The organism is Natronomonas pharaonis DSM 2160 (assembly GCF_000026045.1).
In the GTDB taxonomy this organism is placed as follows: Archaea; Halobacteriota; Halobacteria; order Halobacteriales; family Haloarculaceae; genus Natronomonas; species Natronomonas pharaonis.
Map to the genome: position 1 here is coordinate 2507879 of NC_007426.1, position 87343 is coordinate 2595221.

Genomic DNA, 87343 nt, shown 5'->3' on the forward strand with positions numbered 1-87343 from the left:
AGTACGTCGATGAGACATACGTCGAGGAGGGCGAGGAGTTCGTGCTCCACCCGGGCGATTTCGTGCTCGGGACGACCAAAGAGCGAGTCGAGATTCCGCCGGACCTCATCGCCCACGTCGAGGGGCGGTCCTCGCTGGGGCGGCTGGCCATCGTCGTCCACGCGACGGCCGGGCTCTGTGACCCCGGCTACCAGGGACAGATAACGCTTGAGCTTTCGAACCTCGGCACCGCGCCGGTCGCCCTGTCGCCGGGAATGCGCATCTCACAGCTCACCTTCACGGAGTTGAAATCACCCGCCGAGCGGCCGTATGGGGCCGAGCGCGGCTCAAAATATCAGGGACAGACCGGACCGCAGGCGTCCCGGATACAGGGCGACCGGGAGTTCGGAGGCGACCAATGAAGTTCATCGAGGAACTCGTCGTCGAGGAGTTCCTCCCGACATTTCGGACGGAGCTGGCTGGTGCGCTCAGAGAGCGCGGGCTCACACAGAGCGAAGTCGCGGGATTGCTCGGCATCAGCCAAAGCGCCGTCTCGAAGTACGCCCACGGCGAGGTCGAGACCAACCCGGACATCGCTGCCGACGACCGGTTCAGCGAACTCGTCGACCGGCTGGCTGACGGGCTCGCAAGCGGTGAGATGAGCCGTGTGCAGGCGCTCGTCGAAACGGAGGTGCTGATACGCCAGCTCGAACGCGGCGACCTGTTGGCCCGGCTCCACGAGGACGCCTACCCGCCGCTGGCAGACTACGAGGGGCCGCTGGATATCCACGACCCGGACGGCGAGCTCCGAATGACAGAACGCGTCCGCTCGTCGGTGCGGCGAGGGGTCCGAACGCTGGAGAACACGAGTGGCTTCGCCGGCCTCGTCCCGAACGTCGGGTCGAACCTCGTCGAGGCGCTGCCGGAGGCCGAAACCATCGACGACGTGGCCGGCGTCCCCGGCCGAATCCTCGATATAAAAGGCCAAGCGACGGTACCGGCCGACCCCGAGTTCGGTGTCTCCGGACACGTCGCGAAGCTACTTTTGACGGCCCGAGAGGCCGGCGTCGACGCCCGGGCAGCGCTGAACATCCGCTACGACGAGTCTATCGTGGCGGAGCTTGAGGCGGCCGGCTACGAGACCGCCGCCTTCGACGCCGAGGCGGACCTCGATGCAGCGGTCCAAGCGGCCATCGCGGGAAGCGCGTCCGTTGACGTTCTCTACCAGACCGGCGGGTTCGGCGTCGAGCCGGTCTGTTATCTGCTCGGCTCTGATGCGTCCGCTGTCGTCGCAGCGGTCCGCGAGCTCTGCTAATGGCGTCCGTCGAGGCGTTTTACGGGCGGTGGGCAGACCTCTACGACCACATCGCCACGCTGCCGGGCGTCGCTCGCTGGCGACAACGGGCTGCCGAACGGGTTGCCGACCGTGGCGCGACCATCGTCGAGATGGGCTGTGGAACGGGAGCGAACCTGCCGTTCCTCCGCGAACAGGTCGGTCCGGAGGGCCGCGTGGTTGGCATCGATATCACGCGACCGCTGCTCGACCGGGCGAGAACGCGGGCGTCGGAGTATGACAATGTCGCTGTCCTCCACGGCGATGCCGTTGTACCCCCGGTAGCGTCGGCCGACGGCGTCCTCGCGACGTTTGTCTGTGGGCTCTTCGAGAATCCGGAGCGTGTCGTCGACCAGTGGTGTGACCGCCTCAACGACGGCGGACGCGTCGCGCTGCTGGATGCGACCCCAAGCGAACAGCCGCTCGGTGTGCCACTGAACCCGCTGTTTTCGATGTTCGTCGCCGCCGGGTCGCCGACGACCGACGCACGTGACGTCCTTCGCGCGCCATGCTCGGGACACGGAACCGAACTTGAGCGGCGCGTGGCCGCCTCCCGGCGCGCGCTCGCGGCACGGGCGAGGGACCGACGCTACGAGACATTCGGGCTCGGGTTCGTCGGACTCGCGTCGGGACGAATCGATTAGCCGTAGCGGGCGGCGTGGCGCTCACAGAAGGCCGGCTCCGAGAGCTGTGCCGCAAGCAGCGCTGGCTGCCGGTGGGCATCGTAGAGCCGGCAGCCCTCGACATCACAGAACGCGTCCCCGGTTTCGAGGTAGTGGTAGGCGGCCAGCACGTACCCCTTCAGCGCCTCGGTCGTCCGGGGGTCGTCCTCGACGAGGAACTCCCCGTCGACCTGATTTTCCAGTACCTCCCGTGGCGGTGCATCCCCTGCCATCATCGCGTGTGACTGCTTGGTCTTGTAGTAGGCTTCGGGCTTTGCAGGAGCCTCGTAAAGCCCCGGGACAGAGACCAGCGATGGCTTCCCCAGAACAGCGACCCGCTTGTGCCAGCGGGCGTCGTGGGTACCCCACGTGCCGAGCCGGCGGTCGAGAAGCGGGATATGAAGCTCCTCCATCGGCGATTGGAGCCGCCGCCGGAGGGCATCCTGGACGTCGAATCCGTCGTAGATGACACCGCCACCGCGCTCGGGGGCTTCGAGCGTCCGCTCCTCGTAGCGGACGATACCGACCATCGTGTTGCCCGTCTCCCGCTCGTAGGGCGAAAGCACCCGCGAGGCGGCGAACGCCTCGGCGAGGTCGTCATCGGCGAGCGAACCGAGCAGGCGCGGCTCGACATCGACGGTGGCGTCGATGCGAGGGTCGAGCCACTCGGCTATCTCGTCGGCGTCGGCCGTCGTCGTCGGGGCGCGATAGAGCGTGACGTGGTCGGGCATGGCGTGAAGTAGCGGCGGCGGTCGGAGAGCGTCAGTCGTCAGCAGGTTCGGCGCGGGTCGTCATCTCGACGTCGGGAGCGTCGACGCCGAGTTCGTCGAGTGCGGCTTGGGCGGCGCGCTTGCCGGACAGCAGCATTGCGCCGAAGGTCGGTCCCATGCGCGGGAGGCCGTAGGTCGTCGCCGTCGCCATGCCGGTGACGATGAGGCCCTCGTGGGCGAGACCGGTGTGTTCGACGACCGCGTCCTCGCTTTGGCCGACCCACATCGAGTCGTGACCGGGCGAGTCGTGACCGGGCGCGCCGTAGGAGTCGTCGCCGGTCTGGTCCATGCCGGTGTTGTGTTCGTCGGCGTGCTCGATGCCGGGAGCGTTGAGGACGCCACGTTCCTGCAGTTTGGAGACTGCGACGGCGTCGTGACCCGTCGCGTCGATGACGAGGTCGGCCTCGACGGCGATGGGGTCGACACACGTGATTTCACGCGGGAGCGCGTGGACCGGCGTCCAGTTCATCACGATGCCGCCGACACGGTGGTCCTCGCGGATGACGATGTCGGTAAACTCGGTCATGTTCTGCATCTTCGCACCGGCATCACAGGCAGCTTTGATGAGTCCCGAACAGGCCTCGGGGCCGTTTGCGACGTACAGCCCTTCGCTGTCTTGGGAGCGCTTGAAGTCGACATCGAGGTCTTCGAGGACGTTCTGGGCCGGGTCACGGACAGTCACCTTGTTCATCAGGAAACCGCCGAGCCAGAAGCCGCCGCCGAGATAGTTGTTCTTCTCGACGACCATCGTCTGGACGCCCCGTTCGGAGAGTTCCTTCGCGGCCATCAGCCCCGAAGGGCCGCCGCCGACGATGATGACGTCCGAATCCGAGAAGTCCATGAACTCCTCGGTCCATTCCTGGCCGATAGCACGGGTCACTTCCGCCTCGCCAACGTCGCTGAACTGGTCGAACTCAGTCATACAACTCAGTTATATATCCGGCAAATATTAACCTACCGGATACCGGCCACGACGGCCACGGTCGGAAACGCGTGACGTGCCGGGACGCAATCCCTCGGCTGCCCGTGCTCCGTAACTGTTAGGGACAGCGGGGGCGAACGCCGACGCATGAGCGACGACGACGAAGAGGGGCCGGCCGTGCCGTTAGGCGAGGGAGAGCCGGTCGAGGGCGCGCCGCTGGCGCGGGTCGCCTCCCGGCTCCACTACGCCATCGAGAAAAGCGAAGTCGTCCGCCGCGAGGGCGAGACGACGATACGGACGCCGGACGGACCACGCGAACTCGCCGACGTACTCGAAGAAACCGACGCGGTGTATTTCGACACCCGGCAGGCCTTCGAGTCGGCTGTCCGCGATGTCATCGGAACCGGACCGGTGCCGACCGCCGAGGAGTAGTCGCCCGCGAACTGTTTTTGGTGGCGGCGGCCGAACGAGAGGTATGAGCCTCGCGTTTGACCCCTCGAAGATCGATGCCGAAGATATCGGTGAAGAACAGACGACGCTAGCGATGGACCACGAGGCGGCCGTCGAACACGTCCGAACCGTCGCCGAGGAGACCGGCTTCGGCATCCCGGTCGAATTTTCGCCGTCGGAGCTGCTCAACGAGAAGGTCGACGCCGACCGGGACCCCTACTACGTGCTCGGGGCCTGTAACCCCGAGATGGCCGACCGGGCGCTCGACGAGACGCTCAAGCAGGGTGCGCTGTTCCCGTGTAACTTCGTCGTCTGGCAGGAAGAGCCGGGACGCCAGCGCGTCTACCACGTCTCCATTATGCGTATCGCGCGCCTCGTCGGGATGGCACCGGACAACGAGGCGTGGGGGGATATCGTCGACGACACGGGCGAGTTGGTTGCTGCGTTTTTCGAGGCCCTCGACGACGAGTAGCTACCCGAAGAGCCGCGACGACAGCCGCTTGAACACCCGGCGTTCCCGCAACGCCATATAGAGAAACGCCGACGGGAACGCAAGCAGGACCAACGACAGGAAAACGAGGAACAGGCCGGGACCGGAGAGCAGCTCTGACATACCTGTACGTGGTCGTGTGAGACGGCTTAACGGCTTCGGGACGAGTCGCCGCCCGCACCGAAGGCCGAGAGGTCCGCCTGCACGCCGGCAGCCATCGTCGACTTCCGCCGGAGCGCTGCCATCGAGACCGGTAGCTGCGGGACGAGTTGCCGGACGGCGTCGTGGAACGTCTCGGCCACCGCCGGCTCCCCGTCGAAGGCGTCCCGAACCGACTCGCGTATCTGCCAGACGCCGACCGGTGCCCAGTAGGCTTCAGTGGCGTAGCGGACGACAAAGACCTTCGCCTGCCGGTCACGGTCAGCAAGCGCCTCAAGCACGCCGAGCCTCGCGGCGTAGTACGCGCCGGACGTCTCCTCGACGTAGCCGCTTCGGCCGTCGTAGCCTTCGTTGTCAGCGGCCATATACAGTTGCCCGTCCGGGTCGGGGTTCCAGATGCTGCCCGGGGCCTTCAGCTCCAGTAGCTCGAACTCCCAGTCGCCGGGGGCGGCGACCACCCAGTAGTCGTTACCCATGTAGCTGGTATGCCACACCAGCGTCCGGTCGATGGGAGGGGCATTGCGAATCGTCCCTCGAAGATACTGGCCAACGGTGTCGTCGACGGCGGTAATCGACCACCGCGTCGGCACGAGCCGTCGGTTTTCGGCCTCGCCGAGTGCGCCGACCGACAGGACGTTGTTGATATCGTAGACATCGAACCCGCGCCGGTAGAGGTACGTTATCGCGCCTTCGGCCCGCCAGTCGTCGTCAGAGAGCGTCTTCTCGATAGCCCGCGGCACTGATGGGTTCTCCGTGACGCGGGCCGACTCCGCGAACGCCCGTGGCCCACGCGGCGCGGCGATGTCCTCCAGCGGGCCATCGAGGTCGAATCCCGGCCGGTCGTCGAGACCCAGCTCGATGTCGACCGGGTCGTCGGCGAGAGCGACCTCGCGCTGTGTGCCGACGAAGCCGTCCCAGACGTCGTAGACATCGACGTTTGACCGGCGCGTCGAGTTCAAGAGCCCGGTGCGCCGCTCGAAAACATCGTCGATGCTGAACCCCTGCTGATACCACTCGCCGGTGGTCGCGTACGCCTCGGCGTCGTTCTCGTCACCGACCGGAGCGAGCACCCCCGCCGAAACGTTGGGGTACGACGACCGACCGACAAACACCGACGGCGCGGTTGAGCCGACAAGCGTGTCGTCGGTGAGTGTCTCATCGAATCGCGTGCGTGCATCGTCAATGTACTCGGTGACGGCGTAGGACTTCTCCTCGGCGAGCTTCCGGAGCGCAACGGAGTCGTCTTGCTCTATGTCGTCGACATACTCGTCGAGGCGCATACCGATGCTTCGGGCGGAACGCCCAAGGCTGTTCTGGACGCTGACGCGCGAACGGCTACTCGTCCACCAGTTCGATTCGGTTGACCGAGAGATGGACGTGCTCGACTTCGATGGGGTCGGGGCCGCCGAGCGTCTCGACGACCTGTGTTTCGAGAGCCTCGTCGTAGCTGATGTGGCTTTGCCCGCCATCGAGGTCGACGCCCTCAACCGCGCCGACGATAGCGCCCGCCACTGAGGTGTCGCCGTCGAGTTCAATATCAGCATCATCGGTGGTGCCGTCCGTCGGCGCATAGAGAACACCGCTGAACACCGAGTCTTGGATGTCCGCATCAGTGTCCGGAGGTCCGTACAACCACAACTGCGTCGAGTTGGCCTCGTTGGTGTCGTAGTTGACAGACGAATCGTCGATATCGATGTCGGCCTCGCGGTCGGCGTCGCTGACATACATTCGAACGACAGCGTCGTCTTCGATATCGACATCTGCGCCGTCGAGTTCGAACTCGCCGGCGACACCGAGTTCGACGCTGCCGTCGCCGGCCACCGTTATGCTCGTGTCGGCGCTGCCCTGGCCGGGATTGCCGTCCCCACTGACATCGACATCGTCGGCGCTGAGCTCGATGTCGCCGCTGCTCGTGTCGAGTTCGAGCGTTCCCTCGTCAATATCGAGGGCATCGAGGTCGTACGAGCCGGCTTCGAGCGTTACGGTATCACCGTCGTCAATGTCCAACTCTCGGCCGGAAATAGCGTCGACATCGTCGTTTGCGGTGCCGTCACCGATACTGTCGACCTTCTGGTAAAGGGTATCGGCGTCAACGACCTCGGCAGCGGGCTGGGGGCTCGGAACAGCAGTATTAGTTTCGACACCGTCGGCGTGGCAGTTCTCGTTGCCGGCCGCACACCGGATTTCACCGTCGATATCTGCGCCGCCGAGACTGACAGCCCCACCAGCAAGCAGGTCGCCGTTGATGTCGATTCGGTGGTCCGCAATGTCGATATCGCCAGTCGCGACGAACTGCCCGCCGGTCATCGGTTCACCCTGTCCAGGGTTCGCGGACGGGCCGCCTGTCGAAGAATCGTACGCGTTGACGACGAATTTACCGTCTAGTTCGAGTTCCTCGCTTGCGGTCGTCGAGACGACAGGGCCGCCGATATCGGGCCTCTCGGGGTCATTGGTAAGTTCAAGCGTCACCGATTCCGTGTCGTGGTCATAGGAGACGGTGCCGTCGGTCCGGTCGGCAAAGAACCGGCCCCACGACTCGTAGTAGCGGCTCTCGACCGTAACTGTAATCGATTCCGTCTCCCCGACGCGTCGCCGGTCTTGCAGCGTCGTGTCCGGGTTCTGTGCTGCGATGGTGGTGGCGCTACCCGCGACGGTGCCATCGAGGTCGACAAGCGGCATCGTCAGCGTCGCCCCGCGGTAGTGGAACTCCGGCGGTGAGACCATCCGTGTGGTGTCACCATCAGTTCGCCACGTGCCGCCGCCCTGATAGGCGATGTGCGTATCGCCGCGACGGTATTCGAGGGTGGTAATCGTCTCTTCGAGTAACGTCTCGGTCCCGTTTTCGACGACAATACGCGCCCCGTCGTAGGTCTCGAATGTCGCGTCGTCAGTGGTTCCGAAATCGACCTGTCGGTGACTGCTCCCGCCGAGGGCGACAAGCGACGCCTCGCTGTTGAGTTCAAGCATCGCGTTCTCGGCGTTGTCGTCAGCAACCGACCCCTGCAAATCGGAGAGTGCGCCACCACCGGCTACGACAAGCACCGAGACAGCGGTCACGGTTATGGCAATAATGAGTGCGTAACCGACGACGGACGATTGGGCGCGGCGACCGAAGGACACAGCGACGGGGCGGCTGTCAGCCGACAAGTCGGTGCCTACCTGTTCAAGCGAGAGCAACCGCCGCAAGCGGAGGGCAAGGGGGTTCACGTTGGAAGTCAATACGGGAGAGCGAAGATGGGTGCCCTCACGAGTGGATACCCATCGCCTCTATCTGCTCTTGATACCGGTTGCGGATGGTTACTTCGGTCACCTGGGCGACTTCGGCGACCTCACGCTGGGTTTTCTTTTCATTGCACAGCAGCGACGCCGCATAGATGGCCGCCGCCGCGTAGCCTGTCGGCGACTTCCCCGAAAGCAGGCCCTTCTCGGCGGTCGTCTCGATGATGTCTTTTGCCTTTGACTGGACCTCTTCGCTCAGTTCGAGTTCCGAGCAGAACCGTGGCACGTACTTTTGTGGGTCGACTGGCTCCATTTCCAACCCGAGTTCCTGCGAGATATACCGGTAGGTACGGCCGATTTCCTTCCGTTCGACGCGGGAGACCTCGCTGATTTCCTCCAGAGAGCGCGGGATACCTTCCTTGCGACAGGCGGCATAGAGGGCGGCGGTGGCAACGCCCTCGATGGACCGGCCCCGAATCAAATCGTCGTCAAGCGCGCGTCGGTAGATGACCGACGCTACTTCCCGTATCGACCGCGGCACGCCGAGTGCCGACGACATCCGGTCGATTTCAGACAGCGCGAACTGCAGGTTCCGCTCGCCCGCATCTTTTGTCCGAATCCGCTCTTGCCACTTCCGCAGTCGGTGCATCTGGGAGCGCTTCTCCGACGAAATCGACCGGCCATAGGCATCCTGGTCCTTCCAGTCGATCTGGGTCGTCAGCCCCTTGTCGTGCATCGTCTGGGTCGTCGGCGCGCCCACGCGGGACTTTTCTTGTCGTTCCGAATGGTTGAACGCACGCCACTCCGGTCCCGGGTCGATGTGGTCTTCCTCAACGACGAGTCCACAGTCGTTGCAGACGAGTTCGCCCCTATCACCGTCTTTGACGATATCCGTCGATGAACACTCCGGACACGTCGTCTCCGCCGACTCGTCTTCGGCTTCGTCTTCCGTCTCCCCCTCAGTCTCGCGGATGCGTTCCCGTTGGCGGGTGGGCCGTGTCATCGCGTTTTTATATTGATACGAGCAGTTTACTTAAAGCCATGGGAGAAATACCAAGTAATTTAGAATAACCGACAGCAACCGTGTGGGTGGATATTCCGCGCGCTGCCGTTTTCGGAAAAGACCACAACAGCTAAAACTGGGTAGCCGGCACCGACTGGTATGCCTGTCATCGAGTGCGACCCCGAGCGCGCCCGCGAGCGGCTGGTCGAGGCCGGCGTCGAGGTTGAGCCGGGAAACACCGACCACGAGCGGTGGCGCACAGAGTACGCGGGTGGAACGGCAGTCGCGTACGACGACAAGGTCGTTCTGCAGGGCGACAGCGCGCGGCTCGCCGGACTGTTGCAGGACGGGGGCGGCCGCGCCCATATCTACTTCGACGGCGCGTCCCGGGGCAACCCCGGCCCGGCGGCTATCGGCTGGGTCATCGTCACCGACGACGGCATCGTCGCGGAGGGGTCTGAACGCATCGGCCGAGCGACCAACAATCAGGCCGAATACGAGGCCCTCATCGAGGCGCTTGCGGCAGCGGCTGACTACGCATTCGATGAAGCCGTTGTCAAGGGCGACTCCCAGCTCATCGTCAAACAGGTCCGCGGTGAGTGGGACACAAACGACCCGACGCTCCGCGAAAAGCGGGTCCGGGTCCGGAAGCTCCTAGAGGAGTTCAGCGAGTGGTCACTCGACCACGTTCCGCGGGAGATAAACGACCGCGCCGACGACCTAGCCAACGAGGCACTCGATGGCTGAAGACGAACTTCCCGACACCGTCGTCGAGCGCGCCGAAACGCTCACCAGACGCGCCCGAAAGGCCGTCGACGAAAACGAGCAAACGGCGTATCTCGAGGAGCGCGGTAGTCTACTATCCGACCATGGATACCGAGCCCGGGTGCGCGAAGACGACGCCACCGAAATACTCGTGCTGTATCCGGACGAATGGGTCGAGGACGGCACCGTCGAGCCGGGCGAAATCGACGACACTGGGCGGGCGGTCGAACGACGTATCTCGGGGCCGGCAAGCGGCGACAACTGGGCCGAAGTCGACCGCCACAACCGGACCGTCGCCGGACGGGTCCGTGAGGAACACGGGGCAGTCCACGGCGAGACGGCCGAGGCCTTCGCGACGTTCATGAGCAACCACTACGCCAAGCCGGTCGAAGAGGCAGCCCCAGACGAGAAACAGGAGTTCCGCGACGAGTACTTCCCGCGGAACGCGTGGCCGAGCGACGAACAGTTGGCGCAGGTGGAAGCGTCGCTGGAGTACATCGAACGGGTTGCAGAGCGGGGTGACTGACGGGGCTACGCGGGGTCTCAACCGATGTCGAAACCTCTTTGCGGCACTCACACCCAGAGCCACGTATGGCTGGCGCAAACCTGTGGGAAGACCTCGAAACGGGTCCGAACGCTCCCGAGGAAATCTATGCGGTCGTCGAGTGTCTGAAGGGCGAACGCAACAAGTACGAGTACGACAAGGACATTCCCGGTGTCATGCTGGACCGGGTGCTCCACAGCAACGTCCACTACCCGGGCGACTACGGGTTCATCCCGCAGTCGTACTACGACGACGAGGACCCCTTCGACGTGCTCGTCCTCGTCGAGGACCAGACGTTCCCCGGCTGTATCATCGAAGCCCGCCCGGTCGCGCTGATGAAGATGGACGACGACGGCGAACAGGACGACAAGGTCATCGCCGTTCCCAGCGAAGACCCCCGCTACGACCACATCGAAGACCTCGAAGACATCCCCCAGCAGACCCTCGACGAGATCGACGAGTTCTTCGAGACCTACAAGAACCTCGAAGAAGGCAAGGAAGTCGAAACGCAGGGCTGGGAGGACAAGCAGGCCGCGTTCGACGCTATCGAGCACGCACAGGACCTCTACGAGGAACACTTCGGCTAGAAGCAGACCGGAGCCGACCGCTTTGTTGTTGCCTACCGTTCGCTCTGTAGCTTAGTCGTATCCGCACCCAAGAGTTTGTTCAGCAGACACCGCTGTGTCGCCGCCGTTGCCAACAGCACAAGCGCGACGAGGAGTACGACGCCTCCGTAGAGTATTGACAGCGATTCCGCGAGTAGCATCGAGAATCCGACGACAGCGAGGATTGCGCCAACCCCAATTCGAGCGACACGGTCCAGTCCACCAACGTTCTTTTCCAGCATATCCCGTTCCTTCGTGCCGGGGGCTCAAAAAAGCCGACCACGTCGGGGATGGCGGTAGTGCGTCCGTTCGGCCGACCTATCTACCAGCCCGCGCCGGGGCACGCCACGCAACCTCGTTGCGGTCGCACAGTCCAATCGCTACCGCGCGGTCCCGTCAGCCCCACGATTGGTATTCAGCACGTGCATAGAATCGTTAGCAATATTTTTCTGGAGAATATCGTCAGTTGGCGTTCCTTCTGCGGGTTTTTCTGAAATCATTTCCACAGTGCATCGGACGTATTAGCGTGATACATTATGATAATGGAATGATATATTGCGGAGTAGTGCCTATGGTTTGATATGAGTACCCAAAAACGCAAGCCGCTCGGCGTCGCGCATCCGACCGTCGTTCCGGAGAACTTCGAACAGCGCACCGACGGCGACGAGACGGCGTAGCCGGGCGCTGTGGTCGATGTTGCCGGTTTCGATGAGCACCGCCGGTTTTGTCGCTCGAAACGAACCTTCTTGTAGTCGCCTCACGGTAACCCGGACATGGGACTGTTCGACCGGCTTCGCGGCGGGGACGGGCCGCGGGTCGCTTTCTTCGGCATCGACGGCGTACCGTATTCGCTGGTCGCCGACAACGAGGAGACGTTCGAAAACCTCACCGCTATCGCTGAAAACGGCGGCGGCGGAGCCATCGACTCCATCGTCCCGCCGGAGTCGAGCGCTTGCTGGCCGGCGCTGACGACCGGCGTCAACCCCGGCGAGACGGGTGTGTACGGCTTTCAGGACCGTGAGGTCGACAGCTACGACACCTACGTACCGATGGGACAGGACGTACAGGCAAAGCGGCTGTGGACCCGCGTCAACGACACCGGGCGCGAGGCAACCGTGCTAAACGTTCCCGTGACCTTCCCGCCGAACAGGGATATCCAGCGGAACGCCAGCGGCTTTCTGTCGCCCGGGCTGAAGAAGGCCGCCTATCCGGACGAACTCCGAGAGACGCTTGAGGACCTCGATTACAAGATTGACGTTAACGCGAAACTCGGACACAAGGAGGACAAATCGGCGTTCATCGAGGACGCACACCGAACGCTCGACGCCCGGTTCGAGGCGTTCAAACACTACATCGAGCAGGACGATTGGCACCTCTTTTTCGGCGTCTTCATGACCACCGACCGGGTCAACCACTTCCTCTATAAGGACTACGTGACCGACGGCGAATACAAAGAAGAGTTCCTCGAGTTCTACGCCAAGCTCGACCAGTACCTCGGCGAGCTACGGTCGCTACTGAGTGAGGAGACGACGATGGTCGTCGCCTCCGACCACGGGTTCATGCAGCTAGACCACGAGGTTAACTGCAACGTCTGGCTTGAGGAGAACGGCTGGCTCTCCTTTGACGACGACGACCACAACAGTCTCAGCGACATCGCCGACGACACCCGTGCCTACTCGCTCATCCCTGGGCGGTTCTATCTCAACCTCAAGGGTCGGGAGCCGAACGGGACGGTGCCGCAGGACGAATACGAGTCGGTCCGGTCGGAGTTGAAAGCCGACCTCGAAGCGATGGAGGGGCCGGACGGAAAGCCGGTCGCCGACCGCGTCGTGACGAAGGAGGACGCCTTCCGCGGCGACCACGACGATATCGCACCCGACCTAGTCGTCATCCCGAACACCGGCTTCGACCTGAAATCGACGTTCAAGGGCGGCGAGAAGGTCTTTACCACCGGGCCGCGGAACGGCATGCACAGCTTCGAGGACGCGTGTCTCTTCGTCGACGACAAGCAGGCGACTATCAAAAACGCCGACCTCTACGACATCACCCCGACGATACTGAAGCTTCTGGACATCGAGACCGACCGCAACGAGTTCGACGGCGCGTCGCTGGTGTAGACGCGACAGACGGACGGCCATTTATATAGTATTACGCAGCAGCCAGCCATGTGCCACCGCGAGACCACGACCGCGACGCCATCGAGCGGCGGCTGGAGGCGGTTGAGCGAGCCCTCGCCGAAGACGAACAGCCGGACCGGGTCGACCGCCTCGATGAGCTTGAAACCCGCGTCGCTGAACTCGAAGCGGCCGTGCGGGCGCTCAGGGGATACGTCGGCTCCGTCCGGGCGATAAACGACGACGTAGAGCGACGTGCCGACCGTGCCCTCCGAAAGGCCGAAGCCGTCGAACGGACCGTGGACCCGACGGAGCCGTCTGGGGATTCGGCTGCCGGCGAGGGGTCCGCCGAAGACGAAGCAGATGCCACCGAGCATGCTGCCGACGCTCCGACGGCCACCGGCCGACTCCAGCGGCTCAGAGACCACCTGTGATTCGGGTCGTCCTCGCGGCAGTGCTCGCGACGGCGCTTGTGGGCGTCTCGTTGCCGGCCGCAGAGCGGGCGGAGGCGGACCGAAACACCGCGCTGGCGACCGGCGAACTCGCCGCAGTTGCAGAAACCGCAGAGGAACTCGCGGCTGAAAACGACCCGGTTACATCGGGAACAGGTGCCGCTTCGACAGACATCATTGTGGACTCCCCGTCAGGGGTGTTCGCAGCCGGCGGGAGCCTCATTATCGACAGCAAACTACGGTGGGTCCCGAAAGACGGTCCCGAACAGTCAGTCGAGACGGCGGTCCGGCTCAACACCACCGAGCCGATTCAGATTACCGGCCAGTCACGACTTCGGCTGTCGCTTATTACGGGCAGCGATGGCGAGCCGACCGTCAGCATCGAGCGCGTCCACGGCGGCAACGGCAGGGCCGCCGCCGAAGGTTGAAGTCGGATGCCGGGACCAGCCCCCGTGTGCTCGACCGACTGTTTCCGACCGACGCCGACTGTCGGTGCCGAACACGCTTCGATGGCGACCGGCTTTGCGTCGAAAGCGACGACTGTCCCGGTAGCGGCCGGCTGGCGACCGAGCCGGCCTGCCGGCGGACGGCAATCGAAGCCCTGGAGTCCAGGGACGCCGAGGTGGTCCTGACAGCATCGGCCGGTTTCGAGCGCGCCTACGAGGGGACAGCATCGGCGTTGCTGGTCGCTGCAGGCCGGTTCGCTGACGCCATGGGCTACCACGACGAGGAACTGGCAGTGCGGGCTCGCTCCGACCCGCTAGGGGCGGCACGGACCGCCAGCGGTCGCGGCGGACGACTCGCGCGTGCCGTCGTCGACACCGGCTTGGAAGCGTTCGTCGGCGGCGACTACGAGACGCTGCTCCGACCGCACGTCGGGCCGTCGCTGGCGCGGTCGCGGGTCGCGACTCGTCCACCACCGGCGGCCACGCTCCGAACGCGCTACGAACTCGATACCGGCGCGGTGGTCCGGCGGTACGCGGACGACGGGCTCGATACCTACCACCTCACGCCCGCGGAACACCGGCTCGACGAGTCGGCGACGGCGACGCTGGATGCGGCTTATCAAGCGCTTGCCCGCGGTGCTGTCTCCGGCGGCGAGCGGGCCGCATCGCGGGCGGTGCGGTCGGTCGCCGACGATGAGGACCCAGTCGGGACGCTCGTGTCGGTGCTGGAAAAGCACACCGGCGGACTGGGCGTCCTCACAGACTGCTTTGCCGACCCGGCAGTCTCGGACGTGTTTGCGACCGCACCGGTCGCCGAAAATCGGCTTCGGCTCCGCCACGACGGAGAGACGCTGCGGACAAACGTCCGGATGACAGCGGCCGGGGCGGATGCGCTGGCATCGCAGTTTCGCCGCTCCAGCGGCCGAGCGTTCTCGCAAGCGAGCCCGACGCTCGATGCGACCGCCGACGCCGGCGGTCGGCGGGTCAGGGTCGCCGGCGTCACCGACCCGGTCAGCGATGGCACCGGGTTCACCTTCCGCGCACACGACGAGTCCTCGTTCAGCCTCGCCGACCTCGTGGAGAACGGCACGCTCACGCCTGTTTCGGCGGGATTCCTCTCAGTCGCCGCCGAACGTGGCGCGTCGCTGCTACTCGCGGGAGCCCGCGGGGCCGGCAAGACGACGCTGCTCGGCGCGCTCCTGTGGGAGATTCCACCCGATGTCCGAACGGTCGCCATTGAAGATACGCCGGAGCTTCCGGTATCGGAGCTTCAGTCGGCGGGGCGTGATGTCCAGCCCCTCCGAGTAACCGAAGGAGACGGCGCGTCCATCACCGCGACAGCCGCCCTGCGGACCGCACTTCGGCTCGGCGACGGAGCGCTCGTCGTCGGCGAGGTCAGAGGCGAGGAAGCACAGGTGCTCTACGAGGCGATGCGCGTCGGCGCAGCCGACGGGACGGTGTTAGGGACGATTCACGGCGGGGGCGGTGAATCAGTCCGCGAGCGGGTTGTCACCGACCTCGGCGTCCCGGTGTCGGCGTTTGCTGACACCGACTTCGTCGTTACCGTCGAGGCATACGACGACAGCGACGAGCGGGCACGGCGAATCAACGCCATCGAGGCGGTCCGCCGCCACGACGAAGGCGTCGGCTTCGAACACGTCGGCGGCGTCGGTGTCGACGGCATGCAGCTGACCGACGCCGCTGTCAGTCCGCTCTGTCGACCGACAGAACACACCGACGAGGTCAGGGCTGTCGTCCACCGTCGGGCCGACTCGTTTCAGGGATGACAGCTGTGGCTGCTAACACCCGATTTGACCGCCTCGTCGACCGGCTTGCGGCGCTGTCGCCCCGGGACAGCCCCCCAGCGTCGCTCCGCGACGCCGAGCCGTTTTTGGACCGCGAGGCAGGGGAAGTCGCAGCCGCCTGCGACGGTGTCGGTGTCATCGTCGGAGGCTGTCTCGTGGCCGTCGGCATCGTGACCGGCCGGTTCGGATTGCTGGTCGTCGCTATCGGCGCAGGCTATGCGGGGGTCGTACTCGCCCGCGGCGGCGCACTCGCGGTCGTCAATCTCCGCCGCAGTCGGGCGCTCGGGACCGCCCCAACGATTGTCAGCCGGGCGGTACTCCGGATGCGGATAACCCCGGCAGCGGAGCGAGCAGCCGCCTTCGCCGCCGAGACTGACGGACGGCTCGGCGACCGGCTTGCCGGGCGCGTCAGACGCGCCGATGGCACGCCGCGGTCCGGCCTGTCGGCGTTCGCGACGGCGTGGCGCGACCGGTTCCCGGGGTTTTACCGGTCGCTGACGCTCGTGGAAGCTGCCGCCGAAGCGCCGCCCGAAGAGCGCGAGCGGACGCTGGATAGGGCGATGAACGCCGTTCTTGAAGGCACGCGCGAGCGGGCCGCCAGCGCAGCCGAGGCGCTTCGTGGGCCAGCCACCGCCGTCTACGCCTTCGGTGTGCTGTTGCCGCTCGCACTCATCGGCGTGCTCCCGGCCGCTGGGGCCGCCGGCGTCAACGCGACGCTTCCGGCGGTCGTCATCGTCTACGACATCGTGCTTCCCGTGGCGCTTGTCGGTGCCGGCGGCTGGCTGCTCTCCCGTCGGCCGGTCGCGTTCCCGACTGACGCGCCGACCGACCGGACGGCAGACCGGCGGCTCGCGGTCGTCGCCGGCGGCTGTGCGGCCATAGCCGGAGCGATGGTGGCAGGGACGGTGCTCCCGTGGTGGACACGGCCGATTGCAGCGGTCGGCCTCGGCGTCGGCACGGGGCTTTTCGTCCTGTATCGGCCGACGATTGCGGCCCGGGACAGAACGGATGCGTTCGACGAATCGTTGCCTGATGCGCTGTATCTCGTCGGGCGCCGTGTCAGCGACGGCGTTTCGGTCGAGCGCGCTGTCGCAGACGCGGCCGAGGAACTCGACGGCGTCGCCGGCGAGGTCTTCACCGACGCTGCCCGCCGGCAGCGACGGCTCCGGGTCGATATCGAGACAGCGTTTCGGGGCAGCCACGGGGCACTCGAAGAGCTCACGAGCCGGCGGGCTGAAAGCGCCGCACGGCTGTTCGGCGTCGCCGCAAACGCCGGTGCGCCCGCCGGCCGGGCGCTCATCGAGACGGCCGACCATCTCGACGAGCTCCGGCGGGTGGAAACGGAGGCGCGCCGTGACCTCGGGCAGGTGACGACGACGCTTTCGAACACGGCCGCGTTCTTCGGTCCGTTGGTCGGGGGTGCGACAGTAGCGCTGGCCGACAGCGTCGGGACGGCAGAAGCACTCGACGGGAGTGTTCCCGAGACGGCCGGCATCGGACTGGCTGTCGGCTGGTACGTGCTCTTGCTTTCGGTAGTGCTGACTGCGCTGTCGGTCGGGCTCGAACGCGGTCTCGACCGGCCGACTATCGGCTACCGGACAGGCGCGGCGCTCTGTGCGGCGACGGTCGTCTATCTCCTGTCGTTCTACGCAGCGGCGGTAGTAGCGGGGGCCGGGAGTTTATAACTGAAGGGGCGGCCAGACGCCCCGTGTTCGACGTTCCCCTCGACTCGTGGTACGTCTGGTTCGGGCTGGCGGTAGTCAGCAGCGCCACCGTCGGCGTCGCCGGAACATTGCCGTCGTCGCCGCCGCCGGACGCAGCCGGCGGCGCACAGACCATCGACAGCGTCGCCGCGAGCGACCGCCCGGCAGTCGGGAAGCACCCGCTTTCGAACGCCGAATCGGTCCGCATCGGCACGAGCTCGCTGTCGCTCCGCGGTGGCGGCGAAATCAGTCACGAAGCGCTCCGCTACGGACCGGTAACGCCAGCAGGAGCCGACGACAGGCTTCAGTCGGTGCTCCGAGGCAGTCATCCTGACAAACAGTTCGACACGCCGGCTGCCTTCGCGGAGGCTGCCGAAGCAGCCCGTACAGAACAGCCACAGTGGTACACCACTGACGAACTCGTCGTTCGGCGAGTCATCTGGGAGGGAACGGATGTGGTCCTCGCGGGATAGCGGACAGACCGAGCCGCTGGCGGCGCTTGTCGCGGTGTTCGCACTCGGCGTCGGGCTGACGCTCTACGCCGGGGCGTTGGATTCCGTGTGGCCGCTGCTGTCAGGTACCCACGAAACCGCGGCGTTAGCCGTGGATGCTACCGCGAGTGAGGCCGCCGACTTCGGCGTCGTTGCGCCGCCGATTACGGAGGCTGCTGCGGCGGCGAGTCCGGCCGGATACCGGCTGAACGCGACGCTTCGGGCCGATGGACGAATGTGGCACGCCGGCCAGCCACGACCGGCCGACGCCGACTGTGACCGGCGGACGGTGTCAGTGCGGACCGCCCCCGGGCGCGTCAGCCGCGGCCTGTTGGAGGTGTGCGTGTGGCGCGGGCTGTGAGTACCGTCCTCGATGTGACAGTCTGTCTCCTGCTCGTCGGCGTCGCCGTCGTTACGTTGGCCACGGCGGTGCCGGGCGCAGGCGAAGAGCCATCGGCACCGGACGGCGGCGATGCGGCGGCAGCGGAGCTGGGGACGGTGACTGCAAGCGTCAGTAGCGATGGTGCAACCCGTCACGACACGCTGGCCGGCCATCTCGCCCGCGCGGCGGTCGCGAACACGACCGTCGGCGGCGAGCCGGTCGCTGCGACCGGCTATCCCGACGCGGCAGCTGAAGCGGTGCGGAACCGAAGCGGCGACCGGACACACGTCACCGCCCGGTGGCGACCCCTCGGTGACGCGTCCACCTCAGGAACGGTGACGGTCGGTCGGCCGCCGCCCCGGACAGCCGACGTTTCGGTGACAACGTTCACCGTCGAGAGCGGCCTCCGGCCTGCGACTGCGGCGTCCGACCCAGCCACATCGCTCGCGAACGCGTACGTGGCGTGGCTCTTCCCGCCGGAGCGAACGCGTGGGCTGCTGGTCGATTCCCGGACCGCGCCGGCCGCCAAGGAACAGTATACGGAGACGGCGGCGACTCTCGACACGGCGGTCGATGCGCCATTAGCAGAGGCCAACGCCGAGACGGTAAACGAGCGGCTGTCGACGGCGTTGGCAGAGCGAATCAAAACGGTAAGCGAAGGACACGGCGACGTCGACAGCCTCGAAACGCCGTCTGAAGAGGTAGCAGTGGTCGTCCGGCGGTGGGAGCCGTGAACGACCGCGGTCGCGTCCCCTTCGCGCTCATCGGTGTGTTGTTGCTCGTCACCAGCGGCACGCTCGCGGTGTCGGTTTCGACACACGACGCCGGGACTGACACCTCCACAGACCGCGCCGTCGGCGGCGCGGCGGCTGCGGCGACAACCGAGCTTCGGGGGGCTGCCGATGCCGCCGCCACGGCTGCCGCCGCGGAGCCGACGACGACGCCGGCGAACACCACCGCTGGGCGTGCGCTTGACAGCGAGCAGCCATTCCGCGACAGTCTTCGGCTGCGGGTGTATCTCCGTGCGCTGGACCGCGTTGACGGAACCACGTTCGAGCGCGATGGCACCGTCGTCAGCGCGTCACTACCGGATGTCGAGCCAACCCGGGAGGGCTACCGCGAGGCGATTCAGCGGGTCGAAGTCGAACGGGCTGGCAAAGAGGACACGGCGCTGGCAGTCGAGCTGACCGGGCTCTCGCTTACTGTGAGCCGGGAGAACCAGACGGTAGCGGAAACTGAGCGTTCGCCGTCGGTCGTCGTTGCTAACCCGGCGCTGTCGCTGCACGACCGGACCGAGCGCTTCGAGCGGCGCGCGAACGCGCCGGTCACTCGCTCCGGGCTGAGCCAACGGCTCACCGCGCGGCTGTATCCGATTGCGTGGTCCCGGGGCTACGCGCAGTACGGCGGTGCGCCGATAGCAACAGTGCTCGGGACGCGACACATCGAGTTGGCGACGAACGACGCTCTGCTGGCCGAACAGCGAACCGCGTTCGGAGCCGCGGACCCTGCCGGCGACCGGGGCGTTGCGGCTGCCGGCCGCCGAGTTGCGACAACCGACCTGCTCGCCGGCGTCGGCGGCGACGAGGAGTGGACCGATATGGTGCTCGAAGCCGCGGATGAGCTCGGTCCGGACCCGCCGGACAAACAGCCGGTCGGCACATGGCGCGAAGAACCTGAAGCCGATGACGTGACCGTCGATGTCGGCGCGTCGGCCGACACTGCCTTTGCTGACCTCGTCGGCAGTACCGGAACGGACGAGCTTGCGAGGGTTATCGAACGCGCACACACCGTCGAAGCACGTGTCGTGGCCGAAACGGACCGCACCGACAGACGGGCGGATACCGATGGGTCGCCCGGAAGCGACTGGGAACTCGTCGCCGACCGGAGCCACGAGTCGGTCAGCGTCGAGTCAGCTGGCGGGCAGCCACCGGCGGCAGACGACTGGGCGACTCGCGACGGGGCGGCTTTCGATGCGACCGTCGTCGAGCGAGTCACCCGGACGTGGTCGGACGGAAACGAAACCACGACGACCGGCGGTGTCATCGAACGGGAGTACCACGTCCGTGTTGCCGCACAGGCGCGAACGAAGCCGATAGCCGGCGTGCCGTTCGGGCCGCTGGAGCGGTTCGAGGCTGCAACCGAACGGGCGGTGTCGCAGGCAGTCGCCCGAGGCGACGGGCTTGACGGCGCGGCGGCGACGGCTGCGAGTAGCGACCGCCTGCAAGCGACGGCAGCGGCGACGGCTCCACGGTCTGTCAGTCGGTCCGATGTCGAGATGGCCGTCGAGGCGACCCACGAGACGGCTCGGAATCGGTCTGTCACCGCCGCGGCACCGGCCGTCGGAACGGGGCGGGTGAACCCACCGGACCGGCTCCGGACAGCGCTCGAAGCCGACCGCGAGCAGTTCATCGTCGACGCGGACCCGAAGCCAGCGGTGCGAACGAAACGGGCGGCACAACTGGCGTATCTCGACGGCGTTGACGCGTCACTCAGCGAGCGGGAGACTGCACACGATGGGGCTGCTGACGGCATCGATGACACGGTCGGTGAGCATATCGACCCCAGCCGCCTCGACGGCGCGCTCGCGGCGCATCGGCAGGCGGCGAAGCCGCCAACTGAATCGTATGCCGACCCGGCCGGAACGGTGTCGTTCGAGGTCGAGACGGCACCCTCGTATCTCACCACGAGCGCCGTCGAACGCGACCGAATCGACGCCCGCGGCGGCGGCAGCGTCTATCCACTGGCGACCAGAAACGTCAATCTCTTTCCGTCGCTGCATGACCCGGTCGCCGACAGTCTCTTCGACCGCATTCCGTTCTTCGGGACCGAACGCACGTCGCTTTCGCGGGCGGCGAGTACGCTCGCCGCGGCCGACCCCGACGAACACGGCTACGACCGGCTTGCATCGGCCGTCGCAGCGTCGAGCCGCTATGTCCGCGGCGATGTGGCGGCGGCGTTGATAGATGCCGGCGTTGCACCCGACGAGGCTATGGCGGCGCTCGAAGCCGATGGTGGGACCGCCGAGGAGGCGCTGCGGCTCGCCAATGGAACTGCAGTCGACCAAGCGGTCGAGGCGGTCGAGGGGAACGTAGACGACAGCCGGCTCGAAACCGAAGCGACGGCAGCGCTTTCGGCGGCGCTGAAGCGGGACGACGCTCGGCCACCCGCGGAGCCGGTTGACGAACTTCACGAGCGGACCCGGGAGCAGTATGCTGACGAACTCGAAGGAACACTCGCCGACGGCCTCGAAGCCGGCGAGGAGCGGGCAAGAGAGCGGCTGCTCGGCGAGTCAATGGGGGCGATGCCGGCCGGGTTCCCGCTTGCGCCGATACCCGGCTACTGGTATGCGACGGTCAACGTCTGGTATGTCGACATCGCCGGGACCTACGAGCGGTTTGCGGTCCGGTCGAACCGCGGCGGCCCGCAGGCAGCGACGACGTATCTCCGCGACGGGCGCACTGCAACGGTCGCCCACGACGGGAAAACAGCCGTTCTCGGCAGCGGCGAGCGGGTTTCGTTCCGGACGGAGACCGCCGTGGTGGTCGTGGTTCCGCCCGGCCCGCGCGGCGTCGGCGACACCGATGGGACGATAGACGAACGCGCCGCCGGCTGGCCGCCCTGAGCCCGAACCGTACTTCAACCGCGAGGCCAAACAGAAGGTATGTTTCACGAACTCACAGACGACCCGGGCGGGACGTCGCCAGCGGCCATCGAAGCGGCGTACGTCTCGGCGCTCGAAGCCGTTCTCGACGAACACGACATCGGCACCGCCGCTGCCGAAACCGGCATCGAGCGGTCGGCGCTTTCGGCGCTGCTGGACGGCGAACTGCCGGAGTTGACGCTCGAAGACGCCGCGGAGCTGCTGGCGCTCCGCGAAGATGCCCCGGACGCGGGAACGATTGTCGCGCTGTCTCGTGATGCGCTGCTGATGGGGATGACGACCGCCGTCTTGGATGTCGAGGCCGTCGAATCCGAGATCGGCGGCGAGCTTGAGGCCCGCGAAATACAATCGAAGGTGGAGGGCCGCTACCCGATGACGCTGTCGGAGTTCGCGCTGCTTTTCCACCACATCGAGCGGCGGAAATGACAATGCGGGTCGGCATCCTCGGCTGCGGCTACGTCGGCCTTGAGTTGGCCCGGCAACTCCGCGATACGCACGATGTTGTCGGGATGCGTCGGTCCGAAGCCGGCCTCGAAGCCGTCGAGGCGGCTGGTGCGAAGCCGATACAGGGAGACCTGACAGACCCCGAGTCGCTCTCGGCGCTGCCGTCGCTCGATGCGGTTGTCTTTGCCGCGTCATCGGGTGGCCGTGGGGCCGACGCCGCCGAGCGCGTCTACGTCGACGGACTTCGAACGGTCATCGAGACGCTCGGCGAGCGGTCCGACCCGCCGGAGCGGCTCGTCTACACCTCAAGTACCGGCGTTTACGGCGACCACGACGGCGACTGGGTCGACGAATCAACGCCGCTATCGCCAACAACCGATAAGACGCAGGTGCTGGCTGAAGCCGAGCGCCTCGCCCGGGAGCGAACCGCCGATTACGGTATCAGCGGCGGCGTCGCGCGGTTCGCGGGGCTCTATGGCCCCGACCGCTACCGTCTCAACCGCTACCTCGACGGTCCAGTGACGGACGGCTACCTCAACATGATACACCGGGACGACGCCGCCGGTGTCGTTCGATTCATGCTGACGACGGCGACAGAGTCGGAGGTCCTCGTCGCTGTCGATGACGAACCCGTCGACAAGTGGGCGTTCGCCGACTGGCTGGCCGACGAATGCGGCGTCGAATCGCCGCCGAAACGGACCAAAGAAGAGCGGCTGGAGGACGACAGTCTTTCGGAGGCGGCTCGACGGCGCATCCTGACGAGCAAGCGCTGCTCGAACGACCGGGTCCGGGAGTTGGGCTACTCGTTTTCGTATCCCACCTACCGGGAAGGATATCAAGCGGCGGTCGACGCCTACCGGGCGGCTGACTGACAGCGGCGAGTCGCGGCGTTCAAACCGCCCGCCGTCGAAGCCGGAGGCGTGTCACGCCGACAGCTCTTCGGCTCGCTGTGTGCGATGGTCTTTCTCGTCAACCTCGCACGGGTCGTCTTCGCGCCGCTCGTCCAGCCGGTGGCAGCAGATTTTGCTGTGACACCGGCGGCGCTCGGCGTCGTCGCCACGGCCGCGTGGCTCGGCAGCGCAGCCCCGCGGCTCCCGACGGGCTATCTCCTGACGCGCGTCCCGCGACACACCGTCGTCGCCGCGACGGGGCTGCTGTTGGTCGGCACGTCGGCGGGGACTGCCTTCGCACCGTCGCTGCCGTGGCTCACCGTCGGCGCGTTCCTGATGGGCATCTCCAGCGGGGCATACTTCATCGCCGCGAACCCGCTGGTGACGGAGCTGTTTCCGTCGCGGGTCGGCTGGGCGCTCGGCGTCCACGGGATGGCGAGCCAGATTGCGGCCGTCGGCGCGCCGCTTGCAGTAAGTGCCGTCCTGCTGGTCAGCGGCTGGCGGGCGACGTTTCTGTTGCTCTCGGCGCTCGCGTTTGTGACAACAGTTGTGCTCGTGGTCGCGGCGCGGCGGACCGAGCTACCGGACGCGGGAGCGAAAGACCGGAGTCTGCTCGCCGCCGCCCGCGCCCAGTGGCCGATTATCCTCACTGGCATCGTCATCGTCGGCAGCAGCGGCTTTCTGTGGAACGGGTTGTTCAACCTCTATGGCCCGTATCTGGCCGCCGAGAAAGGGATCGATGAGGCGACCGGCCGAACGCTGCTGTCGGTGCTTTTCGCCGCCGGCGTCCCGGCGTTTTTGCTGGCCGGCGAGCTAGCCGACCGCGTGCGGAACGTGCCGCTGCTTTTGGCCATCATTATCGGCTTTGCGGCGTCGGTGTTCGCGCTGACGTTCGCTGAAAGCCTCCTCGCGGTCGTCGCCGTCAGTATCGTCGTCGGTGTTGTCATCCACGCGCTGTTTCCCGTCATCGACACCTACATGCTCGCGTCGATTCCGGACGAGAACCGCGCCAGCGCGTACGCGCTGTTTTCTTCGGGGATGATGACCGCACAGGCGTTCGGCAGCGGCGGCGTCGGCTGGCTCGTCGCGAGCGGCGTCAGCTACACCGCCGCCTACCGAGGACTGGCCGCTATCGTCGGCGCGACCGGTGTCGGCCTCTTTGTCCTCCATCGGTTCGGACGGCTGCCGACTGGCGGCACGCCCGGCGAGACCCCGGGCTGAGAACACCACTGGAGCACTACCGGTACACTCCCCCTTGGCTGCCGGAAGCACGTCCTTTTTCGACGGCCGGCCCGTCTCCGTTGTCGATGGAGTACGTCCAAGAACGGGTCACAACGCTCCACGATTTCGACGGCGCAACCCCGGAGGCGCCGGTCGACCGCACGACTGTTGTCGTTCCGATGACCGAGCGGGAACACGCCGGGTTGGCGGCCGAACGCGTGCTGTCGGCGCTGGAGACGGTCGAGCCAGCGCGAGTGCTCGTGCCGCTGCGGGCACCTGCCGACCGTCTGGAAGCGGTCGTCGACTGGCTCGACGGGTTCGACGTGCCGCTGGAGGTGCTGTGGTGTGACGGCCCACGGCTGGCGGGGCTGCTATCAGACAGCGGCCTTGACGGCCAGCGAGGCAAGGGCCGCGATGTCTGGCTCGCGCTCGGCGTTGCAAGCGAAAGCGAGTACGTCGTTGTTCACGACGCCGACGCAAAGACCTACGACGCCGGCCACGTGCCGAAGCTACTGTTCCCGCTGGCGGAGGGCAAGCAGTTCTCGAAGGGCTACTACGCCCGCGTCGAGAACGACCGCCTCTACGGGCGACTGTTCCGGCTGCTCTACCGGCCGCTCGTCGAGGCACTACGCCGCGATGACGACGCCGCGGTGCTGGCGTATCTCGACTCGTTCCGCTATGCGCTCGCCGGCGAGTTCGCAATGACAGGGTCGCTGGCCCGGCAGATGCGGCTCCAGCGCGGCTGGGGGCTGGAAGTCGGCACCCTCGGCGAGGCGTTCCGGCTGGCCGGCACCGAGGGGTCGGCACAGGTCGACCTCGGGGTCCACGAACACGACCATCGCTCGGTGTCGGGGCCGAGTGGTCTCTCGGAGATGGCCGAACAGGTTGCGGGCGCGCTGCTCCGGGCCGTCGAGGAAAACGGCGGCGACCCGGAGTACGGCCGGCTTCAAGAAAGCTACCGGGAGACGGCCGAGCGGCTCGTCGATGATTACGCGCTCGATGCCGCGTTCAACGGTCTCGCATACGACCGCGGCGGGGAGCGCGAGCAGGTCGATGCCTACGCCGCTGCCGTCGCGCGGCCGGACGCTGACACCCGGCTGCCGGCGTGGACGGATGCTGCGGTTACGCCGCAGGAAGTCAGCGACGCCGCGGCGGCGGACCTCGCAGCGACCGTGTCGGCAGCCGAACCACGCTCGGCCCAGCGGTAAACGTCGGAACGTTCACGGCGCTCGCCGGGCGATGACGGGTATGAAACAGGCGATTGTCGCCCGGACGGACATCGACATGGGGACCGGAAAGCTCGCCGCACAGGTCGCACACGCGTCACTGTCGGCCTACGAGGACGCCGGCGACGAGGCCCGACGGGCGTGGAAGTCCGGCGGTCAAAAGAAGATTGTCCTGAAAGGCAGCGGCGAATCACAGCTCCAACAGCTCGCCGACGAGGCGCGGCGGGAGCGGCTCCCGCATGCGCTCGTTCGGGACGCCGGCCACACGCAACTGGAGCCGGGAACGGTAACGGCGCTGGCGGTCGGCCCCGGCGAGGAACGGCTCGTCGACAAGGTGACGGGCGACCTCTCGCTTTACTGAAAGCCGCGGGTGTACTGTCGGGGAACCGGTAGCTCGTAGCCCAAGGACTCGGCGGCATGGAGCGCGAAGTACGGGTCGCGGAGATGTTCTCGGCCCACGATAGCGAGGGCAGCACGTCCGTTGCGGATGATTTCGTCCGCCCCTTCCGGGGTTGTGATTTTGCCGACAGTCCCGACCGGAACACCGCTTTCGGCGACCTGCTCGGCGTAGGGGACCTGATAATGGGGACCGGTGTCGGGGACCTGCTGGTCGGGGTGTATCGCGCCGGCGCTGACATCGATGAGGTCGACCCCGAGGGGCCGGAGTTCGGCTGCCAGCCGGGTCGAGTCGTCGACGGTCCACGACTCCCGGTCGGGCAGCCAGTCGGTCGCGGAGATACGGACGAAAAGCGGCGTTCCCTCGGGGATGGCCTCCCGGACTGAGACGACGACCTCACGAAGGAACCGCGTTCGGTTCTCGAAGCTACCGCCGTAGTCGTCCTCGCGGGTGTTGGTGACCGGCGAGAGGAACTCATGGAGGAGATAGCCGTGCGCGGCGTGGAGTTCGACGATGTCGAAGCCGGCGTCGACAGCACGGACCGCTGCCTCGGTGAAGGCCTCGGTGATACGCTCAATGTCCGCGGCGTCCAACCGCTCCGTCGACAGCGGCTCGTCGTGGGGCCACGGCTCCGTCGTCGGCCCGACAGGGGTCCACCCGCGGTCGCCGTGGACCGGGCCACCGCCGTCACCGGGACGGTTGGTCGAGGCCTTCCGGCCGGCGTGGGCGAGTTGGATGGCGGAGGTCGCGCCCTGCTCGGCGATGAACTCCGTTACCGGCGCAAGCGCGTCGGCGTGGTCGTCGCTCCAGATGCCGAGGTCCTTCGGCGAGATGCGGCCACGCGGCGTAACGGCAGTGGCTTCGGACATCACGATGCCCGCGCCGCCGGCCGCTCGGCTACCGAGGTGGACGAGATGCCAGTCGGTCGCCAGCCCGTCTTCGTCCTCACACGAGTACTGGCACATCGGCGAGACCATCACCCGGTTGCGAGCGGTCACATCGCGACAGTCGAACGGCGTAAACAGGTCCATGGGCCGCGGTTGTCGGGGCGGCGAAAAGACCCTTTGTGTCCCGGCACAACGGCAGCGGCCCCACGTTCCGCGACCGACGGCAGCGTTTGCCGCATCTGCACTAACAATCATTATGTTTAAGGTACAGGAGTAGATACCGGTAGGTAGATGACGAACGACGAAATCGAACCGCTCGTTCCGGAGATGCCTCGACAATCGTCCACCGACCCTGTCCGCGCCGACGGCGGCCGCCGCCCCCGCTACGACAACGCCGAGGTAGACGCGCCGCTCGTTCCCCAGTTCTAGACGGGTTCGTCTGCCGGGTCGCCCGCGGCGAGCAGAAAGAGGCTTGCCGCTCGGACGACGAATCGACGTATGCGCGATTCTCACCCTGTCGAGCAGACCGTCGGTATCGAGTATTACGTGACCGAGACCGACGGGACGGGCGGTCGCCTGCGCGACCGGCCGGCCGACTTCCGGGTCCGCGAGCGCGAGGCCTTCGGCGCCGACTGTCGACCGCTCGATGCCGACCCCGGTTCGTATCCACATCTGGTGTTCCGAGCCACGCTCCGCGAGTGGGACACCAACGACTTCGCGTCCGCGGTCTCGAACGCACTCGGCGTCAGCCGCGAGCGCGTCTCGTGGGCCGGAACGAAGGACAAACACGCCGTGACGACACAACTGTTTTCTGTTAGACACGACGACGCGGCGCTGCCGGACCTCGACGGGGCTGACATCGAGCCGATAGGGCGGGCCGGCCGGCCGGTGCTGTTCGGCGACCTGGCGGGCAACGAGTTCGAACTCGTCATCCGCGACCCCGACCGGCCGGAACACGCCGAGGCGACGGCCGCAGAGCTATGCGACTTCGGCGGCGGGGAGGCCGGCGTCCCCAACTACTTCGGGACCCAGCGGTTCGGGTCGCGGCGGCCCATCACCCATCGGGTCGGCCTCGACGTCCTCGACGGCGACTGGGAGGCGGCGGCCGTCCGCTACGTCTGTGAGTCGAGCGAGCGCGAACCGGAACGGACACAGGAGGTCAGAGAGGGAATCGACGCCGACCGCGACTGGGCGGCTGCCGGCGAGCGGCTGCCCGGGAGCCTCCGGTTCGAGCGGGCCATCGCAAACCGGCTGGCCGAAGGAGCCGAATCGCCGGACGACTACCGCGCCGCACTCGAAGAGCTACCGAGCAACCTCCAGCGGATGTTCGTCAACGCGGCCCAGTCGTACGTCTTCAACCGGATTCTCTCCGAGCGGCTCCGGCGTGGGCTGCCGTTCGACGAGCCGGTCGTCGGCGACGTGGTCTGTTTTTCCGACAGCGATGGCAACCCCGACCCCGACCGAACGCAGACGGTCACCGAATCGCGGCTAGAGACCGTCCGTCGGCACTGCGAGCGCGGACGCGCGTTCGTGACTGCACCGCTTGTCGGCACGGAGACGGTGTTCGGGGACGGCGAGCCGGCGGAGATTACCCGCGAGGTGCTTGCTGACGTCGATGTGTCGCCGACCGACTTCGAGTTGCCCGGCGAGTTCGGGTCGTCGGGCACACGACGGGCAGTGCTGGTAACGACCGACCTCACCGTCGAGCAGGAGCCGCTGACGCTTTCGTTTTCGCTGCCGAAAGGAAGCTACGCTACCGTCGTCGCCAGAGAGTTTCTGAAGGCGGACCCGGAGGCGTTGTCCTGAAGCCGCGTGGTGGGTCGGTTCGCGCATCGTGAGCGTCTTTCGCTACTGCTCTCGCTCCCGGTTGGGAGTAGAAAAGCCAGGCCCAACTCCCTCACCGCCAACCGCCCCGCTTATCGGCGTCGACGGGCTACTGCCGTGTATGGAGTGTCGGTGCTGTGCGTCGCCGCTCGAACGGCCGGGCGACTACTGTCTGGTCTGCCGGAGCGCCAACGCCGACACCGTCGTCATCGACTGCGAACGGACGCGGGCGACGGTGAGTTCGCTACGTGACGAGGACGTCGTCGCCGAGCGGGAGATAACAACCACACCCGTCGACGACGAGCGGTGGGCACCGACCGAGCGCCGGAACTTCGCCGGCCGCATCGCCGACGAAGTACAGCGGAAACGCCCCGAAGAGGTCTATGCGGCCGGCGAGCGGTCGGTCGTGCGGGCGGTGCGGGCCGAACTGCACTACCCGTTCTACCGCATCGCCGACGACGACCCGATAGCGGCTGTCAAGCGCCGCCGTGGCGACCCAGCGCTAGAGGTCGTCGAAGCCAGCGTCGAAGAGAAACTCGGCGGGTCCCACTCGACGCTCATCGGCGGCCGCGACGGCCGGCTGGCGCTGGAGACCGTCGCCGGCCATCCACACGTCAAGAAGATTATTCCCGGCCCCATCGACGCCGGCGGCTCCGGGTCGCGGACCGGCGTTCGGGCGAAAGCGACCCGCGCCGACGAACACGGCAACGTCCGGCTCCTGATACGGGACGGCTCCAGCGTCCAAGAAAACCGCGTCGTCACGACGGCCGGCAGCCGCGAACTCGGCGAGCACGTGCGTGGCGACCTCAACGAGGCGCTCTCGGAGACTGAACTACAAGAGTAGCCGCGGCAAAACGAGGGGTTTATCCGTTCGCTGGGTGGACAGTATACTACTATGGCCAACAACGACACGACCGGGAGCGCCGGGCGTTTCGGCGCGCGCTACGGACGCGTCGCCCGCCGTCGCGTCGCGGAAATCGAAGCGGACACCGAAAGCGCGACCGTCGACGGCGACAGCGTCAAGCGCGTCGGCACCGGCATCTGGGTCAACGAAGAGACCGGCGAGAAGTTCACCGGCGGTGCCTACCGCCCGCAGACGCCCGCCGGCGAGACGGTCGAACGGTCCATCCGGACGGCCGTCGGCGACGACGAGTAACGCAGGATGAGCTACAAGTGCTCCCGCTGTAAGCGCGACGTTGAACTCGACGAGTACGGCGGCGTCCGCTGTCCGTACTGCGGCCACCGCGTGCTCCTCAAAGAACGGAGCCGCGACATCAAAGAAGTCGAAGTCGAGTAGCGTGCACACCGCTGAGCTGGTTTTTGAATACGAAACGTCCGAACGAGCCACGCATATCGCCGCGGCAATCAGGCCGGAGGTCGGCGATATTCAGGGCGACCGGACGACCGCGTCACTGTCCCGCGACGACGCACGGATTACAGTCGACATCGAGGCCGACGACCTCGTCGCGTTGCGGGCCGGGCTGAACACGTGGAGCACGCTGCTCGAAGCCGCAGAGCGGGTCAACGAATCCGGCAGCCGCTGTCGAAGCGGTACGTAGCGAAGCAGAAAAAGCGAGTCTTATTGACAGTCGGGGACGAGCGGCGCGTCTACCTCGGCGTTGTCGTAGCGCTTCCGGCGGCCGCCGTCGGCGCGGACATCCGGCGTCGTTTCTTCGGTCGGCATGACGGGAACCATCGGGTCGACGTTCTCGTTCGTCATCTACCTCTACCAACATCCTACACGGTCTTAAATGTTAATGATTGTTGGTAGCCTTCGCCGATAGCCCACCCAAACGCTTATCTCCGAGTACGCAGCAGGCGAAACCAAATGGTCGAGGCCATCGCCGTCGCCTCCGGGAAGGGCGGCACCGGCAAGACGACGGCCACGCTGGCGCTGGGCATGGCGCTCGCCGAGGAGTACGACGTGACCGTCGTCGACGCCGACACCGGGATGGCAAACCTGCTGTTTCATACGGGGCTGGGCGATGCCGAGACGACGCTCCACGACGTGCTCGTCGAAGGTGGCGCGCCGGTCGAGGCGGCGACCTACGAACGGTTCGGGATGTCCGTCGTCCCGTGTGGGACGTCGCTGGCCGCTTTCGAGGCGGCCGACCCCGAGCGACTTCGAGACGTTGTCGCGGCGTTGGCCGCCGACACTGACGTTATTCTCTTGGACTCGCCGGCGACGCTGGACTCGAAGAGCGCCGTCCTGCCGATTGTGCTCGCCGACCGGGTCGTCGTCGTTCTCAATCCGACGGTGCCAGCCATCTCGGACGGGCTGAAAGTCCAAGAGTACGCCCTTTCGTACGGCACGGACATCGCAGGGACGGTGTTCAACCGCGTCCATGGGGACATCGAGGACGTGCGGGCGAAGGCCGAGCGGTACTTCGAGGGGCCGACGCTGGCGACGGTCCCCGAAAGCGACAGCGCTCGGGCCGCCCGTGCGGCCGGCGAGCCGCTGTTGGCGCACGCGCCGGCCGACCCCGCTGCGGAGGCGTTCCGGGCCGCTGCCGAAGGGCTGTCGCCGGCCGACGGCGACGAGGGGGCAGTCGCCGAGCGGTTCCGGACGGCGGTCATCCCCGACCCGCCATGATACCCGACGGGACGCTGTGTCGTTCGCGCGTCGTCACGGACCTCGGAGCGGAACTCGACGCCATCTGCCGCCGCCGGCTCGACGGATACATCGTCGTCGCGCCGCAGCGAACGCTGCTCGGCGACGATGGCGACCGCAGTATCATCACGTTCGAGGACGGCATCGCGAGGCTGGCCTACCACCCGGAGTCGGACCGCGGCGGGCCGGCGGCGCTCGGGAGGCTCGGCCCCGGGCCGTACCGCGTCGACCGCTACGAACTCGACGCCGCCGCCGACCTCGACATCCCGCATGGGGCTGTGAGTCTACAGGTGCCGCCCGGAGGCGTCGCCGAACGGCTGGCCGACGACCCGGCTGTCGCAGACCGCATCCGGGAGGCTGCCGCCGAGCAAGCGGCCGGCGACGACAGCGACCCGGTCGCGGCCTTTCTGGAAAACGAGGCAGCTATCGACGACATCCGTGAGACAGCCCGAGCGGAGGCCCACGAACGGGCTGCCGAGTGGGGACTGGAGGACGCACTCGAGGACTGACCGGGCGTACCCGCCCGGAAGATTTGTACCCGCAGGCCGCCGACACCGGTGCATGCACGAGATAGACGGCTCGGCCGGCGGCGGCCAAATGGTTCGGAGCGCTGTCTCGCTGTCGGCGCTCTCCGGCGAGGCGGTCCGAGTCGAGAATGTCCGCGGCGACCGCTCGACGCCCGGAATGCGGCCACAGCACGTCGCTGCCGTCGAGGCGGCCGCGGCACTGACGGACGCGAGCGTCGAGGGTGCCGAACAGGGCGCGGAAACACTCGTTTTCGACCCCGGCTCCGTCTCGGCGACCGATGTCTCGGTCGACGTGGGGACGGCCGGCAGCATCGCGCTCGTGTTCGACACCGTGTTACCGCTGGCGACGGCGCTTTCCACACCGGCGTCGGTGACGGTCACCGGCGGGACCGACGTCGAGTGGGCACCGCCGCTTGCGTACACCCGTCGCGTGAAGCTACCGGTGCTGGCGGCCCACGGGCTCGACGCCGCGATAGATGTCGAACAGCGAGGGTTCTATCCCGCTGGCGGTGGCGAAGCGACGCTGTCGCTGTCGCCGTCGTCGCTGTCGCCGCTTGCGCTCACCGAACGGGGGCCACTCCGGCGGCTGTCGGTCGTCTCCGTCGCCGACGACTCTCTCGCCGAGGCTGATGTCGCCGAACGACAGGCCGCAGCCGCCGTCGAAAATATCGACGTTGGAGCGCCGGCGAGCGAGACGGTCGACTACGATGACGCCGCCTGCGCCGGGTCGTCTGTCACCGTCGTCGGCGTTTACGAACACACCCGGGTCGGCTTTTCGGCGCTCGGCGAGAAGGGAACACCGGCCGAAACGGTCGCTGCAGAAGCCGCCGCCGACTTCCAGCGGTTCCACGAATCCGCCGCGGCCGTCGACGAGCGACTCGCCGACCAGTTGCTCGTCTATCAGGCGCTGGCGGGCGGCACCGTCCGCGCGCCGTCGGCGACCGCACACGTCGAGACGAACCGGCAGGTCATCGAACCCTTCGGCTACGAGTTCGAGTTCACTCGGCTCGACGACACGGTCAGAATTGAGCGGGCCGCGGTGGACGACTAGCGCGGCAGGGAGAACCGCTCGACGGACTCCTCGTAGGTCGCCGACCACAGCGACAGCGACTCGACAGTCCAGCCGGCATCGTCGGGTACGGCCCGGCCCGCGAGCCGGTCGGCGTCGCCACCGCGGGCGACGGTGACGTGCGGGACGTACTCGTCGTCTTCGAGTCCCGCAATCGGGTCGAATGCCGAGCACAACCGTCGGTGGAGACGGGAGAGTGCAGGCGATTCAACGGCCAGATACGCGACGGGCGCAGGCCCGGTTGGCGGGCGGTCGAAGACCTCGACACCGGAGATATGCACGGTAAAGGGGTCGAGCCCGTCGAGCGACTTGCGGAGGCGGCGGGCCAGCACTGCGGCGTCGCCGTCGCCGAGCCGCTTGGCGACGAGCGTGTGTCGATCTCTGGGCGTCGCGGTGAGCGTCTCTGCGGCAAGGCCGCGGGCGAGCCGGGAGATGTCGGCCGGGACGGGAACGTTGCAGCTGTACACGTCAGATGTAGTCGAGGAGGTAGGCGACAATGAGGACAGCGATAAGTGCGGCGACAAGCGGACCGAGCGACGCCAGTATGCTGATAAACCGTCCAACGACCTCCAAAACGAGGAGGATACCGACCAAAACGAGGACGATTTTCAGGAGAGTTTCGACATCAAGGTCGTTCATGGCGTATACTGGGCGTCTCGCGCGCAAAAGCGCTGTGGCCGTCAAGTGGGGGCCGTTGTAGTGGGGCCGTTGTAGTGGGGGACTGTTGGAGTGTGGGCCGTTGTAGTGGGGGACTGTTGGAGTGTGGGCCGCCAGAGCGACTATCGACAGCCAGAGATATGACAACACGACACGCTCGATGCCCCGTTCCGCAAGCGTTTAGTACTGCTCTGGAGAAAGCGACGATACATGACACGGACCGACCGCACCGGCACGACCGCCGACAGCGGTGGGTCGCTCCTTCTTCGGCGACGGCGACGGGCCGTCAGGCCCGAATAGTACCTACTTCACCCGTCGCGTTCGTTCCGACTCGATTGCCAACGAGAACCGTCCGGTTGACGGTACTGCGTGCAGAACCCACTACCAATGTCAGATAAAAACCGTGTCGCGCTCGCCTTCTCGGGTGGGCTCGACACCACGGTCTGTGTACCGCTGCTCGAAGAGGAATACGGCTACGACGAGGTCATCGGCGTCACCGTCGACGTCGGCCAGCCCGAAGCGGAGTTCAAGGAGGCCGAAGAAACCGCCGAGGCACTCGACCTCGAACACCACGTCGTCGATGCCAAGCCGGAGTTCGCGGAGCTGTGTTTCGACGCCGTCCGCGCTAACGCCTCCTATCAGGGCTATCCACTCGGGACGGCGCTTGCCCGCCCGGTCATCGCCGAGGCCATTCTCGAGGTCGCAAAGGAAGAGGGCTGTTCGGGCGTCGCCCACGGCAGCACCGGCAAGGGCAACGACCAGCTTCGCTTCGAGGCCGTCTGGCGCGACTCCGACCTCGAAGTCATCGCACCGGTTCGCGAACTGGGGCTGACCCGCACGTTCGAACAGGAGTACGCCGAGGAGCGCGGGCTCCCCATCGAAGGCGGCGACGAGGGCAAATACAGCATCGACACGAACCTCTGGAGCCGCTCCATCGAGGGGTCGGAGCTCGAAGAGCCCGGCTACGTCCCGCCGGAGGACATCTACGAGTGGACAACCGCGCCGACAGCCGAGACGCTCGAAGTCGAGGTCGGCTTCGAGGACGGCTACCCGGTCAGCCTCGACGGCGAGAAACTGGAGCCGGTCGAGCTCATCGAGACGCTCAACGACCTCGCCGGCGACTACGGGGTCGGCCGCACGGACATTATGGAAGACCGGATGCTCGGGCTGAAGGTCCGCGAGAACTACGAACACCCCGCGGCGACGGTGCTCCTGAACGCCCACCAAGCGCTTGAGGACCTCGTATTGACGAAAGAAGAGCGCGCGTTCAAAAAGCAGGTCGACCACGAGTGGTCCGAAAAGGGGTATCAGGGCCTCGTGAACGCGCCGCTTGTCGACGCGCTCGAAGGCTTCATCGACGAGACCCAAGACCGCGTCACCGGCACGGTCACCATCCGTTTCGAGGGCGGCCAAGCCCGCCCGGTGGGCCGCGAGTCGCCCTACGCTGTCTACTCCGCCGAGGCCGCCTCGTTCAACACCGAGGACGTCACCGGCGGCATCGAACAAAGCGACGCGACCGGCGTCGCCAAGTACCACGGCTTCCAGGAGCGTCTCGCCAACCGCGTCATCGACGCCGCCGACGAGGAGTAGACGGATGACAGGCGACGCCGACGAGGGTCGCGATGTCGTCCGCCGCGACCGGTTCAGCGGCGGCCCCGCCCGCGGGTTCCTGTCGAGCCTCGCGGCCGACGAGCGCATCTTCGAGGCCGACCTCGCGGTCGACCGCGCCCACGTCGTGATGCTCGACGAGCAGGACATCATCGGCACCGACGACGCGGCAGCTATCCTCGGGGCGCTCGACGATGTCGAGGCAGCCGGCCACGGGAGCCTCACGGACGGCGAAGACGTGCACGCGGCCATCGAAACGGCCGTCATCGAACGCGTTGGCGACCGGGGCGGGAAGATGCACACCGCCCGCTCGCGCAACGACGAGGTCGCGGCCTGTATCCGCTATCGGCTCCGCGAGGACGTGCTGGCGGCGGTCGAAGCAACACTGGAGGCCCGAGAGATGCTGCTCGATGTGGCTGGCGACCACACGGAAACGGTCATGCCCGGCTTTACCCACCTGCAGCCGGCCCAGCCGACGACGGTTGCACACTACCTGCATTCGTATGCGTCGGCGCTCGCACGCGATACCGAACGCCTCCTCGATGCGTACGGCCGCATCAACCGCTCGCCGCTCGGCGCAGCAGCCTTCGCGGGGACGCCGTTCGACATCGACCGCGAACGGACCGCCGAGCTACTCGGCTTCGACGGCGTCGTCCGCAACTCGATGGATGCCGCCTCGGCGCGGGACTTCCTCGTGGAGACGACCGCTGCAGCCGCCGGGCTCGCGACGACGCTTTCCGGCCTCGCCGAAGACCTCGTGGTCTTCTCGAAAGCCGGCTACGTCGAGCTTGACGACGCCTACGCGTCGACGTCGTCGATAATGCCGCAAAAGAAGAACCCCGACACCATGGAGTTGGTGCGGGCGACAGCCGGCGACACGGCCGCGGGGCTGAACGCCCTGTTGACGATACTGAAGGGCCTTCCGCGGGCGTACAATCGGGACCTCCAGCGGGCACACCCTCACGCCTTCGAAGCTCTCGACGCCGTTACGGAGGCAACGGAGGTTGCGGCCGGTGCCGTCGCAACCGCCGACTGGAAGGAGCCGGCGCTTTCCGAGGCCGCCGGCGAGGGCTTTTCGACGGCAACCGGCGTCGCGGACCTGCTGGCGATGGAGGGCGTACCGTTCCGGACGGCTCACGAGCTCGTCGCCCGCGCCGCCGAGGCGGGCGGCGACTACGCGGCGCTTTCGGCGGCGGCTGAAGACATCCTCGGCGGCCCGCTCTCCGAGCATGTCGACAAAGCGGCCGTCGAGGCGGCGCTGGACCCGGAATCGAGCGTCGCATCGCGGGACTCGCTCGGCGGCCCGGCGCCTGAGTCGATGGCCGCAGCGCTTTCAGCCGCCGGCCAGCGGCTCGACGCCGACGCCGAGGCGCTGCGGGAGCGGCGAGGGGCGCTCGCGACCGCCGCCGACGAGCGAGAACGTGTAGTCTCATCGTACGACAGTACAGCCCCCGAATAATACAATCTACTGACATACAGTACGCGCTGCGGCGCTGAAAGCCTCTTTCTGGGCCGTTAGCTGAGAATACGCTTTGTTGTCTTCATTTGATAGGTTCGAAGAGTTTAAGTGAGTAGACGGGCGATTACATTGTACAATGGCAGAATGTCCCGAGTGCGGGGCCGAACTGGACCTGCACGACGACCTCGAAACCGGAGAGATTGTCGACTGTTCGACCTGCGGTGCCGAACTCGAAGTCATCAACCACGACCCAGTCGAGCTCGATACGGCACCCGAGCTCGAAGAGGACTGGGGGGAGTAAGGCGATGAGCGTCGGCACAGCCTGCCGGCCGGCCGCGGGTGTCGTCGGGAGGGCCGACCCGTGAACGTCGGCGTCCTCTACTCGCGCATCCGCCGCGACGAGAAGCTCCTGTTGAGCGAGCTCCGCGACCGCGGCCACGAGGTGACGAAAATCGACGTCCGAAAGGAGCGGTTCGGCGTCCACGAGGCACCGGCCGTCTTCGACGGTGTCGACATCGTCGTCGACCGGTGTCTCGCGACCAGCCGCTCGCAGTACATCACGCGGTTCGTCGACGCCTACGACGTACCGGTGGTCAACGACCCCGAGACGGCCGCAGTCTGTGCCGACAAGGCCCGGAACAGCCTCGTCCTCGCCGAGGCGGACGTACCGACGCCGGCCACCGAAGTCGCGTTTACCAAGGAGTCGGCGATGGAATCCATCGAGAGCTTCGGCTACCCCTGCGTGCTGAAGCCGGTTATCGGCTCGTGGGGCCGCCTCATGGCGAAAATCGACTCCAAAGACGCCGCCGAGGCGATACTGGAGCACAAGGAGACGCTCGGCCACTACGAGCACAAGGTGTTCTACATCCAGGAGTTCGTCGAGAAGCCCGGCCGTGACATCCGCGTTGTCGCCACCGACGGCGAGCCGATAGCGGCGATGGCCCGTTCGTCGGACCACTGGCTGACAAACGCCGCCCAAGGTGCCGAGACGGAGGCCATCGAAATCACCGACGAGATGGCCGACCTCGTCGAACGCGCCTCCGAGGCGGTCGGCGGCGGCCTTCTCGGTATCGACCTCATGGAGACCGGCGACAGCTACACCGTCCACGAGGTAAACCACACCGTCGAGTTCAAGGCGCTCAACGAAGTGACGGATGTCGATGTCCCGAGCGTCGTCGTCGACTGGCTGGAGTCCCGCGTCCGCGACGTGGAGGTGACCGCATGAGCGGATATACGGCCTCAGTCGTCGGCGCGAGCGGCTTTACCGGCGGCGAGGTGCTGCGGCTGCTTTCGGGACATCCCGAGATGGCGGTTACGCAAGCAACGAGCCGCAGTTACGAAAACAAGACCGTCGGCTCCATCCACCCGAACCTCCGGGGGATGGACCTGCGGTTTTCCAGCCCGGAGGAACTCGAGTCAGTTGACGTGCTCTTTGCGTGTACGCCACACGGCGTCTCGATGGAGCACATCGACGCGTTCCAAGACGCCGCCGACACCGTCGTCGACCTGAGCGCCGACTTCCGTCTGGACATCGAATCCCAGTACGACGAGTGGTACGACGGCCACAACCGGCCGGAGCTGCTCGACAAAGCGGAGTACGCGCTGCCGGAACTGAACCGCGAGAACCTGCCGGGGGCCGACATCGTCGCCTCCGGCGGCTGTAACGCGACAGCGGCCATCATGGGGTTGAAGCCGCTCTTCGACGGCGACATCCTCGGCGGCGGCGAGCAGATCGTCGTCGACGTGAAGGTCGGCTCCTCGGAGGGCGGCGCTGGCGGCGGCGAGGCCTCCTCGCATCCGGAGCGGTCCGGCGTCGTCCGGCCGTACGCGCCGACGGGCCACCGCCACGAGGCCGAAATCGAACAGTTCCTCGGAACGGGAGTGTCCTTTACCGCCCACGCGGTCGATATGACCCGAGGGGCCTCGGCGACCTGTCACGTCTACCCCGAGGAGCCGGTCTCGAAGGGCGACCTCTGGTCGGCGTTCCGCGAAAGCTACGAGGACGAGCCGTTTGTCCGGCTCGTCGCCGGCGGGTCGGGCGTCTATCGCTATCCCGAGCCGAAGGCGGTCGCCGGCTCGAACTACGCCGAAGTCGGCTTCGAACTCGACCCGACGAACAAGCGCGTGGTCGTCTTCTCGGCTATCGACAACATGATGAAAGGGTCGGCCGGGCAGGCGGTCCACGCCGCCAACATCGCCCTCGGTATCGAGGAGACGGCCGGCCTCGAATTCGCGGGGCTTCACCCCGTGGGAGCGCCCTGAGATGACCGCCGAGACGCCCGTCGTCGTCAAAATCGGCGGCGCTCGTGCGGTCGACCCCGAGGGTGCGCTGTCGGATATCGCCTCGCTTGTCGAGGACGGAACCGAAATCGTGGTCGTCCACGGCGGCTCGACGGCCGTCGATAACACCCTCGAACGGATGGACATCGACCCCGAGTACGTCGAGACGCCGTCCGGGGTCGTCGGTCGCTTTACCGACGCCGAAACGATGGACGTATTCAAGATGGCGATGGCCGGACAGGTCAACACCGACCTCGTCGTCGGCCTGCAGAACCAGGGCGTCGACGCCGTCGGGCTCTCCGGCGCAGACGGAAAGCTGCTGTATGGCCCGCGGAAGTCGGCCGTTCGGGTCGTCGAGGACGGCAAAAAGAAGATTCGTCGCGGCGACCACTCCGGCCGCATCAAGGAGGTAAACGCCGGACTGCTGGAGACGCTACTTGCGGACGGCTACACGCCGGTCGCATCGCCGCCGATGCTGGCCGACGACGGCGTCGCCGTCAACACCGACGCCGACCGCGCGTCGGCGGCCGTCGCCGGCGCTGTCGGCGGGACGCTCGTCTCGCTGACCGACGTCGAGGGCGTCTACCGCGACCCCGACGACCCGGCCACGCTCATCGAGCGTGTCGAGACACCCGACGACTACGACGAACTCGATGCGGCCGCCGAGGGCTTTATGAGCCGAAAGGTGATGGCCGCGACGGAGGCCCTCGAATCAGGGGCCGACGAGGTTGTCATCGCCGACGCAAACGCCGACGCACCCGTCTCCACAGCCGTCGACGGCGGCGGCACCCACATCCTGCCGAGCGCACTCGAATGAGACTCACACAATCATGAGCGGCTTCGTCTTCTCCGAGAAACCGATTGGCATCGAACGTGGCGAGGGGGTCTATCTCTACGACACGAAGGGCAACGAGTATCTGGACTTCGGCGCGAGCTACGCGTGTACGCCGGTTGGACACTGCCACCCCGACGTGGTGGCGGCGACGACCGAACAGCTCGAACGGCTCATGTACGTACAGGCGTCGTACCCGAACGCCCCCCGGACGGCGCTCTACGAGCAGCTCGCAACGGTCGCGCCGGGCGACATCGACAACGTCTGGCTGTGTAACTCCGGAACCGAGGCCAACGAGGCGGCCCTGAAGTTCGCCCGACACGCGACAGGCCGCGAGAAAATCGTGGCGACGATGCAGGGGTTCCACGGCCGAACGATGGGGACGCTGGCGGCGACCTGGAAGGACAAATACCGCGATGGCTTCGAGCCGCTGGCCGGCGGCTTCGAGTTCGTTCCCTACGGCGACGCCGAGGCGATGGCCGATGCCGTCGACGAGGACACCGCCGCGGTCATCGTCGAGCCGGTACAGGGCGAGGGCGGCATTAACCCCGCCCCGAACGGATATCTCCAGTCGGTTCGTGAGACGACCGAATCGGCCGGCGCGGCGATGGTTCTCGACGAGATACAGACCGGACTCGGCCGGACGGGAACGCTGTGGGCTGCCGAGGAGTACGGCGTCGTTCCCGACATCCTGACGACAGCGAAGGGCCTCGGCAGCGGCCTTCCCATCGGGGCAACGCTCGTTAGAGACTGGGTCGCGGCGGACTGCGGCAACCACGGCTCGACGTTTTCCGGTGGGCCGGTCACGACCGCAGCGGCCGGCGCGACGCTGGATGTCATCACCGACGAAGACCTGCCGAGTCACGCGGCGGAGCTCGGGACGTACCTCGTCGAAGCGCTTGAGGCCGCCATCGGCGATGAGGTGCGGGAGGTCCGCGGCAACGGCCTGATGGTCGGCGTTGAAGTAAAACGGGGTGCGAACCCGATTCTCAAGGAACTGGCGCTGAACCACGACATCCTCGCGCTGCCGGCCGGCCGCAGCGTCGTCCGGCTCTTGCCGCCGCTTGTCATCGACCGCGGGGACGCCGACGCCGTCGTTGACGCGTTGGAGGCCATCATCGGATGAGCGAGTCCACTCCGTCCCCCGACGAGGAGGCTCGCGACCTCCTCGAGACGCTCGTGTCGATACCGTCGCCGACGCCGGAGGAGACGGAGTGTGCAGAGGCGCTGGCGGGCTTTTTCGAATCCCACGGCCGTGACGTGTTCATCGACGAGGTCGGCAACGTCCGCGCGCCGGCTGACGACAGCGTCCTCTATACATCCCACATCGATACCGTGCCGGGCGATATCCCCGTCCGCATCGAGGACGGCGACGGGGGGCCGGCGCTGTGGGGCCGCGGGTCGGTCGACGCCAAGGGGCCGCTGACAGCGCTTGCGGTCGCGGCCGTCCGGACCGGCGTCTCGTTTGTCGGCGTCGTCGGCGAGGAGGTCGACTCCCGCGGCGCACGCCACCTCGTTGCGGACCGCGAGCCACCGGACGCCGTCGTCAACGGCGAGCCCTCGGGCTGTGACGGTATCACGCTCGGCTACCGCGGCATCCTGCAAGGGACCTATCGGGCGCGGTCGGCGTCGGGACATACCTCCCGGCCGGAGAACAACGCGATACAGGACGCCGTCGAGTGGTGGTCGGCGGTCGAATCACGGTTCGAAGCCGACGACGACACCCCGGTCTTCGAACGCGTCACGCCGAAGCCGGTCGACATCGACGGCGGCGTCACCGACGATGGCCTCGCTGTCGAGACGACGCTTGAGGCACAGCTTCGGGTACCGCCGTCGATGAGCACCGACGCTGTCCGTGCGGCGGCCGACGAGGAGCTCGAGACGGGAACAGTGACGTGGAACGACGCCGTCGAGCCGACGATGCAGAGCCCGCGGACGCCGGTCGCGCGGGCGTTTCGGGCCGCTATCCGCAAGCAGGGCGGCGACCCGCGGCTGCTACGGAAGACCGGCACTGCCGACATGAACATCTACGCCGGCGAGTGGGACTGTCCGATGGTCACCTACGGCCCGGGCGATTCCGACCTCGACCACGCGCCGGATGAACACCTGCCGCTGGCCGAGCTAGACCGCTCGGTCGCGGTGCTCGAAACCGTCGCGGAGGAGTTAGCATGAACTTCCTGAACATCGACGACCTGACACGCGAACAGCTCGAAACCGTCCTGACGGAGGCTGAACGGCTGAAGGCCGGCGAGACGACCGCCGACGCGATGGCCGGCGACACGATGGCGATGATATTCGAGAAGCCCTCAACCCGGACACGGGTATCCTTCGAGACGGGCGCGACACAGCTGGGCGGGCACGCCATTTTCCTCGGCCCCGACGACATCCACCTCGGCCACGGCGAGCCGGTCAAGGACACCGCACGGGCGCTCAGCCGCTATGTCGATGTCATCATGGCGCGCGTCTTCGACCACGCCGACGTCGAGGAGCTGGGCGAGTACGCGACCGTACCGGTTGTCAATGGGCTAACCGACGACGCCCACCCCTGCCAGACGCTCGCTGACCTGCTGACAATCCGCGAGCAGTTCGGTGGGTTCGACGCGACTGTCGCGTGGGTCGGCGACGGCAACAACGTCTGTCAGTCGTTCGTGCTTGGGGCCGCGATGGTCGGCCTCGATGTCGTCGTCGCCACGCCGGAGGCGTATAGCGTCGACGACGCTGTTCTCGAACGGGCGGCCGAGCTCGGCGGCGAACCCGAGACGACAACCGACCCCGAGGCGGCCGTCGACGGTGCCGATGCCGTCTACACCGATGTCTGGGTGAGCATGGGCGAAGAGTCCGAACGCGAAGAGAAGCTGTCGGTCTTCGAGTCCGACGGGTTCCGGATTACCGAGGAACTGCTCGGCGACCGACCGCTACTGCACTGTCTGCCGGCCCATCGCGGCGAGGAAGTGACCGACGCGGCGATAGAAAGCGACAACGCCATCGTCTGGGACCAAGCGGAGAACCGCCTCCACGCCCAGAAAGGGCTGCTCACGTACCTGCTGTCGTAGCCGCTAGTTGTCGACGGAAACCGCCCCTTCTGTCGAGTTGAAATGAACCCGGGTCGTCTCGTCGGTAGTGAGGCTCACCCGGATAAACCCGACCCCGTCAGCCGGCCGCTCGATTTGGAGTGCCGAAGTACGAATCGTGTAGTCGTCGGTCCGGACAAGCGGGGCGCTGTAGTAGCCGTGGAGGTGAATGCCGTCGTCGTCCGCCTCGGCTCTCGCCCATCGGTGGCTGACGCTGCCGGAGCCGAACCCCGAAACGACGACGGCGAGAACGTGTGTGTCGAAGTCGACAGCCTCGACCGCATCGCGGTCGGCGTCGTCCATCCGGTCGAGGGCGAAATGGTCGGACAGCGCCGACGCGTCGTCGACGAGACCGACGCGGTAGGCGGCCGGGGCGAGGTCATGGGAGAGCCGATATCGCTCCGTGAGCCGGGCGGACACCGGCTCAAATGCCAGCGACGGCTCCGTCGGCATCGTTTCGCCGAGGTAGTCGTCGTTCCAGTCACGCTCTCCGGGTGGGCCGTCCGGCGGGTCGGGTCTATTGATTTCGTGCGGCGGGGTGTCGACTCGCGGCGACTCCTCGTGTGGCGTCTGCGGCTGGTCGTTCGTCCCTGTCGGCAGCACATTCGAGCAGCCGGCGACAGCGGGTAGTGCGGCGGCGCTGACAAGGAGCGTTCGGCGGCGCATACCTCGACTGGGAAGACGCGGCAGCAAATGTCTTGTCCTGCCAGAGCAGCAACTATTAGCGGCGGCGACCCGAATCGAGTGTATGGACCCCGAGCCGGACCCAGCGCGGTTCCGTGACCTGATGCTCGACGGGGAGCCGGGCTTCGAGGAAGTGCTGCGGTGTGTCTTCGGCATTCAGAACCACGAGGCGCGACTCTACCTCGAACTGTTGGAGGCCCCCGACAGCACCGTCACCGAGTTAGCCGAGACCGTCGACCGCGACCGGAGCAACGTCAACCGCGGGCTGGCGACGCTGCTGGAGAAGGGCCTCGCCGACCGCCGTCGGCGGCTGCTCGACAGCGGCGGCCACGTCTACCAGTATCGGGCAACAGACCCCGAAACCGCCAGAGAGCTGATGCATGAGACGCTCGACGAGTGGGCCGCCTACGTCCACGAGCGCATCGACGAGTTCCCCTGCGCTACGGACGGTCAGTCACGGTGAACTCAAACCGCGCACCGTCGCCGTCCTCGCAGGCTTCCACGGACCAGCCGTGTGCAGTGGCGATTTCTTCGACTATCGACAGCCCGTAGCCGCTGCCGCCGGCGTCGGTCGTAAAGCCGGATTTGAAGACCGTTTCGCGGTCGCCTGCCGGGATTCCCGGGCCGTCGTCAGCGACATAGAATCCCGGTGTCGGGAGCGCTCCGAGCCGGACGGTTGCGTCCTCGCCGGCGTGCTCGACAGCGTTCCGGAACAGGTTCTCAAAAAGCCGCTCGATGCGGTCGCGGTCGCCGCGGAGCCGAACCTCGTCGTCGACAGCGAGTGTCGCGCCTTCGGTGTCGAGGGTCTCCCATGCGGCCGCAGCCGCCTCCGAGAGGGAGACCGGCTTGGGGTCGGTGACCGTGTTACCGGCCCGGGCAAACTCAAGCATCTCGTCGATGCGGGCGTCAGCGTCCTCTAAAGAGCGCTTGACAGCCAGCAGGTCCTCGTCGTCGCCGTGCTGCTCGATTGCCAGTTCGAGCCGCCCGGCAGCGGCGGAAAGCGGATTTCGCAGGTCGTGGGAGGCGTGGCTGGCGAACTCCTCAAGCCGGTCGTTTTGGCGTTCGAGCTGTCGCTGTACGTGCCGTTGCTGGAGTTCGTAGCCGAGCCACCGGCTCGCCAGTTCGACGAACGTCCGCTCCCCGTCGGTGAAGGTCCGGTCCCGGGGAGCTGTTGAGGCAAAACAGAGCGTGCCGAACAGTTCACCGGCAACCAGCAGCTTTCCGCCGATGTAGCTGCCGAGACCGAACCGCTCGTAGGCCGGGTCGTCCTCGAAGCCCTCCGCGGCGGCGTCGGCGATGGCGAGGAACCCGTCTTCGGAGATGGTCTCCCGACAGTAGGACTCCTCGATGGGGCAGCGTTCGCCCGGCTGCAGCAGGTCGTGGTCGCCGACCGATGCGACGATGACCTGCTCGTCGGAGGTAATCTCGGTGACGAAGCCGTACTCGAGGTCGAGATACCGGCAGCCGAGGTCGAGGATGCTCTCGCGGCGCTGTTCGAACGACAGCGTCGCATCGGAGGCGATGACGTAGAGTTCATGCAGCGTTCCGATTGTCTCTTGGGGCGCTCCGCGAAGCCGGTGGCCGCCGGAGAGGTCCGTGAAAACACCGGTAAACAGCGTCTCCTCGTCCGTCGGCGTCTCGCGGAAGGCTATCGAAACGCGGACTTCGTGGCCGTCGCGGTGGAGCGCCGGCAGTTCGACGTTGTTCCAGTCGAGGTGCCGCTCGCCGGTTTCGAGGTAGGCCTCGAAGGCCTCGGTGTGGGAGTCACGGAGCCGGTCGGGGATAATCGTCTCGAGCGGTGCCCCGGCCAGCGCCTCGCTGTCGTAGCCGAGCAGGTCGGTGACCGCGCTGTTGGCGTATCGAATCGTACTGTCGGTATCGATTGTAAGGACGCCGAACGGCGCGTCCGCGACGAGGCGCTCGTAAGCTTGGACAAGCCCCTCATCAGGCGTTACCGGGGATGCCATCTGATATACTCAATATCGGTGTCTCGGTTGAAATACGTGTGGGTCAACGGAACAGACAGCCGGTACGGAATCGACCAACACCGGCCGCCGGCTACGTGGCCGCATCCCGCGCCACCGCCGTATCCGACTGCACCCACGCGGTGTGGTTGTCGGTGTCGTATATTACCACCTCCCCCGTCTCGAGGACGATATCGGCGCACCGCTCGCCGTTGTCGACCCCCCTATCGCCGTCGTCGATTTGTGGTGGCGCGGACATCGTAGATCACGGGCAGTGTCGCCCTACAGTAGGAGGTTGCCTCCGAAGTGTGATAAGTGTTACCACACAACAGTTACGCGAGTCGCCGACTATAAACTGCGGCGGGCCGTCGGCAAAAGTATGAGCGGGACGACGGTCATCGAGCCGGGAGAGTGTAGTATCGAGGAGCTTTTGGCCCGGCTGCGCGACGGCGAGCGGTTCGTCGTCAGGACCGAGATTCTCGGTTCGACCGAGGAGCTGACGCTCCGGTTCGACGGCGAAACCTACTACTGTGACTCGCCGACGATACTGCACAAACACACCGACGAAGCGGAGATGCGGACCTGCATCGAGGACCTCGGCTTCGCCGACGAACAGTAAGCGTTCGCCGGAAAACGGCCCCTTTTTGCGACTCCGACACACAGAGCCACCAATGGCAGACCTCACCCTATCGCCGCAGCGGGACGCCCCGGCCGTTTCTGACGGCGGCGTCTGGCTTTCGTGTATCGAATGTGGCCACGACCACCCGCCGTTCGAGGACATCATCTACACCTGCGAGGAATGCGGCGGCCTGCTGGAAGCCCGCTACGAGACGTATCCGACCTTCGAGGACTTCGAGGGCCACGGCGTCTGGCGCTACGACGCCGCACTCCCCTTCGAGGAGGGCGTGACGCTTCCGGAGGGAGCAACGCCGCTGCACCGCGTTCCGCGGCTGGAGTCCGAGGTCGGCGTCGAGGCGCTCCGCATCAAACACGAGGGGATGAATCCCACTGGGTCGTTCAAAGACCGCGGTATGACCGTCGGTGTCCGCGTTGCTCAAGAACTCGGCGTCGGTCGACTGGCGTGTGCCTCGACGGGAAACACCTCGGCGGCGCTTGCAGCCTACGGCACCCGCGCCGACCTCGAGACGCTCGTGTTGTTGCCGGCCGGCAAGGTCGCCGCCGGCAAAATCGCACAGGCGAGCCTGCACAACGCCCGAATTCTGGAAGTCGACGGCAACTTCGACGCCTGTCTCGACATCGTCCAAGACCTGGCTGACCGCGGCGAGGCCTACCTGCTCAACTCGCTGAACCCCTTCCGACTGGAGGGCCAGAAGACCATCGGCCTCGAAATCCTGGAGTCGTTCCGCGATGATTACGGCCGCTTCCCCGACCGTATCGTGCTCCCAGTCGGCAACGCCGGCAACACCGCCGCCCTCTATAAGTGCTTCCGGGAACTTGTCGCCAGCGGTGCGCTCGAAGCCGACGCGGTGCCGAAGTTGACCGGCGTACAGGCGTCGGGAGCAGCGCCGATGGTCGAGGCAGTCGAGGAAGACCTCGAAGACACCCGTCGCTGGGAGGACGTCGAAACCATCGCAACGGCCATCCGCATCGGTAACCCGGTCAACGCGCCGAAGGCGCTACCGGGCATTCGGGAGACCGGCGGCACCGCCGTCGCCGTCGATGACGACGAGATAACAGACGCCCAGCGGTCGCTCGCTGCGGAGGGTGTTGGTGTCGAGCCGGCCTCGGCGGCCTCCGTCGCCGGGCTCCGAAAGCTCCGCGAGCGCGGCGTCGTCGACGACGACGAACACGTCGTCTGTCTGACGACTGGTCACCTATTGAAAGACCCCGACGCGGCGGCGGCAGCCGGCAACGACCCCGAGCCGGTCGCAAACAGTACCGAGGCCGTGCTGTCCCACCTCGCCGAGTGACTCAGCAGCTGCCGGCCTCGACGCCGAGGTCGGCCTGCGGCGAGAGCGAAACGGTCGTTTCTCCTTTCTCGACGGCCACGTCGTAGGTGCCGAACGTTCCCGCCAGCGTTATCGTCGCCGGGCCGTCGCTCTCGATGCGGAGTGTCAGGGGCTCGCATACGTCGATGCCAGCCTCCTCTATCCAAAGCGTTGCGGCCTCCGCTCCTTCGAGCGTCACTTCGATGGCGTTTTCGGGCGAGCGGCGCGACTCGACCGGCGGCGTCTCCCACTGGACGCCCCGACTAACGTGCGGCCCAGGCTTGTGGTCGAACTGGCGGTCGGAGCCGACCTCGGGCGGGGCGTATCCGTCAGCCAGCGAGATGGCGTCGATGAGGCCCGTCTCCTCGCTTTCTCTGGTCGAAATGTCCGAAACCCAGTAGGCGCTGTCGTGAACCAGCCCGACCTCGGGGTGGTCGAGCGCCGGCACCTGTTTGTAGGTGACGCGTCTCGGGTTCCGGATGACCTTCCCGCGGGAGACGAACTCCGGGATGCCGTCCCACTGGTCTTTGATACCCAGCGTGAGGTGTGTCTCCGCCGGAAAGAGACAGTACTCGTGTCGGTACCGGTGGCGGCGGAGCCGCCGGGCGTAGTTCTCCGCAGAGAGGAACGGAACCAGCGGGTCCCCGACGGCGTTCCACAGCAGCATCGGAATATGCCGGAGGTTGGTGCTGATCTCCATCGCGCCTTCGGGAGCCTCGGTAAAGAGGTTGAGAAACGACCCGCCGCCCTCGCCGCCGAGGATACCCTCGGTCAACCCGGTCGGCGATTTGAACTGGCCGTCGGTGATACCCTCTATTGGGTCCTCGGTCGGCGGACCGACCACCGAAAAGCCGCGGCCGAACAGGTCGGGACACTGAGCGGCGAGCATACAGGTGCCGAACCCGCCCATCGAGTATCCGCCGATGACGACGCGGCTCCGGTCGATATCGAAGCGGGTTTCGAGGTCACGCCACGCTTCGAAGATGTCCAGTTCCGCCTCCCGCTTGTACCATTGGCCGGGGCCACGAGCCTGCGGCATCAGCACGATGCCGCCGGTCGCCTCGCTGATCTGTCTAACGAGGCCGGGCGTGTAGACGGCATACTGGGTGTACGAACAGCTCAACGAATGTAAAAGCAGTATAAGCGGTGCCGGTTCGGTCAGCGACTCGGGGACGTAGACGTTGTACGGCTGGATGCGACCCTCGAGGATGTCGTGGTCGGTGTCGATACCCTCCCCGAGATAGTATCGGGACGGGTACAACTGCGTCCGAAAGCCCGACTCGGGGACCGTATCGGTCGGTTCGCCGTCGCGGAGCGCGCCGAAATCGATGTCCGCATAGAACTCAGAGATGTCGCGGTCGGCAAGAGCCATCGCCTGTCGATGCTCCCGCCAGTTCCCCTCGCCGAGCACCCGCGGCGGCTGGTCGAAAAACCGGTTGAGCACGGTGTGGCCAACGCCGGACACGTCAAGCAGGTCGAAAAGCCCGCGGCCGACATCGAGCGGGCCGAGATTCCGGTTGTACGGTTCGTTAAACCGAAAGCCGACGTTGAACACCGGCGGGAGGTCCTGTCCTTCGCGGATACCCCCTGGCGTCTCCTCGTCGGGGTTCGGTTTGACCTGCCGGAACCCCTCCGCATCGTCGTCCCACAGCCCAACAGCGATGAAATGCCGCCACGTCTCTCCGTCGGGGGAAAGCGGCACCTCGATATCTATCTGGTTGCGCCGCACGTCGACATCGTAGGCGTCGTCGTCGAGCGGTTCACCGTCGAGTTCCGCTCCGGTGCCCCATGTGACCAGTGTATGCTCGGCGGGCGCGCCGAGGTCGCCGAGGCCGTATCCCCAGTCGGTTCGCTTGTGTTCGGTGCCGGTTCCGGGCGTGGTGTCGATGCCGATAGCGACCGCGGCGGCGTCCGGTTTCAGCATCGTGTTCAGCGCCACCCGATAGCGGACGCCGTCGTCGGTCTCCTGAACCCGAAACTCCAGCAGGTCGGCAGCATTGTGGGCGTAGGGCCGCTCGGCGGTCGGGTAGTGGTAGTCGCCCGTCGGCTGAGAGAGGACTCCGCCCAGCGAGGCGGCGTCAGCGGGGCTTCCGCTGGTCCACGAGCGCGTGTCCGCGCCACGGTCGTCGTAGACGTAGTCCTGATAGAGATACTCGCCGTCTCGATAGGCGTCACAGCCGCAGACGAGAAGCGGGTCGGCATCCCAGTCGGGGCCGTTCTCGAGCTGTGGCGGGGTCGGGTTCGCTCCGTAGAGCGCGTCCGGACCCGGGCGGGGCGGCGAGGCGTCCGGTTCGTCGTCGGTCGCCTCATCGTCCGCCGTATCGTGGGGGTCCACAGCCATCCTACCTCCCTTTCCGTAGCCGCGACGTGTTAATCCTACGGATACTGCAGTGTTTATCTACTCCCCGGTGGCGGGCGAAATATCCGATGGGGCGTTATCCGTCTTCGGCGTCGCTGTCTTCGAGTTCCTCCGGCGGGGTGTACTCAAGCGCCCCGAGGAGCCGCTCTGCGGTCTCGGACTCCTCTTCATCGACGGGGTACATCACGTAGCCGACGATGGTGTCTCCGGTGTCGTCCCGCTGGGTCTGGAGGACGTGGATGAAGGCTGTCGGCTCGGCGTCGGGCTCGTCCGGTTCGACGCGGAAGACGGTGACGTTGGCGTCGCTGTCGTCGTCGAATGGCTGGAGCGTGTAGTTGTCGTGTTCTTCGAAGCCGCTCTCGTCGAAGCCACCGACGTACCGGGCCGCAAGCTCGTAGGTGTCCATCTGGAGCAGCGGGTTGACACTCTGGCCGGCGATTGTCGCTTCAGGTATCGTGACCGTCCCGACCTGTACCGGGCCGGTCCCGGCGGGCATGTCGTCGTCTACCTGCCCGTATCTCGCCATGTGGCTTTTGACGGTGACGTTGGTCTGGTTGCCGTCGTCACCGACGTCGATGGTCTGGGAGTACTCTTCGCGTTCCGACAACTGGAGTTCATAGCCCGCATCCTTTGCTGTCGACTCCTCGATGACCGTCTCGCCGGACTCGAAATCGAGGTCTTCACCGAGGAGCGCGCCAGCACAGCCAGCGGTCACGACGACCGCAAGGACGGCAAAGGCGGCGACGTTGATGCGCATACTCTCTCTCTCCGGCGTCGAGTAATAAATGTCCAACGCTGGACTACAGTCGGTGAGACAACGCCAGCGGGGGCCGACCGCAAGGCACTTCGAGCCGGCAGCATCACTGTCGGGTATGTCATCCCGGCTTGTGTCGCGCCGTCGGGCCGTCGCCGTAGCGGCGACCGTCGCGGTTGCCGGCTGCCTTACCGAGGCGGGACGGCGCTGCCGCGGGAACACCGTCCGGCTGTCGATGCAACCGACGACAGCGGACGACCCTCTCGGCCTCTCGTCGCTCGGTCCCGAAGCGACGGGGGTCATCGAGACGGCGCGTGACGGCACCCACGTCGAGCACTGCGTGGTCTGGGAGCCGTCGGGCGACGAAACAGGGCCGTCACCGGGGCTTGCGGCGGTCGTGGGCCGGCTCGTCGACGACAGCGACCGGGGGCCACCGGCAGCGGGCGAGGAGCTTGCGGTCGATGTCGAGTACGAACAGCAAGCATACCGGCTCGTCGTCGCCGCGGAGTAGTACATTCCGCCCGCGCGTTCGGCGAGATGCCGTCGACATGCTCTTTCCGCTGGAGCCGATAGTTCCACAGAACAATGGCACTGCTCCGGGCACGGCTCGGCGAGACCGTCGACGACCTCAGGGGGCGGCTCCACGCGGCACTCGCCGAGCGGTACACGCCGGGGCAGGTCGCCGGAAGCTTCGCCGTCGGCGTCTTCATCACCTCGCTGCCGACGCTGGGGACCGGACTGTTGCTCTTTCCGCCGCTTTCGTACCTGTTTGCCGGGATATCGAAGGTCGCGCTCGTGGCGGCGGTGGCGGTGATGAATCCCGTCGTCAAATGGGGCGTCTACGGTGTCAGTTTCTGGCTCGGGTCGAGGCTTCTCGGGCCGGTCGAGGGGGTAGCACGCGGGGATATCGGGCTATCGGCCGCGCCGGAGGTCGTGACCCGGTTGCTCGTCGGGAACCTACTTTTGGCGGTGGTGTTTACCGTCGTCGGCTACGCCGTGGCCTATCGGCTCACCGTCGAGTACCGGCAACAAAACGGCGGCGTCGGCCGCATCGAGGGCGCGCTCGAAGCGGTGTTCGGTCGGCGGTAGCTATTCGAGGTCGTCGGGGCCGTACGCCGAGAGTATCAACAGCACGTGTGCGACCATACCGACAGCGAGTAGCGCGAGGCCGACGTAGCCGATACCCTGTGTCGTAGCGTCCGGGGCGGCTCCGGATTCCGCGAGGACGACCGCGGCGCTCCAGACGACCGCGGCCAGCAGGAGCACCCCGACGCCCGCTTTGCCGTACGTCGAGTTCGGTTCTGACATCTCTGTCGGCCGTACGAGCGGGGGGTACCTTACCGTTGTGTCTCGTCGTCGAAGGGGGCGTGTTGGCCGCGATGGGAAGACATTTGACTGACTGACCAGTCAGTTAATATTACGTGTCGCTTCGTTCGCGCCTGTATCAGTACGTTTCATCTCTCGGTAGCCGCTGCCGACGGATAGCCGAGCGTGTGCCGAACCTGTTTCGGCTGGGCGTGCTGGCTGTCGGGCTGGCGCTGGCGCGGGCGGGGCTCATCGACGAGACCCGCGCGCGGCGAACGACCGAGTTGGCGTGGCCCCGCATCGTCACTGGCATCGCCCGGATGTCGAAAAACGCCGTCGACGTCGCGATGGTCGGGGTCGCTGTCGGGTCATCGGCCATCGCCGGCGTCGGTATCGCCGGACCGTTCTGGGGGCTTGCCTTCGCCATCGGCGGCGGCATCGCCGGCGGTACCATCGCGCTGGTCAGCCAGCGGTACGGCGCCGATGCATACGACGAGCTGGGACAGGCGGTCCGAACCAGCGCGTTCCTCGTCGTCATCGCGAGCCTCCCGCTCGTGGCCGTGTTCTGGACGTACGGCCCACAGCTTGTCGGCCTGCTGAGCAGCGACCCCGAGGTCGTCCGGCTCGGCGGCGATTATCTCCGGCTCGTCGGCTTCGGAATTCCGCTGGCGGGGCTGAATCTCGTCGGCAGCCGCGTGCTCGTCGGCTCCGATGACGCCTACACCGCGATGGTCGTCCGCGCGGGCGGGGCCGTCGCCAACGTCGTTATCAACGCCGTCCTCATCTTCGGCCTCGGGATGGGCGTCGAGGGCGCGGCGCTCGGAACGGTCCTCTCGAACGCCGCCGTCACCGCCGCGTTCGCGCTCGGGCTGACGTTCGGCCGCCTGCCCGGCGCGGGACGGTTCCCGGTGACTGTCGACCCCGTCGGCGGCTACGTCGACCGGGCGACGGCCAGAGACCTCATCGCCATCGGCGCGCCGGTGATGGGCCGGAACCTTGTCTGGACCGTCGCCGAGATACCGATGTTCGCCATTCTCGATATCTTCGGCTCCGATGTCGTCTCGGCGTTCGTCATCGCCCGCCGGGTCTGGGGGTTGCTGAACACCCCCGGTTGGGGCTTCGGCCTCGCTTCGTCGAGCCTTGTCGGCCAAGAACTGGGCACCGGCGACGAGTCGACCGCCGAGGCGTACGGTCGCGATATCATCCGCTTTTCGGTGGCCGTCTACATCGTCTCGGCGGCGGTCGTCTTCGCCTTCGCCGGCCCCATTGTCGAGGCATTCGTCGACGACCCGACTGGCCCCGAGGTGCCGATTGCGGTCGACCTCGTTCGAGTGGCCTGTGTCGCCATCGTCCTACAGGGCGTTTCCGGCGGGGCCGCCGGGCCGTTGGACGCCGCTGGCGACACCCGCTGGCCGTTCGCCAGCCAGGCGCTGGGAATGTTCGGCGTCTCGATTCCGCTCGTCCTCGTCGGCGCGCTGACGCCGCTGGGAATCTACGGGCTCTATTTGGCTTTCCTCGCTGAGACGGCGGTACCGGCGGCGCTCAACTACTATCGGTTCCGCTCGGGCGCATGGAAGGCGGTCAGCCGCGAGTACCGTCCCGAGGCCGGGCGTGCCGATGATTGACGCCGCTGTCGCCGCACGCCAAGCCGGCAATACCCCTCACTGCTGGTGGTATCGAAAACGTTCATACGGGGGGCGGTCGAACCGCCGCCAAGTGACGACAGACGAAGAACTTCTGGCCGCCGCCGACGCGCTCCGGGAAGCGGTGCTCGTCGCGGGCAACGGGTCGACGGGGACCGCCGTCGCCGACTGGGTCGCCGCTGGCGACGCGCCCGCGGCGACTGACGTCGAGACGCCCGATGTCTCGGTCGTCGCCGTCGACGCGGCCGACGCGGACGCGAGTGCGGATATCGAGTCACCGGGGGCCTTGCTCTCGGTTGCGGTCGTCGCGGTGCCGCAGCGGCCGTCGGCGGGCGAGCGCCGCCTGCTGACTGCGCTGGAGTCGACAGTTGACACGGTCATCGTAACGACCGGAGACGCCCCCGAATTGACCACCGCCGTTGAGGCGTTCGTCTCGATGGTCAGAGACGCCGGCTTCGTCAACGTCGACCTCGCCGACGCCCGGACGGTGTTCGAACCGGTCGCACAGGCGGCGCTCGGCATCGGGGAGTCGCCCGGTGGCACGCCCGGAGAAGCCGTCGAAGAAGCCATCGCAGCGCTGCCGCCCGGCGTCGAAACCGACACCGCAAGCGGCGTGCTCGTGGACCTACGCGGCGGGCCATCGATGAGCGTCGGCGACGTAAACGACGCCGTGACGGCCGTCCGAGAGCAGGTGGGCACCGAAGCACACGTCATCTGGGGCGGAAAGGTGGATGAGGCCCTCTCGGAGACGGTCGTCGTCCGCCTCATCGCCGCCGGTGTCGACAACGTCCGGGCCGCCCCCGGCGATGATTGTCCGCGCTGTGACCGCGGGCTGTTTGCGTACACGCTCTCGGGGCTGCCGGGGCTTTCGTGTGACACCTGCGGCTTCGGCGGGGTCTCGACGGGTCGCAAAAAGAACTCGGAGTCGTCGTAGTTTCTCGGCAGTCGCCGCAGTAGTTTTCTATCGCCGGTCGGTCGGCGAGCCGTCGCGGTGGTGGGAAAGCCGTTCCCCGACGGCGTTCGGCACCGAGGTCCGACAGTAGCCGCAGTACCACGACCGGCCGGTCGTCGTCGATTCACGGTGGAGTTCGTCGACAGCACCCAGCGACGCGCCACAGCCGTCACAGGTGTAGGCGGCGGGCATACGCATGCTTACCAACGGAGCCACGTGAACTACCCCACCCTGTTCGCGCTGACGCGCTCGCTGAGGGTGGGGTTTCCTGGTTCCGCGACGCGCTTTTTCACGGACGGTCGGCGTGCGCCGACAGTCCGCGCAGGGAGCGCAGTCTCCGCAGGCGTGGATTTGGAGCGTCCCACTCCTACTCGGTGGTGACGGCGGAATCTGTCTCGACCGTCCTTCTTGTCGGACTCTAAGCCGAGACGATGAGTAGTTGCCATCACGGTTCCAGCCTTCGGCTGGCACCGTTATAAATTCATGGAACAGAGTGCAAACAATTCTGTGACGGCGTGGACGAATCGCAGAGCGATTCGTTCGCACACCAGAAACAGAGATTTCTGGGGACGTCCTCAGAAACGTAGTTTCTGATGGGCTGCACGAGAGCTTGCTCTCGTGAACGCTGTATCCCCTCCCTACTGCGTCCTCAAAACGCAAAGCGTTCTGATGTGCGAACGAGAGCTCCGCTCTCGTTACCGCTGCTTGTCCGCTACGCGGACTGCGCTGCTCGTTGAGCAAGGGGGCTTAGCGCCTCAATTCAGCTAACCGTATCGCCTACGAGAGCGACCGGACGTTCGAAAGCAAGAAGCCGGCGAAGGCGATGCGGAGCAGGAGGTCGATATACTGGTTTGCGACCGTCCCGGTGAAGGGGTCAAAGAGCCCCAGTAGCTCAAGCTGGGAATAGACGATGAGCATTCCCATCAGGAGGACAAGCAGGTTCCGCGCTTTCCAGTAGAGCAACCGTCGGCGGTCGTTCTGTTGGCTGGCGGTCCGCCAGACCGGGCCGAACAGGATGGCGGTAACCACGAGGTAGCCGGCGACGACGACCAGCCCGGCGACGGTGCTGACGGTCCCCTCAGTGAGGGTCGCAACGACGAACGATGTCCGCATCACCACCGGCGCGCCGACGAGCACGACGAGCATCCGGCGGGAGCTACCCGCCAGCACGCCGACGAAGCCGACAAGCACCGGGTATGCGATGAAGTCATCGACGGCGTTCGGCAACTCGATAGAGCCGGCCCAGATATCGAGGTGGCCGATGCCGGCGGCATCAAGCGTCGAGGAGGCCGCCGACAGCAGCACCAGCGCGACGAGCGGATAACAGTATTTTCGAAGTTCCGTCGGCTGCCGGCGCGTCCACGCCCAGAAGACGGCTCCCGAGACGAGAAAGATAGCCGCCGACACCAGATACAGCGTCGTGTCCGGAATCATCGGTTACGTCGGTTGGGTTGACCGCCGCTGTCTGGCACTTCCCCGGAACGGCCCCACCGCGTCGTGCCGTCTGTCGGACGACACCCGCTCGCTGGCGTGTTCATTGTATGGCTGTGTGTACCATACATCATAATAAAACGATTGTGCTCCACCCAACGCTGGAAAATCAGACGCGCGTTTCTCAGGGTTTTTCGCGCCGGTTCGGGCTACCGGTCGACGTACTCTTTTGCCAGCCACGCCTCGGCGCGCCGGAGGCGGTAGGTCAGCGTCGACCCCGGAATGCCGAGGTCGTCAGCGAGGTCGTAGGCCTCTGTCTCCCGCGGCGTCTCGTAGTAGCCGGCCTCGACGGCCGCCGCAAGCGCGTCGGCCTGCTCCGGCGGGAGGGCATCATCGGCCGCCGGGTCAGGGTCGGAGACGCGCTCGAAGGTGACATCCGCATCGGCAACAGCACGGACGTCTTCGATGAACGGCGAGATGTCACCGTCGGGCGCGAGCACGCGCCACCGCTGGCTCCGCTCGCGCCACGTCTCGTCGATGACGACGCCCTCGCCGAAGTGTTCGCGGGCGAGATGCGGTACTGAATCACAGTCCGGGGCCCGCTCCCAATAGGAGTACAACACGAGCGAGCTGTCGGTCCGGTCGAGCACCGTCGTCTCCCAGTCGCCGGCACAGCCGTCACGGACCAGACAGTCGGTGAAGTAGCGTGCGCCCGCCATATCCGCGAGCGAATCGAGGACCACGGCAGGACCCTGAGCGTGGTCGACCCGCCAGAGACTCGACTCGGTGACATGGCAGGCAGCCGACCGGAGCCGCGCGGCGGGGTGGTCAGCCAGCAGGTCAGCGACCGGGTTCACGCCGGGTTCGTGTGTGACGACGAAGACGACCTCGCGCATAGTTGTTGAGAGGAGTCCCGGCGGCAAGACGGCTACGGCTGGAAGACAGCCGCCCGGTCGTCGGTCTCGACGCCGTGTTCGGCATCCGCCGGTGCCGGCGGGCCGTCCTCGTAGCGCGACGCAAGGCTGGCGAGCAACGCCTCGCGGACGCAGGCGCGGACCGCTGCACCGACTTCGGTCGCGCTGCCGGCGAACGGCTCGGGCGTGTCGCCGGACGGACAACCGACAGCGACGGCGTCGCTCGTCGTGCCGGTACAGCCGGCGACCGCCGACAGCGTCGCGGTTTTGGCCTCGACAGCCGTCGCCAGCAGGCCGGCCAACCCCCCATCGGAAAGCGGCCGTCTCGTGCCGACGACGATGTTGACAGTCCCCGGTCGCCACTCGCGGTCGGCCCCGTCGGTTCGTCCGTCGTCGGCCGACGCCGCCATCGGCAACGTCGCCGGGTTCGATAGCCCGGCGGTCACGACAGCGACGACGGGGCCGAGACGGCCGCCGCGGGCGTGCTGCTGGTTGACCCCGGTCAGCAGCGTCGGCCCCGCCGGTGGCTCACCAAGCCGTTCGGCGGCGTATGCATCGAGGTCGGTCCGCCCAAACCCGTCGGGAACCGTGAGGTTGTGGGCAGCATCAGCGACAGTGTAGCCGCCGTCGAACCCGTTCGAAAGCCACCGCGTGCCGGGCTCCCGAACCGTCAGTCGGTCGCTGGTTCGCTCGAAGTCGAACATCACAGCACCACATCGAGCGTCTCACAGAGCGTCTCGGTCGCCTCGCGGGTCCGGACCGCGATGCGGACGTGTCGGTCGAGCCCCCGGAAGGTCGTCGCGTCCCGGAGGACGACGCCGTGCTCCCGGCAGGCAGCCAGCAGGCCATCCGGCGGCCCGCCGACATCACAGAGCAGGAACGGCGCTTCGGAGGGAAACACCTCGAACCCATGCGCAGCGAGTCGGTCCCGGAGGTGGGCGCGCTCGCGGTCGATTCGGCGGCGCGTGTCGGAGACAAACGCCGTATCGGCCATCGCGTGTGCGCCGACCGCCGCCGCCGGGCCGCCCAGCGACCACGCGGGGCGGGCGGTCTGAAGGCGGTCGCCGAGTTCGCCGGTCGCGACCGCAAAGCCGGCGCGCAGTCCGGGCAGGCCGAACAGCTTCGTCAGCGAGCGAGCGACGACCACACCCTCACGGCCGGCCAGCGACGCACGGTCGGTAAAGCCGAGGAACGCTTCGTCGGCCAACAGAACGGTGCCGACCTCGGCACATCGGTCAGCGAACGCCCGGAGCGTGTCGGCGTCGTAACAGTCGCCGGTCGGGTTGTTGGGTGTGCAGACGACCGCCATCGCATACTCCTCCGGCGACCGGTCAAGAAGCGTTCCGTAGTCGACAATATCCGGTTCGCCACCCGCGAGCCTGACCTCCCGGGCGTACTCGCCGAACGACGGCGCGGGCACGAGTACGCGGTCGCCGGGACCGACCACCGTTCCGATTGCCAGCCGCATCGCGGCCAGTCCGCCCGCAGTCGGGACGACGTCGTCGGCCGCACAGCCGACGTAGTCGGCGGCAGCAGCCCGGTACTCGGGGTAGCTGTCGTTCGGATACGAACGGGCGTCCGCGAACGCCTCCCGGTAGACCGCCCGGCAGCCGTCAGGGACCTCCGGGTTGATGTTCGCGCTCAGGTCGAGCACGTCGGGGTCGTCGCTGGAGCCGTGCGGCACACGGTCGACAGCGTCGATGCTATCGGGGTCCATCGGACGACACCTCCCGCGGAAGCCCGGCGGCCAGCCGGTCGGCGATGGCGAGGTCGTCCGGGCGGTTGACGTTGACCGCCAGCCGGGCGTCGTGGCTCACCCGAACTGTCTCGGCGTCGTCCGCACCGACGACGTTCACGCCGGTCGGAGCGACCGCGACACCCTCGTGGTCGCGCTCCGTGTCAACGCTCACGCCCAGCTGGCGTTTGAGCGCCGATGGCACACAGAGCGTCACCGATGGCCCCTCGTAGGCCTCCCGGAGCCGGTCGAGCGGGCCGGGGGCAAGCAGCGGTACGTCGGCGGCAACGGTTACGACCGGCGTCCCGACGCGGTCGATGGCGTCGGTCAGGTCGGCGACGTAGCCGTCGCCGTCCGTCTCGATGAGTGGTACCCGACCATCGAGATGGGCGGCGGTATCGGGGGCGTGGGGAGACGTGACGGCAGCCACCGTATCGAAGCCGCTGGCTGTCACCGCGTCGATGACGCGGTCGACCATCGGAACCCCATCAACAGCGACGAGCGGTTTTTCACCGCGGTCGAGTCGGCTGCCACGGCCGCCGCACATCACCAGAGCGTCCATGCGACCACCCCCAGATGGAGCCCGGCGACTCGCGCGAGCTCGTTTGTCGCGCCGAAGATATCGCCGGAGACGCCGCCGAGTTGCTCGTCGGCCCAGTCGACAAGCACGACAGCCACGAGCGGGCCGGCAAGGACCGCCGCGAGCGTCGCGGGGAGAACGGCGACGGCAGCCGGAACGGCCGCAAGCGCCGGCACGACGAGCATCTCGGAATCGAGGACGGTGGTGAACTGCGACCCCATGCCCTCGTGGCCGGCGGTCCCGAGACAGCCGACAGTCGCCATGCCGAGTTTCGCGCCGACCTCAGCGGCGATGACGACGGTGACGGCGACCGCAAGCGGCGCGGTCGAAAGCGCAAGCGCCGCGAGCACAAGCCCGAGGAAGACGACAGCGACCGCGACAATCGCGCCGACGCCGGTATCGGTGTCTTTCAACGCCGCCCGCTTGGACGACGGGCCGTGAGCGGCGACCGCATCGCCGAGGTCGGCCACGCCGTCGAAATGCGGGATGCCAACGACGACAGCAAGCGCCAGCAGGTAGGCGAACGCGACCGTCGCCGAGGGGGCCGGCAGGAAGAACGGCAACGCGACCAGCGCGCCGATGAGATAGCCGACAAGCGGGAACGCGACGGGGAGCGTCCGGAACCGTTCCCAGTCGGCTTCGCCGGAGTCGACCGGCAGCCGGGAGAGGAACGCGACGCCGCCGCGGAGACCGCCCACGAGGTCGTTTACAGCCACTGTACCACCCCAACGAGGGCGGCAATCACGTAGGCAGCGATGCCAGCCCGTCGTGTCGCCGAGAGCGCCCGCTGGCCGTCGGCGGCCGCCGGCAGCGAGGCGAGTTCGTTGAGCCGGTAGCTGTCGGGCTTTTCGAGCCGGACGTTCAGCGCGGCGGCGAGCGTTCCCATCGGCCACCCGGCGTTCGGGGACGCCGGCTTATCAGCGTACCGCCGCGCCCGCACGGGCGCATCCGGGTCGGCGGCCGCCGGGCCCAAAAGCGCCGCCGAGAGTCGCGCGGGCACGAACATCATGAGGTCGTCGAGGCGGGCGCTTGCCCACCCGAACCGGCCGGGGTAGCCGAACATCGAATCCATCGTGTTGACGGCCTTGAACGCCGCGGCCGCAGCCGCAGCCGCGGGCAGCGAGACAAACGAGAGGACGACAAACGCCGAAAGCGGACCGACAAGTCCGTCAGAGAGGTTTTCAGCGAGGCTCTCGACGGCCGCACTCCGGAGCAGCGGCGGCGAAAGCGACGCCGCATCCCGGCCGGCAAGCGCCGGCAATGCCGCCTTCGCTGCCGCCGGGTCGTTGTCGCTGGCTTCGATAACGTCCGCCGCGCTGGACAGAAGTAGCCGGAGGCTCGTCGTCGTCCAGAGGACGAGTCCCGCGGTCACGGCGGCAGCGGCCGCTCCGAGCGCCGCTGCGGCGGCCACGGTGAGGTAAGCGACGCCGGCTGCCGCCGCTGGCACACCGACAGCCGCGACCGTCCCTGCGAGCGCTGGCCACGAAAACGACCGCTCGCCAAGCGGCGCGACCGCTCGCCCGAGCAGCGCGACCGGATGGATGCGGGCGGGGGGCTCGCCGACGAGTGCCTCCAGTGCCGCCGCAACGGCGACCGCCAGCAAGAGCCCGCTTCCGTTCATTCGTCGGCGTCCAGTTGCTCCGGCAGCGCCGACAGCGGGGTGTCGCTGACATCGACGAACCGGCCGCCGACGGCCTCGATACCGCCGTCAGTGTCGGGGTCGTCGCCGACGAAAACGATATCTTCGACCGCGACCCCGAGCGCATCAGCGAGTTCGCCGAAGCTGTTCGGGTGGGGTTTTCGCCAGCCACAGCCGACGCTCGTGACGACGGCATCGAAGGTACCGCGGAGGTCGGCGCGAACGAGCGTCCGACCGACAAGTTCGGGCACACTACAGTTCGAGCAGAGACCGACCGGGCCGCGTTCGCTGGCAGCCGCAAGTGCTGCCGACACACCGGGCCGGACCCGAACGTCGGGGTCGAACGCTGCGACGACGGCACGGCGGGCAGCGTTGTTCGTCACCTCGACATCGTGGGCGGCGAGCACGGCAGCGACGTGAGCCGGCAGCGGCACTTCGGCACCCTCCGGCGCGTCGGTGTGCTGCTCGCGATATGCGGCCCCGAACGCCGACGGCACCGCGACACCGCGGGCCTCAAGTTCGGCTGCAACCGCCTCTGCGGGGTCGGCTGGCGTGTCAACATCGACGAGCGTTCCGAACAAATCGAAAGCGACTGCCACACCGGGGGTTCGGCGGGTATCGACTTCAACCTCGCGGGTCCGGGCTGCGGAGAAAAGGGGGGTCGGGCCCCCAGTAACGGATTCGTCCCCGAATGCGACGACGCCGTGCCGAGCAGTCGGGCGCTGGCAGGGATGTCAGCGGTAGTCGGTCGGTGCCAGCACCCACGCGGAGAAAACGCGGGGTGGTTCATAACTGTACTCGCGAACGTATTCGCTCAGCGTCGCCTGGAAGAAAGCCAGCGTGTCAATCGGCCGAGCCGGAGCCACCGGTAACACAGAACGTCCCGAGGTCAGGACCGTCGTCGAGGTTCGGAACCGTCTCGTGGGGGCGGTCGACAAAGAGGTTGCCCGCCCGCTGTTTGCCGATGCCGGGCAGCGCCCGGAGTTCGTCCATCGAGGCGGCGTTGATATCTAGTGGATACGGAACGCCGGAGACGGACCGGTAGCCGTGGTCGGTGACCGCGACATCGACCGTCCGGCCGAGTTCGCGTTCGCCCGGCAGCGCGACAAGCAGCGCGTAGGTGCCGAGCTGGCGGCCGAAGGTCCGGCCGTCTTCGTGGTATTCGAGATAGACGTTCGGCAGCACGGTTCCGGGCGGAGCGACCCGTTGGAGCATCGGGTTGTCGATTTCTTCGCGGACCGCCTGCTTGTACGTCTTGAACTGCTGTTTGTGGTCGTGGGCGATGTCGGCACCCGTCTCGGCCATCTCGGTACCCTCGAAGGCCATCACCTGCCGGATGTTGATACGGCGAAGCATGAGCCCCTCGTCGTAGACGTCCTGTAGGAACTGTTTGTTGTGCTCAAACGTCTCGGCGCGTTCGCCCTCGAGGCCGTGGACGAGGTTGATACCCGGCAGCAGCTTCGGCAGCCGGTCGGCGTTGGCGTCGACCGAGGGGCCGCTTCCCGGCGCTTCGCCGGGTCGCCAGCCGCCGGCTTCGTTGACGATGCGAACCGCTTCAAGACACTCCTCGGCGCTGACAAGCAGGTTGTTCTTTTCGCGGACGACCGGGTCGGCAGACTCCAGCCCGAAGGCGGCGGTGTCGCCGGGCGTGTTGTGCTCGGCGATGACGCGGATTCCCTCACGGGACTTTTCGGGGTAGTCCGTGATTGTCACGGGGTTCATGTTGTCGAGATGGAGCGTCCCGAGGTCGGGGACGACATCACGGATACCGCCGTAGAGCTCTCGGAGTGCGTCGGGGTTGGGGGCCTCGCCGTCGCCGCCGTAGGCGAGGATGTCCGCCTGCCGGCCGAGCCGGAAGTGACGAACACCGTGGTCGGCGAGGCCACCGACCTCGCTGACGACGGAATCGGGGGTCCGGAACGTCGGGTCGCCGTACATCGGCTCGGTACAGAATGAACACCGATACGGACAGCCGCGGGACGTCTCCAGTTCGCAGATGAGGTAGTCGGGGTGGTCCGGATGCTGCTCGACGATGAATGCCCCCTTGCGTGCCCATCGGTCGAGTTCCTCGTTGTCCCGGTAGCGGTCTTCGAACCCCTCTAGGCCACCGTGGAGAAGGTCGTAGACGGCGGCCTCGATGTCGGCCAGCGCGAGGAAGTCGTAATCGAGGTTCTGCCGTTTCGTCTCGGTTGCGCCCTCGTTTGCCTCGCCGACCCCGAAGCGGACGGGGCCGCCCATCACGCTGACGCCCTCAGCGGTCCAAGCGAGCTTCCGGACCTCATCCGGTTCGGCGGGCGTGCCGCCGACGTACTTTCCGGGGACAGTCATCCCGCCGACGTAGACAAAGAGGTCGGCATCGGCGACATCCTCCCACAGTCGGCGGCTCTCGCGTAGCTCGTCGATGGTGTGGTAGGTAATAGAGTCAGGGTCGACACCGGCGTCGACCGCCGCGCCGGCAGCAAAGCGCGGGTACGTCGAGATGTACGGCGGGACGCCGAAGTGGGCCGGCTCGTCGACGTAGCCGTCGACGATAGTGACATCGAGATCCGCCGGGTCCTGCATATCCGGCGGGAGGGGATGGAGCGATAAAACGGATGCGGTCAGCGTTCGTGCCAGTCAGGCACTCGGCGCACCGCTTTGACCGAGCGTGAAGGTGTAAATCAGCGCGATGACGGCGAGCCCAACCGCGCCAGCGCCGGCCATCACGATGTCGCCCCAGGACAGCACGTAGCCGAAGAAGGCGCCGATGAACAGTCCGAAGCCGAGCATGCCAGCCAGTCCGAGTTTGTCGACCATACCGGCCGTTTCGGCGTTCGGGTATTATAGATTTCGTCTTCCGGAGCCTCAGGGGGCCGTCGGGGCATTGATTAGCGCCTCGGCCGTATACGGCTGTATGCCGAAGACCCTCGAAGTCGTCTGCAACCGCGAGGCCTGCGACCTTGACATGATGGAGCTCCATTACCGATACTCGATGCCGGATGATACCGGCGTCTCGGATTTCGTCTGCCCCTACTGCGGGGAAGCAAACGGACTGGAGGCCATCGAGCCATGATCCGTGACCTCGGCGAATCCATCGGTCGAACCGTCCTCGACGGCATCGGACGGGCGGTAAGCCGGGTACAGGAACAGCGGGCGCTCTCTGCTGACCTGCTGGAGAGCGACGAGGCCTATCTCGCTGTCTTTGATGCGCCCGGAGCGATGCCCGAAGACATCGACGTCACCTTTGATGACGGGACGCTCGACGTCCGCATCGATAGGGTGCGTGGATTCCACGGCGACTACGAGATGCGGTTCCCGGGACGTGGACAGACACTCCACGGCAGGGTTAGCTTACCCGACGGCGCTGTCGTCGCCGACGAGGCTGATGCGACGGTAACAGCACACGGGACGCTTGAAATCCTCCTTCCGAAGGCCGACGGAGAAGACGCGAACGGCCGAGACGCGAACGGCGGTGGCGAGGGAAGCGACAGCGACGATAGCGGCAAAGCGGAACGCGACGACAGCTAGACGACGTCGCCGCGGACGAGGGAGTCAGCTTCTTGGCGGTGCTTTTGGAGCTGTTCGGCCGCGGTCTCTGCCTCCGGGTCGTCGAGGCCGAGCATCGAAAGCGACTCGGCGAGGGTCGGAAAGACGAACTCGCCGGCGGCGAGTTTCTCGAAGGCCTCCTCGCTCGTTGTGCCACCGTCGTCGGTGTCGACCCACAGGCAGACGGCCCGCGGGTCAAGCAACTGCGTGTAGTCGCCGCGGGCCTGTGCGCCACGGAGCCGCTGGGTGACGTTGTCCTCGAAACCGGTGTTGCAGACCTCCAGATGGAGCGGTTCATCCCCGAAGAGATACGCCGCCAGACATTGCTCGGGGGCGGCGTGACCGCTGGCGTTCGCCCGAACGCAGTCGGGGTTGGCCTCGGCCCACGCGGCTGAGACAGTCTTTCCGACGCCGGAGACGCCGAGTTCCGACTCGAATTCGGCTTCCCGCTCGGGAGCGTCCTTGAACAGTAGGTCCTTGGTGAGGTAGACCCCGAGGTAATCGACGGGGTCCAATCCGAGCACGAGGTCACCGAACACCCACACCTCCCGGACGGGAACGGGCGTCGGGTCCTCGGCGACGGTCTCAACAACGGACCGGAGCCGCTCGACTGCCGCATCGCGGCTGAGGCTCATAGCGCGGGTTAGACCCCGGAGCCGAAAACGGTTGTCGAACCGGCCGACGAGCTCGGGGCAGCACCTGCCTGTAGCCCTCAGTGAGTCGAAACGGGTATCCGGAGCAATCGATTACGCCCCGGTAATGCAGTGCGACAAGTGCGGCGGCGAGGCTGTCATGCACGCCGCCTACTCGGGGATGCATCTCTGTGCGGAGCACTTCTGCCGGTCGGTCGACTCCCGGGTTCGGAAACGGATCCGCGACGACGCCCTGCTGCCGGAGTCGGCATCACCGGACGACCCACAGACCTGGCTGATCGGCCTCTCCGGCGGCAAGGACAGCGTCGTTCTCACCCACATCCTCGATGAGACGTTCGCGGCGGACCCGCGGGTCGAACTCGTCGCGCTGACGATACACGAGGGCATCGAAGGCTACCGGGACGCCTCGCTGGAGGCCTGCAGAGAGTTGACCACCGACCTCGATATCGAACACGCGGTCGTCAACTACGCCGACGAGTACGGCGTCGAGATGGACAACGTTGCCGAGGACGACCCGCTGGGGATGGCACCCTGTGCGTACTGTGGCGTCTTCCGACGTGACGCGCTGTCGGCGTACGCCGACGAGTACGGCGCGGACAAGCTGTTGACCGGACACAACCTCGACGATGAGGCCCAAACCGCGATGATGAATCTCCTCTCCGGTGATATCAAACAGGTCGCAAAGCACTTCGACGCCTCGCTCGGGAGTTTTGAAGACCGAGCGGTCGACGGCGACCCGTTCGTTCCGCGGGCGAAGCCGCTCCGTGACATTCCTGAAAAGGAGGTCGCCCTCTATGCCCACCTCAAGGAACTCCCGTCACATATGGCGGAGTGTCCCCACGCCAGCGAGGCCTACCGCGGCGAGATTCAGGACCACCTCCACGAGCTCGAAGACGAACACCCCGGTACGCGACACTCGATTATGTCCGGCTACGAGGAGCTTGCCCGCCTTGCGGCCGAGGCCTACCGCGACGACGGGGACGGCCCCCGCGGCGAGTGCGACCGCTGCGGTGCGCCGACCGACAACGAGGTCTGCCGGAAGTGCGAACTCGTCGATGCGGTCGACGGCGTGGCCGACGACTGACGGGCGTCAGCCGCGCGTCATACACGGTGTTTTACGACGTTCTTGTCACTTGACTAAACGTACAGTTACAGGAGAAACGCACGACAGCCGCGTGAAAATATATGTCGTTTGGGAAACCTATCGGACTACGTCAACGCCGTTGTTCTTTTCGGCCTCGGAGCGACCGCCGTCGGTCTCGCTAATGCCGAGGTCGCGGCCGGTGTCAGCCGAATGGTCGGCCGGCGGCGTCGAGGAGAACTCCTCGTCGTCGACGCCTTCGATAGCACGCCGGGAGGCGTCGGCCTGCTTTTGGGTCGTCGGACCGAGAATCTGCGCCGACTGGACGCCGGTCATGATGGCCATCACGCGGACTTTGCCCTTGTACTCGTCTTGGATGCGTGCGCCCCAGATGACGTTCGCCGAGGCCTCCAGCCGCTCGGTGATGTTCTGAGCGATGCCCTCGGCCTCTTTCAGGGTGAGGTCGGGGCCGCCGGTGATGTGAACCAGCCCGCCGGATGCCCCGCGGTAGTCGACATCCAAAAGCGGGTGGTTCATCGCGTCGTTGACGACCTCCTTCGTCTTGTTCTTGTCCTGCGTCTCGCCGACAAGCATCACCGCGACGCCGCCCTGGTTCATGATGGATGTCATGTCGGCGTAGTCGAGGTTGATGAGCGACGGCTGGGTGATGGTCTCGGAGATGCCCTTGACCGTCTCGGCGATGATCTGGTCCATCACTGAGAAGGCCTTGCCGATGGGCAGGTTCGGGACGTAGTCGAGCAGCCGGTTGTTATCGAGGACGATGATGGAGTCGGCCTCGTTGCGGAGCTTCTCGAGCCCCTCCTCGGCTTTGACGGTCCGAGCTCGTTCGACGTTGAACGGCGTCGAGACCATCCCGACGACGATTGCGCCCTGCTCCTTTGCGATCTTCGAGACGACCGGCGCGGCACCGGTGCCGGTGCCGCCGCCCATACCGGCAGTCACAAAGACGAGGTCGGCCTCGCCGAGGACCTCCTTGATCGTCCCCTGAGCCATCTCGGTGGCCCGCTCGCCGACATCGGGCTCGCCGCCCGCGCCGAGCCCTTCGGTGAGGGACTTGCCGACGAGAATCTTCGTGTCGGCCTCGATCATCTTCAGGTGCTGTTTGTCGGTGTTGATAGCGATGGTGTCAGCGCCGTCAACGCCGATGTTGTACAGGCGATTGACGGTGTTGTTGCCCGCACCGCCGCAACCGACGATGACGATGCGCGGGTCGCCGAACTCGTCGCCGTCGCCGCTGAGGTCGGCGTCCATGTCGCGCTGCTCGGCCTCGGCGTTCTCCAACGCGGAGTTGACAATGTCTTGCATTGTCTACACCTTCGCCCAGGGCCGGTTCTGCTCCTGGGATTCTGTCTCTTGTTCATTTATCATCTCACGCACGGCAGAGCGAATCGCCTCGCTCCGGTTCGGGAACTGCCCCGTATCGACCATGCGCTCGACCTCCTCGATCTGCTGCTTCGGGATTCGTAGTGTCACACGCTCCATATTCTTTCCCCTCTGTTTTGCAGGTAAGACGACGTTGCACACGCGAGTCGTCCGCGTTTACACCTCGACACCGGTTCAGAGCGGCGTTTTCGATGGTGTAAGACGCGTCGTCTTACGCAATTGGATGCACAGAAGGAGAATACTTAAAGATTTGGGCCATCGTAAGACACTGAAGCAGAAACGCCGTTTACGCGTCCAAAAGTGCTGTTTTCACCGTTTACGAATCCTTGAGAACGTCTGCCGCGGGGGTTCGGCGGCCGCAGCTCGGACAGAACCCCCAGTCGGAACGGAGCTCGTCGCCACACTCACAGAAGACGCGGTGGGAAGCCTTTTCGCCACAGTTCGGGCAGTAAACATCAGAGGGCGACAGGTCTTCCCCGCACTGTTTACACGATTCGGCGTCGGTGTCAGACGCGCCGGCGGTATCCTCGGCTGGCGTCTTACGGCTCTCGTCTGTTCCGTGTGACATCTCAGCTGAATCGCCAGACAGCGAGATGTTTACGTTGACGTCCTGCGGCTCGCGCGGTGTGTATGACGCGCCGAGGTGCCCGCCCAGCCGTTCGTCGAGGATGGCGTCGACCCGCTCGGCGATGAGGTCGTCAAGCGAGTCGTCTATCGACCCTCCATTGTCGGTCGGCGGCCGGCCGCCGGTGTCTCCTCCAGCGTCGTCAAGATACTCCCGGAGCGCCTCCCGCATGACCTCACTCTTGGAGGCGTCGAACGTCTCCAGTTGACGGATGAGGTCTTCGTCCGCCCGGAAGGTTATCTTGCTCATCGTCTGTCCGACAGTTGTGTGGGACAGTATTTCAATCCTTCCCGCGTGTCTGCCGGCTGTCAGACACTGTGTGGGAACCCCACACTCCAGCCGGAGGTCAAAACCGTTAAGTCCCGCAGTCGCTTTCTGTCGAGTACGCCCGCCCTTAGCTCAGACTGGTAGAGCAGTCGACTGTAGATCGACTTGTCCCCCGTTCAAATCGGGGAGGGCGGACTCAATTTCCTGCCGAAGCGTGTTGCACCCCAATAGCTACGTTTACGCGCAGTAAACAACCTAAGACGCCGAATTCGCATTCTCAAAATCGGCGTCAAAATCCGGATTGGAACTGGACACAAGCCACGGGTCCGCTACGTCCGGCGGGTTCTGTAGCTGAAACGGGGGGATACGCGTGACGCAGTTGTCGCTGACCGACTTCGACAGCGACGGCTGTGACGACGGCCTCACCGAGCTGACCGAGGCCGAACGCGAAGCCTACGTCGCGGTCGAACAGGACGGCGTCGGCGTTCGGGAGTTCGCCCGAGAGACTGAGCGCCGGCCCGGCACCGTTGGTAACCTCCTACGCCGCGCCCGGATGCGGCTGGGGGAAGACGACGCTGACCAGGAGGTGACCGAGACGTGGTGACCTGCCCCGTCTGCGGCGAATCCTCGACGAAAATCTATCGCTGCACCAGCTGTGGTGCCGACCTCGTCGAAACAGGCACCGAAGGGAGGGAAGACGCGTGAACGCCGAACTCATCGAGCCCGCTTGGCACGAGGTCGCCGTCAACCTCATCTTCGGCGACGACGGCCACTGCTGCTCCCACGGCCTCGAACCCTTCTACGCCGCCGAGCGAATCGTCCGCAACAACGGCGGTTCGAAGCGCGGCCGCTGCCAAGTCAACGGCCACACCGTCTCCCTGCAACTGTACTACCAAGACTCCGGCATCGGCTCGCTAAACCACCCTTCCACTGACCTTGATACCATCCGCGAGTTCCGTATCTCGTGGGAAATCGTTGACGAAGACGACGACGTGGGCGAACGGTCGGGTAACATCCACATCGCACCACGCACCCCGAAGATGACCGACACAAACGGGGACAGCATCTCAACGCCGCCGGACCTCACCGGCGTCAACTGCACCGTCAAGGGCAGCAACTTCCCGCTCGAAGAGTACGACGCGCTGCTACATCGGGCGACCAGCGCCCTCGGCTTCAACGAGCGGTATTTCTCCCCCGACCGGATTCACCAAGAGTACAGCAACATTCAGGACGCCGCCCGCTACGTCCGGCTGATTCGAAACGAAACCGGGACGATTCACGCCGTCGACGGCGTCATCGCCCGCATCTCGAACTTGCTTGCCAGCGACCGCTCGGGCTATCGCAAGCACGTCGCTGACGACACCGAGGCTCCCGGCTACTACCACACGGCCACCATCGGCCCGAAGCGGGCCAGCGAGTTGGTCGACCAGCATCATCTGCCGAAGGAAATCAAACACTACCTGCCACGGGAATCAGACAGCCTCGACCCCGAAAACCCCGTCTACCATCCGAAGCTCGAAGCGTCACTACAGGTGTCCCGCGTCGACGGGCCGGTTCAGTGGTCGGAACGGTCCCGCGTTGCTCGCGAACTTGACGAAGTGCTGTTGAACGTGCTTCGATGGGAGGACTTCCCTGTCACCGACGACGAGCTCGAAGCCGGCGACCGTGACGGCGGTGATCCGCCCGGCGGCCGCGGCCCCTTCGTCGAAGACGAATACTTCGGTGCCGAGACGAGCCGGCGGCAGCGCCGCCTCCTGGACGACCCGACGCCAGAGCTGCAAGACCAACAGGAGTCGTTGGTAATGAAGCATCTCGCGGGCGGCTTCGAGGACAGCGACGCCGACGTACTCGACGCCCTGGTAACCGACGGCGGTGAGGTGTCACCGCAGGACATTGCTGAACAGAAGGACTGGCACGTCGAGACGATCTACAAGGCCGTCGACCGGCTGGAGGACATCATCGACCACAGTTACGGAGAGCTGTCGCTACGGTCCCACCACATCGCCGAAAAGGTCTGTGAGTACGTCCAGTCGGCGCGACGGAGTGCGGTGGACGCGGCGGAGACGTTGGCGCGGTCGCTCGAACACGAGGTCGGTCTGGAGCTGGCGAACGATGCGCTCGTCGAGTGGGTCGACCGGTTCGGCGTCGACGTTGAAGACCGTCGCGACGCCCAGCTGGCGCTTCGGTTCGGTCGTGTCGAGATGACCCGCGAGGAGTTCAGCGTCGCCTTGACGACAGGGCTCCACCAGTGGATGCAGGCGGGGTGGAAGCGCGAGCGGTTCCTGGAGGCCGAGGTCGAGGTCCGGCTGGACGGCGGTCGGTACCAGATGCGGGCGTATGACCTGATGGGCTGACCGGCGGCTGGATAGAGGCATCACTGTCTTTTTGTTCGGGGCTTCGAGACTATTCTGTACGCTGAGGGGCTGTACCGCCACCATCCGGTTTGACCCTCTGTTTCAGGTGGAGTTTTCGGGGTGTTGAGCCGTGGGTATCGAGACGGTCTCGACGGCGCTGGGCGGCTCGAAATCCGGGGGGACCCCTTGGATTCCCGCTTAGGGTGTGGTTAAGACCACACAATTCAAACTACCAGCCAGCAATTCGGCGAAAGCGCACGCGAAACGCCCCCTGAGGGCGCGCAAAAGATTTTGAGATTATTGACCTGTTGACGCCTTTAATCAATGACAGGTTTCGGCAGTCGTGCTGAATAGAGGGCGCGAGTCTTGCAGAATGCGGAGCTACTACGCTGTTTCGGGGCGACGGATACTCGGACTCACCCGTCGCGAGCCCACTCAACAGCCTCGGTACGATCTTCAGTCGTCAGCGTGTCCAATCCACCAGTCTCGACTTTTCCACGTAACGACAGCGCCTTGATTCCGTCAGCGACGACCGCCCACCGCTCGATGCCAGCTTGCTCGGCTCGCTGTGCGGATTTCTCCCAGACTTCGAAGACCTGCTCGTTGAAGGCGTCGTCAAGCTTGACCACAGTCACCATTCCATCCACATTATACTGATCCAACAAATCCTCGTAGACTGGATATGCGTCCTCGCGGAATGCCGACAGCTCCATGCCAGGCAAGAACTCCCAGATCATCACGCCGTCGTCAATCTCAACTGTCCATCCGTCACCACGCTGTTTTTCCGACATACCAAACGCTCGCCTCCGCTTACAATTATTCTTTACTTCTTGTCCTACGATTGCACTGGCCCGTGGTGTTATTACTAAAAGATCCCAGAACAGCAGATATCATTGGCTCTGACTATACTGGTGACTTTCTGATGGATAGATTCTCTATATTCAGCAGTCCGTTTCCCTCAGAATCGTGAGCGGTCGCACTCCTCGTATAGGTAGCGAGGATTCAGTTCAGTTGTCCACCAGCCGTGTTTGTCAGCAAGAGGCTCAACAGACAGGTTATTGAACATTAGCGTCGACTCTGACGGAAACCTCGAACGAAGTGGTCCGCGTCGAAAGAGTCTCTGCCATCTCTCTGCGCTGCTGCTCGGTCAAATCGTCGCGGGCCAGTACTTCGTGGGCGGCCTCGACCAGCTGGGCGACATCATCGCAGGCGAACGCCACGGCGTTGCTCCGATTGCAGTCGTAGAACTCTGCTGCCTTCTCCATCGCATCAAATCGCCACTCGTTGCCATCTCCGGTCCGGATTCGGACCGATCCGGGAACCTCTTGGTCGGCCATGCTCGTGAACACAACCCGCTATTCCTAGAGTTCTGCGGTCGTCCAAGCGGTCAGCGTATATAAACAACGTGTCATTCGCGGTGAGGCACAGCTGTCAGTCGCCGTCAGCACCAACGGACCCACCTGAATATGAACACGACCACAGCCCTGTTCGTGTTCATATTGCGGACCCGCCGCATCTCGATGTGCAACCGCGTGCGGTCACACCGAAACACCCGCTACAGGTACCTCAGGGGGAGGGGGTAACACCGGGGCTATGCGCGCGAGCGCGAAGCAAAATCGTTGGTAAGAAAATCAGACGCCGGCCGGCTCGGGCGGCTCGATGCCCATCTCTCGAAGTTCCGCACAGGCTTCCTCATGCCCTTCCCGGCAGGCCTCGCGGGCGTGGTCGGCCATCGCCCCCTGGGCGGCTCTGAATTGGTCTGCAGCCCGCCTCGTCTCCCGTGCGCCCTCTCTGTCGGCCCGGGCTCCCGACTCGTCTCTCCGGGCCCGCTCGGCCACGTCGACGTGCTCGCTCGGCGTAAGCTCCGGGTCGTAGTATGCTCGCCAGTCGTCGACGCCCTCACCCTGCAGGATGGCCTTCGCGCTGCGAGCGTGCATTAGGTTGTCCGGGTCCACGTCCCGCCGTTCTGCGTCGGTCAACTCGGCTTGCCCGTGCTGGTACGTCTCGCGGCGCTTCGAGTCCGCCGCCGCGCCTTCGAGATAGGCTCGCTCATCGGCGTCCAATTCGTCACCCAACACTTCGATAGTGGTGTCTCGTCGGTCGTCCGTCGGGGCCAGCACGCCGTCCGGCAGCTCGTCTCGGACGGCGTTGGCTGTCTCAAGGTCGCCGAACTCGGCCGTCGTCGTCTCGCGGTACCGCGCAAGCGCGAAGCCCTCCGCACGCAGCTCCGCCGTCTCTTTGTCCGTCAACTCGGCTGGGTCGACCTTCCCGGCCGGCCCCAGATACTCCCAGTGGTGGCCGTCGCCCGTGTAGGTCACACGGTAGGCGTACGGTCCGTATCCGTCGACTTTCTTCGTGACTATCGTACTCATTCGTCGTCTGCCCCCTCGTCGTTGGTAAGTTCGTTGTACATCTCGCGGCACCTTTTCAGCTGCTCTCGGGCCAGCCGCCTCCGCATCTTGATTTTCCCCCGCAGGACAGATTCGTCAGCGTCGTCGGGAGCATCGAGGTCGTCCGGGTCGGTGGCTTCCAGCCACTCCAGCCGGCTTTCGAGGTCGTCAATCCGCCGTTCCAGTTCCGCGGCTCGCTCGTCGTTGGCAAGTTGCGTGAGTTCGTCAGTCATGTATCTCCCTCCAGCCGGGGGTCGGGCTCGCCGTCCCACTGCGACCGGTGGGCGTGGCAGTAACCGCTCTCGTGGGTGACCGTCGCCCCGCAGTCGGAGCCGTCGGTCTTCGTCCCACGACAGTCGACGTATTTCGTTGCCTCGTCGCTGCTGCCGTCACCGATAGGGTCCTCATCGGGCTCCTGGTAGGCTTCCCAGTTGTCGATGAGCTGGCCGCGATTGATTTGCTTTTCCGGCTCGTCGAGGTCCCATTCCAGATGGGCGAAGTAGTTTGTCGAGTAGTTCCAGTCCGACCACTCGGGGATGTCCCGGAGCCCACGAACGCGAAACCAAACCTCATCGGTCATGTAGGCGTTCCAGCCGCGATAGACCGTTATGCAGTCGATGAGCCCCTCATCGACCTTTCCGTCAGCCTGAATCACTACGTCGGACTGCTTCTTTACCAGCGGGTGAATGTCGTTGTCGTTCTCGTGGCCGATGAAGATAGTCCGCAGGCTGCCGCCCTCCGACTTCCGGAAGGCGTTGATGGTTCGGCTCATCACCGCCTCAACGTCTGATTGGCCGGTGTAGGCGTTACCCGAGGTACTGAACTCGTCGAAGATAGCGACCTTCTCACCCGGCTCTTTAGCGAACTCCAGATACCGGCTGATGTCTTCGGCAAACTCGACAGCGTCGTGGTCTTCGGGTGCGGGGTCGTCGGGATCGTCTCGACCGATGTTCGTCAGCACCTTGTCGATGATGTCGTCCTGCCATAGCCGGCGAACGATTTCCAGCGCCTTCGCGGTCTTCCCCGAACCTTTCGGTCCCTTGATGAGGATTTGCTGGGCGGCCGGGCGACAGGCGTCGATAAGCCGCTGGTAGCCGGTCGCGTCCGTCCGCGACTCCGACAGCCCCGTGGCAGCGTTCATGCTCGCCACGTCGCCGCTCTGGCGGGCTTGACGGAGCATATCGGTCTGCCCCTTTCGGGACAGCATCTCCGCCAGCGGACCGTCGTCAACGCCGGCGTGTTCCATCGTCAGCATCACGTCGCCCACATCTTGGTCGTCAGCCAGCACTGCGTCGATGTGGGCGTCAACGTCGCCGTCTCGAATCTGGTCAGCTAATTCTGCGGCACTCCAAGAAGCATCAGTCATGTTGAGTCCTCCGTCGTATCGTCATCGTTGGTAATGTCGGCTCGCTCGTCGGGCGATTCGTTCGCGTGGTCGGCATTCTCGTCGTCTTCGGCCGCCTCACCGGGCGTGTAGTAATCCTCCCAGCGGGTCCCTTCCGCCGCCTCATCGAGGATGTCGTCAATGGCACCGGAGTCGGTCGACAGGGCACTACGGACGGCCTTGTCGACAGCGCGGGTTGATGCAATATCGCTGGCGATGCTGATGCCGCTAATCTCACGGAGCAGGTTCTTCCCCAGCTCGGCGGAGTCAAGCAGCCGGTTGCGGTTGTCTCGAATCTTCGCTTGGTCGGCTACCAGCTCTCGGTCATCCGCGAGGCCGGGCCACGTTCCATCTGCCTCGTTGTCCGTCGGGTCCATGTTCCGGACGACGACAGCGCGGCCGCCGGGCGTCTCCGCCTTCGACTTGCCGGCGTCGGTGTCGGCGTTCCGCAGGTCCATCTGCCGGATTCTCTCGGGCGGCCCGGAATAGATGGCGAAGCCGCCGTCTTCAGGCTCGACGCCACGCGCCGACTGGATGATATCGTCCACGTCGATATCCAGCACGAACTCGACATCGGGCGACCACACACGGCTCACCAGTGCGAAGGCCGGCGGCAGCGCCACGACCGTCGTGGCAGCCGTGCCGGCGATGATAACCCGGTGGGCGTCGGCGAGGTCGCCCCAGAACGCCAGCGGGCCACGCACGACGCCGAAGGCCATCAACAGCGCGTAGACGCCAGAGACAACTGCCAGCGCGATAGCGACGTAGTGGTCCGCGAGGAACCGCTTTGCTCGACCGACGACGCCGTCGACGGGGTCGCGTTCGATGCGATGCCGTTCGTCGTTGGTAAGCTCCCGGTAGCTGTTCTGGTGGCGGCGTTTCAGCAGGCCAACGGAGAGCCCGGTCGACAGCAGCGTTCCGGAGATTCCGGAGACAGCCGCCCACTGCACCAGGGCGACCGTCGGCGCGCCGGTGATAATATCGAGGACCTGCCGGTCGCCGGATGCAGCGACCATTTCGCCGCCCTCTTGGATGGTGATTACCGGGTCGCTCGCGGTGGTAAACTGGATTTCGCGCGTTTCGCCGGGCGGGATTGTGTATGTCTCGAAGCCGATACGCTCGCTACCTCCCGACCCAAGGTTGTCGATGGCTCCGGCGTCGGTGATAGCCACCCGAGCGCGACTGTCTGCCTCGATGGTGATATGGGCCGTGCGGTCGGTCCAGTCGACTTCCAGCACGTCGCTGTTACCCAGCTGATGTTCAATTGTCTGTGCCTCGTCGCCGTCCGGTGTCGGCGTTGGTGTCTCGGCTTGGGCAGCGGCGGGCGCCGTGAGACAGCCGACGACAGCGACAAAAACAAGGAGTACGGTGGTTATTCGCTTCATCGTTGGTAACGTCGTCGTCAGACCGGCAGCACGTCGATGTAGCCAGCCGTCTCAAGAGCCCACGCCGACAGGCCGACCGCGGCGACCGTGCCGAGCAGCCGGAGCATTGTCACTCGCCCCCCAGCGCGATACCGGCGAATATCAGGGCCAGCACGCCAGCGCCGGCTGCGGCGGCCGACTGGCCGATACCGGAGAACCAGCCGCCGATGCCGCCGAGGTCGATACCGCCGCCTATCCCAAGACCGTCGTTATGTGCTTCTTCGTATTTCTCAATTAGTTCATCATTCCGTTGCTCCATCTCATTCCATTCTTCTTGCGTAATGTAGTTGTCATCTTCTTGTGGCTCGGTGAAGCGTTCGAACTCAGCGGAATCATATTCCTCACCGTCAGAATCTTCGAATTTCTCCACTTCGAACGGCTCTTTAATCTGCACTGTTTCGTATCTTGTTTCGTCAGTATCGGCATAGTAGCTGACAGACTCTATTTCCGTTATCGCTGTCTCAAGCTGGTCGGACAGGTCAATTTCCCAGTAACCATCTGACTCGTTAAAGTCGCTTCTAGTAACTTCGACAGTCTCCCCGTGTCCTGTTTCAATGCGATAAAGCGTATCGGGAAACGGTTTGTCGGTAAACGTTGCTACACCGCCATCAACAGATTCGTCATAATCCGACCAGATACCTTCGCCTTGCGATATGTCATAGGTAAAGTAAAGGTCGTCATCGAGGTCGTCGGGGTCGTAGATTTCCCCAACTTCGAGAGTTAGGTCCTCGGACGTTGTGGCGAATGAACCGCGAAGCGTCGCGTCATATTCGGGAATATGTATCGTTGCTTCTCGCTCTACATCAACCGGCATATTAAGCGCAATAAGGTCAGCGACAGCCTGCGGGAAATCCTCATCTTCGGCCATCATCTCAGCGCGCTCGCGGGGCGTCACAAGGTCTTCAACGTCAAGCTCGCCCGACTGCACTTCACCATACACTTCATCAACCCACATCGCAAGGCCGCTGCGTACCTCGTCAAAAGTGTCTTCAATGTCAGTAACAAGGTTTCTCCACTCACTATCGTCCAGCAAAATGAAGTCTTCATAGTCTTCATAGTCTTCACCGGACATATCAACCGGAGCATTATCAGAAGGTGTGTAATCACCAGTCTGTTCCTTCTCGAAGATGCTGTAGTACCCTTCACCGGCACCGCCGCCGCGCCAATCACGCACAAACAGACCGTTCAGACCGAACACTTCGCCAGTAGGAAGCTCGTAGTCGAATTTATCAGTCTCGTAGGACACTGTACTATAATCATCAAAAACCTCGTCCTCTGGTAGGTCGGAATGTTCGTTAATAGCGTCACCAACAGACCCTACTTCAACGACTGTCTCGTTCCAACTTTCAAGCAGGTTCTTAAGCACGGTGGCTTCTTGTTCATTGACAGTTGATTCAGCAGCACTATACACATCATCTTGTGGAGACTGCTCGTTTAGCTCCTTAATGGCATCCAGTTTACCCTCGGTGTATGCGGTATGCTCGATGCCTTCGAGGATGTTCTCATTGTCGATAAACGTACTCTGGTTTGTCGAGTAACGGGTTCTAAGTGTCTGATAGGCCTCTTGCTTGAGTGCGTCCTGAGTAAGTCCTTCAGGCGGTGTATCGGAACCTAACACTTCAAATTCGCGCAGCGCCCAACCAACGGCAGCACTTCCGCCAATAGCTCCGGCAGCCTTCGCAGCGCCGGCAGCCCCGACAGGTATTGCCGGGATTAGCGCCTCGGCTTCGGCCGTCTGGCTGGCGAGGCCACCTGCACCGACGGCAGTTGCCGCAGTAGCAGCGGTGGCCGCTCGCACAAATCCACGTCGAGAGAGTCGAGACTGTCCGATATTGGCCCCCGCCGTGTGGTATGTCTCAGGCTCCCCGTCGTCGGTGCTGCCGGACTTACCAACGTCGCTGCTCATAGCGTCACCCCTGAGGCGAGCGCGGCCCCTGCAAGCGCCGTCGCGGCTCCGGCGAGATACAGCGCCACCTCCTCGGCCCGGAGATGCCGGTCAAGGAGCTGCATTAGTTGGCCCTCCCGGCGAGCGCGATACCGCCCACCACGAGCACGAGCGCGCCGACCGCGCCGATACCGAGGCTGGTGTTGTCGATGTCGTCGCCGATGTCGCCGACTCCGCCGCCGCCGAAGAAGCTCCCACCGATAGTGCCGACCGCGTCTTCGTCGTCGTCGTAGAGGGCGGCGTTGTCGAAGTGGTAGGCGTCGGCGTCGTCGTCGAGGCTGTCGTTCCAGTCGGCTTCTAGCGTTCCGGTGTCGTCGGTCAGCTCGTCGCCGTCGTCGGTTTCGAGCACGTCGCCGTCTTCGTCTTCGATTTGCAGCTCGTCAGCGTCGACAGCGTCCCACTCGAACGTGACTGTGGTCCCGATCTCAAGGCCGGACAGGTCGATGTCGGGTAGCTCGTCGTCGACGTTGGTAACATCGTGGTCGGTGTTGGTGTCGACCGCCGAGGCGACGATTTCGTCGTCCACCTCATCGAATGTGAGTTCGACGTAATCGTCAGTGCCGTCGTCCGTTTCCTCTGCGAGTGCCGGGGCAGCGACCGCTCCGGCGAACGTGGTTGCCAGCACGACTGTCAGGGTCAGAATGAGGGTTGTTCGTGTCATTGTCAGCAGTTGTCGATGATTCCGAAGGTGTCTGCGGCGTCGTAAATCGCGATACCGCCGATGAGCATCGCGACGCCGCCGGTCATCTCGGGACCCATCGCATCGAGGATGTTGAATCCGAACAGTCCGAAAACAGTCCAACTGAGGGCTGAAATCGCCAAGACGGCCGTCAGGGCCATCTCCGTCGGGGTTGCTCTGGTCATTGGTTGGTAACCCATCGGAGAAAGCCCGCCCCCATCCTAGATGGTCGGGAATCCGCACGGTCCCTAGGGACCGGCGGTACGCTTATCCTAATCTAGACGGTACGAGCAGGTATGCCGATTCGGAAGCTCCGGCAGCTCGACGACGATTCAGCAGGTGTGACGCTCCCGAAAGACGACCTCCGCGAGAACGGACTACTCGGCGACGACGGCCAGATCGAAGACGACCAACACGTTGTCATCGAGCAGGTTGACGACGGCGAGTGGACAGTTCGGACCGTCGACGTGGTCTGAAACCCGTTTTCGGTCAGGTCAAGCCATGAGATAAGGCCGAGAGTTTATATATCCTTACCAACGTATGTAGTGCTACGCAGTCGGAGCAAAAAGTCACCCCGCAGGTGGGGACGGACTACACCGAATGCGGCTGCATTCAAAAACCAAACTATGAATCTGAGTGACCTACTCAACACGGAAACCGACGATAGACGGGCTGTATCGCCAGTTATAGGGGTAATTCTCATGGTCGCGATTACCGTCATTCTTGCGGCCGTCATCGGGACCTTTGTCCTCGGACTGGGTGACCAAGTTCAGGAAACCGCACCCAACGCGCAGATTAGCGGTGAACAAATCACTCTTGATGAGGGAGACCTCGATGACGAAGAGGCTGTGCGAATAACGCATGAAAGTGGAGACGCAATCAATCCGAATGAAATAGAGATTACTGTCGACGGACAGACTGCTGCCAGCGTAGAGCCCGACAGCGATGTTGACGAAGCCGACACAAGCGATGATGGACCGACTATATGGACTGGCGGAGACCGAATTAGCGCTGGAGATCGTGTTCAGATTGTCGGTACGTATGATGTAGACGGCGATCAGTTTGACGAGGAACTCGACGATGAAGACGAAATCCGCGTCACATGGCAGGCACCCGGTGGCGACCGAACCGCTACCCTGTTCACGTTCGAAGTAGACGACTAAGAAGGTAACTGAAGCCATTTGCTGGCTTTCGTTTCACATGCTTCCCAGCCCAGTAGACGCCACCACCGCCAAACGAAAGCTCGTCGATACATACGACAACCCGAGCTACGAGGACCCGTGGGACGCTGTCGAAGACTACGAACACGTCCAACGATACACCGCCGCCCATCCTCAGCAAGGGTCGCAAGCAGTCAGCACAGCAACTGACCTCCCACGGGGCCGCATCCGGTCGTGGGTCGACAGCGACGGCATGCCGGACTGTTACCGGGGGCTCCAGACTGCCCTCACGAACGGCTGGATACTCGACAGTTGGAGTGACGAGACAGCCCGCCCGATGGCGATGCTGGCAGCGTGGACGCTCGCAAGCGGTAGTATCAACGAGCATTGGACGCCGACGTGGGTAACTGACGGCGACGACGAAGCTGACGCACTACGCCACCACGCCGACCGTGCCAACGTCGTCATCGAGCAGGCTCGTGAGGCAGAGGACGACCGGCCGGCGGAGTGGCGGCCGGCAGAATCAGCCTCGGTGCTCGGCCGGGTGCTCTATACGTGGCTCGGCCACCGTGGCGACAAGAACCACGCAGTACCGTTTCCGGCGTTCTTGGAAAGCGCCCCTGACCAGATTCGGCTAGACTTCGCTCGCGTCCACACCCAGCAACGGGGTATCATTCGCGACGACCGACCGGACCGGTTCGTGCAGATCATGGCGGAGCGAAGTGAGGGCTTCCGTCGGGCGCTGAAGGAGCTGCTACAGTCGGTCGTTGGTAATCCCGACGACATCCGCGGCGACAGTTGGCCGCTTCGTATCTACGGCGACGCAATCGACACCCTACGACAGTATCCAGAGCTGGATTAAACGGCGTGGGGGTTCGGCTGCTCGATATGCTTCTTCGCGTCAAGCTCGCCACGGAGGTAGCGCTGTCCCTCGCTGGTAAGTTCGTACATTCGTGACCCCTCGAAGATCGGGGCGACCAGCCCGCAGTCAGTCAGCATCCGGAGCCGCTCACGGGTACGGGATTCTGAGGCGTTCATCGTCGTTGCCTGTTCAATGAGGCTCGCTGTCGACCAGCCTTCCCGTTCAAGATGTTCGAGAATCCGCTCATCCAGCATACACATCCATTCAGCAGGATGTCGATGCTGTCTGTCGCTCATATCTCACCTGGCTCTTCGCCTGCAGTTGGCCCGCTTTCCGTCTCGTTGTCGTTCAGGTAGACGTGATTCTCCGCGTCGTACTCGCCATCCAAGTATGCCTCTCCCTCTTCGGTGATGACATAGACACCGTTGCCGAGGTCGCGTAGAAGGCCGTGCTCGGCGAGCTTCTTGCATCGCCGGGATACGTGTGTGTTAGTCACTCGGATATTTTCCTTGTCGGCCAGCTCACCGACTCGCCCGCCGTCTTCCGCACGAATATGCTCTAAGATTCTGTCATCCCAGATAGTCATCCATGTTCCGGGCTGTCTCATTAATCAACATATGGGGCATCTAATTAGTAATAGTCAGTAATTCGCCCTATGCTCGGCAGCATAACTTATATGTGATAGCGCGTCATCGGTGTCAATGCGAACCGGCGACTCGGCTGATGATGATTCTGTTGGCGGTGTAGAAGACCGGGCCGTGCTGGAACACGGCCCGAAAGTCGGTTCCAGAGACCGACCATGTCAACTGGAACTACAACGGACCCTTGCGGGTCCGACCGGCTAGATGAATCGGCGGCTGATAACGATACCGACGACCGCTGCGTGTGTGGTGCGCCGGCAGACGGCTACGGGGCGCTTCGCGACGGCCCGGTGTGTGCCGACTGCGCTTCGAGAGCGACCCCGCGCTGGCGGCTGCAACTGTCTTTCGGTGACCTGACGCTCCGCTCGGAGTGGACCAGCGAGTGGGCCGTCGTCGAGAACCTTGCCGACCAGCTCCGCTGTGACGACGCGGCCAGCGAGGTCGTCATCGAGCGACTGGCGGAGGTCGACGCCTAATGCCACCCGGTCAGCCTGTCCACCGCTGCGACGGGCGAATCTCGGTCGTCTGTCAGTGCTGTGGCCGCCGTTTCAAATCCCCCATCTTCGACGGAGAGCACGACAATTACTGTTCAGATGGCTGTCGCCGCCGCGCCGAATGGGGAGTCGGTCGATGAGCGACGACCTCGAACCGATTGCCCCTGCGGAGGCTGTCGAGATGTATATCGAGGCCCGGCAGGACGACTGTACCGAGAACACGATTGAGGGGCAGTATTACCGGCTACAGGCGTTCTTGGCGTGGTGCGACGAAGAGGATATTACCAACCTCAACGAACTGGACGGTCGGGACCTATACGCCTATCGCGTCTGGCGACGGGAGGGCGGCTACAGCGATACCGAACTCGCGGGGGCAACGCTCCGGGGCGATTTGGCGACGCTTCGCGCGTTCCTCCGGTTCTGCGGTGAAGTCGAAGCGGTCCCGCCAGAGTTCTTCGACCGCGTTCCGCTCCCCTCGGTAAGCGGGGGCGCTGATGTCAGCGCCAGCACGCTCGACCCCGATAGGGCGCAGGCCATTCTCGAATATCTTCAGCAATTCGAGTACGCCTCGAAGCGCCACGTCATCGTGCTGTTGCTGTGGCACGCTGGGTGCCGTGTCGGTGCCCTCCGAGCGCTCGACGTTGACGACCTCGACCTTGCGGGCGACCGACCGAACGCCACCGGTCCGGGTATCAAGTTCGTACACCGACCTGACGAGGGGACGCCGCTGAAGAACAAGCGAAAGAGCGAACGCTGGAACACAATCAGCGAAGGTGTCGCGAATGTCATCGAGGATTACATCGCCAGCCGCCGAACAGAGGCCGAAGACGACTACGGCCGTCGGCCGCTGATTTCCACGCGGTACGGCCGGATGAGCCGGTCAGCGATTCGGCAGGAGCTCTATCGAGTGACGCGCCCCTGCTGGTACAACGACGGCTGCCCACACGACCGGGACCCCGATGAGTGCGAAGCGACCGACGACGGCAGCATGAGTAAATGCCCGTCATCCCGCTCGCCGCACGACGTTCGGAGCGGTCGCCTCACCTTCTACCGACTGCGTGAGGTGGACGAGAAAGTCGTCAGCGACCGGATGGATGCCAGCGAGGAGATTCTCGACAAGCACTACGACCGTCGTTCCGAGCGCCAGAAGGCCGAACAACGCCGTTCTCACCTTCCAGACGTATGATTCAGAGCAAGTTCCACACCCGCGCTTTCCGACCCGTGAGTACCTGCGGGCGGGGAGGGCGGACTTCCTTTCGAGCCGATTCGTGGCAGATTGTCTGTTTCTGTCTCCGAGAACGAGACGAGCGTTCTAGGCCGCCGAAATCGGGACGAGCCGAAGGCATGGCTCCACGCGTAGGCAGTTCGAACACCCGTCGGACCGTAACGTGTTTGTCACAGGGGAACGCGAGTGATGTCACATCAAACCATGGGACTAACTGACGACCGGGACCTCGTGACGCTACAGCCCGACCAACCGTTCTTTGAGACGCTATACACCGTGTCGCCGCTGGTAGTCATCGGCACGCGTGAGGCCGATGGGTCGGAGAACCTGGCTCCGAAGCATATGGCGTTTCCGCTCGGGTGGGGAGACCACTTCGGTTTCGTCTGCAAGCCCGCCCACGGCACCTACGAGAACGTCGAGCGGACGGGGGAGTTCACCGTCAGCTATCCGCGGCCGGACGAGGTACTGGAAGCCAGTCTGGCCGCCGCCCCCCGTGACAGCGAGGGCGACAAGCCGACGCTCGAAGACATCGAGACAGCGACCGGCGAAAGCGTCAACGCGCCGGCGGTCGCCGACGCCTACGCGGTCCTTGAATGCGAACTCGACCGAATCGTTGCGGGGTTCGGTGACGCCGGCCTCGTCGCCGGCAAGGCCGTCGCCAAGCACGTCCACACCGATGCTCACCGGACCCACGACGAGGAACCGGAAGTCCTGCTGGAGCAGGCTCCGGCGCTGGCGTACCTCTATCCCGACCGGTTCGCGGAGATACGCGAGACGCAAGCGTTCCCGTTCCCGGAGGGGTTCGAGCGATGACACCGACCGGGGAGCCGCCGGCACTCGAAGACCGCCTGCAGGATTGGAGCGAGTCCCACCGCGATGAGATTGCGGACTACCTGCTGGAGTTAGTTGAAATCGAGACGCCGTCCGACGAGCCGGAGGCGTTCGACCAGTTCTTCGACCGTTACGGCGGCGACCTGCAAGCGGTCGGTCTCGAAACCCAGCGCATCCAAGGCGACGAGACAGGCGGTCGGCTCGAAGCCTGGTCGGCCGGCGGCGACGAGGCCGACGAGATTCAGCTCGTCGTCGGCCACGCCGACACCGTCTGGCCGCTCGGGACCGTCAAGGAGAATCCGCCGGAAATCCGTGAGGACGTTCTGGAGGGTCCCGGCTCGCTCGATATGAAGGGCGGGCTGACACAGCTCGTCTTCGCGCTCCGGGCGCTGGACGCGGTCGACGCCGACCCGGAGCTGCCGGTCTACGTGCTCGTTTCGAGCGACGAGGAAGTCGGCAGCCCCGAGTCGAAGCCGCACATTATCGACCTCGCGAAGCGAGCCAACCGGATATTCGTTCTCGAACCCGCCAGTGGCCCGGAAGGAAAAATCAAGACCGCCCGGAAGGCGGTCGGTCGGTTTACCGTCACCATCGAGGGACAGGCGGCGCATGCCGGCCTCGAACCGGAAGCGGGGGCCAGCGCGACCGAGGAGCTGAGCTCCGTCATCCGTCGGCTGCACGCGCTCACCGACCTCGATTCGGGCGTTACCGTCAACGTCGGCGAAGTCGAGGCGGGGTTGCGCTCGAACGTCGTTGCACCCGAGGCCCGTGCCGAGGTGGACGTACGGGCACCCACCGACGAGGCGGCCGAGACAGTCGAGAAAGCGATTCGCTCGCTCGACGCCGAGACGCCGGGGACCGAACTGACCATCGAGGGCGGCTTCGGCCGGCCACCGATGGAGCGGACGCCGGGCAACCGGCTGCTCTGGGAGCGAGTCCGGACGGTCGGCGACCGCCTCGGGCTTGCGCTTGAGGACGCTCGCGTCGGCGGCGCCAGCGACGGCAATGACGCCAGCCGGCACGCGCCGACGATTGACGGCTTCGGTGCGGTCGGCGACGGTGCACATCAAGAGTTCGAACACGTCCGGCTTGACCCGCTCGTCGACCGGGTCGCGCTGCTTGCTGCCTGCCTGCTCGACGAGCCGCTACCGGACGAGTACGAACAGGAGCTGGAGGACGCATGAAAGCGAATATACACACCGCAGTGACACGAATCGCCGACCTCGAAGGGCGTGCCTACGAGATCGAGCCACGCCCACGAAATCGGTGGGGAAGAGGAGACTACGTGCTTGCCACCGTCACGCGGCGGCCCGATGTCGACGTACGCGTCGAGAACCCGCACGGTCGGCGCGTCGAGACAATGGAAGGCGAGACGATCGTCGGCGCGCTCGGCACCCGTCGAGCGACCCGCGGGGTCGTCGGCAGCTGGCGCGATGTCGACGACAGCGGAGCAATGCACGTCATGACCGGCGGCGGCGTACTGGGCCGGGTCACCTCGGCGTCGCCGTTCGCTCCGTCGCCGATTGACATCGAGTACGAGGGCCACGTCGTCATCGACGGCGACATCGCCCGGATGGACGACTACGGGCTGTCAGCTGCCTCGCCAGCGCTCGATACGCCGGTCGTGCTCGTGCTCGGGACGAGCATGTCGTCCGGCAAGACAATGAGCGGCCGGGTAGTCACCCGAGTGCTCGTCGAGGAAGGATACGACGTGGCGGCCTGCAAACTGACAGGAGCGGGGACCTACGACGACATCCAGTCACTGGGCGTTGCGGGGGCCGACCCGGCCTGTGACTTCGTTGACGGAGGGCTGCCGACAACGATTGTCCCTGAAGACAGGTTCCGGAGAGCCGCCGGCGGCGTTCTCGAACGGATGCAGGACGCCGACGTCGTGGTTGCCGAGGTCGGAGCCAGTCCGCTGGAGCCGTACAACGGGGCGGCCGCCGTCGACCTCGTTGAAGACCAGGTCGCGTTTACGCTTCTCTGTGCGACCGACCCCTACGCAGTCGTCGGCATCGAGGAGGCGTTCGGCTGGTCGCCGGACCTTGTCACCGGTATCACGACAAACACGACCGCAGGCATCGAACTCGTCGAGCAGCTCGCTGACTGTCCGGCGTTGAACCTGCTCAAAGAGGAGACGAAACCACACATGCGGGACCTGCTCGTGGAGGCACTTCCCACCGAGTGAGGGCTATGCTACCTGTATAACGGGGTCGGCGAGCTACCGCAACTTGGCCAGCCCGGGTAGACAGTATTGTGCTACCGGAGGCCCCCGAAACGCCGTCGTTGTAACTATTCTCGACAGCAGCTGCCATGCACACAACACCGGAGGGGTCCGCGTGGCAGTTTTTCGCTTCCGAGCGAGATACACAATAAATACAACATTTATATCACGGGAACGAGTCCATGCGACGTGTGAGCGAAGACCAACCCAATCAGCAACTGGCCGAGGAGTTACAGAGCATCTGCCGGGCCGCCGTCGGTGACGAGCTTCGCAGTATCACCTACTTCACCGACGAGGACGTAGAACAACTGTACCTGCGCTCGGATTTGGACCGCACCGCCGACCTCTTCGGTTTCGCCGAGCTAGAGCGGAACGGCTTCGAAGCGGACGAGAAATACCGGAACAGCCAGCTCGGCGACTACCGAGCGACGATTCGGCTATTCGACAACGGCTACCTGACCCGAGTCACGCTGAACGACCACGGCGTTTGGGTGACGACCGACTCGATGTCGATAGACCGCTTCGAGGAGCTTTCCGAGTCGCTTCGGACGGCGCTTTCGTCAGCGGACGGCTGAGCCGGGGATGCCAGTTGAACACACAATCGAGCTCGAAGCCGGCGAGGAGCTAGCCGCCGTCTATCACCCCTGTGGCGGCGACCGCTGGGTGTTTTTCTGCCATGGGTTCCGAAGCGACAAGCACGGCAGCTACGAAGAGCGGTGCGAGCAAGCCGTCGCGGCGGATTTCAACGCCGTCCGGTTTGATTTCCGCGGCAGCGGCGACTCGGACCGCCCCTTCGTTGAGACGAGCCTGAGCACGCGCATTGCGGACCTCGAAGCCGTCGTCGACCACTTTGACCCGCCGTCGTATGCGCTGTTTGGCTCCAGTTTTGGCGCGAAGACCGCCTTCCACGCCGCTGCCGATGCCCCGCGGCTGCGGGCGCTTGTCGGTCGCGCGCCGGTCACCTACAACCGGGTCTTCGACGCCTATCGGGAGGCCGTCGAACGGGAGGGGCGGCTCCAACTCGATGCGGACCACGCCATCTCGTCGGCCTTTTTCGAGGACTTCGAGACCTACGACTTCGAGGCGGCTGCCGCACAGGTCGACGTTCCCGTCGCGCTGTTTCACGGCCGCGCCGACGCGACGGTCCCGCTCGAAAGCTGTCTCGATGCCGTCGGCGCGCTGGAAACGGACGTCCGGTTGCAGACGTACACGGACGAGGGACACCGCTTTTCCGAGGCGGCAGAGCAGCGACTTCGAGAGGCGGCCTTCGCGTGGCTGGACGACAGCTACGGAGCCTGAAGCGCCGCA

The 87343-nt window shown here is 65.4% G+C and carries 105 protein-coding genes and 1 tRNA gene (1 of these 106 only partly in view); 63 read left to right on the forward strand and 43 right to left on the reverse strand.

The annotated features are described in order from the left end of the window. The 3 genes in view from dcd to NP_RS12740 are tightly spaced (each overlapping or abutting the next) and all read left to right on the forward strand, a layout consistent with a single transcriptional unit that may run on beyond the window. Nucleotides 1–401: the 3' portion of a dCTP deaminase gene (gene dcd, locus NP_RS12730; protein ID WP_011324284.1), read on the forward strand. Its footprint begins 187 nt before the window's first position; only the last 401 of its 588 coding nucleotides appear in the window; the start codon falls outside the window, past its left edge; it ends in the stop codon at nt 399–401. Further along, entirely contained in the window at nt 398–1294 is an 897-nt protein-coding gene (locus NP_RS12735; RefSeq protein ID WP_011324285.1) for a thiamine-phosphate synthase family protein, read from the forward strand. Before dcd ends, NP_RS12735 begins: the two co-directional genes overlap by 4 nt. Then, nucleotides 1294–1956 (forward strand): class I SAM-dependent methyltransferase, encoded by a 663-nt coding sequence (locus NP_RS12740; RefSeq protein WP_011324286.1) that lies wholly within the window; start codon nt 1294–1296, stop codon nt 1954–1956. Before NP_RS12735 ends, NP_RS12740 begins: the two co-directional genes overlap by 1 nt. On the opposite strand, the gene NP_RS12745 is transcribed toward NP_RS12740, so the two are convergent. Further along, nucleotides 1953–2705, reverse strand: coding sequence for a DUF7001 family protein (locus tag NP_RS12745; protein ID WP_011324287.1), 753 nt, complete (start codon nt 2703–2705; stop codon nt 1953–1955). The two genes, NP_RS12740 and NP_RS12745, sit on opposite strands and share 4 nt — an antisense overlap. A 31-nt stretch (nt 2706–2736) precedes the next feature. Beyond that, nucleotides 2737–3666 (reverse strand): sulfide-dependent adenosine diphosphate thiazole synthase, encoded by a 930-nt coding sequence (locus tag NP_RS12750; RefSeq protein ID WP_011324288.1) that lies wholly within the window; start codon nt 3664–3666, stop codon nt 2737–2739. 147 nt (nt 3667–3813) lie between these two features. On the opposite strand from NP_RS12750, the gene NP_RS12755 reads away from it, so the two are divergent. Both NP_RS12755 and NP_RS12760 read left to right on the forward strand, forming a co-directional pair. Next, nucleotides 3814–4098 carry a DUF5789 family protein gene (locus NP_RS12755; RefSeq protein WP_011324289.1) on the forward strand — a complete coding sequence of 95 codons (285 nt, stop codon included), beginning with the start codon at nt 3814–3816 and terminating at the stop codon, nt 4096–4098. A 43-nt stretch (nt 4099–4141) separates the two neighbouring features. Continuing rightward, nucleotides 4142–4588 carry a DUF302 domain-containing protein gene (locus NP_RS12760; protein WP_011324290.1) on the forward strand — a complete coding sequence of 149 codons (447 nt, stop codon included), beginning with the start codon at nt 4142–4144 and terminating at the stop codon, nt 4586–4588. Here the strand turns inward: NP_RS12760 and NP_RS14650 are convergent, their stop codons facing one another. From NP_RS14650 to NP_RS12775, 4 genes are all read right to left on the reverse strand, one after another. Then, nucleotides 4589–4729 carry a hypothetical protein gene (locus NP_RS14650; RefSeq protein ID WP_011324291.1) on the reverse strand — a complete coding sequence of 47 codons (141 nt, stop codon included), beginning with the start codon at nt 4727–4729 and terminating at the stop codon, nt 4589–4591. A gap of 26 nt (nt 4730–4755) precedes the next feature. After that, the gene (nreA, locus tag NP_RS12765) at nt 4756–6045 is read right to left on the reverse strand and encodes a DNA repair protein NreA (RefSeq protein ID WP_011324292.1); all 1290 of its coding nucleotides are present in this window, start codon (nt 6043–6045) and stop codon (nt 4756–4758) included. A 55-nt stretch (nt 6046–6100) separates the two neighbouring features. After that, nucleotides 6101–7885 (reverse strand): DUF7289 family protein, encoded by a 1785-nt coding sequence (locus NP_RS12770; protein ID WP_011324293.1) that lies wholly within the window; start codon nt 7883–7885, stop codon nt 6101–6103. 124 nt (nt 7886–8009) lie between these two features. Next, nucleotides 8010–8987, reverse strand: coding sequence for a transcription initiation factor IIB (locus NP_RS12775; RefSeq protein ID WP_011324294.1), 978 nt, complete (start codon nt 8985–8987; stop codon nt 8010–8012). Nucleotides 8988–9146: 159 nt separating this feature from the next. On the opposite strand from NP_RS12775, the gene rnhA reads away from it, so the two are divergent. From rnhA to NP_RS12790, 3 genes are all read left to right on the forward strand, one after another. Further along, the gene (rnhA, locus tag NP_RS12780; protein ID WP_011324295.1) at nt 9147–9734 is read left to right on the forward strand and encodes a ribonuclease HI; all 588 of its coding nucleotides are present in this window, start codon (nt 9147–9149) and stop codon (nt 9732–9734) included. After that, nucleotides 9727–10278 carry a DUF7108 family protein gene (locus NP_RS12785; protein WP_011324296.1) on the forward strand — a complete coding sequence of 184 codons (552 nt, stop codon included), beginning with the start codon at nt 9727–9729 and terminating at the stop codon, nt 10276–10278. The genes rnhA and NP_RS12785 overlap by 8 nt, the downstream gene beginning before the upstream one ends. 65 nt (nt 10279–10343) lie before the next feature. After that, the gene (locus NP_RS12790; RefSeq protein WP_011324297.1) at nt 10344–10883 is read left to right on the forward strand and encodes an inorganic diphosphatase; all 540 of its coding nucleotides are present in this window, start codon (nt 10344–10346) and stop codon (nt 10881–10883) included. A gap of 32 nt (nt 10884–10915) precedes the next feature. On the opposite strand, the gene NP_RS12795 is transcribed toward NP_RS12790, so the two are convergent. Then, nucleotides 10916–11143: a YgaP family membrane protein gene (locus NP_RS12795; protein ID WP_011324298.1), complete on the reverse strand. Its 228-nt coding sequence runs from the start codon at nt 11141–11143 to the stop codon at nt 10916–10918. Nucleotides 11144–11674: 531 nt separating this feature from the next. Between NP_RS12795 and NP_RS12800 the strand changes: the two genes are divergently transcribed. The 14 genes from NP_RS12800 to pth2 all read left to right on the forward strand — a co-directional run bounded on the left by NP_RS12800 (nt 11675) and on the right by pth2 (nt 26097). Beyond that, nucleotides 11675–13018, forward strand: a complete 1344-nt coding sequence (locus NP_RS12800) for an alkaline phosphatase family protein (protein WP_011324300.1) — start codon at nt 11675–11677, stop codon at nt 13016–13018. 50 nt (nt 13019–13068) lie between these two features. Further along, nucleotides 13069–13449 carry a DUF7310 family coiled-coil domain-containing protein gene (locus NP_RS12805; RefSeq protein WP_011324301.1) on the forward strand — a complete coding sequence of 127 codons (381 nt, stop codon included), beginning with the start codon at nt 13069–13071 and terminating at the stop codon, nt 13447–13449. Further along, nucleotides 13446–13895 (forward strand): DUF7311 family protein, encoded by a 450-nt coding sequence (locus NP_RS12810; protein ID WP_011324302.1) that lies wholly within the window; start codon nt 13446–13448, stop codon nt 13893–13895. Before NP_RS12805 ends, NP_RS12810 begins: the two co-directional genes overlap by 4 nt. A gap of 26 nt (nt 13896–13921) precedes the next feature. Next, complete coding sequence (locus tag NP_RS12815; protein ID WP_011324303.1) at nt 13922–15700, forward strand: ATPase, T2SS/T4P/T4SS family; 1779 nt, start codon at nt 13922–13924, stop codon at nt 15698–15700. Nucleotides 15701–15705: 5 nt separating this feature from the next. Continuing rightward, nucleotides 15706–17403, forward strand: a complete 1698-nt coding sequence (locus tag NP_RS12820) for a type II secretion system protein (protein ID WP_232503975.1) — start codon at nt 15706–15708, stop codon at nt 17401–17403. A gap of 23 nt (nt 17404–17426) precedes the next feature. Continuing rightward, nucleotides 17427–17894 (forward strand): DUF7283 family protein, encoded by a 468-nt coding sequence (locus NP_RS12825; protein ID WP_011324305.1) that lies wholly within the window; start codon nt 17427–17429, stop codon nt 17892–17894. Further along, nucleotides 17875–18273: a DUF7285 family protein gene (locus NP_RS12830; RefSeq protein ID WP_011324306.1), complete on the forward strand. Its 399-nt coding sequence runs from the start codon at nt 17875–17877 to the stop codon at nt 18271–18273. Before NP_RS12825 ends, NP_RS12830 begins: the two co-directional genes overlap by 20 nt. Continuing rightward, nucleotides 18258–19028, forward strand: coding sequence for a DUF7284 family protein (locus NP_RS12835; protein ID WP_049939750.1), 771 nt, complete (start codon nt 18258–18260; stop codon nt 19026–19028). The genes NP_RS12830 and NP_RS12835 overlap by 16 nt, the downstream gene beginning before the upstream one ends. Continuing rightward, complete coding sequence (locus NP_RS12840) at nt 19025–21916, forward strand: DUF7286 family protein (RefSeq protein WP_011324308.1); 2892 nt, start codon at nt 19025–19027, stop codon at nt 21914–21916. Before NP_RS12835 ends, NP_RS12840 begins: the two co-directional genes overlap by 4 nt. A gap of 39 nt (nt 21917–21955) precedes the next feature. Further along, complete coding sequence (locus NP_RS12845) at nt 21956–22381, forward strand: DUF5791 family protein (protein WP_011324309.1); 426 nt, start codon at nt 21956–21958, stop codon at nt 22379–22381. A 2-nt stretch (nt 22382–22383) separates the two neighbouring features. Beyond that, entirely contained in the window at nt 22384–23271 is an 888-nt protein-coding gene (locus NP_RS12850) for an SDR family oxidoreductase (RefSeq protein WP_049939753.1), read from the forward strand. A gap of 48 nt (nt 23272–23319) precedes the next feature. Then, the gene (locus NP_RS12855; RefSeq protein WP_011324311.1) at nt 23320–24510 is read left to right on the forward strand and encodes an MFS transporter; all 1191 of its coding nucleotides are present in this window, start codon (nt 23320–23322) and stop codon (nt 24508–24510) included. A gap of 86 nt (nt 24511–24596) precedes the next feature. Next, complete coding sequence (locus tag NP_RS12860; RefSeq protein WP_011324312.1) at nt 24597–25718, forward strand: glycosyltransferase family protein; 1122 nt, start codon at nt 24597–24599, stop codon at nt 25716–25718. A 40-nt stretch (nt 25719–25758) separates the two neighbouring features. Next, complete coding sequence (pth2, locus tag NP_RS12865) at nt 25759–26097, forward strand: peptidyl-tRNA hydrolase Pth2 (protein WP_049939755.1); 339 nt, start codon at nt 25759–25761, stop codon at nt 26095–26097. Here pth2 and NP_RS12870 read toward each other — a convergent pair. Then, nucleotides 26091–27164 carry an NADH:flavin oxidoreductase/NADH oxidase gene (locus NP_RS12870; RefSeq protein WP_011324314.1) on the reverse strand — a complete coding sequence of 358 codons (1074 nt, stop codon included), beginning with the start codon at nt 27162–27164 and terminating at the stop codon, nt 26091–26093. The genes pth2 and NP_RS12870 overlap by 7 nt on opposite strands. A gap of 147 nt (nt 27165–27311) precedes the next feature. Between NP_RS12870 and NP_RS14825 the strand changes: the two genes are divergently transcribed. The 6 genes from NP_RS14825 (at nt 27312) to NP_RS12895 (ending at nt 30403) form a co-directional block, all read left to right on the forward strand. Further along, the gene (locus NP_RS14825; RefSeq protein ID WP_169303789.1) at nt 27312–27449 is read left to right on the forward strand and encodes a hypothetical protein; all 138 of its coding nucleotides are present in this window, start codon (nt 27312–27314) and stop codon (nt 27447–27449) included. Nucleotides 27450–27518: 69 nt separating this feature from the next. Continuing rightward, on the forward strand, nt 27519–28826 hold the full coding sequence (gene truD, locus NP_RS12875; RefSeq protein ID WP_011324315.1) for a tRNA pseudouridine(13) synthase TruD: 1308 nt from the start codon (nt 27519–27521) through the stop codon (nt 28824–28826). 139 nt (nt 28827–28965) lie between these two features. Then, nucleotides 28966–29688 (forward strand): DUF2103 domain-containing protein, encoded by a 723-nt coding sequence (locus NP_RS12880; RefSeq protein WP_011324316.1) that lies wholly within the window; start codon nt 28966–28968, stop codon nt 29686–29688. A 51-nt stretch (nt 29689–29739) separates the two neighbouring features. After that, entirely contained in the window at nt 29740–30000 is a 261-nt protein-coding gene (locus NP_RS12885; protein ID WP_011324317.1) for an eL43 family ribosomal protein, read from the forward strand. Nucleotides 30001–30006: 6 nt separating this feature from the next. Further along, the gene (locus NP_RS12890; protein ID WP_011324318.1) at nt 30007–30141 is read left to right on the forward strand and encodes a DNA-directed RNA polymerase subunit P; all 135 of its coding nucleotides are present in this window, start codon (nt 30007–30009) and stop codon (nt 30139–30141) included. A gap of 1 nt (nt 30142) precedes the next feature. Next, nucleotides 30143–30403, forward strand: a complete 261-nt coding sequence (locus tag NP_RS12895) for a KEOPS complex subunit Pcc1 (RefSeq protein WP_011324319.1) — start codon at nt 30143–30145, stop codon at nt 30401–30403. Between the two features lie 20 nt (nt 30404–30423). Here NP_RS12895 and NP_RS14830 read toward each other — a convergent pair whose 3' ends face one another. Next, nucleotides 30424–30564, reverse strand: a complete 141-nt coding sequence (locus NP_RS14830; RefSeq protein WP_011324320.1) for a hypothetical protein — start codon at nt 30562–30564, stop codon at nt 30424–30426. 108 nt (nt 30565–30672) lie between these two features. On the opposite strand from NP_RS14830, the gene NP_RS12900 reads away from it, so the two are divergent. From NP_RS12900 to rtcA, 3 genes are read left to right on the forward strand one after another with little or no spacing between them, the layout of a single operon-like run. Further along, nucleotides 30673–31437, forward strand: coding sequence for a nucleotide-binding protein (locus NP_RS12900; protein WP_011324321.1), 765 nt, complete (start codon nt 30673–30675; stop codon nt 31435–31437). Next, the gene (locus NP_RS12905) at nt 31434–31964 is read left to right on the forward strand and encodes a hypothetical protein (protein ID WP_011324322.1); all 531 of its coding nucleotides are present in this window, start codon (nt 31434–31436) and stop codon (nt 31962–31964) included. Before NP_RS12900 ends, NP_RS12905 begins: the two co-directional genes overlap by 4 nt. 52 nt (nt 31965–32016) lie before the next feature. Continuing rightward, on the forward strand, nt 32017–33033 hold the full coding sequence (gene rtcA / locus NP_RS12910) for an RNA 3'-terminal phosphate cyclase (protein ID WP_011324323.1): 1017 nt from the start codon (nt 32017–32019) through the stop codon (nt 33031–33033). Here the strand turns inward: rtcA and NP_RS12915 are convergent. Both NP_RS12915 and NP_RS14835 read right to left on the reverse strand, forming a co-directional pair. Then, nucleotides 33030–33518 (reverse strand): 2'-5' RNA ligase family protein, encoded by a 489-nt coding sequence (locus tag NP_RS12915; protein WP_011324324.1) that lies wholly within the window; start codon nt 33516–33518, stop codon nt 33030–33032. The genes rtcA and NP_RS12915 overlap by 4 nt on opposite strands. A gap of 1 nt (nt 33519) precedes the next feature. Continuing rightward, nucleotides 33520–33690, reverse strand: a complete 171-nt coding sequence (locus NP_RS14835; RefSeq protein WP_011324325.1) for a DUF7554 family protein — start codon at nt 33688–33690, stop codon at nt 33520–33522. 405 nt (nt 33691–34095) lie between these two features. Between NP_RS14835 and NP_RS12920 the strand changes: the two genes are divergently transcribed. From NP_RS12920 to argF, 9 genes are all read left to right on the forward strand, one after another. Further along, nucleotides 34096–35298, forward strand: coding sequence for an argininosuccinate synthase (locus tag NP_RS12920; RefSeq protein WP_011324326.1), 1203 nt, complete (start codon nt 34096–34098; stop codon nt 35296–35298). 4 nt (nt 35299–35302) lie between these two features. Beyond that, a complete protein-coding gene (gene argH, locus NP_RS12925) occupies nt 35303–36775 on the forward strand; it encodes an argininosuccinate lyase (RefSeq protein ID WP_011324327.1) in 1473 nt (490 codons plus the stop codon). A gap of 136 nt (nt 36776–36911) precedes the next feature. Continuing rightward, nucleotides 36912–37076 carry a lysine biosynthesis protein LysW gene (gene lysW / locus NP_RS12930; protein ID WP_011324328.1) on the forward strand — a complete coding sequence of 55 codons (165 nt, stop codon included), beginning with the start codon at nt 36912–36914 and terminating at the stop codon, nt 37074–37076. Between the two features lie 60 nt (nt 37077–37136). Further along, the gene (gene lysX, locus NP_RS12935; protein ID WP_011324329.1) at nt 37137–38000 is read left to right on the forward strand and encodes a lysine biosynthesis protein LysX; all 864 of its coding nucleotides are present in this window, start codon (nt 37137–37139) and stop codon (nt 37998–38000) included. Next, entirely contained in the window at nt 37997–39037 is a 1041-nt protein-coding gene (argC, locus tag NP_RS12940) for an N-acetyl-gamma-glutamyl-phosphate reductase (RefSeq protein WP_011324330.1), read from the forward strand. Before lysX ends, argC begins: the two co-directional genes overlap by 4 nt. A 1-nt stretch (nt 39038) precedes the next feature. Next, the gene (locus NP_RS12945; protein WP_011324331.1) at nt 39039–39872 is read left to right on the forward strand and encodes an acetylglutamate/acetylaminoadipate kinase; all 834 of its coding nucleotides are present in this window, start codon (nt 39039–39041) and stop codon (nt 39870–39872) included. A 13-nt stretch (nt 39873–39885) separates the two neighbouring features. Then, entirely contained in the window at nt 39886–41013 is a 1128-nt protein-coding gene (locus NP_RS12950; protein ID WP_011324332.1) for an aspartate aminotransferase family protein, read from the forward strand. Continuing rightward, nucleotides 41010–42059, forward strand: coding sequence for a [LysW]-lysine hydrolase (locus tag NP_RS12955; protein ID WP_011324333.1), 1050 nt, complete (start codon nt 41010–41012; stop codon nt 42057–42059). The genes NP_RS12950 and NP_RS12955 overlap by 4 nt, the downstream gene beginning before the upstream one ends. Next, nucleotides 42056–42940 (forward strand): ornithine carbamoyltransferase, encoded by an 885-nt coding sequence (gene argF / locus NP_RS12960; RefSeq protein ID WP_011324334.1) that lies wholly within the window; start codon nt 42056–42058, stop codon nt 42938–42940. The genes NP_RS12955 and argF overlap by 4 nt, the downstream gene beginning before the upstream one ends. A gap of 3 nt (nt 42941–42943) precedes the next feature. On the opposite strand, the gene NP_RS12965 is transcribed toward argF, so the two are convergent. Next, nucleotides 42944–43624: a hypothetical protein gene (locus tag NP_RS12965; RefSeq protein ID WP_011324335.1), complete on the reverse strand. Its 681-nt coding sequence runs from the start codon at nt 43622–43624 to the stop codon at nt 42944–42946. An 82-nt stretch (nt 43625–43706) separates the two neighbouring features. Here NP_RS12965 and NP_RS12970 point away from each other — a divergent pair, with 82 nt between their 5' ends. Further along, a complete protein-coding gene (locus NP_RS12970) occupies nt 43707–44105 on the forward strand; it encodes a helix-turn-helix domain-containing protein (RefSeq protein WP_011324336.1) in 399 nt (132 codons plus the stop codon). On the opposite strand, the gene NP_RS12975 is transcribed toward NP_RS12970, so the two are convergent. Then, complete coding sequence (locus NP_RS12975; protein WP_011324337.1) at nt 44083–45609, reverse strand: sensor histidine kinase; 1527 nt, start codon at nt 45607–45609, stop codon at nt 44083–44085. The two genes, NP_RS12970 and NP_RS12975, sit on opposite strands and share 23 nt — an antisense overlap. Before the next feature lie 91 nt (nt 45610–45700). Beyond that, the gene (locus NP_RS14840; RefSeq protein ID WP_011324338.1) at nt 45701–45865 is read right to left on the reverse strand and encodes a DUF7331 family protein; all 165 of its coding nucleotides are present in this window, start codon (nt 45863–45865) and stop codon (nt 45701–45703) included. A 120-nt stretch (nt 45866–45985) separates the two neighbouring features. Between NP_RS14840 and NP_RS12980 the strand changes: the two genes are divergently transcribed. Together NP_RS12980 and thrC are read left to right on the forward strand one after the other, a co-directional pair. Continuing rightward, the gene (locus NP_RS12980) at nt 45986–46225 is read left to right on the forward strand and encodes a hypothetical protein (RefSeq protein WP_011324339.1); all 240 of its coding nucleotides are present in this window, start codon (nt 45986–45988) and stop codon (nt 46223–46225) included. 52 nt (nt 46226–46277) lie between these two features. Beyond that, complete coding sequence (thrC, locus tag NP_RS12985) at nt 46278–47537, forward strand: threonine synthase (RefSeq protein WP_011324340.1); 1260 nt, start codon at nt 46278–46280, stop codon at nt 47535–47537. 1 nt (nt 47538) lies between these two features. Here thrC and NP_RS12990 read toward each other — a convergent pair whose 3' ends face one another. Continuing rightward, nucleotides 47539–49896, reverse strand: a complete 2358-nt coding sequence (locus NP_RS12990) for a prolyl oligopeptidase family serine peptidase (RefSeq protein WP_011324341.1) — start codon at nt 49894–49896, stop codon at nt 47539–47541. A 94-nt stretch (nt 49897–49990) separates the two neighbouring features. Continuing rightward, complete coding sequence (locus NP_RS12995; RefSeq protein ID WP_011324342.1) at nt 49991–50671, reverse strand: DUF6517 family protein; 681 nt, start codon at nt 50669–50671, stop codon at nt 49991–49993. A 115-nt stretch (nt 50672–50786) separates the two neighbouring features. On the opposite strand from NP_RS12995, the gene NP_RS13000 reads away from it, so the two are divergent. Together NP_RS13000 and NP_RS13005 are read left to right on the forward strand one after the other, a co-directional pair. Continuing rightward, nucleotides 50787–51179 (forward strand): hypothetical protein, encoded by a 393-nt coding sequence (locus NP_RS13000; protein WP_049939758.1) that lies wholly within the window; start codon nt 50787–50789, stop codon nt 51177–51179. Nucleotides 51180–51253: 74 nt separating this feature from the next. Beyond that, nucleotides 51254–51757: a DUF2062 domain-containing protein gene (locus NP_RS13005; RefSeq protein ID WP_011324344.1), complete on the forward strand. Its 504-nt coding sequence runs from the start codon at nt 51254–51256 to the stop codon at nt 51755–51757. Here NP_RS13005 and NP_RS13010 read toward each other — a convergent pair whose 3' ends face one another. After that, nucleotides 51758–51976, reverse strand: coding sequence for a hypothetical protein (locus tag NP_RS13010; RefSeq protein ID WP_011324345.1), 219 nt, complete (start codon nt 51974–51976; stop codon nt 51758–51760). 185 nt (nt 51977–52161) lie between these two features. On the opposite strand from NP_RS13010, the gene NP_RS13015 reads away from it, so the two are divergent. Next, nucleotides 52162–53598 carry an MATE family efflux transporter gene (locus tag NP_RS13015; RefSeq protein WP_148215466.1) on the forward strand — a complete coding sequence of 479 codons (1437 nt, stop codon included), beginning with the start codon at nt 52162–52164 and terminating at the stop codon, nt 53596–53598. Nucleotides 53599–53689: 91 nt separating this feature from the next. Further along, on the forward strand, nt 53690–54550 hold the full coding sequence (locus tag NP_RS13020; RefSeq protein WP_049939759.1) for an FtsZ/tubulin family protein: 861 nt from the start codon (nt 53690–53692) through the stop codon (nt 54548–54550). A 27-nt stretch (nt 54551–54577) separates the two neighbouring features. Here the strand turns inward: NP_RS13020 and NP_RS13025 are convergent, their stop codons facing one another. The 11 genes from NP_RS13025 to NP_RS13075 form a co-directional block, all read right to left on the reverse strand. Continuing rightward, entirely contained in the window at nt 54578–54760 is a 183-nt protein-coding gene (locus NP_RS13025; protein WP_049939761.1) for a hypothetical protein, read from the reverse strand. Nucleotides 54761–55345: 585 nt separating this feature from the next. Further along, the gene (locus NP_RS13030; RefSeq protein ID WP_011324348.1) at nt 55346–56002 is read right to left on the reverse strand and encodes a bacteriorhodopsin; all 657 of its coding nucleotides are present in this window, start codon (nt 56000–56002) and stop codon (nt 55346–55348) included. Nucleotides 56003–56208: 206 nt separating this feature from the next. Continuing rightward, entirely contained in the window at nt 56209–56895 is a 687-nt protein-coding gene (locus NP_RS13035) for a helix-turn-helix domain-containing protein (protein ID WP_011324349.1), read from the reverse strand. Between the two features lie 32 nt (nt 56896–56927). Beyond that, the gene (locus tag NP_RS13040) at nt 56928–57617 is read right to left on the reverse strand and encodes an adenosylcobinamide amidohydrolase (protein ID WP_011324350.1); all 690 of its coding nucleotides are present in this window, start codon (nt 57615–57617) and stop codon (nt 56928–56930) included. Then, entirely contained in the window at nt 57617–58630 is a 1014-nt protein-coding gene (gene cobD, locus NP_RS13045; RefSeq protein WP_011324351.1) for a threonine-phosphate decarboxylase CobD, read from the reverse strand. Before cobD ends, NP_RS13040 begins: the two co-directional genes overlap by 1 nt. Further along, complete coding sequence (locus NP_RS13050; RefSeq protein WP_049939763.1) at nt 58617–59210, reverse strand: NTP transferase domain-containing protein; 594 nt, start codon at nt 59208–59210, stop codon at nt 58617–58619. The genes cobD and NP_RS13050 overlap by 14 nt, the downstream gene beginning before the upstream one ends. Beyond that, entirely contained in the window at nt 59195–59944 is a 750-nt protein-coding gene (cobS, locus tag NP_RS13055; protein WP_011324353.1) for an adenosylcobinamide-GDP ribazoletransferase, read from the reverse strand. The genes NP_RS13050 and cobS overlap by 16 nt, the downstream gene beginning before the upstream one ends. Next, complete coding sequence (locus NP_RS13060) at nt 59935–60849, reverse strand: CobD/CbiB family cobalamin biosynthesis protein (protein WP_011324354.1); 915 nt, start codon at nt 60847–60849, stop codon at nt 59935–59937. The genes cobS and NP_RS13060 overlap by 10 nt, the downstream gene beginning before the upstream one ends. Further along, entirely contained in the window at nt 60846–61466 is a 621-nt protein-coding gene (locus NP_RS13065; protein ID WP_011324355.1) for an HAD family hydrolase, read from the reverse strand. The genes NP_RS13060 and NP_RS13065 overlap by 4 nt, the downstream gene beginning before the upstream one ends. 244 nt (nt 61467–61710) lie before the next feature. Further along, complete coding sequence (locus tag NP_RS13070; RefSeq protein ID WP_011324356.1) at nt 61711–63429, reverse strand: radical SAM protein; 1719 nt, start codon at nt 63427–63429, stop codon at nt 61711–61713. A 54-nt stretch (nt 63430–63483) separates the two neighbouring features. Then, a complete protein-coding gene (locus tag NP_RS13075; protein ID WP_011324357.1) occupies nt 63484–63663 on the reverse strand; it encodes a hypothetical protein in 180 nt (59 codons plus the stop codon). 97 nt (nt 63664–63760) lie between these two features. Between NP_RS13075 and NP_RS14845 the strand changes: the two genes are divergently transcribed. Then, complete coding sequence (locus tag NP_RS14845; protein ID WP_011324358.1) at nt 63761–63919, forward strand: DUF7559 family protein; 159 nt, start codon at nt 63761–63763, stop codon at nt 63917–63919. Then, the gene (locus NP_RS13080; protein WP_011324359.1) at nt 63916–64374 is read left to right on the forward strand and encodes an Hsp20/alpha crystallin family protein; all 459 of its coding nucleotides are present in this window, start codon (nt 63916–63918) and stop codon (nt 64372–64374) included. The genes NP_RS14845 and NP_RS13080 overlap by 4 nt, the downstream gene beginning before the upstream one ends. Here NP_RS13080 and NP_RS13085 read toward each other — a convergent pair. Beyond that, on the reverse strand, nt 64371–65027 hold the full coding sequence (locus NP_RS13085; protein WP_011324360.1) for a DUF7095 family protein: 657 nt from the start codon (nt 65025–65027) through the stop codon (nt 64371–64373). The two genes, NP_RS13080 and NP_RS13085, sit on opposite strands and share 4 nt — an antisense overlap. A 124-nt stretch (nt 65028–65151) precedes the next feature. Between NP_RS13085 and ncsA the strand changes: the two genes are divergently transcribed. After that, a complete protein-coding gene (ncsA, locus tag NP_RS13090; RefSeq protein WP_011324361.1) occupies nt 65152–66129 on the forward strand; it encodes a tRNA 2-thiolation protein NcsA in 978 nt (325 codons plus the stop codon). 117 nt (nt 66130–66246) lie between these two features. Here the strand turns inward: ncsA and ftsZ are convergent, their stop codons facing one another. From ftsZ to NP_RS13105, 3 genes are all read right to left on the reverse strand, one after another. After that, the gene (ftsZ, locus tag NP_RS13095; protein WP_011324362.1) at nt 66247–67452 is read right to left on the reverse strand and encodes a cell division protein FtsZ; all 1206 of its coding nucleotides are present in this window, start codon (nt 67450–67452) and stop codon (nt 66247–66249) included. 3 nt (nt 67453–67455) lie between these two features. Then, on the reverse strand, nt 67456–67629 hold the full coding sequence (locus tag NP_RS13100) for a ribbon-helix-helix domain-containing protein (RefSeq protein WP_011324363.1): 174 nt from the start codon (nt 67627–67629) through the stop codon (nt 67456–67458). A gap of 217 nt (nt 67630–67846) precedes the next feature. Beyond that, nucleotides 67847–68404: a double zinc ribbon domain-containing protein gene (locus NP_RS13105; protein ID WP_011324364.1), complete on the reverse strand. Its 558-nt coding sequence runs from the start codon at nt 68402–68404 to the stop codon at nt 67847–67849. Nucleotides 68405–68543: 139 nt separating this feature from the next. On the opposite strand from NP_RS13105, the gene NP_RS13110 reads away from it, so the two are divergent. From NP_RS13110 to NP_RS13120, 3 genes are all read left to right on the forward strand, one after another. Then, a tRNA-Tyr gene (locus NP_RS13110) sits at nt 68544–68617 on the forward strand. A gap of 169 nt (nt 68618–68786) precedes the next feature. Next, nucleotides 68787–69026 carry a sigma factor-like helix-turn-helix DNA-binding protein gene (locus tag NP_RS13115; RefSeq protein ID WP_049939764.1) on the forward strand — a complete coding sequence of 80 codons (240 nt, stop codon included), beginning with the start codon at nt 68787–68789 and terminating at the stop codon, nt 69024–69026. Nucleotides 69027–69123: 97 nt separating this feature from the next. Beyond that, nucleotides 69124–70776 (forward strand): DUF7845 domain-containing protein, encoded by a 1653-nt coding sequence (locus NP_RS13120; protein WP_011324366.1) that lies wholly within the window; start codon nt 69124–69126, stop codon nt 70774–70776. Nucleotides 70777–71192: 416 nt separating this feature from the next. Here NP_RS13120 and NP_RS13125 read toward each other — a convergent pair whose 3' ends face one another. The 9 genes from NP_RS13125 to NP_RS13165 all read right to left on the reverse strand — a co-directional run bounded on the left by NP_RS13125 (nt 71193) and on the right by NP_RS13165 (nt 78783). After that, nucleotides 71193–71567 (reverse strand): hypothetical protein, encoded by a 375-nt coding sequence (locus tag NP_RS13125; protein ID WP_011324367.1) that lies wholly within the window; start codon nt 71565–71567, stop codon nt 71193–71195. Between the two features lie 264 nt (nt 71568–71831). Further along, a complete protein-coding gene (locus NP_RS13130) occupies nt 71832–72113 on the reverse strand; it encodes a DUF7692 domain-containing protein (protein WP_011324368.1) in 282 nt (93 codons plus the stop codon). Between the two features lie 294 nt (nt 72114–72407). Further along, entirely contained in the window at nt 72408–73148 is a 741-nt protein-coding gene (locus NP_RS13135; protein WP_011324369.1) for a hypothetical protein, read from the reverse strand. Next, nucleotides 73145–73399: a hypothetical protein gene (locus NP_RS13140; protein ID WP_011324370.1), complete on the reverse strand. Its 255-nt coding sequence runs from the start codon at nt 73397–73399 to the stop codon at nt 73145–73147. The genes NP_RS13135 and NP_RS13140 overlap by 4 nt, the downstream gene beginning before the upstream one ends. Next, the gene (locus tag NP_RS13145; RefSeq protein ID WP_011324371.1) at nt 73396–74532 is read right to left on the reverse strand and encodes an ATP-binding protein; all 1137 of its coding nucleotides are present in this window, start codon (nt 74530–74532) and stop codon (nt 73396–73398) included. The genes NP_RS13140 and NP_RS13145 overlap by 4 nt, the downstream gene beginning before the upstream one ends. Further along, entirely contained in the window at nt 74529–75935 is a 1407-nt protein-coding gene (locus NP_RS13150) for a hypothetical protein (RefSeq protein ID WP_011324372.1), read from the reverse strand. Before NP_RS13150 ends, NP_RS13145 begins: the two co-directional genes overlap by 4 nt. A gap of 109 nt (nt 75936–76044) precedes the next feature. Continuing rightward, a complete protein-coding gene (locus NP_RS13155; RefSeq protein WP_011324373.1) occupies nt 76045–77880 on the reverse strand; it encodes a hypothetical protein in 1836 nt (611 codons plus the stop codon). A 103-nt stretch (nt 77881–77983) separates the two neighbouring features. Next, nucleotides 77984–78580, reverse strand: coding sequence for a hypothetical protein (locus tag NP_RS13160; protein WP_011324375.1), 597 nt, complete (start codon nt 78578–78580; stop codon nt 77984–77986). Between the two features lie 2 nt (nt 78581–78582). Further along, a complete protein-coding gene (locus NP_RS13165) occupies nt 78583–78783 on the reverse strand; it encodes a hypothetical protein (protein WP_011324376.1) in 201 nt (66 codons plus the stop codon). 111 nt (nt 78784–78894) lie between these two features. Here NP_RS13165 and NP_RS13170 point away from each other — a divergent pair, with 111 nt between their 5' ends. From NP_RS13170 to NP_RS13180, 3 genes are all read left to right on the forward strand, one after another. Next, a complete protein-coding gene (locus NP_RS13170) occupies nt 78895–79074 on the forward strand; it encodes a hypothetical protein (RefSeq protein ID WP_011324377.1) in 180 nt (59 codons plus the stop codon). Nucleotides 79075–79224: 150 nt separating this feature from the next. Next, on the forward strand, nt 79225–79761 hold the full coding sequence (locus NP_RS13175) for a type IV pilin (RefSeq protein ID WP_011324378.1): 537 nt from the start codon (nt 79225–79227) through the stop codon (nt 79759–79761). Nucleotides 79762–79798: 37 nt separating this feature from the next. After that, the gene (locus tag NP_RS13180; protein WP_011324379.1) at nt 79799–80620 is read left to right on the forward strand and encodes a hypothetical protein; all 822 of its coding nucleotides are present in this window, start codon (nt 79799–79801) and stop codon (nt 80618–80620) included. On the opposite strand, the gene NP_RS13185 is transcribed toward NP_RS13180, so the two are convergent. Together NP_RS13185 and NP_RS15180 are read right to left on the reverse strand one after the other, a co-directional pair. Further along, nucleotides 80617–80916, reverse strand: coding sequence for a hypothetical protein (locus NP_RS13185; RefSeq protein WP_011324380.1), 300 nt, complete (start codon nt 80914–80916; stop codon nt 80617–80619). The two genes, NP_RS13180 and NP_RS13185, sit on opposite strands and share 4 nt — an antisense overlap. Then, on the reverse strand, nt 80913–81227 hold the full coding sequence (locus tag NP_RS15180; protein ID WP_011324381.1) for a helix-turn-helix domain-containing protein: 315 nt from the start codon (nt 81225–81227) through the stop codon (nt 80913–80915). Before NP_RS15180 ends, NP_RS13185 begins: the two co-directional genes overlap by 4 nt. Nucleotides 81228–81419: 192 nt before the next feature. Here NP_RS15180 and NP_RS14850 point away from each other — a divergent pair, with 192 nt between their 5' ends. The 7 genes from NP_RS14850 (at nt 81420) to NP_RS13225 (ending at nt 87334) form a co-directional block, all read left to right on the forward strand. Continuing rightward, entirely contained in the window at nt 81420–81737 is a 318-nt protein-coding gene (locus NP_RS14850) for a hypothetical protein (RefSeq protein WP_011324382.1), read from the forward strand. Nucleotides 81738–81891: 154 nt separating this feature from the next. Continuing rightward, nucleotides 81892–82941 carry a tyrosine-type recombinase/integrase gene (locus NP_RS13200; RefSeq protein WP_011324383.1) on the forward strand — a complete coding sequence of 350 codons (1050 nt, stop codon included), beginning with the start codon at nt 81892–81894 and terminating at the stop codon, nt 82939–82941. Nucleotides 82942–83169: 228 nt separating this feature from the next. Further along, nucleotides 83170–83793 carry a flavin reductase gene (locus tag NP_RS13205; protein ID WP_011324384.1) on the forward strand — a complete coding sequence of 208 codons (624 nt, stop codon included), beginning with the start codon at nt 83170–83172 and terminating at the stop codon, nt 83791–83793. Next, the gene (locus NP_RS13210) at nt 83790–84995 is read left to right on the forward strand and encodes a M20 family metallopeptidase (protein WP_011324385.1); all 1206 of its coding nucleotides are present in this window, start codon (nt 83790–83792) and stop codon (nt 84993–84995) included. Before NP_RS13205 ends, NP_RS13210 begins: the two co-directional genes overlap by 4 nt. Beyond that, nucleotides 84992–85999 carry a hypothetical protein gene (locus NP_RS13215; RefSeq protein ID WP_011324386.1) on the forward strand — a complete coding sequence of 336 codons (1008 nt, stop codon included), beginning with the start codon at nt 84992–84994 and terminating at the stop codon, nt 85997–85999. The genes NP_RS13210 and NP_RS13215 overlap by 4 nt, the downstream gene beginning before the upstream one ends. Before the next feature lie 218 nt (nt 86000–86217). After that, nucleotides 86218–86610 (forward strand): DUF7522 family protein, encoded by a 393-nt coding sequence (locus NP_RS13220; RefSeq protein WP_011324387.1) that lies wholly within the window; start codon nt 86218–86220, stop codon nt 86608–86610. Between the two features lie 7 nt (nt 86611–86617). After that, nucleotides 86618–87334 carry an alpha/beta hydrolase family protein gene (locus NP_RS13225; RefSeq protein ID WP_011324388.1) on the forward strand — a complete coding sequence of 239 codons (717 nt, stop codon included), beginning with the start codon at nt 86618–86620 and terminating at the stop codon, nt 87332–87334. Nucleotides 87335–87343: the final 9 nt, after the last annotated feature.

What these genes read in the sequence shown, in the direction of transcription:
- NP_RS12735 (WP_011324285.1), top strand. Translation starts at nt 398, where the DNA reads ATGAAGTTCATCGAGGAACTCGTCGTCGAGGAGTTCCTCCCGACATTT.
- NP_RS12740 (WP_011324286.1), top strand. Translation starts at nt 1,294, where the DNA reads ATGGCGTCCGTCGAGGCGTTTTACGGGCGGTGGGCAGACCTCTACGAC.
- NP_RS12745 (WP_011324287.1), bottom strand. Translation starts at nt 2,705, where the DNA reads ATGCCCGACCACGTCACGCTCTATCGCGCCCCGACGACGACGGCCGAC.
- NP_RS12750 (WP_011324288.1), bottom strand. Translation starts at nt 3,666, where the DNA reads ATGACTGAGTTCGACCAGTTCAGCGACGTTGGCGAGGCGGAAGTGACC.
- NP_RS12755 (WP_011324289.1), top strand. Translation starts at nt 3,814, where the DNA reads ATGAGCGACGACGACGAAGAGGGGCCGGCCGTGCCGTTAGGCGAGGGA.
- NP_RS12760 (WP_011324290.1), top strand. Translation starts at nt 4,142, where the DNA reads ATGAGCCTCGCGTTTGACCCCTCGAAGATCGATGCCGAAGATATCGGT.
- NP_RS14650 (WP_011324291.1), bottom strand. Translation starts at nt 4,729, where the DNA reads ATGTCAGAGCTGCTCTCCGGTCCCGGCCTGTTCCTCGTTTTCCTGTCG.
- nreA (WP_011324292.1), bottom strand. Translation starts at nt 6,045, where the DNA reads ATGCGCCTCGACGAGTATGTCGACGACATAGAGCAAGACGACTCCGTT.
- NP_RS12775 (WP_011324294.1), bottom strand. Translation starts at nt 8,987, where the DNA reads ATGACACGGCCCACCCGCCAACGGGAACGCATCCGCGAGACTGAGGGG.
- rnhA (WP_011324295.1), top strand. Translation starts at nt 9,147, where the DNA reads ATGCCTGTCATCGAGTGCGACCCCGAGCGCGCCCGCGAGCGGCTGGTC.
- NP_RS12785 (WP_011324296.1), top strand. Translation starts at nt 9,727, where the DNA reads ATGGCTGAAGACGAACTTCCCGACACCGTCGTCGAGCGCGCCGAAACG.
- NP_RS12790 (WP_011324297.1), top strand. Translation starts at nt 10,344, where the DNA reads ATGGCTGGCGCAAACCTGTGGGAAGACCTCGAAACGGGTCCGAACGCT.
- NP_RS12795 (WP_011324298.1), bottom strand. Translation starts at nt 11,143, where the DNA reads ATGCTGGAAAAGAACGTTGGTGGACTGGACCGTGTCGCTCGAATTGGG.
- NP_RS12800 (WP_011324300.1), top strand. Translation starts at nt 11,675, where the DNA reads ATGGGACTGTTCGACCGGCTTCGCGGCGGGGACGGGCCGCGGGTCGCT.
- NP_RS12830 (WP_011324306.1), top strand. Translation starts at nt 17,875, where the DNA reads ATGTGGTCCTCGCGGGATAGCGGACAGACCGAGCCGCTGGCGGCGCTT.
- NP_RS12845 (WP_011324309.1), top strand. Translation starts at nt 21,956, where the DNA reads ATGTTTCACGAACTCACAGACGACCCGGGCGGGACGTCGCCAGCGGCC.
- NP_RS12850 (WP_049939753.1), top strand. Translation starts at nt 22,384, where the DNA reads ATGCGGGTCGGCATCCTCGGCTGCGGCTACGTCGGCCTTGAGTTGGCC.
- NP_RS12860 (WP_011324312.1), top strand. Translation starts at nt 24,597, where the DNA reads ATGGAGTACGTCCAAGAACGGGTCACAACGCTCCACGATTTCGACGGC.
- pth2 (WP_049939755.1), top strand. Translation starts at nt 25,759, where the DNA reads ATGAAACAGGCGATTGTCGCCCGGACGGACATCGACATGGGGACCGGA.
- NP_RS12870 (WP_011324314.1), bottom strand. Translation starts at nt 27,164, where the DNA reads ATGGACCTGTTTACGCCGTTCGACTGTCGCGATGTGACCGCTCGCAAC.
- NP_RS14825 (WP_169303789.1), top strand. Translation starts at nt 27,312, where the DNA reads ATGACGAACGACGAAATCGAACCGCTCGTTCCGGAGATGCCTCGACAA.
- truD (WP_011324315.1), top strand. Translation starts at nt 27,519, where the DNA reads ATGCGCGATTCTCACCCTGTCGAGCAGACCGTCGGTATCGAGTATTAC.
- NP_RS12880 (WP_011324316.1), top strand. Translation starts at nt 28,966, where the DNA reads ATGGAGTGTCGGTGCTGTGCGTCGCCGCTCGAACGGCCGGGCGACTAC.
- NP_RS12885 (WP_011324317.1), top strand. Translation starts at nt 29,740, where the DNA reads ATGGCCAACAACGACACGACCGGGAGCGCCGGGCGTTTCGGCGCGCGC.
- NP_RS12890 (WP_011324318.1), top strand. Translation starts at nt 30,007, where the DNA reads ATGAGCTACAAGTGCTCCCGCTGTAAGCGCGACGTTGAACTCGACGAG.
- NP_RS14830 (WP_011324320.1), bottom strand. Translation starts at nt 30,564, where the DNA reads ATGACGAACGAGAACGTCGACCCGATGGTTCCCGTCATGCCGACCGAA.
- NP_RS12900 (WP_011324321.1), top strand. Translation starts at nt 30,673, where the DNA reads ATGGTCGAGGCCATCGCCGTCGCCTCCGGGAAGGGCGGCACCGGCAAG.
- NP_RS12905 (WP_011324322.1), top strand. Translation starts at nt 31,434, where the DNA reads ATGATACCCGACGGGACGCTGTGTCGTTCGCGCGTCGTCACGGACCTC.
- rtcA (WP_011324323.1), top strand. Translation starts at nt 32,017, where the DNA reads ATGCACGAGATAGACGGCTCGGCCGGCGGCGGCCAAATGGTTCGGAGC.
- NP_RS14835 (WP_011324325.1), bottom strand. Translation starts at nt 33,690, where the DNA reads ATGAACGACCTTGATGTCGAAACTCTCCTGAAAATCGTCCTCGTTTTG.
- NP_RS12920 (WP_011324326.1), top strand. Translation starts at nt 34,096, where the DNA reads ATGTCAGATAAAAACCGTGTCGCGCTCGCCTTCTCGGGTGGGCTCGAC.
- argH (WP_011324327.1), top strand. Translation starts at nt 35,303, where the DNA reads ATGACAGGCGACGCCGACGAGGGTCGCGATGTCGTCCGCCGCGACCGG.
- lysW (WP_011324328.1), top strand. Translation starts at nt 36,912, where the DNA reads ATGGCAGAATGTCCCGAGTGCGGGGCCGAACTGGACCTGCACGACGAC.
- argC (WP_011324330.1), top strand. Translation starts at nt 37,997, where the DNA reads ATGAGCGGATATACGGCCTCAGTCGTCGGCGCGAGCGGCTTTACCGGC.
- NP_RS12945 (WP_011324331.1), top strand. Translation starts at nt 39,039, where the DNA reads ATGACCGCCGAGACGCCCGTCGTCGTCAAAATCGGCGGCGCTCGTGCG.
- NP_RS12950 (WP_011324332.1), top strand. Translation starts at nt 39,886, where the DNA reads ATGAGCGGCTTCGTCTTCTCCGAGAAACCGATTGGCATCGAACGTGGC.
- NP_RS12955 (WP_011324333.1), top strand. Translation starts at nt 41,010, where the DNA reads ATGAGCGAGTCCACTCCGTCCCCCGACGAGGAGGCTCGCGACCTCCTC.
- argF (WP_011324334.1), top strand. Translation starts at nt 42,056, where the DNA reads ATGAACTTCCTGAACATCGACGACCTGACACGCGAACAGCTCGAAACC.
- NP_RS12965 (WP_011324335.1), bottom strand. Translation starts at nt 43,624, where the DNA reads ATGCGCCGCCGAACGCTCCTTGTCAGCGCCGCCGCACTACCCGCTGTC.
- NP_RS12970 (WP_011324336.1), top strand. Translation starts at nt 43,707, where the DNA reads ATGGACCCCGAGCCGGACCCAGCGCGGTTCCGTGACCTGATGCTCGAC.
- NP_RS12975 (WP_011324337.1), bottom strand. Translation starts at nt 45,609, where the DNA reads ATGGCATCCCCGGTAACGCCTGATGAGGGGCTTGTCCAAGCTTACGAG.
- NP_RS14840 (WP_011324338.1), bottom strand. Translation starts at nt 45,865, where the DNA reads ATGTCCGCGCCACCACAAATCGACGACGGCGATAGGGGGGTCGACAAC.
- NP_RS12980 (WP_011324339.1), top strand. Translation starts at nt 45,986, where the DNA reads ATGAGCGGGACGACGGTCATCGAGCCGGGAGAGTGTAGTATCGAGGAG.
- thrC (WP_011324340.1), top strand. Translation starts at nt 46,278, where the DNA reads ATGGCAGACCTCACCCTATCGCCGCAGCGGGACGCCCCGGCCGTTTCT.
- NP_RS12990 (WP_011324341.1), bottom strand. Translation starts at nt 49,896, where the DNA reads ATGGCTGTGGACCCCCACGATACGGCGGACGATGAGGCGACCGACGAC.
- NP_RS12995 (WP_011324342.1), bottom strand. Translation starts at nt 50,671, where the DNA reads ATGCGCATCAACGTCGCCGCCTTTGCCGTCCTTGCGGTCGTCGTGACC.
- NP_RS13000 (WP_049939758.1), top strand. Translation starts at nt 50,787, where the DNA reads ATGTCATCCCGGCTTGTGTCGCGCCGTCGGGCCGTCGCCGTAGCGGCG.
- NP_RS13005 (WP_011324344.1), top strand. Translation starts at nt 51,254, where the DNA reads ATGGCACTGCTCCGGGCACGGCTCGGCGAGACCGTCGACGACCTCAGG.
- NP_RS13010 (WP_011324345.1), bottom strand. Translation starts at nt 51,976, where the DNA reads ATGTCAGAACCGAACTCGACGTACGGCAAAGCGGGCGTCGGGGTGCTC.
- NP_RS13025 (WP_049939761.1), bottom strand. Translation starts at nt 54,760, where the DNA reads ATGCCCGCCGCCTACACCTGTGACGGCTGTGGCGCGTCGCTGGGTGCT.
- NP_RS13030 (WP_011324348.1), bottom strand. Translation starts at nt 56,002, where the DNA reads ATGATTCCGGACACGACGCTGTATCTGGTGTCGGCGGCTATCTTTCTC.
- NP_RS13035 (WP_011324349.1), bottom strand. Translation starts at nt 56,895, where the DNA reads ATGCGCGAGGTCGTCTTCGTCGTCACACACGAACCCGGCGTGAACCCG.
- NP_RS13040 (WP_011324350.1), bottom strand. Translation starts at nt 57,617, where the DNA reads ATGTTCGACTTCGAGCGAACCAGCGACCGACTGACGGTTCGGGAGCCC.
- cobD (WP_011324351.1), bottom strand. Translation starts at nt 58,630, where the DNA reads ATGGACCCCGATAGCATCGACGCTGTCGACCGTGTGCCGCACGGCTCC.
- NP_RS13050 (WP_049939763.1), bottom strand. Translation starts at nt 59,210, where the DNA reads ATGGACGCTCTGGTGATGTGCGGCGGCCGTGGCAGCCGACTCGACCGC.
- NP_RS13060 (WP_011324354.1), bottom strand. Translation starts at nt 60,849, where the DNA reads ATGAACGGAAGCGGGCTCTTGCTGGCGGTCGCCGTTGCGGCGGCACTG.
- NP_RS13070 (WP_011324356.1), bottom strand. Translation starts at nt 63,429, where the DNA reads ATGCAGGACCCGGCGGATCTCGATGTCACTATCGTCGACGGCTACGTC.
- NP_RS13075 (WP_011324357.1), bottom strand. Translation starts at nt 63,663, where the DNA reads ATGGTCGACAAACTCGGACTGGCTGGCATGCTCGGCTTCGGACTGTTC.
- NP_RS14845 (WP_011324358.1), top strand. Translation starts at nt 63,761, where the DNA reads ATGCCGAAGACCCTCGAAGTCGTCTGCAACCGCGAGGCCTGCGACCTT.
- NP_RS13080 (WP_011324359.1), top strand. Translation starts at nt 63,916, where the DNA reads ATGATCCGTGACCTCGGCGAATCCATCGGTCGAACCGTCCTCGACGGC.
- NP_RS13085 (WP_011324360.1), bottom strand. Translation starts at nt 65,027, where the DNA reads ATGAGCCTCAGCCGCGATGCGGCAGTCGAGCGGCTCCGGTCCGTTGTT.
- ncsA (WP_011324361.1), top strand. Translation starts at nt 65,152, where the DNA reads ATGCAGTGCGACAAGTGCGGCGGCGAGGCTGTCATGCACGCCGCCTAC.
- ftsZ (WP_011324362.1), bottom strand. Translation starts at nt 67,452, where the DNA reads ATGCAAGACATTGTCAACTCCGCGTTGGAGAACGCCGAGGCCGAGCAG.
- NP_RS13100 (WP_011324363.1), bottom strand. Translation starts at nt 67,629, where the DNA reads ATGGAGCGTGTGACACTACGAATCCCGAAGCAGCAGATCGAGGAGGTC.
- NP_RS13105 (WP_011324364.1), bottom strand. Translation starts at nt 68,404, where the DNA reads ATGAGCAAGATAACCTTCCGGGCGGACGAAGACCTCATCCGTCAACTG.
- NP_RS13125 (WP_011324367.1), bottom strand. Translation starts at nt 71,567, where the DNA reads ATGTCGGAAAAACAGCGTGGTGACGGATGGACAGTTGAGATTGACGAC.
- NP_RS13130 (WP_011324368.1), bottom strand. Translation starts at nt 72,113, where the DNA reads ATGGCCGACCAAGAGGTTCCCGGATCGGTCCGAATCCGGACCGGAGAT.
- NP_RS13135 (WP_011324369.1), bottom strand. Translation starts at nt 73,148, where the DNA reads ATGAGTACGATAGTCACGAAGAAAGTCGACGGATACGGACCGTACGCC.
- NP_RS13140 (WP_011324370.1), bottom strand. Translation starts at nt 73,399, where the DNA reads ATGACTGACGAACTCACGCAACTTGCCAACGACGAGCGAGCCGCGGAA.
- NP_RS13145 (WP_011324371.1), bottom strand. Translation starts at nt 74,532, where the DNA reads ATGACTGATGCTTCTTGGAGTGCCGCAGAATTAGCTGACCAGATTCGA.
- NP_RS13150 (WP_011324372.1), bottom strand. Translation starts at nt 75,935, where the DNA reads ATGAAGCGAATAACCACCGTACTCCTTGTTTTTGTCGCTGTCGTCGGC.
- NP_RS13155 (WP_011324373.1), bottom strand. Translation starts at nt 77,880, where the DNA reads ATGAGCAGCGACGTTGGTAAGTCCGGCAGCACCGACGACGGGGAGCCT.
- NP_RS13160 (WP_011324375.1), bottom strand. Translation starts at nt 78,580, where the DNA reads ATGACACGAACAACCCTCATTCTGACCCTGACAGTCGTGCTGGCAACC.
- NP_RS13165 (WP_011324376.1), bottom strand. Translation starts at nt 78,783, where the DNA reads ATGACCAGAGCAACCCCGACGGAGATGGCCCTGACGGCCGTCTTGGCG.
- NP_RS13170 (WP_011324377.1), top strand. Translation starts at nt 78,895, where the DNA reads ATGCCGATTCGGAAGCTCCGGCAGCTCGACGACGATTCAGCAGGTGTG.
- NP_RS13175 (WP_011324378.1), top strand. Translation starts at nt 79,225, where the DNA reads ATGAATCTGAGTGACCTACTCAACACGGAAACCGACGATAGACGGGCT.
- NP_RS13180 (WP_011324379.1), top strand. Translation starts at nt 79,799, where the DNA reads ATGCTTCCCAGCCCAGTAGACGCCACCACCGCCAAACGAAAGCTCGTC.
- NP_RS13185 (WP_011324380.1), bottom strand. Translation starts at nt 80,916, where the DNA reads ATGAGCGACAGACAGCATCGACATCCTGCTGAATGGATGTGTATGCTG.
- NP_RS15180 (WP_011324381.1), bottom strand. Translation starts at nt 81,227, where the DNA reads ATGAGACAGCCCGGAACATGGATGACTATCTGGGATGACAGAATCTTA.
- NP_RS14850 (WP_011324382.1), top strand. Translation starts at nt 81,420, where the DNA reads ATGTCAACTGGAACTACAACGGACCCTTGCGGGTCCGACCGGCTAGAT.
- NP_RS13200 (WP_011324383.1), top strand. Translation starts at nt 81,892, where the DNA reads ATGAGCGACGACCTCGAACCGATTGCCCCTGCGGAGGCTGTCGAGATG.
- NP_RS13205 (WP_011324384.1), top strand. Translation starts at nt 83,170, where the DNA reads ATGTCACATCAAACCATGGGACTAACTGACGACCGGGACCTCGTGACG.
- NP_RS13210 (WP_011324385.1), top strand. Translation starts at nt 83,790, where the DNA reads ATGACACCGACCGGGGAGCCGCCGGCACTCGAAGACCGCCTGCAGGAT.
- NP_RS13215 (WP_011324386.1), top strand. Translation starts at nt 84,992, where the DNA reads ATGAAAGCGAATATACACACCGCAGTGACACGAATCGCCGACCTCGAA.
- NP_RS13220 (WP_011324387.1), top strand. Translation starts at nt 86,218, where the DNA reads ATGCGACGTGTGAGCGAAGACCAACCCAATCAGCAACTGGCCGAGGAG.
- NP_RS13225 (WP_011324388.1), top strand. Translation starts at nt 86,618, where the DNA reads ATGCCAGTTGAACACACAATCGAGCTCGAAGCCGGCGAGGAGCTAGCC.